Below are 111,741 nucleotides of genomic sequence, written 5' to 3'. Positions count from 1 at the left end.
TTCTGGAAGCTGATCGAGCGCTGGCACGCCACTTTCCTGATCACCGTGCCCACCGCCATCGCCGCGCTGATGCAGCGCAAGGTCGATGCCGACGTCTCCAGCCTGCGCACGGCGATTTCGGGCTCGGCCGCGCTGCCGGTCGAGCTTTACAACCGCTTCAAGGCCGCCACCGGGGTCGAGATCGCCGAGGGCTACGGCCTGACCGAGGTCACCTGCCTGGTCAGCTGCAACCCGGTGGACGGGCTGAAGAAGGTGGGTTCTGTCGGGATCCCGCTGCCCTATACCACCGTGCGCATCCTGCGCCGGGTGAACGGCGACTATCAGGACTGCGCCACCGACGAGATCGGCGAGATCTGCGTGGCCAACCCGGGCGTCTACGAAGGCTCGACCTATACCGAGATCGACAAGAACCGCGACCTGTTCGCCGAGGGGCGGTTCCTGCGCACCGGCGACCTGGGCCGGATCGACGCCGACGGCTATCTGTGGATCACCGGCCGCGCCAAGGACCTGATCATCCGCGGCGGCCACAACATCGACCCCGCCGAGATCGAAGAGGGGATGCTGTCTCACCCCGATCTGGTGGGCGCCGCCGCCATCGGCCAGCCCGATTCCTTTGCGGGCGAGCTGCCCTGCGTCTATGTGCAGCTGCGTGAGGGGGCCGAGGTCACTGTCGAGGCGCTGGCCGCCCATGCGCGCGAGCATATCCACGAACGCGCCGCCATCCCCAAGCATATCGAGATCCTGCCCGAGCTGCCGGTCACCGCGGTGGGCAAGGTGTTCAAGCCGGCGCTGCGGCGGCTGGCCATCGCCCGGGTGCTGGACCACGCGCTGCGCAACACCGGCGCCAGCGTCGCCGAGGTGGTCGAGGACCGCAAGCGCGGCCTGACCGCCCGCATCGCCCGCGGCCCCGGCACCGACGAGGCCGCGGTGCGCGCCAAGCTGGACACCTACACCGTGCCCTGGGACTGGGCCTGAAGACCTGGCGTGAAGAGCCGGGGCCGACGAACCGGGCCTGAACGGAACCCCGCACGGAACCCCGGCCGCGGGCCGGCATTGAGCCCTTGGTGGAGGGTGACATGGCAGAATTTTCCGTCGGCGATCACGTCAGTTGGAACTCCGAGGCCGGGCGCGTGTCCGGCCGGATCGTCAAGGTCCATTACCAGGATTTCGACTACAAGGGTCACCGCCGCCGGGCCTCGCGCGACGACCCGCAATACGAAATCAAAAGCGACAAGACCGACCATATCGCCGCCCACAAGGGGGGCGCGCTGACCAGGATCGGCTGATGGTGGCGCAGTTCACCACCATCGGCCATTCCAACCGCAGCCTGGACGATTTCACCCGGATGCTGCGCGAGGCCGGGGTGGCGATGGTGGTCGACGTGCGCAGCTTTCCCCGCTCGCGCGCCAATCCGCAGTTCAACATCGACCACCTGCCCGAGGCGCTGGCCGAGCTGCAGATCGCCTATCTGCACTGTCCGGCGCTGGGCGGACGCCGCGCCCTGCAACCCGGGGTGCCCGAGGATCTGAACGCGATGTGGCGGCTGCGCAGCTTCCACAACTATGCCGATTACGCGCTGGGCGGCCGCTTTGCCGAGGCGCTGGACCACGTCCTGCGGCTGGGCCGCGACCGCCGGCTGGCGCTGATGTGTTCCGAGGCGGTGTGGTGGCGCTGCCACCGCCGCATCATCACCGACCACCTGCTGCTGAACGGCCATCCGGTCGACCACCTGATGGACCTCGGGCAGATCACCCCGGCCTCGCCCACCCCCGGGGCCGAGCGTACCCCGGACGGCAAGGTGGTCTATCCGCGGCGGCCGGGCCGTTGACGACACAAAAACCGGCCCCGCCCGGTGGCCAGAGCCGTGCGGCGTGCTACTCTGGCCCCGAGTCGTGGGGGAACGATGCCATGTGCGAAATCTTTGCGCGGCAGGATCCGCGCCGTTACCAGCCGGTGACGCGCAAGCTGCGGTTGAACGGGCAAAGCACCTCGATCCGGCTGGAGCGGGCGTTCTGGGACATCCTCGACCGGATCGCGGCCGAAGAGGGGCGGACCACGCCCGGGTTCCTGTCGGCGCTGCAGTCCGAGGTGCTGGAACAGGGCGGAGAGCCGGCGAACTTCACCTCGCTTCTGCGCTGCGCCTGTCTGGTGCAGCTGGAATTGCAGGGCAGCGGCGGCGCCCGGATGCGCGACGCGGCCCGGCGGGTGGCGGGGATTGCGCCAGCCCCTCAGCCCGGGGCCCGGCCCGGTCCGCAGACGGCCCCGCCAACCGGCCCGCAGGACGCCGCGATGGAAATCGCCGCGTCGTAGGATGATGCTACCCGCCGGCGCCGAACCCGTCCCACAGTCCGGGGGAAGGGACGATGGGAAGGATGCCGGCATGGCCAAGATGATTCACTCGATGATCCGGGTGCTGGACGAGGCGCGCTCGGTCGCGTTCTACGACGCGGCCTTCGGCCTCAAGGTCGCCGAGCGGCTGGATTTCGACAGTTTCACCCTTGTGTATCTATCGAACGCCGAAACCGGCTTCGAGCTGGAGCTGACCATCAACAAGGGCCGCGACGAGCCCTATGATCTGGGCAACGGCTACGGGCATCTGGCGGTCTCGGTCGAGGACGTGGACGCCGAACACGCGCGGCTGACCGCGCTGGGGCTCAACCCCCGCAAGCTGGTCGATTTCGCCCCGGGCGGCACGGTGCTGGCCCGGTTCTTCTTCATCCAGGACCCCGACGGCTACGAGATCGAGGTCCTGCGCCGCGGCGGCCGCTACCTGTAGCGGCCCCGCGCCCTCGAGCAGGTCTTCACCGATCCGCAACCTCCCGGCCGCAGTCCAGCGTCGCCGGCCGTCGGCCATTAAGACCTTCTAGCTATTCGGCCTACTGCTTACCGCCTTCAGGGCCGCTGGGTATGAATACGGGCAGAAGCTTCTCGACGGTTGATCGCCACTTCGGGGTAACCGGCTTACAGACGGAGTTCTGGTTCGCGAACATGCCAACGTCCCAGACGGCTCGATTCGTGTCCCGTGTCGCCAGCCATTCTACTGGGACGAAATATTCGCTGCGCTCCTCGTCGTCGGCGAATTCCCGATGATAGTTCGCCCGCAGAACATTCAGCGCCGGTGATCCATCAATCATGAAGTCCCGCGCGGCTCGGCGCGGGCCGGTAACCTTCCCCACGCCAACAAACCCTTTCCCCGGGACCGCCGCCCAAACGCGGGCGCCCTCATGCAGCATCCGTAACGAGTTGCTATACCACGAGCCGCCCCCGGCCGAGATGAACCCGTAGCGCCGGGCTTCTTCCCAGCTTCGCGATGGGCCTTCGCCGAAGCTGACGTAAAACTCTCCATTCCAGGGTTCTCGCTCTCCCCCCTGCTTTTGGCCCACAGACTGCACTTGAACATCACTGGGGTCGATGAGCCACGCGCGGCTGAGAAGCTGCTGGTCGCCGTGGTTGAAGACTTGGAAGAAGAGAACGTTGATGGCTAGGCCATGGCGGTTGAGATAGTTGACGATCCTCTCGCTCGCCGCATCCAGCGCGGCGCCCACGATAACGATTTGATGGCTGTCGTTGATTGTCTCTTCGTCGAGAGGCTGGCCGAAGCGGGTCGCGAAATCGGCTCCCAAGCTCGCGCCGGGTCGGAATCGCTCGTAGATCGCGACAATGTCGGAGGCCTCTAGTCCTTCTACCCAGGAGGCGTAGTCTAGCGCCTGAGCGACCACCTCACGGGGAGTCCGGTCGCGCTTCAACTCCACTAGGACCAGTGTGCCATCAGGAGCAATCGCCAGAAGGTCGATCCTCCCGCCGAAGCCGGTATCGACTTGTCGTCCGATCAGCATCCACTCCGCGGACAGGATTCGCGACTCAGCTATGATCATCTGCTCAAGCATCTGCTCAGACGGAAGAACGCCTTGGGGCACGGCTTCAGGAGTTTGCGAGACCGTCCAGACGGAATGTGAGATGGGCATCGCTTGATCGGCTCCTTTCGATGCTGCCGCGTCATGGATCGCATTGGGGCGGCCGTGGGACAAGCGGTAGACACTGCCGCGGTGCATCAGAAATGGGGTGGCCGAAGCCGCCCGAGTGGTTTTCCGCAGATTGACCGCCAGCGGAAAGGCGGCCTGATCTCATATGCCCAAGTTTCGGCGAGTGGAAATCCTTTGCCTAGCGCAAGGAAGCACTATGTTCGGCAAAAGGAAATATTTTGGCTGCCGGGACAACCGGCGGCCCGGCAGTCGCTCACCCGCAGCGGGAATGGCCGCAGCTGGGGCAGGTCAGGCAGCCCTCGATCATCCGCATCCCCGGCACGCCGCAGGCCGGGCACGAAGGGCCGGCGGCGATGGCCGTGCCGCCTGCCACCGGGTCGGTCTTGGGGGCCGCGCCCTCGCCGGACAGGAAGCCGATGGCGATCATGTGGCGCTCGATCACCCCGCCGATGGCGGCGAGGATCGAGGGGACGTAGCGCCCCTCCATCCAGGCGCCGCCGCGGGGGTCGAACACGGCCTTCAGCTCCTCGACCACGAAGCTGACGTCGCCGCCGCGGCGGAACACCGCGGAAATCATCCGGGTCAGCGCCACGGTCCAGGCGTAATGCTCCATGTTCTTCGAGTTGATGAACACCTCGAACGGGCGGCGGCGCCCGGCTTCCTCGATGTCGTTGACGGTGATGTAGATCGCGTGTTCGCTGCCGGGGAACTTCAGCTTGTAGGTGGCGCCGTCCAGGGCGACGGGGCGGTCCATCGGCTCGGCCAGCAGCTCGGGCGCGGCCGGCGCGGGGGCGGGCTTGTCCACCGACAGCACGGACCCCGTGACCTCGTTCGGGCGATAGGTGGTGCAGCCCTTGCAGCCCTGGTCCCAGGCGGCCAGATACACGTCCTTGAACGCCTCGAAGGAAATATCCACCGGGCAGTTGATGGTCTTGGAAATCGAGCTGTCGACCCATTCCTGCGCCGCCGCCTGCATGGCGACGTGGTCCAGCGGGTCCAGCACCTGCGCATCGACGAACCAGTCGGGGAAGGGCGCGGCGCCCATGCGCTCGCGCCACAGCTGCGCGGCGTAGTCGACCACCTCTTCCTTGGTGCGGGTGCCGTCCTTCTGCAGCACCTTGCGGGTGTAGCTGTGGGCAAAGACCGGCTCGATCCCGGAGCTGACGTTGCCAGCGTAAAGGCTGATGGTGCCGGTGGGTGCCACGCTGGTCAGCAGCGCGTTGCGGATGCCGTGGGTGCGGATGGCCTCGCGCACATCCGTGTCCATCTTCTGCATGAAGCCCGAGGCCAGATAGCGCTCGGCGTTGAACAGCGGGAAGGCGCCCTTTTCGCGGGCGAGCTCGACGCTGGCCAGATAGGCGGCGCGGGCGATGCGGTGCATCCACTGCCTTGTGGCCTCGGCCGCGGCGGGGGCGCCATAGCGCAGCCCGACCATCATCAGCGCATCCGCAAGCCCCGTGACCCCCAGCCCGATGCGGCGCTTGGCCTGCGCCTCGGCCGCCTGCTCGGGCAGCGGAAAGCGCGAGGCATCGACCACATTGTCCATCATCCGCACCGCGGTCGCCACCAGCTCGTCCAGAGCGTCAAGGTCCATCCCGGCCTCGGGGCCGAAGGGATCGCGGATCAGCCGCGCCAGGTTGACCGAGCCCAGCAGGCAGGCGCCATAGGGCGGTAGCGGCTGTTCCCCGCAGGGGTTCGTGGCAGCGATTTCCTCGGCATAGCCCAGGTTGTTCATCTGGTTGATGCGGTCGATGAAGATCACCCCCGGCTCGGCGTAATCATAGGTCGCGCGCATGATCCGGTCCCACAGGTCGCGGGCGCGGATGGTGCGATAGGTCTTGCCGCCGAACACTAGCGGCCAGTCGGCATCGGCCTTCAGGGCTGCCATGAAGGCGTCGGTCACCAGCACCGACAGGTTGAACATGCGCAGCTTGGCGGCGTCCTGCTTGGCGGCGATGAAGCTTTCGATGTCGGGGTGGTCGCAGCGCATCGTCGCCATCATCGCGCCCCGGCGCGAGCCCGCCGACATGATGGTGCGGCACATCGCGTCCCACACGTCCATGAAGGACAGCGGCCCCGAGGCATCCGCCGCCACCCCCTTCACCTCGGCCCCGCGTGGGCGGATGGTGCTGAAATCATAGCCGATGCCGCCGCCCTGCTGCATGGTCAGCGCGGCTTCCTTCAGCGCCTGGAAGATGCCTTCCATGCTGTCGGGGATGGTGCCCATGACGAAGCAGTTGAACAGCGTCACCGAGCGCCCGGTGCCGGCGCCCGCCATGATCCGCCCGGCAGGCAGGAAGCGGAAATCCTCGAGCGCGGCGTAGAAGCGCGGCTCCCACGCGGCGGGATCGGCCTCGACCGAGGCGAGGTCGCGGGCGACGCGGCGCCAGCTGTCCTCGACCGAGCCGTCCAGCGGCTGGCCGTCGGCGGCGCGCAGGCGGTATTTCATGTCCCAGATCTGTTCGGCGATGGGGGCGGCGAAGCGGTTCATCCGGGCGTCCTGTGGTCTGTCTGCGGGGATACCCTCATGCACCGCCCGGGGCCGCGGGGCAAGCGTCCTCGGGTATCCGCCGGTGTCCGCGGGGTGCGCGGCATTTTTACCCGTAGCTAAATCTTAGTGTTTATGTAGGTCATAGAGGCGGATGTTTTTGAACGAGGTTTCCATGCGCCATCTGTCCAGACCTGCCCGTGTCGCCCGCCATATGGCCCGGCTTGCCTGCCTGCCCGCCCTGGTCGTTGCCGGGGCCGCGCTGGCCTCGGCGCCCGGCGAGGTCAAAACCGGCCCGCAGACGGCCGGGGTCTCGGGCGCGATCCACCACGAGGCGCCGCGGGTGCGGCCGATGACGGCGCTGACCTATGAGGTGTTCGAGGCAACGGTGGAACACGCGGACCTGGCCGAATGTCCGGCTGCGCTGGCGCATGAGGGGCGGTTCTGCCGGCTGGTGCTGCAGAACGATGCGCTGCACGTGTTCGCTTTTGCCGAGGATGGCGACCAGCCGCTGCAGGCGCTGGTCGAATACCCGATAGAGGCGATCCGCTTTCCCGACTGAGCCCGCGCGACCTATCCCGGCCGGTGCGTCTGACGCAGCGCGCGGCGGTTGATCTTGCCGGTGGGGGTGCGGGGCAGGGCGTCGATGCGGATGTATTCGCGCGGCTGCTTGTAGCGCGCGAGCGAGGTTTCCGCAGCCTCGCGCATCGCGTCCGCCGTGGCCGTGCCGGTCCAGAAGGCGGCGATGATCGAGGCGCCGCTGGCCACCGGCAATTCCGTCACCGCCACGTCGCCCGCGCCGGGGACGGGGGCCAGCGCATCCTCGACCTCGGCCGGGGCGACGCGATAGCCGCCCGCGTTCATCATGTCGTCGGCGCGGCCCAGCGTCGAGATCGCCCCGTCCGCGGCCGCGACGGCAAGATCGCCGGTCAGGAACCACTCGCCATGGAACCTTTCTGCGGTTTCCTCGGGCTGGTCGAGGTATCCCAGAAACAGTCCCGGGTCCGAACGGTGGACGGCCAGCACCCCCGCTTCGCCCGCCGGCAGCGGCTGGCCCTCGGGCGAGAGGATCGCGACCCGCCGCCCGGGCTGCGGATAGCCGGCCGAGCCCTTGGGCGCCGGACGGGCGGGCGAGCCGGAGAGGAAGGTCGAGCATTCCGACATCCCCATCGCCTCGTGCAGGTCGGTGCCGGTGCGGGCCTGCCACGCCCGGCGCAGTTCCGGGTCCAGCCGCTCGCCCGCGGCCAGCCCGTGGCGCAGGTCGGGCAGGGCGGCCCAGTCGGCGCGCAGCATCCGGCGGAACACCCCGGGCGCGGCGGCGATGATGCTGGCGCCGTGACGCCGCGCGAGCAGCGGGATCTGCTCGATCGCGGTGCCCTCGGCCGGAATCAGCGCGGTGGCGCCAAGGGTCCAGGGGTCCATCAGCCCGGTGCCGAGCGTGAAAGTCCAGTTGAAGGCGCCCGCGTGCAGCAGCCGGTCGCTGGCGCGCAACCCGTACCAGCCCTCGAACATCATCGCCCGCGCCAGAATCGCCCGATGCGCATGCATCACCGCCCGCGGCCGCCCCGAGGTCCCCGAGGTATAGACGATATAGGCCAGCCGCTCGGGGTCGCCGCGCTGGAAATCCGCCGGGGGCAGGCTCGCCATCGCGGCAAGCTCGGCCGCGGACAGCCGCGGCGTGTCGTCGGCGGGCAGGGGCACGCCCGCGCCCGCGACGACCAGCGCCGGGCGGATGTCGCCGGAAATGCGGGTGATCTCGGCCTCGGTCAGCATCGCCGAGGTGGGAACCGGCACGATGCCCGCGGCGATGCAGGCGAGATAGGCGACGGGAAACGCCGGCTCGTTGCCGATGCGCAGCAGCACCCGATCGCCCGGCCGTAGCCCGCGCTCGCGCAGCCCGGTGGCCGCGCCCAGCACCGCCGCGCGCAGCCGCGCGTGCGACCAGCGGTCGGCGCGGGCGGGCGAGATCACCGCCAGCGCCAGCCGGTCGGGCGTGGCCAGCCCCGCGTTCAGGACATGTTCGGCAAGGTTGAAAGGCGGCATGGCGGAACCGATGCGATCAAACGGGAAGGGTACGGGCGAAGCCGCGGGCGGCGCCCCCACCTGATCCGCGCCTGCATATGTCGGGAATGCAGGCCGGGGGAGGGCAGGCTTTGGGGTGCAGGGGAGGGCTGGCGCGGCCGGCAAGGGCGGCTGCGGCGGGGCTGCAATGGAAAACGGCCTGCGCTGCCGCAGGCCGTCGCGTCAGGCGGCAGCGCGGGCGCGGCGGCGCCCCGCGGCCGGAAGGCCCTGCGGTTCCGGGATCAGAGCAGTTGCAGATCCGACGCCGAGGCGCGGCCGTCGCGGCCCGACTGCAGCTCGTACTGGATCTTCTGGTTGTCGTTAAGGCCGGTCAGCCCCGCCCGCTCGACCGCGGAAATATGGACGAACACGTCCTTGCCGCCATCATCGGGCGCGATGAAGCCGTAGCCCTTGGTGGCATTGAACCATTTGACGGTGCCGGTCGCCATGACCCTGTCTCCTTCAGTATCCCGGCGGCGAGATTGCCGTCCGGGCCGAGCAGCCCTTTCGCAGTCCGGCTGCCCCGTGAAGGGAGGCGGTAGAAAGTATCGCTCACGCGGATGAGAGGATGAACGATTCGCTCGCAAACGCAAGCGCAGATTTCAAGCGCAACCCCGGGAAGACCGCCCCACGCGCGCTTTTCCGCCGGCGCCGCGCCCCCAGCCGGGGCCAGCCCCGACCACGGCCGCGACCTCGTTCGCTGAACCAATCCACCGGATTGTTTTCCGGGCGCGCTCAAGCCCCTTGGATCGCCCGAAACGCAGCTGGAGATTCGGGCGGTCCCAAATATCCTCGGGGGGAGTCGCCGCAGGCGACGGGGGGCAGACAGCCCCCCTGCCACAGCGACGCCGCGCCGCGCCGGAATCCCGGATCAGCCGCGCAGATCGGGCGGCGTGGCCTCGGCCGCAAGCGCTGCCAGCGCCTCGTCGAACGGCAGCGATTCGGAGCCCTGCCGGTCCAGCCGGCGGATCGAGACGGTCCGCTCGGCGACCTCCTTCATCCCCACCGCCATGATTGCCGGCACCTTGGCGACGGAATGTTCGCGCACCTTGTAGTTGATCTTTTCGTTGCGGGTGTCGGCCTCGGCGCGGATGCCGGCGGCTTGCAGCGCGGCCACCACCTCGTGCACGTAATCGTCGGCGTCGGACACGATCGAGGCCACCACCACCTGCCGCGGCGCCAGCCAGAACGGCAGCTTGCCGGTGGAGTTCTCGATCATGATGCCGATGAAGCGCTCGAAACTGCCCAGCACCGCGCGGTGCAGCATGATCGGGCGGTGCTTGGCACCGTCGGCGCCGACATATTCCGCGCCCAGCCGTTCCGGCAGGTTCGGGTCCACCTGCAGCGTGCCGCATTGCCAGTCGCGGCCGATGGCGTCGCGCAGCACGAACTCCAGCTTCGGGCCATAGAAGGCGCCCTCGCCGGGGAACAACTCGTAGTCATAACCGGCGGCACGGCAGGCATTCCCCAGCGCCGCCTCGACCCGGTCCCAGCTCTCGTCGGAACCGATGCGCTTTTCGGGGCGGGTGGACAGCTTGATGCGCCAGCCCTCGAAGCCGAGGTCGGCATAGATCGCGGCCAGGAACTCGATGAACTTCTTGGTTTCGGCCTCGATCTGCTCTTCGGTGCAGAAGATATGCGCGTCGTCCTGGGTGAAGCCGCGCACCCGCATGATGCCGTGCAGTGCGCCCGAGGGCTCGTAGCGGTTGCAGGACCCGAACTCGGCCATGCGCAGCGGCAGGTCGCGATAGGATTTCAGCCCGTGGTTGAAGATCTGCACGTGGCAGGGGCAGTTCATCGGCTTCAGCGCGTTGACGGTCTTGGTCTTGGCGTGATCCTCGTCGACCTCGACGATGAACATGTTTTCCTGGTAGTTCTCCCAGTGCCCTGATTCTTCCCACAATTTCCGGCTGACCACCTGCGGGGTGTTCACCTCGACATAGCCGCCCGCGCGCTGGCGGCGGCGCATGTAGTCCTGCAGCGTGGTGTAGATGCTCCAGCCGTTGGGGTGCCAGAACACCTGGCCCGGGGCTTCCTCCTGCATGTGGAACAGGTCCATCTCGCGGCCCAGCTTGCGGTGGTCGCGCTTGGCGGCCTCTTCCAGCATGGTCATGTGGGCCTTGAGCTCGTCGCGGTTGCGGAACGCCACGCCATAGATGCGCTGCAGCATCGGCCGGGTGTTGTCGCCCAGCCAATAGGCACCGGCGACATGGGTCAGCTTGAAGGCGTCGGCGGGCAGTTGCCCGGTATGCTGCAGATGCGGGCCGCGGCACAGGTCCTGCCAGTCGCCGTGCCAGTACATCCGCACGTCCTCGCCCGCGGGGATGCGGTGGATCAACTCGACCTTGAAGGGCTCGCCCGCGGCCTCGTAATGGGCAAGCGCCCGGGCGCGGTCCCAGATCTCGGTGCGCACGGGGTCGCGCGCGGCGATGATCTGCTTCATCCGCGATTCGATGGCGCCGAGATCGTCGGGGGTAAAGGGCTCCTCGCGGTCGAAGTCGTAGAACCAGCCGAAGTCGCGCACCGGGCCGATGGTGACCTTGACGTCGGGCCACAGTTCCTGCACCGCGCGGGCCATGACGTGGGCGAGGTCGTGGCGGATCAGTTCCAGCGCCGGGGCCGCGTCCTTCATCGTGTTGATGGCGATGGTGCCGTTTTCCGTCAGCGGCCAGGCAAGGTCGACGTGGCGCCCGTCCACCGCGGCGCTGATCGCGTTCTTGGCCAGGCTGGGCGCGATCGAGGCCGCCACCTGCGCCGCCGTGGTCCCGGCGGGATAGTCGCGGACGCTGCCATCGGGAAAGGTGAGGGAGATCTGGTCGGCCATGCTGGCTCCTCGTCGGTCTGGCGCCCACGGAACGCCCGGTTGCGGGTTATCGGGTTGCTTTGCAGGCTGGGGCGGCTGCTGTCAATGTGGCGAGAGGTTGCTGCGTGGCGACCCGGGCTGCGCGCCCCGGACCCCGCGGGATATTTGGGTGATGAAGAAGGAGTTCGGGATGTTTCAGGCGGCGACGGGGCGGCGGCTGGCGTTTGAGCGGGTCGAGGGGCGGGGACCGGGTGTGGTGTTCCTGCATGGGTTCAAGTCGGACATGGGCGGGACAAAGGCCGTCGATCTTCAGGCGTGGTGCCGCGGGCAGGGGCGGGCGATGCTGCGCTTCGACCTCTCCGGCCACGGGCAAAGCGGCGGCGCGGTCGAGGATTTCGGGGTCGGCGACTGGCTCGAGGATGCGCGCGAGCTGATCGACGCGTTGGCGCCGGGGCCGCAGGTGCTGGTCGGCTCGTCGCTGGGCGGCTGGCTGGCGCTGCTGCTGGCGCGGGAACGGCCCGAGCGGTGGGCCGGGCTGGTCACCATCGCCGCAGCGCCGGATTTCACCCGGCGGATGCAGGGCGAGTTCACCGAGGCCGACCGCGCGGCGCTGGCGCGCGACGGCCATGTCACAAGGCCAAGCGATTATGGCGAGGATTACGTGTTTTCCGAGCGCCTGTTCCGGCAGGGCGCCGAGCACAGTGTCTTTGCTGCGCCGCTGGCGCTGCCGATGCCGGTGCGGTTCCTGCAAGGCACTGCCGACGCGGATGTGCCGATGGCGGATGCGCTGCGGCTGCTGGACCATGCCGAGGGGCCGGACATCCGCCTGACGCTGGTACGCGGCGCCGACCACCGCTTCAGCGCCCCGGCCGAGCTGGCGCTGATCCGCGACGCGGTGGTCGGGATCTGCGCGGCGGCCGGCTGAGGGACGGTCAGCCGCGCAGCGGGACGGCGGCGCGCAGCCGCCGCCCCAGCACCGGCAGGATCAGGATCACCAGCACCGCCGCCTGCGCCGCCAGTGGCTCGGCGACCGGGAACAGGCCGAACCACAGCTGCAGCCAGTCGCGGTCGGGGAACCACGAAACCGGCGTCGCGCTGATCAGGGCCGCGGTCTGCAAGCCGCGGATGCCGGCGCCGACCAGCATAACCGCCAGCACCGCCAGCAGCACCGAGGTCACCCGGAAGAACACCCCCAGCGGCAGCCGCCGCCCCGAGGCGAGCAGCGCCCAGCCCGCCGCCAGCGCGGCGCCCCCGCCCAGCACCAGCCCGCCCAGCACCGGCAGGGGGGCGGCATCGACCAGCAGCGCCTCGTAGAACAGCACCGTCTCGAACCCCTCGCGGAAGACGACGAGGAAGGCCAGCATCGCCACGGTCCCCGCGGTCAGCCCGGCGGCAAGGCGCTGGCGCAGCCGCGCGACATGGCCGCCGCCGGCGTTGAGGCCGAGCACCATCCAGACCAGCACCACCGCGGCGACCAGCGCGGTGCCGCCCTCGATCGCCTCGCGCGCCAGCGTCGAGATCGAGAACAGCCACCTTGCCCCGGCCCAGAGCGCAAAGCTCGCCGCCAGCGCCAGCGCCACGCCGCCGCCGATGGCGCGGCGATAGCGGGCCGGGTCGGCGCCCTCGGCCCGCAGCGCCGCCATCAGCGCGGCGAGGATCAGCACCGCCTCGAGCCCCTCGCGGAACAGGATCGCCGAGGATTGCAGCACCGCGCCGGTGGCCGAGAGCGGCGTCTCGATCTTGGCGCGGGCCTCAGTGAGGTCGGCCTTGATGCCGGCGATTTCGGCCGCCAGCGCGTCGGGCGCGGCGTGGTCCGCGACCAGCCGGCCGAGGCCAGGGCGGGCGGCGGTGCCCTCCCAGAACCTTGCCTCGAGCCGCAGCGCCATCGACGGCGCCCGCGGCACCAGCCGCTGCTCGATGTCGGGGTCGAACCATGAATAGGCCTCGAGCCGCTTGAGTTCCGCCTCGGCCCAGTCGCCCGAGCCCGCGACCAGCGCCAGCTCGTCCAGCGCGGCGGGCAGGGCGTCGACCGCCGCGGCATAGCCGCCGGCCGCCACCTCGGCCCCGAAGGCGCCGTCGATCAGCGCCAACGCCTCGTTCACCAGCGGTTCGACGCCGTCGGCCTTGGCGTCCATCACCGCCTTGGTTTCGGCCAGCAGCGCAGCCAGCCGCTCGGCCGCGGCACGGTCCGCCATGCCCGGGGCGAGGTCGCCGAGGATCAGCGCGGCGCGGTCGCGGAACAGCCGCGCCTCGTGGTATTCGATCGGCTGGCTGATCTCGCCATCGCGGACGCCGTCCTTGTATTCCACCCAGACCAGCGCGGTGAAGCGGCGCAAAAGCCGGGCGCGTCGCAGCTGCTCCTCGGGCGAAAGCGCGACCGGGGCATAACCCGAGAGCTGCGCGGCCACCGCGTCCAGCGCCGCCGGGTCGTCGGCGGCGCGGGCGAGGTCGGCATCGATGGCCGCGACGGCCTCGGGTCCCAGCCTCTCGGTCAGGTTGCCCCGCAGATAGGCGACCAGCCCCTCGATGCGGCCGCGGTCGCCGGCATATTGCACCCAGCGGTCGCCGGCGGCGTCCTCGGCCGCGCGGGTCAGCGCCAGCCGCAGTTCCGAGGCGGCGACGGTCAGCAACTCCGCCTCGACCGCGTCGCGGGCGGCGGCGGGGTCCAGCTGCCCCTCGGACAGCGCCTTGACCGCCAGCACCGCGGCGGTGTCGCCCGAGGCGCGGGCATAGTCGCGGATGTTGAGCCAGCCCGAGGCCGCCGCGGCATCGCCCGCCGCCAGCGCCGCCAGCGCATGGTCGCGGGAAGTGGCCATCAGCCGGGCCCAGAGCAGCTGGCGCTGCCGCGCCGCCTCGGGCGCGTCGCCGGCCGCGGCTGCCGCGGCATGGTCGGCCAGCGCCTGCGCCGCATCGCCCGGCCCGAAAGCGGCCGCCGCCCCGTCCCAGGCCGCGCGCATGGTGCCGAGGCGGGTGGCGATCTCGGCCTCGCGCTCGGGCGTGGTCTGGCGGTAGAGCAGCCGCTCGATCCGCCCGGCCTCGCTGCGCAGCGTCTCGGCGGCGGACCAGGGGGTGTCGGCCAGCGCCGGGCCGGCGATCAGGCAGAGAAGAAGGACCAGCAGTCTCACCGCGCTTGCTCCGGCAGGTCGGCCGAGAGCTCGGCCAGGGTGAAGGACGGCACCGGCAGGGTGCGGCGCAGGTTCTGGTAGATCAGGTCCGGCAGCGCCACCCGGTAATGCAGCTGCGCCGTCAGCCTGAACGGGCCTTGGGCATCTGGGGGCAGGGGAATGTCGTAGCCTACCAGCTCTTCGCCGCGGGGCGGGATCGGCTTGCGCACCCACTCCACCCGCGCGGTGGCAAAGGTCAGGTGGCCGGTGATCCGCTGGCCCTTGTTGTCGAGGAAATGTTCCAGCCAGGCCACCGCCTGCGGATCCTCGACCCCCAGCCGCTCGGCATCGCCGCCCGAGCGGAAGATCTCGGCGCCGGTGGCGTCGGTCAGGTGGATTTCCAGCCACATGTGCTTCTGGTCGTTGACCCCGGTCGGCAGGTTGTGGCCGGCACCGAGGTTCTGCACCGCGAGCTCGACATGCAGCCCCTCGGCGGTGGCGGTGGTGCCGCGCAGCTCGAGCCCGGCGGCGGTCCTGAGGAACTCGGTCGTCTGCCGCGCCTGTTCGGCCAGCGTCGCCTGATTGAGGTCGCGGTCCACCCCGGGCAGCAGCCCGCCGCGCAGCACGCTCAGCGTGTCGCCCAGCGAGGTGTCGGTCATCACGTGGTTGGCGCCGATGAAGCGGTGCGAATAGCGCGCAGGCTTGTCCAGCCTGCCTTCACGCAGCGCCATCACCTGCGCGGCCGGGTCGTCGGCCATGTGGCAGTCCTGGCAGGTGACGCCGTTGCGCGCATACCAGCTGTCGCGCCATTCGACGAAGGTGGACTGCACGTCCTGCCGTGTCTCGGCGCGGGACATCGACAGGTCGTAGGCCTCGGTGTGGCAGGCGCCGCAGATCTCGGACCCGGCCAGCAGTTTCGTGGTGTCGGGGGCGCCGTAGGCGGCCAGATGCGCGCGTGGATCGGCCAGCAGCGCCGCGCCCTGCGGGCCGTCGCGCTCGGCCTCGGCGCGGTCATAGGCCAGCGTCAGGGCGCCGTTGCCTTCGACCGGGTCGGCATGGGTGGCGGTGTGGCAGGCGATGCAGCTGACCCCTTCGGTCAGCGCATCGGCCGGGGGGACGGCGACATGGCGGGTGACGCGGCCGGCCAGCATCTCGCCCGGGGCGTGGCAGCCCTCGCAGAACCGGCCCTGCTCGGCGCCGTGGCGCAGCAGGTCGACATTGGCGTCCACGGTGGCTTCATAGATCAGGTCGCGGTCGGCGGCGGCGTGCAGCGAGCCGGCCCATTCCTCGAACTCGGTCCGGTGGCAGCTGCCGCATTCGGCCGAGCTTGGCAGCCGCGCGGGGTCGGTCATCCGGCCGGTGGCGCTTTGCATCCGCGAGGGCCAGAACGGGCGGTCCTCGCCGGTCTCGTCGGGGCCGAAGGGCAGCGAGTAATAGGGCACCGCCGCCAGCGCCACTCCGGTCGGCTGCGGCGCCGGGGCTAGGGCGGCGTAAAGCCCCAGCCCCGCAGCCGCGGCCAGCGCGGCAAGGGCCAGCGGCCGGATGTGATAGCGGAACTGCGTCTTCATGGCTGCCCCCAGGCCCAGTGGCGCAGGCCGAGATGCAGGACGAACCCGGCCGCCGCCGCCCAGCTGCCCCAGAGATGCAGGAAGGACAGCGCCTCGGTCACCTCGCGCGGCCAGAACCAGACCACGCCGGCGATCCAGGCGCCCGCCGGCAGCGACATGGCGACCCCGGTCGCCAGCACCAGCACGAAGGCGGCCAGCAGCGCCCAGGACAGGATGGTGAAGCCGCGGCGCTGGCTATGCGCCAGCCCGGTCGGCAGATGCCGGACCAGCCACGGCACCAGCAGGACCAGCAGCACCAGCCCCCCGGCAAGATGCGCCAGCACCACGATCGCGTCCTGCGGCCACAGCCACAGCGCCAGCCCCGACACGAACAGCGCCGCGAACAGCGCCGTCTGGATGCCCGAGCGCAGGTTGCCGCCGCGCGGCGGGGCATGGCTGATGGGGGTGATGGCAAGGGGGGCGGGATGGCGGATGGCTTGTCCCATGATGTCCGTCCTGAAAGCTGCGGGGACGGGCCGGCCGGTCCGCCCCCCAAATCCGAAACCCCGCGGTGGGGCTGCTGTCCGGCCCGCCGCGGGGGCCGTATCCACGGCCCGCGCCCGGGCCGTTGCGCCGTGGTCCGAAGCGCCGGTTGCGGCCCCGCGTCCCGGGGCAGCATCGGCGGGCTGGACCACATTCCATTCCGCGGCGCCAGTATGCGCCCCCAGCCTGCGACCCTGCGCCGCGCCTTGGGGCGATCGTCCGACCGGGGTTGCCGGGCCGCGCGGTTGTTCGCAGTCCGCCCGCCCGGCCCGGGATCAGCTCTTGATGTCCACCCCGTGCTTGGCCGCGGCCTGCAGCACCTGCGCGACGATGCGCTCGGCCAGGTCCTGGGCCTCGGCCCCCAGCGCGTCGGCTTCCTCGGGCGAGAACGTGTCGCCCTGTTCCTCGCGGCCGCGGGTGTCGGCGATCAGCGCCAGCAGTTCCTCGAACCCGCCCGAGATCGAGCTGTCGAGCGCCGGGTCGTCGGCCGCGACCACCGGCGAGATGGCCGAGCGGTACATCCGCTCGCAGCCCGACATGATGCCGGTCACGTCGACGAGGCGGCTCTGCGCGACAAAGGCCGCGCTGTCGCCGCCGAGGAACTGCGATTCCTTCCACTCGCCGAAATAGTCGCCGACCGTGGGCGTCATCGTCACCACCGCGGTGAAGGCGTCGTCGCGGTTCGGCTCCCACGCCTTCATGTCGGTTTCCAGCGCGGTGGCCCATTCGACCATGCCGCGGGCGGCGCCGACCGCCAGATTGGCGTCGAACAGCACCTCGCCGCGGCCGGTCTGGCCGTCGCCGTCCAGATCGGCGGCCTGCTTCACATGCGCCTCGTCAGTGCCCCAGAACAGCGGCTCGGTGATCGAGTGGAACAGGCTGCCGGGGCGTTCCAGCACGGTGCCGTCGGGCAGTGTCAGGTCGTATTCGGCCACATCCTCGGCCTCGGTCCCCGGGTTCCCGGCGTCGAGGATGAGGTCGTATTTCGCGGTCGAGGGGATGCCGGCGACGATGCCCTCGATGGTCTCGTACTGGTTCGAGGCCGCCAGCCAGTGCGCGCGCAGATCCTTGACCGCGGTGGCCAGCTTCGGCCCCTCGGCCTCCCACGCCTTGGCGTAGTCGCCGCCATGGGCGTCGATGATGGCGGCGTAGCCCTCGGCCGTCGCCTGCATCTTCTGCGCCTCGGCGATCAGCGCGGCGTTGTGTTCGAGGGTGAAGGCCTTGACCTCGGCCAAGCCCTCGGCCTCGGTCGCGGCCTGTGCGGCGCTGCCAAGGGCGAAAAGCGCGGCCAGCGCGGTCATCGTGCGGATCGCCTGCATGATGGATTCCTTGTGCCGGTCCCGGCGGGTGACGGGACGCTGTGACGGGACGGATTCGGGAGGAAAAAGTAGAGTGATTCGGTTGGTCTTGTCTATAAGAACCGGCGACGCGGGTTCCTGCGGTTGAGCGGCGAAGGCGGCGAAAACTCCGGGATTTCCGCGGCTACGCCGGTTCTGCGGCGATTTGTCCGCCCCGGCGCGGGGCGGGTCAGCGGCAGGCTGATGTGCAGCCTGGCACGTCGCGCAGCAGCGTGGCGATCGAGACCGGCGATGGAAATATGTCGGGGCTGCATCCGATCCTGCGTCCTCTTTTGTCGTGCTGGCGGGGGATGTCCGGTGCCTGACAAAAAACGCTTGGATAAGGACGAGGGCCTCGTAACGTGGAGGACAAACCCCTGTCAACCGCCCGGGCGGGGCGACGGGGGTTGGTGGTCGGGGCGTGGCATAGTAAGGACAGCCCGGCCGGCCCGGCAGTGCGGCCGGGATCATGACAAGGACAAGGGCGGACCGCCGGGACAGCGTTCCCGGACCGGCGGCGCCCGTGGTTTGGAACATGCAGGACCTTGATTCGGCACACAGGCTTTCGGTTGCGCCCATGCTCGACTGGACCGACCGCGCCTGCCGCGGCTTCCACCGTCGGCTCAGCCGCCGGGCGCTGCTGTATACCGAGATGGTGACCGCGCCGGCCGTGATCCACGGCGACCGGGCGCGGCTCTTGGACCACGATGCGGCCGAGCATCCGGTGGCGCTGCAGCTGGGCGGCTCGGACCCGGCCGAGCTGGCCGAGGCGACGCGGATCGCGGGCGACCGCGGCTATGCCGAGATCAACCTGAACGTCGGCTGCCCCAGCGACCGGGTGCAGTCCGGCTGTTTCGGGGCGGTGCTGATGAAGACCCCGGCGCTGGTCGCCGAATGCGTGGCCGCGATGCAGGCGGCCAGCCCCGTCGAGGTGACGGTGAAATGCCGCATCGGCGTCGACGACCAGGACCCGGCCGAGGTGCTGCCCAGCTTCCTGTCTGTGCTGGAACAGGCCGGCGTGCGCCGCGTCATCATCCACGCCCGCAAGGCCTGGCTGCAGGGGCTGAGCCCGCGCGAGAACCGCGAGATCCCGCCGCTGGACTATCCGCTGGTCCACGCGATGAAGGCGGCCTTCCCGCGGCTGCGCCTGTCGATCAACGGCGGCATCGGCTCGCTGCAACAGCTGCGCGAGCATCTGGCGGTGATGGACGGGGTGATGGTCGGGCGCGCCGCCTATCACGAACCCTGGGCGATCCTGGGGCAGGCGGATGCGCTGTGGGGCGAGACCCCGCCGTTTTCCGACCCGCTCGATGCGGCGCGGGCGATGCGCGGGGAGATCGCCCGCCATCTCGAGCGCGGCGGGCGGATGCACCAGATCACCCGCCACATGCTGGGGCTGTTCCACGGCCGCCCCGGCGCGCGGGCCTGGCGGCGGATTCTTTCGGAACGCGGCAGCAGCGGCGGGCTGGCGGATTACGATGCGGCGCTGGCGGCGGTCGAAGGCGACGCAGCGTAGCGCTGCGGCGTTGCGCGCGGGGGTTTTTCACCCCCGCACCCCCGGAGGATATTTTGGCACGGAAGAAATGCCTTTCTGCGGGGGGGAGAAGCAGGGATGCGGTGGGCGGTTCAGTGAGGTTGGCCCGGGGGGCGTCTGACTGCGGCCAGCGCGAAGGAAAAAATGCCTTTCCGCGGCGGAGGACGGAGGCGCGCGGGCGGTTCGGCGGGTTTGCCCGCGGGCAATCTGACTGCGGCTGGCGCGACAGAAGAAATGCCTTTCCACGGCGGAGGCGCGGGGGGCGGTTCGGCGGGGTTTGCCTGCGGGCGATCTGACCTCGGCCGGCACGGGGAAGAAGCCCCGCCCTGTGGTGCTGGCCTTGCCGTGGCGGGCACGCTATGGGCGCGCGGTCTTGCGTGAGGTTTCCGATGACCGTGACTGCCCTGTTGCCCTATCTGGCCGCGCTGCTGCTGGCCGGCGGTTTCGCCGGGATCCTGGCCGGGTTGCTGGGGGTCGGCGGCGGCATCGTGCTGGTGCCGGCCTTCGTCGCGATCCTGACCGCGGCGGGCTATGGCGGGCCGGATGTGATGCAGATCTGCCTGGCGACCTCGCTGGCGACGATCTTCGTCACCTCGATCCGCTCGGTGCTGGCGCATCACCGCAAGGGCGCGGTGGAGTGGCAGATCCTGCGGCTCTGGGCGCCCTGGATCATGCTGGGCGCCATGGCCGGCGTCTGGCTGGTGTCGCGGCTGGGCACCCGCGAGTTGCAGATGATCTTTGCGGTGCTGGTGTTCGTGGTTGCCAGCTACATGCTGTTCAGCCGGGCCGAGTGGCGGCTGGCCGAGACCCCGCCCACGGGCGCGCGCCGGGCCGGGATGGCCGGGACCATCGGGCTGGTCGGCGTGCTGCTGGGGATCGGCGGCGGCTCGCTGGGGGTGCCGATGCTGACCCTGCACGGGCGGCCGATCCACCGCGCGGTGGCGACGGCGGCGGGGTTCGGGGCGGTGATCGCGCTGCCCTCGGTGCTGAGCTTCCTGTTCGTGCCGGCGCGCGCGGCGCCGCCGGGCACCCTCGGCTCGGTCAATCTGCCGATGTTCAGCATCGTGATCGCGATGACGCTGCTGACCGCGCCCTTGGGCGCCACGCTGGCGCATGGGGCGAACCCGCGGCTGCTCAAGCGGCTGTTTGCGCTGTTCCTGATGGCGGTGGCGCTGAACATGCTGCGCAAGGCGCTGCTTTAGGCCTTTTCGGTCGCCTTGGCGGCGTTCCACAGCGCGTCCATTTCATCGAGCGTCGAGTCCTCGGGCCGGCGTCCCTGCGCGGCCAGCGCCGATTCGATCGACTGGAAGCGGCGGGTGAACTTGGCGTTGGCGGCGCGCAGGGCTTCCTCGGGGTCGATGTCCAGGTGGCGGGCGAGGTTCGCCATCACGAACAGCAGGTCACCGAACTCTTCGGCCAGATGGGCGGGATCGGCGCCGGCCTGCGCCTGCACCAGCTCGGCGGTTTCCTCGGCCAGCTTGTCCAGCACCTGCGCCGGGCCCGGCCAGTCGAAGCCGACCCTTGCGGCGCGGTTCTGCAGCTTGACGGCCCGGGTCAGCGCCGGCAGCCCCAGCGCCACCCCCTCCAGCACGCCGCGCTCGGCGCGGGCGGCGCGTTCCTGCGCCTTGATCGCCTCCCAGTCGCGGACCTGCTGGGCGGCGGATTTGTCGCGCGATTCGTCGCCGAACACATGCGGATGCCGCGCCACCAGCTTGTCCGAGATCGCCCGCGCCACATCGGTGAAATCGAACATCCCCGCCTCGGCGGCCATCTGCGCGTGGAACACCACCTGCAGCAGCAGGTCGCCCAGCTCTCCGGGCAGTTCGTCCCAGGCTTGCCGGGCGATGGCGTCGGCGACCTCATGCGCCTCTTCGATGGTGTAGGGGGCGATCGAGGCGAAATCCTGCTCGATATCCCAGGGGCAGCCGGTCTGCTTGTCGCGCAGCGCCGCCATGATGGCGATCAGGCGCTGGATTTCGGCGGCGGCGTCGGAGGTGTGCGGCATGGGGCCCTCGAGGTGTCGGGAAGCTGCGGGGGAAAAAGACACGAGGGCCGCGGGAAAGTCCACCGCGCTTGCCCGGCGCGGCGGATGCCGGGATCGTGAACTTGCAGGGCGGGAAACCCCGGCCCGGACGCGGCGGCCGGGGTCGCCGGGGTTTCTGGACAAGCCGGGGGCGCGCGACTAGGTTCTGCGCCAATCTTCCGGGCGGTCTGTCGCGCCCGGCCCTCGACTGGCAACCTGCACAAGGACCCCGCGCCCCATGCTGATCACCCCTGCCTTTGCCCAGGCTGCGGCCCCCGCCGCCGGCGGCGGCGCCGCATTCGCCCAGTTCATCCCGCTGATCCTGGTCTTCGCGATCATGTATTTCCTGATCATGCGGCCGCAGCAGAAGAAGATGTCCCAGCACCGCGCCATGGTCGCGGCGCTGAAAAAGGGCGACAACGTGATCACCCAGGGCGGCATCTTCGGCAAGGTCGTCGCCGTGCGCGATGAAGATGTCGATGTCGAGATCGCCCAGGGCGTGCGCATCCGCGTGGTCCGCTCGACCATCGCGCAGGTGGTGGACCGGACCGGCGCCCCTGTCGCCGCCAACGGCTGAGCAGGCGGGCCGCGCATGGTTCAGATCTCTGCCTGGAAACGCATCGTCATCGTCGGGCTGATCCTGCTGGGACTGCTCTATGCGATGCCCAACCTGTTCTATCAGCGGGTCGAATCGCATAACGACGCCGTGGTCGCGGCCGAGCGCGCCGGGTTCGAGACCCCGGAACAGGCCGCCGCCCGCAGCCTGTGGCCCGGCTGGCTGCCCTCGTCGCTGGTCAGCCTGGGGCTGGACCTGCGCGGCGGCGCGCATCTGCTGGGCGAGGTCAACACCGCCGAGGTCTATGCCTCGCGCATGACGGCGCTGTGGCCGGAACTGCGCGACGCGCTGGCCGAGAGCCGCGACGTGATCGGGCCGGTGCGCCGGGTCAAGGGCCCGGCCGACCAGCTGCTGGTCGAGATCGGCAACCCCGACCAGATGGCCCGCGCGGTGGAAATCGCCCGCAAGCTGGCCGCGCCTGTGACCTCGCTGACCGGGGCCGGGGCCTCGACGCTGGACATCACCGCGCAGGGCAGCACGCTGGTCGTGCAGCTCTCGGCTGCCGAAAAGGCCGCCACCGACGACCGCACCATCCAGCAGTCGCTGGAGATCGTGCGCCGCCGCGTCGACGAGGTCGGCACCCGCGAACCCACCATCCAGCGCCAGGGCAAGGACCGCATCCTGATCCAGGTGCCGGGCATCGGCTCGGCCGAGGAGCTGAAGGCGCTGATCGGCACCACCGCGAAACTGACCTTCAACCCGGTGATCGGGCGGGGCACCGACCCCAACGCCTCGCCGGGGCTGGGCAATATCGTCGTGCCCGCCATGGACGAGCCCGGGGTCTACTACACCCTGGCCGAGGCCCCGGTGGTCACCGGCGAGGATCTGACCGACGCCCGCCCCAGTTTCGACCAGAACGGCGCTCCGGCGGTTGATTTCCGCTTTGGCCCGCAGGGCGCGCGGCGGTTCGGGGCCTATACCTCGGCCAATGTCGGGCAGCCCTTTGCCATCGTGCTGGACAACCAGGTGATCTCGGCGCCGGTGATCCGGCAGGCGATCACCACCGGCTCGGGGCAGATCTCGGGCGCGATGGACGTGGCGGAATCGAACCAGCTGGCGGTGCTGCTGCGCGCCGGCGCCCTGCCGGCCGAGATGACCTTTCTTGAAGAACGCACCATCGGCCCGGAGCTGGGGCAGGATTCGATCGACGCCGGGCGCAAGTCGGCGATGATCGCCACGGTGCTGGTCGTTGGCTACATGATCGCCAGCTACGGGCTGTTCGGGGTATTCGCCTCGGTCGCGGTGATCACCAACGTGATCCTGATCCTGTCGATCATGTCGGCGATGGGGGCCACGCTGACCCTGCCGGGGATCGCCGGCATCGTGCTGACCGTGGGCACCGCGGTCGATGCTAACGTCATCATCTATGAACGCATCCGCGAGGAACTGCGCGCCGGAAAGACCGTGGTCAAGGCGATCAACGACGGCTTCGGCGAGGCGATGAGCGCGATCATCGACGCCAACCTGACCACCTTCATCGCCGCGCTGGTGATGTTCTTCCTGGGGTCGGGGCCGGTCAAGGGCTTTGCGGTGACGCTGACCATCGGGCTGATCACCTCGGTCTTCACGGCGATCTACTTCACCCGGCTGATGATCGTGATGTGGCTGGAATGGCGCAAGCCCAAGACGCTGATTCTGTAAGGGGACGACCGACATGGCATTCCGTCTGAAACTCGTCCCCGACGAAACCCACATCGACTTCTTCCGCTGGCGCTGGCTGACCAACGGCGTGTCGATCGTGGCGATGATCGTCTCGGTGATCTTCATCGTGACGATGGGGCTGAACTTCGGCATCGACTTCAAGGGCGGCACCACCATCCGCACCGAAAGCTCGAACGCCTTCGAGGTGGCCGAGTATCGCGAGGCGCTGAGCGGGCTGAACCTGTCCGACCTGTCGATCACCGAGGTCTTCGACCCGGGCTTCGGCCCCGACCGCCACGTCGCCCAGATCCGCATCGGCACCGAGAACGAGACCGGCTCGGTCACCCCCGAAGAGCTGAACCGGATCGAGTCGGCGCTGAAGGTGGTCGATCCGCAGGTCACCTTCGCCTCGGTCGAATCGGTGGGGCCCAAGGTCTCGGGCGAGCTGATCAAGACCGCCCTCTACGCGGTGGGTGCGGCAACGATCGGGATCCTGCTGTATATCTGGCTGCGCTTTGAATGGCAGTTCGCGGTCGGGGCGGTGGTGGCGCTGATCCACGACGTGCTGCTGACGGTCGGCATCTTCGCGGCGTTCCAGATCCGCTTTGACCTGTCCACCATCGCGGCCTTGCTGACGATCCTGGGCTATTCGGTCAACGACACGGTGGTTGTGTTCGACCGGCTGCGGGAAAACCTGGTCAAGTTCAAGACCATGCCGCTGATCGACGTGATGAACCTGACGGTGAACGAAACCCTGTCGCGCACGGTGATGACCGGGGTCACCACCGCGCTGGCGCTGGGGGCGATGCTGATCTGGGGCGGCGACGTCATCCGCGGCTTTGTCTTCGCGATGTTCTGGGGCGTCGGCGTCGGGATCTATTCCACCGTCTACCTGGCCAAGAACATCGTGCTGTCGCTGGGCGTGCGCCGCGACTGGGACAAGCCCGTCCGCGGCGAAAAGAAGGAGCTGGACGAGCTGTCCGGCACGCCCTTCCAGGACGCGCCCTGATGGCCGAGATGCAGGACACCGACTATGGCGGCGCGACCCCGGTCGACGGCTACGGGCCGGGGTTCTTCCGCGCCGGCGGCCAGGTCCACCGCAGCGCGCTGATCGTCACCGCCGAGGGGGTTCAGCCCTGGGGCGGGCTTGACGATACTGCCGCACTGCTGGCGCTGGCCGGTCAGGTGGACGTGCTGTTCCTGGGGCTGGGCGGGCAGGTCGCGCACCCGCCCCGGGCGCTGGTGCAGACGCTCGAGGCCGCCGGGATCGGGGTCGAGCCGATGACCAGCCCCACCGCCGCGCGCTGCTACAACGTCACCCTGGCCGAGGGGCGGCGCGTGGCCTGCGCGCTGATCCCGGTCGAGCCGCTCGACTAGGGCGCGGGCGGTGGCGCCGCTGCTGCAGGTCCAGGGCCTGGCCGTGTCGCGCGGCGGGCGCCGCGCGGTCGAGGGGGTGGATTTCACCCTGTCTTCCGGGCAGGCGCTGATCCTGCGCGGCCCCAACGGCATCGGCAAGACCACGCTTTTGCGCACCGTCGCCGGGCTGCAACCCGCCGCCGCCGGCCGGGTCGAGGCCGACCCCGACGCCATCGCCTATGCGGCCCATGCCGACGGGCTGAAAGCCGCGCTGACCGTGACCGAGAATCTCGAGTTCTGGCGGCTGGTGTTCGGCGGCCCCCCCATCGCCGCCGCCATCGAGGCGATGGATCTGGGCGCGCTGGTCGAGCGCCCGGCGGCGATGCTGTCGGCCGGGCAGAAGCGCCGGCTGGGGCTGGCGCGGCTGCTGGTCACCGGCCGCAAGGTCTGGGTGCTGGACGAGCCCACCGTCTCGCTGGACGCGGGCTCGGTGGCGCTGTTCGCGGATGCGGTGCGCCGGCATCTGGCGGGCGGCGGCGCGGCGCTGATGGCGACCCACATCGACCTGGGCCTGCCCGAGGCGCAGGTGCTGGACCTCGGCCCCTTCCGCGCCGCGGGCGAGCCGGTCCGCAGCCGCGCCCCGGCCAGTTTCGACGAGGCGTTCGGATGAGTGCGGTTGTGCTGGCGTCGCCGTTGCAGCGGGGGTTTTGCACCCCCGCACCCCCGCAGGATATTTATGAACCGCCCGAAGGAGGGCTGGAGGGGCGCGGGATGTCCTGCGTTCCTGCCGATCCGCTCTCTGGATGCCTTCGGGATGAAGCAGCTGAAGGGAGCCGCGCATGATCGCCCTGCTCATGCGCGACTTGCGGCTGGCCACGCGGGCGGGCGGGGGATTCGGGCTGGGGCTCGCGTTCTTCCTGATCGTCTGCACGCTGGTGCCGTTCGGCGTCGGGCCGCAGGGCGGCACGCTGGCGCTGATCGCGCCGGGGATCCTGTGGGTGGGGGCGTTGCTGGCCTGCCTGCTGTCGCTCGACCGCATCTTTGCGCTGGACTGGGAAGACGGCAGTCTCGACCTGCTGGCCACCGCGCCGCTGCCGCTGGAAGGCGCGGTGCTGGTCAAGGCCGCCGCGCATTGGATCACCACCGGCCTGCCGCTGGTTGCCGCCGCGCCGGTGTTCGGCATCCTGCTGCACCTGCCCGGCGCCGCCCAGCCCTGGCTGGTGGCGGCGCTGGCGCTGGGGACGCCGGCGCTGTCGATGCTGGGCGCCTTCGGCGCCGCGCTGACCGTGGGGCTGCGCCGCGGCGGGCTGCTGATGTCGCTGCTGGTGCTGCCGCTTTACGTGCCGACGCTGATCTTCGGGGCCGAGGCGGTGCGCCGCGGCGCCGCCGGCGGCGACGGCACTACGCCGCTGGTGCTGCTGGCCGGGATCACCATGGCGGTGCTGGCGGCGATACCTTTCGCCGCAGCCGGTGCCCTGCGGGTCAACTTGCGGTAAGGGGGCTTCACGCCACCCCGACGCCAAGCTAGAGAGCACGCCATGTCGATCTGGGAATACGCCAACCCCGTCAAGTTCATGCGCGTCTCGGGCGCCGCGCTGCCGTGGATTGCCGCGGCGGCGGCGATCTGCCTGCCTGCCGGGCTGGTCTGGGGCTGGATGACACCCGAGGACTACAAGCAGGGCTCGACCGTCAAGATCATGTTCCTGCATGTGCCCGCCGCGATGATGGCGATCAACATCTGGGTGATGATGCTGGCGGCCTCGCTGATCTGGCTGATCCGGCGCCACCATGTCAGCGCGCTGGCCGCCCGCGCCGCTGCCCCCATCGGCGCGGTGATGACGCTGGTCGCGCTGGTCACCGGCGCGGTCTGGGGGCAGCCGATGTGGGGCACCTGGTGGGAATGGGACCCGCGGCTGACCTCGTTCCTGATCCTGTTCCTGTTCTATCTGGGCTACATGGCGCTGTGGGGCGCGATCGAGAACCCTGACAGCGCCGCCGACCTGACCGGGGTGCTGTGCCTGGTCGGCTCGGTCTTTGCGCTGCTGTCGCGCTATGCGGTGAATTTCTGGAACCAGGGGCTGCACCAGGGCGCCTCGCTGTCCATCGCCCCGGGCGAGCGGATGAGCGCGGTCTACAAATATCCGTTGTATCTGTGCATGCTGGGATTCTTCCTGCTGTTCCTGACGCTGCTGCTGGTGCGCACCCGGACCGAGATCCGCCGCCGCCGCACCGCCGCCCTGCTGGCCCGAGAGGTGCGCGCATGATGATCGAGCTTGGCCGCTACGCCGTGCCGGTGCTGACCGCCTGGGGGATTTCCGCGGTGCTGATCGTCGGGCTGATCGTGCAGACGCTGGCTGCCAGCGCCCGCGCCCGCCGCGCGCTGGAGGAGGTCGAGCGCCGTGGCTAGGATTTCACCGCTTGCATTCATCCCGCCGGTGATCTTCGCCGGGCTGGCCGCGATGTTCCTGTGGGGCATGGGGCGCGACGACCCGAATGCGCTGCCCTCGACCCTGATCGGGCAACCGGCGCCGCCGGTGTCGGGGACCACGCTGCCCGGCAAGACCCAGCTGACCGACGCCGACCTGCGCGGCAATGGCGTGGTGCTGGTCAATTTCTGGGCCAGCTGGTGCCCGCCCTGCCGGGCCGAGCATCCCACGCTGACCGCGCTGGCCGCTGAAGAGGGCGTGACCGTGGTCGGCATCGACCTCAAGGACCCGGAACCCGCGGCGCTGCGCTTTCTGGCCGAGCATGGCGATCCTTTTGCCAGGCTTGCCACCGACCCGTCAGGGCGCACGGCGATCGAATGGGGCGTGACCGCGCCCCCGGAAACCTTCATCCTCGATAACGAGGGCCGCGTGCTGCACCGCCACGCCGGGCCGCTGGTGCGCGAGGACTACACTAATCGCTTCCGCCCCGAGCTGGACAAGGCGCTGGCTGCGGATCGGTAAGATGGGGGCTTTGCCCCCGTCCCTTCGGGACTCCCCCAGGATATTTAGGAACCGCCCGAAGCGCATGAGTTTCGGGCGGTTTTCAAGTATCCGCGGGGCTGGCGAACGCCCGGGAAGCGGTCCGGTGGACTGTGTTCCGTGAGCAGGGGCCGCGCCCTAAAGGCTCCAGGCCGCGCGGGCGCAGACAGTCCCGTCCGACATTTCCCGTTGAACGCGAGGGGGGTGCGGGCCACTCTGCCAGCACGAGTTGCAAGGGGAGGGGACCATGACACGACACGGACCGATGCTGCTGGCGCTGCTGCTGGGCAGCGTGCAGATGGCCGCGGCGCAGCAGGTGACCGATGCGATCGCGCCCGAGGCCGAGACCGCGCCCGCCGTGCAGGCGGATGAATTTGGCCCTTTGGGCGAGGCGGCGCGCGCCGCGCTGGCCGCCAAGGCCGAGGGTCGCGCGGTTGCCGGCAAGGACTGGATGGTGGCCGCCGCGCATCCGCTGGCGGTCGAGGCCGGCGTCCGCGTGCTGGAACAGGGCGGCAGCGCCGCCGATGCGATGATCGCGGTGCAGGCGGTGCTGGGGCTGGTCGAGCCGCAAAGCTCGGGCCTCGGCGGCGGGGCGTTCCTGGTCTGGTATGATGCGGCCACCGGGGCGCTCACCACGCTGGACGGGCGCGAGACCGCGCCGCGCGACGCCACGCCGACGCTGTTCCTTGGCCCCGATGGCGAGCCGATGAAGTTCATGGAGGCGGTGGTCGGCGGCCGCTCGGTCGGCACCCCCGGCACCCCGGCCTTGCTGGAAGAGGCGCATCGCCGCTGGGGCCTGATGAACTGGGCCGGGCTGTTCGACGACCCGATCCGGCTGGCCGAACTGGGCTTTACCGTGTCGCCCCGTCTGGCCGAGCTGGTCGCGGCCGAGGGTGAGGCGCTGCGCGGCGACCCGGCCACCAGCGCGTATTTCTTTCCCGGCGGGCAGCCGGTCGCGGCCGGGCAGGTGCTGACCAACCAGCCTTACGCCGACACCCTGCGGGTGCTGGCCCGGCAGGGGGCTGACGGGTTCTATCGCGGCCCCATCGCCGAAAGCATCGCCGCCACGGTGCGCGGTGCCACCGGCAATCCGGGGCTGCTGTCCACTGCCGACCTTGCGGCCTATCGGGTGATCGAGCGTCCGGCGGTCTGTATCGAATACCGCGCGCATGACATCTGCGGGATGGGGCCGCCGTCCTCGGGCGGGCTGACGGTGGGGCAGATCCTCGGGATGCTGGGCGGCTATGACCTTGCTGCGCTGGGGGCGGAAAGCCCGGAAAGCTGGCGGCTGATCGGCGATGCCTCGCGGCTGGCCTTTGCCGACCGCGAACGCTACATGGCCGACCCCGACCATGTGCCGGTCCCGACCGCGGGGCTGGTCGATCCCGCTTATCTGGCCGAGCGTGGCAAGCTGCTGGCCGGCGACGACAGCCTGCCCGAGGTCGCCGCCGGCGCGCCGGGCTGGACCCATGCGGCGCTGTGGGGGCAGGACGAATCGCTGGAACTGCCCTCGACCACGCATATCTCGATCGTGGACAGCCACGGTAACGCCCTGTCGATGACCACCACCATCGAGAACGGTTTCGGCGCGCGGCTGATGACCAATGGCTTCCTGCTGAACAACGAGTTGACGGATTTTTCCTTCCGCACCCATGACGACGCCGGCGCGGTGATCGCCAATGCGCTGGCGCCGGGCAAGCGGCCGCGGTCCTCGATGGCGCCGACCATCGTGATGAAGGACGGCAAGCCCGCGATGGTGGTGGGCTCCCCGGGCGGCAGCCGCATCATCGGCTATGTTGCCCGTGCGATCATCGCGCAACTGGACTGGGGCATGGACCCGCAGCGGGCGGTGGCCGCGCCCAATATCCTCAACCGTTTCGGCAAGATGGAGGTCGAGCCGGGCCGTGCCCCTGAACTGGCCGCCGAGCTGGTGTCGCTGGGGTTCGAGATTGATGAGGAGAGCGCCCAGACCTCGGGGCTGCAATCCATCGTGATCACGCCCGACGGGTTGCAGGGCGGCGCCGACCCGCGGCGCGAAGGGATCGCCATCGGCGGCTGAGACCCGCTCCATCGGCGGCTGAGCCGCCCGCCACACAACGAACCCGCAACGAAAAACCCCGGCCGCAGCGGCCGGGGTTTCCTTTTTGCCTGAACGCGAGGGGCTCAGCCCTTGGCGAGGTTGCGCAGCACGTAATGCAGCACGCCGCCGTTCTTGAGATATTCGATCTCGACCTCGGTATCGACGCGGGCCTTCAGCTGCACGGTCTTTTCCGAGCCGTCGGCATAGCGGATCACCGCCGGAACCAGCGACAGCGGCTTGAAGTCGCCGGCCAGCCCGGTGATCGAGATCACCTCGTCCCCGGTCAGCCCCAGGGTCTTGCGGTTGTCGCCGCCGGTGAACTCGAACGGGACCACGCCCATGCCGACCAGGTTCGAGCGGTGGATACGCTCGAAGCTTTCGGCGATCACCGCCTTGACGCCCAGCAGGTTGGTGCCCTTGGCCGCCCAGTCGCGCGACGAGCCGGCGCCGTATTCCACGCCGCCCACCACGATCAGTGGCACGCCCTGCGCCTGATATTCCATCGCGGCGTCGTAGATCGAGGTCTCCTGCCCGTCGGGGCCCTTGGTATAGCCGCCCTCGACCCCGTCCAGCATCTCGTTGCGAATGCGGATATTGGCGAAGGTGCCGCGCATCATCACTTCGTGGTTGCCGCGGCGCGAGCCGTAGCTGTTGAAGTCCTTGGGCGCGACCTGCCGCTCGGTCAGGTATTTCCCGGCCGGAGTGGTCGGCTTGAACGAGCCGGCGGGCGAGATGTGGTCGGTGGTGATCATGTCGCCCAGCACCGCCAGCACGCGCGCGCCCGAGATGTCCGAGATCACCCCCGGCTCGCGGCCCATGCCCTGGAAATAGGGCGGGTTCTGGATATAGGTCGATTCCGGCGGCCAGTCATAGGTCTCGCTGTCGGTGACCTCGACCCCCTGCCAGCGCTCGTCGCCCTTGAACACGTCGGCGTATTTCTCGATGAACATCTCGCGGGTGACGATGCGGTCCACCAGGTCCGACACCTCCTGCGAGCTGGGCCAGATGTCCTTCAGATAGACGTCCTGCCCGTCCTTGGACTTGCCCAGCGGCTCGCGCGTCAGGTCGATGTTCATGTCGCCGGCGATGGCATAGGCCACGACCAGCGGCGGGCTGGCCAGATAGTTGGCGCGCACGTCGGGGCTGATCCGGCCCTCGAAGTTGCGGTTGCCCGACAGCACCGACACCGCCACCAGATCGTGGTCGTTGATCGACTTGGAGATCGCCGGGTCCAGCGGCCCCGAGTTGCCGATGCAGGTGGTGCAGCCGAAGCCGACCAGGTTGAACCCCAGCGCGTCCAGATGCTGCTGCAGCCCGGCGGCCTCGAGATATTCGGCCACCACCTGCGAGCCCGGCGCCAGCGAGGTCTTGACCCAGGGCTTGCGGGTCAGCCCCAGCTCATGCGCCTTTTTTGCCACCAGCCCGGCGGCCATCAGCACATAGGGGTTCGAGGTGTTGGTGCAGGAGGTGATCGCCGCGATCACCACCGAACCGTCGCACAGCTGGAACGTTTCGCCGTTCAGCGTGCAGGTCAGGCCGCGCTTGCGGTTGTCGCCGGGGATGTGATCGGGGGCGGGGGCGCCGCCTTCCTCGGTCATCTCGGATTTCTGCACGGCGGGGGCCGACGGCGCCACCCGGATGCCGTGGATGTATTCGGCAAAGGTCTGCGCGGCGGCATCCAGCGCCACGTGATCCTGCGGCCGCTTGGGGCCCGAGATCGCCGGCACCACGTCGCCAAGGTCCAGATGCAGGGTCGAGGTATAGATCGGATCATAGTCTTCGCTGCGCCAGAAGCCGTTTTCCTTGGCGTAAGCCTCGACCAGCGCGATGCGGGATTCGTCGCGGCCGGTCTGGCGCAGGTAACGCAGGGTTTCCGCATCGACCGGGAAGAACCCGCAGGTGGCGCCGTATTCGGGGGCCATGTTGGCGATGGTGGCGCGGTCGGCCAGCGGCATGTTGTCGAGGCCGGGCCCGTAGAACTCGACGAACTTGCCGACCACCTTGTGGTCGCGCAGCATCTTGACGACTTTAAGCACCAGGTCGGTGGCGGTCACACCCTCGCGCAGGGCGCCGGTGACCTTGAAGCCGACGACCTCGGGGATCAGCATCGACACCGGCTGGCCCAGCATCGCGGCCTCGGCCTCGATCCCGCCGACGCCCCAGCCCAGCACGGCCAAGCCGTTCACCATGGTGGTGTGGCTGTCGGTGCCGACCAGCGTGTCGGGATAGGCGACGGTGGCGCCGGTCTGGTCGGTGTCGGTCCAGACGGTCTGCGCCAGATATTCCAGGTTCACCTGATGGCAGATGCCGGTCCCGGGCGGCACCACGCGGAAGTTGTTGAACGCGCCCTGGCCCCATTTCAGGAACTGGTAGCGCTCCATGTTGCGGGCGTATTCCAGATCGACGTTGCGCTGGAAGGCGCGGGGGTTGCCGAACTCATCGACCATCACCGAGTGGTCGATGACCAGATCGACCGGGTTCAGCGGGTTGATCTTTTGCGCGTTCCCGCCCAGTGCCTTGATGCCGTCGCGCATCGCGGCCAGGTCCACCACCGCCGGCACGCCGGTGAAGTCCTGCATCAGCACCCGCGCGGGGCGATAGGCGATCTCGCGGTCCGATTTGCCGCCGTTCTGCGCCCAGTCGGCGAAGGCCTTGATGTCATCGACGCTGACCGTGAAGCCGCCGTCCTCGAACCGCAGCATGTTTTCCAGCACGACCTTCAGCGCGGCGGGCAGGCGGGAAAAATCGCCCAGACCGGCCTCGGTCGCGGCGGGGATCGAGTAATAGGACACTTTCTGCCCGCCGACCGTCAGGTCGCGGCGGGTCTTGGCGGTGTCGGTTCCGGTGACGATCGGCATGGGCTGTGCGTCCTCAGTATGAACAAGGTGGCTGGCAACGCCCCGATTGCCCCGACTCACCCCCGGGTGCAAGCGCGGGGTGAGGGCAGGGGTGGCGGCGAGTTGTATGCGACGGTATACAAATGCGCGGCGGGATGCAAGTCTCAACTCGTGGCGGGCCGCGTGCGCCGCTGCTAACGAAGCGTTGATTTGGCGGACGGGGTCTGGCTGACCTAATTCCAAGGCAATGACAATGGCAGTTCTTCATCGGGTTCCGCAGGGACTCCCGCGCGGGATTTCGCGGCGGATCTTGGGGGCGGGGCAGGCGCTGGGGCTGGCGCTGGCCCTGATTGCCGCCCCCGCGGCCATGGCGCAGACGGCGGGCCCCGACGGCGACGCGCAGGCGGCCGGACCGGCAGAGGCTGCGGCTCCGGCGGGCGAGCCGGCCGGGGGCCCGGCGGGGGCTGCGGCAAATGGCGCCACCGATCCCCTGGGCGCCGAGTTCGACCCCGCACCCGGCATCGGCGTGATCGAGGCGCCAATGGGCGCCGCCAAGGCCACCCCGGAGGGCGCGTTCTCGCTGGCCCCGCAAGGCATGGCGCCCGGCGCCGCGCCCGCCCTGGCCCCGATGGCCGCAGCCGGGACCGCCGCAACCGCAGCGCGCAAGCCGATCCTGGGCGCGCCGCCGGTGGTGGTCGAGCTGTTCACCGCGCAGGGCTGTTCCTCGTGCCCGCCCGCCGACCGGCTGGTCGCGGGGCTGGCCGATGCGCCTGGGGTGCTCGCGCTGACCTGGCATGTCGATTACTGGGACTACCTGGGCTGGGCGGACGGCTTCGCCAGCCCGGCCCACACCGCCCGGCAAGAGGGCTACGCCGCCGTCGCCGGCGAGCGCGGCGTCTACACCCCACAGATCATCGTCGACGGCCAGGACACGCTGCTGGGGACCGGCCGCGCCGCGCTGCTGTCGGTGATCGAGGCCCACGCCGCCCGCCCCTCGGCGGTGATGGTCACCGCCACCGAGGAAGGCGAGGCGCATGTGATCCAGCTGACCCCCCGCGCCGCGATCCCGGGCGGGGTGGATGTGCTGCTGATCCGCTTCCTGCCCCGGCGCAGCGTGCAGGTCGAGGCCGGCGAGAACCGCGGCATGACGCTGGACTACCGCAACGTGGTGGTGGGGGCCGAGCTGCTGACCCACTGGACCGCGCGCGCGCCGCTGCGCCTGACCATCCGCGCCGGAGTCGACGCCGACGACCGCTTTCCCGACGACACCAGCCACGCGCTGCTGGTGCAGCAGGCGCTGGGGCCGGGGCGGCCGGGGCCGATCCTGGCGGCGGTGCGGCTGGACTGAGCCGTCGCGCAGCATCTTGACCCGGCGCCCGGGCCTGCGCATATCCCCGTCACGCGCGGATGGCCGGATGACCGCGGGCGGTGGTTTCGCCGTTCGAGGAAAGTCCGGGCTCCATGCAGGCATGGTGCCGGGTAACGCCCGGCGGGGGCAACCCCAGGGAAAGCGCCACAGAGAACAGACCGCCCCGCCTTGTGCAGGGCAAGGGTGAAACGGTGGGGTAAAGGCCCACCGCGGGACGGGCAACCGGACCGGCACGGCAAGCCCCACCAGGAGCAATGCCGAATAGGGATCGCGCGCGGGGGCAACCCCGCAGGGCCGCCTGCGCCCCAGCAGATCCGGGTTGGCAGCTAGATCCCGCCGGCAACGGCGGGGCCAGAGGAATGGTCATCCACGGGGCGCAAGCCCCCGGACAGAACCCGGCTTACAGGCCATCCGCGCGTGTTTTTCTTGTCTGTTGAGGGGTTGCGGGCGGTCGTGCGGCCGCAGGGGTGGCGAGCTGCGGCCAGCAGGAAGGTGCGCTGTTTCGCAAAGCGTGACTGCAGGCCCATGTATCTTGTTAAATTTACAATCGGTTGCGTCATATAGCTGATGCATGAATCGGCCCGGCGGCCATAAACCCATCGGAGCCGACTCTTGGAAGCGGCTGGTGCTTGTTCGGCGGGAGTGCGCTGCAGGGACGGCGACACATGCAGCGCACTCGCATATTTTTATTATATTATAATCAATTGCCGCCGATATCTCATGCGGATGCGAGCTCGTTCCGAATCCACCCGGAAAAGCTACAGGGTCGAGCCTTGCTCGCACCGAGGTCGGCTCCAGTTGGCAGGGCGCCCTTATCAGGGACGGCAGCGCCTCAGAACCGACTTCCCCGGCGCTCGCTCATTTTCGTGGTATTACAGAAGGCTACCGCCGACAGCTAAGGCAACCAGCCCCTACACCCGCAGCCCCGCAAAAATATTCGGATCCAGGCTCGCCTGCGCGAAGGTGGGCCCTTCCGTCAGCAGGCTTACCGCGTCGTGGGAGTGCAGCGATTCCTGGTGGCTGGCGATGACGCGGAAATCGCCGATTCGGGGATCGAGCTCGAGCTCGTGGGCGAAGGCGCGCACCGCGTCCTCGACGAAGATCGGGTTGGCGGCGTTCAGTTCTGCGAATGCCTGCTCGTCCTCGCGCTTGACCATCACCTGCGTCTCGGTGGCGACGGCGCGGCGGCACAGCGCCACCATGTCCTCGAACCACAGCTTCTCGTCGCCCGCCATCACCGCGGAAATACGGGCAACCGAGCGCTGGGAATGCGGGGTCGCCAGCTGCGCCCTCGCCGTGCGGGCATGTTCGGCCAGCTCCAGCGAGCAGGGGCAGGTCGAGGAATACACATAGTCGAAATGCATCACCCGCAGCCGCTGCCCGCCCTGGTCGATCAACTCCATCGCGATGTCGTAATATTGCCAGCCCTCCAGCCCCGAACGCAGCGAGCCGACCTTCATCGGATAGGACAGCCGCATCTGCAGCCGCGCATCGAAACTGTCCAGGTGGTCCTTGTAGTCGCTGACCGCCGCCGCCAGCACCCCCAGCGAGAACTGCTGTTCCGCGTGGGTGTAGAAAGACCGCATGATCCGGCTCATGTTGATGCCCTTGCGGTCGGCATCGAGGCTGACGGTGCCGGTCACGCTGGTTTCCAGCAGGATCTCGCCGCCTTCCTTGCGGCGATAGCGGATCGGCAGGCGGAAATTGGAAATCCCCACATGCTGGATCGCCTTGCGGGCGCCGACGATCAGGCTGGCCGGGCCGTTCTGCAGGTCGGGCAGGGTGGCGCGATAGGCCTCGTCCACCCGGAAATCATCCGGGTATTCGCGGCTGAGCGCGGGCGGGACGGAGGGCGGCGGCCGGTGTTCGGTCATGGCAGGTCTTTCAGCTTGGCTGGGCTGAATATGGTCACCCGCCGGCAAAAGGCCAGCACCCCGTGCGACCATAGGCGATCTTGCCTAGGCCAGCGCGCCCAGCAGGTCGGCGATCAGGTCGTCGGGATGTTCCAGCCCCACCGACAGCCGCAGCAGCCCCGGGCCGATGCCCAGCCCCTCGCGCTCGGCCTCGGGCAGGCGCTGGTGGGTGGTGGTGGCGGGGTGGGTGACGATCGACTTGGCATCGCCCAGGTTGTTCGAGATCGACACCAGCCGCAGCCGGTCCAGCATCGCGAAGGCCGCCTGTTTCGAGCCCAGGTCCAGCGCGATCATGGTCCCACCCGAGCCGATCTGCCGCATCGCCAGCGCGTGCTGGGGATGTTCGGGCAGTCCCGGATAGATCACCCGCACCCCGGCGCCCTGCAGCGCCTGCGCCACCGCCAGCGCGCTGTCGGCCATGGCGCGGACCCGCAGCTCCATGGTGGTCAGCCCGTTCAGCATGATCCAGGCGTTGAAGGGCGAGATCGCGCCCCCGGTGTGCTTGAGATAGGGTTCCGCCCGGGTCCGCACGAACTCGCGGCTGCCGCAGATCACCCCGCCCAGCGCCCGCCCGCCGCCATCGACATGCTTGGTGGTGGAATAGACCACCACATCGGCGCCCAGTTCCACCGCGCGGCTGAACACCGGCGTCGCGAACACGTTGTCGGCGATGACCAGCGCGCCGGCCGCATGGGCGATCTTGGCGATCCCGGCCAGGTCCATCACCTCGAGCGTGGGGTTCGACACGGTTTCCAGGAAACAGGCCGCGGTCCCCGGCGTCACCGCATCCCGCCACTGGTTAAGGTCGGTGCCGTCGATCAGCACCACCTCGACCCCGAACTTGCGCAGCAGCTCCAGCACGTAAAGGCAAGATCCGAACAGCTGCCGCGCCGCGACGATGCGGCTGCCGGGCGCGGCCACCGCCATCAGCGCCCCGTTGACCGCCGCCATGCCCGAGGCGGTCGCGAACGCGTCCTCGGTGCCTTCGAGGCTGGCCATCCGGTCCTCGAACATGCGGCTGGTGGGGTTGCCGTAGCGGGCATAGATGAACTCGTCCGGGCCGCTGTGCTGGAACCTCGCCTCGGCCTGTTCGGCGCTGTCATAGGCAAAGCCCTGGGTCAGGAACAGCGCCTCGGCCATTTCGCCGTACTGGCTGCGGCGGATGCCGTGGTGGACGGCGCGGGTGCGGGGGTGAAGCGGGCGATCTGGCATGTTCGTCGCATACGCCTGTCGCAAATAAAGCGCAATCGCCCCTTGACGGCTGCGGCCAAGGCCCTAGATGGACAGCCGACCGGGCCCCTCTGGCGATCTGTGCGGATCGTGATGTCGGTCGCATCACGCAACATCCGTCGGAGATCACCGTGGAGCTTTCTTCCCTGTTTCTTGGCCAGCCCCTCTGGATGTGGGCGGTTTTCCTGACCTTGGTCTTGGGGCTGCTGGCGCTGGACCTGGGCGTGCTGAACCGCGGCCAGCAGGAAATCGGCGTGCGCAAGTCGCTGCTGCTGTCGGCGTTCTACATCACCATCGGGCTGGGGTTCGGCGGCTTCGTCTGGGCGCAGCTGGGGCTTGAACCGGCGGTGGAATACTGGACCGGCTTCGTGGTCGAGAAATCGCTGGCCATGGACAACATCTTCGTGATCGCTACGATCTTCGGCGCCTTTGCGGTGCCGCGGCATCTGCAGCACCGGGTGCTGTTCTGGGGCATCCTGGGGGTGATCGTGCTGCGCGCGGTGATGATCGGCTTCGGCGCGGCGCTGGTGCAGCGCTACGAATGGGTGCTGCTGGTCTTTGCGGCCTTCCTGATCCTGACCGGGGCGCGGATGCTGCTGAGCGGGGACGACCACGAATCGGGCGTGGCCGACAACCGGCTGCTGCGCTGGCTGCGCCGCAACCTGCGGGTGACGCAGGATTTCGCGGGCCATCGCTTCGTGGTGCGCCAGCCCGACGCCTCGGGCCGGATGCGGCTGTTCGTGACGCCGCTGTTCCTGGCGCTGGTGGCGATCGAGTTCGCCGACGTGGTGTTCGCGGTCGATTCGGTACCGGCGATCTTTGCGATCACCACCGATCCCTATCTGGTCTATACCTCGAACATCTTCGCCATCCTTGGCCTGCGGGCGCTGTATTTCGCGCTGGCCGCGGTGCTGCACCGCTTCTCGGGGCTGAAGCCGGCGCTGGCGGTGCTGCTGATCTTCATCGGCGGCAAGGTGGTGGTGGCCGAGGCGCTGGGGATCGAGAAGGTCCCGGCCGCGCTGTCGCTGGGGGTGACATTCGCGATCCTCGCCACGGGCGTGGCGGTGTCGCTGGTCCGCAGCGCGCCCCGGTCCGGCGAGGCCCGGCGGTAACCGAACCGTGCAAAATGCGAACGGAATGGGAACGCGGGCTTTGCAGCGGCCCGCGGCTTCTCTATGTTGCAGGCCATGAGCCAGTTCGACGATCACGACGCCTTCGAGGCCGCTTCCCGTCCCTCGCTGTCGCAGCGGGCGATGGCGCCGCGGCCCGCCCCCTATCTGGACGGGCTGAACCCGGCGCAGCGGCTGGCGGTGGAGACGCTGGACGGGCCGGTGCTGCTGCTGGCGGGCGCCGGAACCGGCAAGACCCGCGCCCTGACCACCCGCATCGCGCATCTGCTGATGCAAGGCCGCGCCACCCCGGGCCGCATCCTCGCCGTCACCTTCACCAACAAGGCCGCGCGCGAGATGAAGGAGCGCGTGGCCCGGCTGCTGGGCGAGACGGTCGAGGGGATGCCCTGGCTGGGCACCTTCCATTCCATCAGCGTCAAGATCCTGCGCCGCCATGCCGAGCTGGTGGGCGACGGCGAGCTGCATCTGAAGCCCGGCTTCACCATCCTGGACACCGACGACCAGTTGCGGTTGCTCAAGCAATTAATGGTGGCAGAAGCGGTTGACCAGCAACGATGGAGTGTGCGGTGGGTTGCTGGGCATATTGATAACTTCAAAAACCGGCATGAGCGCCCAAGCAATGATCCGAGATCGCAGGGTCCAATAATGGAGCGCATTCCGAACGCGCCACTTGTGGGGGTCAGTCACAAAGTCTCGGTTGGCGAAATCTACGCGCAATATCAGCGTCGGCTGCTGGAACTCAACGCCGTCGACTTCGGCGATCTGCTGATGCACTGCGTAAATATCTTCCAGGCGCATCCGGACGTGCTGGCGCAATGGCAGGACCGTTTCCGCTATATCCTGGTCGACGAATACCAGGACACCAACGTCGCGCAATATCTGTGGCTGCGGCTGCTGGCGCAGGGGCACCGCAACATCTGCTGCGTCGGCGACGACGACCAGTCGATCTATGGCTGGCGCGGGGCCGAGGTCGGCAACATCCTGCGGTTCGAGGCGGATTTCCCCGGCGCCCAGGTGATCCGGCTGGAACAGAACTATCGCTCGACCCCGCATATTCTTGCCGCCGCCTCGGGGCTGATCGAACATAACAAGGGGCGGCTTGGAAAAGAGCTATGGACCGACGCACAGGACGGCGAAAAAGTCCGGTTAATCGGCCATTGGGACAGCGAGGCCGAGGCCCGCTGGATCGGCGAGAAGATCGAGGATCATCACAGTGGTCGATCAGCGGAGGCGAAAAGCCGATACAATCCGCGTCTAGAGAGTTTCGAGCAAGAGCTAGATCGGCGCTCCAAGGCTGGTCTCGGACCAATTGAAAAGCACGGCTACATTCGTCAGGCATTTGAAAGCGGCGAAGTTTATAGGAACTTGAAAACCTACAACTTGGTGCTGAACCTGCTGCAAGCAGAGGAAAACACCAGAGCCGCTGGCAACATGCTTGGAGCGGTGCAGTCATATGTAGTCCAAAAATATTCACTTAACGAAATCGCCATCCTCGTGCGCGCCAGCCACCAGATGCGGGCGTTCGAGGATCGTTTCCTGACCATCGGCCTGCCCTACCGGGTGATCGGCGGCCCGCGCTTCTACGAACGCCAGGAAATCCGCGACGCCATGGGGTATTTCCGGCTGGCGGTCAGCCCCACCGACGACCTCGCCTTTGAGCGGATCGTGAACACCCCCAGGCGCGGGCTCGGCCCCAAGGCGCTGCAGACCATCCAGCGCGAGGCGCGCGAGCGCGGGCTGTCGCTGCTGGAAGGCGCGGCGGCGGTGGTGGCGGGGGGCGGGCTGTCGGGCAAGGCCGCGGCGGCGCTGCGGCGGCTGGTCGAGCAGATGGGCGCCTTCCACGCCGAGGCGCTGGACAGCCGCGCCAGCCACGTGGCGCTGGCCGAGCGGATCCTGGACGAGACCGGCTACACCGCCATGTGGCAGAACGACAAGTCGCCCGACGCGCCGGGCAGGCTCGACAACCTCAAGGAGCTGGTCAAGGCGCTGGAAGAGTTCGACAACCTGCAGGGCTTCCTTGAGCATGTGGCGCTGGTGATGGACGCGGCCGAGGGCGAGCAGGCCGAGGAGGTCTCGATCATGACGCTGCACGCCGCCAAGGGGCTGGAATACCCCATCGTGTTCCTGCCGGGGTGGGAGGACGGTCTGTTTCCCAGCCAGCGCAGCATGGACGAATCGGGGCTGAAGGGGCTCGAGGAGGAACGACGGCTGGCCTATGTCGGCCTGACAAGGGCCGAGGAGCTGGCGACGATCAGCTTTGCCGGCAATCGCCGCCTCTACGGGCAATGGCAGTCCTCGCTGCCCTCGCGCTTCATCGACGAGCTGCCCGAGGATCACATCGAGGTGCTGACCCCGCCCGGGCTCTACAATGGCGGCTACGGCGCCGCGGCGCAGCCCTTTGCGCAATCGTCGATGCACGACCGCGCCTCGCGCGCCGATGTCTACAACTCGCCGGGGTGGAAGCGGATGCAGGACCGTGCCGCCGCCCGGCCGGCGCCGGTCCACCGCACCCCCATCACCATCGACGCCGAGCCTGCGGCGCGTTTCGCGGTCGGCGACCGGGTGTTCCACCAGAAATTCGGCACCGGCAGCATCATGGGCATCGCCGAAGACACCTTGACGGTCGAGTTCCCGGCCGGTTTCAAGACCATCAAGGCGGCCTATGTCCAGCCCGCTGCCACCGCCGCCCCGGACGTGACGCCCGACGACGTGCCGTTCTGAACCAGCAAGGAAAGCCCCCATGTCCCCCAAACTCAAGACGCTGCTCGACTATGGGCCGCTGGTGGTCTTCCTCGCCGTGTTCCTGCTTTACCGAAATGAAACCGTCACGCTGTGGGGGCAGGGCTACCCGGGGCTGATCCTCGCCACGCTGGTGTTCGTGCCGCTGACGGTGGCGGCGAACTGGATCCTCTGGGCGCGCACCGGCACGCTGTCGGTGATGCAGCTGGTGACGCTGGCGGTGGTGGTGGTGTTCGGCGGGCTGACCATCTGGCTGAACGACCCCCGCTTCATCAAGATGAAGCCGACGCTGATCTACCTGATCTTCGCCGCGCTGCTGGCGACCGGGGTGGCGCTGCGCCGCAACTGGCTGGCCGCCGCCATGGGCGAGGCGCTGCCGCTGTCGCCCGAGGGCTGGCGCATCCTCACCATGCGGCTGATCTGGTTCTGCCTTGGCCTCGCCGTTCTGAACGAGGCGATCTGGCGCACCCAGTCCGACACCACCTGGGTGGTGTTCAAGACCGTGGGCCTGATCCTGCTGACCTTGGGCTTCTTTGCCGCCAACGCGCCCCTGTTCGCCCGCCACTCCACGGCCGAGGATTCCCGCCCCGACGCCGGCTGAAGGCATCTTCCGTCCAGAAATATCCTGGGGGCTTGCAAGCGCCCGGAAAACATTCCGGTGGACTGTTTTCAGCGAGCAAGGCCACGGCAGTGGCGCCACGCGCCGGGGGGCAAAGCCCCCCTTTCACCAGAAAAGAAAACCGCGCCACGGCGAGCTGCCGGGCGCGGTCCTGATCCTTGCGGAACGGCGCGATCTTACTTGATCTTGCCTTCCTTGTATTCGACGTGCTTGCGCACGACGGGGTCGTATTTGTTGACCGTCATCTTTTCGGTCATGGTCCGGGCGTTTTTCTTGGTGACATAGAAATGCCCGGTGCCCGCCGTCGAGTTCAGACGGATCTTGATCGTCGTCGGCTTCGCCATTGGTCCTGCTCCTGCTTCGGGGCGGGCCGTTGGCCGTCCGAGAACCCCGTGAAATCCTGTGAAGCCTGCCTTTTAAGCAGATGCCTGCCCGAGTCAACCGGATTCTGCCGCATTTCGCCGAAATCCCCGCGGGTTTCGCGGGTTTTCCGCGGCCGGGCCGGGGCAGGGCGCGGGCGGGCCCCGCGCCCGGTTCCGGGTGCGCCGTTCAGCCCGCCAGCACCGCGTCGCAGCGGGCGCAGGTGGCCTCATGCGCATGGTGGCCGACGTCGGGCAGGATCTTCCAGCAGCGCTGGCATTTCTGCCCCGGGGCTTCCTCGAACACCACGCCGATGCCCGGCACCTCGGGCAGGCGGAAGGCCTCGGGGGGGGCGGGGTCGGCGCTCAGCTGGATGGCGCTGGTGATGCAGACATCCGCGAAATCGACCGAGCGCAGCGCCGCCAGCAGCCCCGCGTCCTCGACATGGACGATCGGCGCGGCCTCAAGACTGGCGCCGATGGTCTTGTCGGCGCGCTTGAGTTCCAGCGCCGCGGTCACCGCCCGGCGGGCGCGGCGCACGGCGTCCCATTTCGCCGCCAGCGCCGGGTCCAGCCATTCGGCCGGCGTCACCGGGAAGTCATGCAGATGCACGCTGTCCTCGTCCGAGGGGAAGCGCGCCAGCCACACATCCTCGGTGGTAAAGGGCAGCATCGGCGCCAGCCACAGCGTCAGCCGGTGAAACAGCAGGTCCATGACCGTGCGCACCGCGCGCCGCCGCGTGCTGGCGGGTGCGTCGCAGTAAAGCGCGTCCTTGCGGATGTCGAACCACAGCGCCGACAGGTCGCCGGTGGCAAAATCGAACAGCGAGCGGAACACCCCCTGGAAATCATAGGCGGCATAGCCCTCGCGCACGCGGGCATCCAACTCGGCCAGCCGGTGCAGCACCCAGCGTTCCAGTTCGGGCATCTCGGCGGGGTCGATCCGCTCGGCGTCCGAGAGCCCGTCCAGCGCCCCCAGCATGAAGCGCATGGTGTTGCGCAGCCGCCGGTAGGAATCGGCGGTGCCTTTCAGGATCTCCTTCCCGATGCGCAGGTCGGCGGTATAGTCCGACTGCGCCACCCACAGCCGCAGGATATCGGCGCCGTACTGGTCGATGACCTCTTGCGGGGCGACGGTGTTGCCCAGCGACTTGGACATCTTCATGCCCTTTTCGTCGAGCGTGAAGCCATGGGTCAGCACGCCCCGATAGGGCGCGCGGCCGCGGGTCGCGCAGGCCTGCAGCAGCGAGGACTGGAACCAGCCGCGATGCTGGTCGGTGCCTTCAAGATACAGGTCGGCCAGCCCGTCGGGGGTGCCGTCGGCGCGGTCGCGCAGCACGAAGGCGTGGGTCGAGCCGGAATCGAACCACACGTCCAGCACATCCGTCACCTGATCGTAATCGGCGGGATCGACGATGCCGTCCAGCACCTGCTCCTTGAAACCGTCGCGATACCAGGCATCTGCGCCGTGTTTCTGGAAGGATTCGAGGATGCGGGTGTTGACCTCGTGGCTGCGCAGCAGGAAATCGGCGTCGTCGGGCCTTGCGCCGCGCCTGGTGAAGCAGGTCAGCGGCACCCCCCAGGCGCGCTGGCGCGACAGCACCCAGTCGGGGCGGTTTTCCACCATTGCGTGGATGCGGTTGCGCCCGGTCTGCGGGGTCCATTCCACCAGCGCGTCGATCGAGGTCAGCGCCCGCTGCCGGATAGTCTGGCCGTAATCGTCCATGCCGTCGTTCAGGTCGCGGTCGATGGCGGCGAACCACTGGGGCGTGTTGCGATAGATCACCGGCGCCTTCGACCGCCAGCTGTGCGGGTAGGAATGCTTGATCTTGCCCTTGGCGAACAGCGCCCCCTGCGCTGCCAGCGCCTTGATGTTGCTGACGTTCGCGGGGCCCTCCTTGCCCTCGGCGGTCAGGATCGCCTGGCTTCCGAACAGCGGCAGGTCGGCGCGGTAGCTGCCGTCGGGCAGCACGTTGTGGGTCATGGCCAGGCCGAACTTCAGCGCCAGCTGATAGTCGTCGTCGCCGTGGCTGGGGGCGGTGTGGACAAAGCCGGTGCCGGCGTCCTCGGTCACATGCTCGCCGGGCAGGACCGGGATGTCATGGTCCCATTCGCCCGCGCCCCCCTCGATCCCGCGATAGGGATGCGCCAGCACCAGCGAGGCGAGTTCTTCCGCGCCCACGTCGCGCAGCCGCCGCCAGTCGCCGGGCTCCAGTTTGGCCGCGGTGAATACCTGCTCGGCCAGCGCGTCGGCCAGCAGCACGCTGCCCTTGCCGGTCACGTCGTACAGCCCATAGGCGATGCCCGGCCCGTAGGCCACGGCGCGGTTCTGCGGGATGGTCCACGGCGTCGTGGTCCAGATCACCACCGACGCGCCCAGCAGGTCGGTCCGCATGCAGCCGTCCAGCGGTGCGAACTCGTGCTGCGCCACCACCGGGAAGGCCACCCAGATCTGATGGCTGGTGATGTCGTGATATTCGACCTCGGCCTCGGCCAGGGCGGTCTGTTCGACCGGCGACCACATCACGGGCTTGGATCCCTGATAGAGGCTGCCGTTCATCAGCAGCTTCATGAACTCGGCCGCGATCACCGCCTCGGCGTGATAGTCCATGGTCAGATAGGGGTCGTCCCATTTGCCGGTGACGCCAAGGCGCTTGAACTCCTCGCGCTGGATATCCACCCAGCCCTCGGCAAAGCGGCGGCATTCCTGCCGGAACTCGACCACGTCCACCGCGTCCTTGTCGCGACCCTGGGCGCGATACTGTTCCTCGATCTTCCACTCGATCGGCAGGCCGTGGCAGTCCCAGCCCGGCACATAGCGCGATTCGCAGCCCATCATCTGCCGGCTGCGGACGATGAAATCCTTGAGCACCTTGTTCAGCGCGTGGCCGATATGCAGATGCCCGTTCGCATAGGGGGGGCCGTCGTGCAGCACGAACAGCTGCCGGTCGCCGGCGCGCTCGCGCAGCCGGTCGTAGATGCCGATCCGTTCCCAGCGGGCCAGCCATTCCGGTTCGCGCTGCGGCAGGCCGGCGCGCATCGGGAAATCGGTCTGGGGCAGGAACACGCTGTCGCGATAGTCGGGGGCGGTGGAATCGGTGGTCTCGGCGGTCATCGGGCGGTTTTCCTTGGTCGGAAGCGGCGGGCGCAAATGTCGTGCAGATCGGGCGGGCCGCCGGTTTGACGCCGGGCAGCCGCAAAAGGAACCCGGTGGCGCAGGGTCACGCCACCGGGCGGCTAATTCGGAATATTCCGGCCGCTGGACACATGAGCCGCGTTATAGGTAGCGCCCGGCGCCCCGACAAGCGGGTCGGGCGCGCGGCCGCCCGGCGATCCATTGCCGCAGGGGCAGCTGCCGGGTTGTATCGGGGCGCCGCGTTTGCGATGAACGGACGGACGCAGGGGGATCGTTTCGTGATGAAGGACCTTTCCGCCGCCGAGCGGCGCCTGATCGCCGCTCTGGACCGCATGGACCACGCCGTCGAGCGTGCGGCGCGGCGCATGGCCGAGCTGGGCGCCGCTGCCGTGGCCCCGGCTCCGGCGCCGTCCGCGCCCGGCACCGATGTCTCGGCCGAGGTTGCGGCGCTGCACGACCGCCAGGCCGCCACGGTCGAGGCGATGCAGCAGCAGCTGGGCCGCGCGCATGAGCGTCTGGCCGAGACCGGCGCCCGTGCCGCCCAGCTGGCCGCCGCCAATGATGCGCTGGCGCAGGCCAACCGCCAGCTGGCCGCGGCCGCGGGCGGTGCCCCGGCCGACTGGGCCCGCGACGGGGGTGCCGCGATCCTTGCCGCGCTTGAGGCCGAGCTGGCTGCCCTGCGCGCGGCCCGCGCCGCCGAGATCGCCCATATGGGCGAGATCCTCGACGCGCTGGACCGGATGCTGGGGGTGCCGCCCGCTGCCTCGCCCGCGGTGCCGGCGGCGCATCCGGCGGCTGATTTTGCCGCCTCGACCCCCGATCCCGAGGCGCTGCCGCTGGGGGCCGAGGATGCGCTGCCCGAGGACAGCGCCCCCGACACGACCCTGCCCCCCGGCATCGCCCATGACGAGGACCCGCTGCCCGAGGATCTGGCAGGCTCCGACGACGACCGCCACCAGCCCGACACCGACCACGCCCCTGCCGAGGACCCGCGCTGATGCCCACCGTCGAATTCAACATCGGCCATAAATCCTACGAGCTCGCCTGCCAGGAGGGCGAGGAGCGGCTGCTGCGCCGCGCCGCCGCCATGCTGGACACCGAGGCGCGCGCCATCCTCGAACAGGCCGGGCGGATGCCCGAGCCGCGGCTGCTGCTGCTGGCTGGGCTGATGCTGGCCGACCGCATGTCCGCGACCGAGGACCGCGCCGCCGCCGCCGAACGCGAGCTCAACCGGCTCAAGGCCAACCCGCCGCGGATCGAGGTGCCGGTGATCCCCTCGGGCATCGCCGAGGCCATGGCCGAGATCGCCGCCCGCGCCGAGGCGCTGGCCGACCGCGCCGAAGAGGCGCTGGAGAGCTGAGCTCGAAGCTGCCTGAAGCAGTCGCGGCAATGCATTGAATCGGCTGTGGCAATCCCCGGGATCTTCTTGCGCCTGACCCTGACTCCGCCTTGGCTGATCGCCGATCTTGGCCGCCCGCGCCGGGTGCTGTCCTTTGCGCCGCATAACCCCGGCTTTCAACGGGCCCGCCACATCCTGCTGCGCGAGGTGCGCAACGCCGACCTGCCCGAGGGGCTGGACCCGCACCGCTGGCTGGCCGGGCAGTTGCAGGGCATCGGGCAGGCGCAGTCGGTCTGCATGATGACCTCGCGGCCGCTGCGGCATTACCGGGTCAGCCGCGTCGGCCCGGTTTGCTGCCTGGCAACCGTCGGCCTGGGCAATGCCGAGCGCGTCGGCCACCGCCGCCCGGTCCCGGCGGCCGCGCCGCAGCCGCAACCGCAGCCGGGCTACGGCACCATCAACCTGGCGATCCTGCTGGCCGAAGGGCTGACCGACACCGCGATGATCGAGGCGCTGACCATCGCCGCGCAGGCGCGCACCCTGGCGGTGCTCGAGGCCGGGATCACGCTGCCCTCGGGGCTGGCGACCGGCACCGGCACCGACTGCATCGCGCTGGCCTGCGACGCCGGAGCGACGGGGTTCGCTGGGCTGCACACCCCGCTGGGCGAAGCGCTGGGCCGCGCCGTCCACGATGCGGTGCTGGCGGGCGCCCGCGACTGGGTGGCGGCCCATGGGCGCATCCCGCCGCCGACCCCCGGCGCGGTCTAGGGCCGGACCCTAGCGCAGCATGGCGCGCAGCTCTGCCTGCGCCCGGAGCAGCTGCGGCAGGAACCGGGCCGGCAGCTCGGCGGCCTCGGCCCGGGCGGCCGACAGCCCGACGTTCAGCGCCGCCACCACCTGACCGCGCGCATTCAGCACCGGCACCGCGATCGAGCGCAGGCCGATCTCGATTTCCTGGTCGTTGACCGCATGGCCCTGCGCCCGCACCCGCGCCAGCTCGGCCAGCACCGCCTCGGGGTCGGTCAGGGTCTGCTTGGTGCGGGCCGGCAGCGGGCCGGGGCCCAGAAGGGCGCGGGCCTCGGCCTCGGGCAGGGCGGCCAGCAGCACCCGGCCCATGCTGGTGCAATGCGCCGGCAGCCGCGACCCCGGCATCAGCGCGATGGACATCACCTTCTGCTGCGCGGCGCGGGCGACATAGACGATCTCGGCCCCGTCGAGGATCGACACCGACGAGCTTTCGCCGATCTCTTCGGACAGCCGGTCCAGCAGCGGCTGCACGATCTGCGGCAGCGGCATGGTGGCCAGGCAGGCGGTGCCCAGCCGCAGCACCCGGGGGGTGAGGGTGAAGAACTTGCCGTCCCAGTCGGCATAGCCGTGATGGGCCAGCGTCAGCAGGCAGCGCCGGGCGGTGGCGCGGTCGAGGCCAGATGCCGCCGCCACCTCGGCGATGGACTGGCGCGGGCTTGCCGCGGTGAAGGTCTCGATCACCGCCAGCCCCTTGGCCAGCCCGCCCATCATGTCCCGCTCTGCGATCATCCCGCCCCCGTTTGTGCGATATGGAAACAAATGCATGATATCGCACAAATCGGGTTTACGGAACCCCGGGCCGCGCCTATGGCTGGCCGGGCGTGAACGGGCATGGAAAGGGGCAACGCATTGGACAAGACAGTCACGGATGTCGCCGCCGCCGTCGCGGATATTCCCGACGGCGCCAGCGTGATGATCGGCGGCTTCGGCGGCGCCGGCTCTCCGATCGAGCTGATCCACGCGCTGATCGACCGCTTCCGCGCCACCGGCCACCCGGCCGGGCTGACGGTGATCAACAACAACGCCGGCAACGGCCACGTGGGCCTGGCCGCGCTGATCGAGGCGGGAATGGTGCGCAAGCTGATCTGTTCCTTCCCGCGCTCGGCCGATCCGGTGGTGTTCACCCAGGCGTATCAGGAGGGCCGGATCGAGCTGGAGCTGGTGCCGCAGGGGACGCTGGCCGAACGCATCCGCGCCGGCGGGGCAGGGATCCCGGCCTTCTACACCCCCAGCAGCTTCGGCACCGATCTGGCGGCGGGCAAGCCGGTCGAGCTGTTCGAGGGCCGGTCCTACGTGCGCGAGCGCTGGCTCAAGGCCGATTTCGCGCTGGTCAAGGCCGAGACCGCCGACACCCACGGCAATCTGACCTATCGCGCCGCCTCGCGCAATTTCGGGCCGCTGATGTGCATGGCCGCCGCCATCGCCGTCGTGCAGGCCCGCCGCGTCCTGCCCGCGGGCGGGATCGACCCCGAACAGGTCATCACCCCCGGCATCTTCGTGCAGCGCGTGGTCGAGGTCGCGCGCCCCGTGCAGGAGGAAGACCTGAACCGCGCCCGCGCCACCTATCCGCTGGAGGCCGAATGATGGACAAGCTGACCGACAACCAGATCGCCTGGCGCGCCGCGCAGGACATCGCCGACGGCGCCTATGTCAACCTGGGCATCGGCCTGCCCGAAAAGGTGGCGCAATACCAGCCGCCGGGGCGCGAGGCGGTGTTCCACACCGAGAACGGCATCCTCAATTTCGGCGAAAGCCCGGCCAGCGGCGCCGAGGACTGGGACCTGATCAACGCCGGGAAAAAGGCGGTGACGCTGAAGCCGGGGGCCTCGTTCTTCCACCACGCCGACAGTTTCGCCATGGTGCGGGGCGGGCATCTGGACGTGGCGATCCTGGGTGCCTACGAGGTCGCCCAGAACGGCGATCTGGCGAACTGGTCCACCGGGCCGAAAGGGGTTCCCGCCGTGGGCGGCGCGATGGATCTGGTCCATGGCGCCAAGCGGGTGGCGGTGATCACCGGCCACGTCACCCGCGACGGCCGGCCCAAGCTGCTGGAACGCTGCACCCTGCCGCTGACCGGGGTGGGCTGCGTGACGCGGGTCTACACCAGCCTTGCCGTGATCGACGTCGCGGACGGGCGGTTCGTGCTGCGCGAGAAACTGCCCGCGCTGTCCATCGACGCCTTGCAGGCCGTGACCGGGGCCAGGCTGCTGACCCCCGGCCCGGTCGCCGATCTGATCTGCCCGGAGCTGTGAGCATGACCGAAGTCTTCATCTGCGACTATATCCGCACCCCCATCGGCCGCTATGGCGGGGCACTGTCTGCGGTGCGCGCCGACGACCTGGGCGCGGTGCCGCTGCGCGCGCTGATGGCGCGCAACCCGGGCGTGGACTGGGCGGCGGTGGACGACGTGATCTATGGCTGCGCCAATCAGGCGGGCGAGGACAACCGCAACGTCGCCCGCATGTCGGCGCTGCTGGCCGGGCTGCCGGTGGCGGTGACCGGGACCACCATCAACCGGCTCTGCGGTTCCGGCATGGATGCGGTGCTGACCGCCGCCCGCCAGATCGCGGCGGGCGAGGCCGGGCTGGTGATCGCGGGCGGGGTGGAAAGCATGTCCCGCGCCCCCTTCGTGATGCCCAAGGCCGAGGCGGCGTTTTCCCGCGCGGCCGAGATCCACGACACCACCATCGGCTGGCGCTTCGTCAACCCGGCGATGCGGGCGGCCCATGGCGTCGATTCCATGCCGCAGACCGGCCAGAACGTCGCCGATGATTTCGGCGTCTCGCGCGAGGCGCAGGACGCCATGGCGCTCGCCTCGCAGCAAAAGGCCGCCGCGGCGCAGGCCAGCGGGCGGCTGGCGCGCGAGATCACCCCGGTCAGCGTCCCCCAGCGCCGGGGCGAGCCGCTGGAGGTCGCGCGCGACGAACACCCCCGCGCCACCACCGCCGAGGCGCTGGCCGGGCTGAAGCCGCTGTTCCCCAACGGCTCGGTCACCGCGGGCAATGCCAGCGGGGTGAACGATGGGGCGGCGGCGCTGATCCTCGCCGATGCGGCGACGGCGGCGAGACATGGGTTGACCCCCTTCGCGCGGGTGCTGGGCGGGGCCACTGCCGGGGTGCCGCCGCGGATCATGGGGATCGGCCCGGCGCCGGCGTCGCAGAAGCTGCTGGACCGGCTCGGCCTCGCCACCGGCGACTTCGACGTGATCGAGCTGAACGAGGCCTTCGCCGCCCAGGGCATCGCCACGCTGCGCCAGCTGGGCATCGCTGACGACGACCCGCGGGTGAACCCGAACGGCGGCGCCATCGCGCTGGGCCACCCGCTGGGCATGTCGGGCGCCCGCATCACCGGCACCGCCGCGCTGCAACTGCGCGAAACCGGCGGCCGCCGGGCGCTGGCGACCATGTGCATCGGCGTGGGCCAGGGCATCGCCATCGCGCTGGAGCGGGTCTGACCCGCGGGGGCGCGACGGTGCCGGAAACCGCCGTCCCGCCCCCGGTCGGGCCGGTCAGGGCGCCGGCGCGGTTCCGGCCAGTCTCGCGATCACCGCGGCCATCGCCCGCGGCGCCTCGACCGGCGGGATGTGGCCGACGCCGGGCAGGATGGTGAGCACCGCCCCAGGGATCGCCGCCGCCAATGCCGCCACCAGATCGGGGGCCGAGGCGTCGTCCTCGGCCCCCGCGATCACCTCGACCGGGACACGCGGGGCGGCGAGAGTGCCGGTCAGATCGGCCGCGGCCAGCGCGGCGCAGGCGGCGGCATAGCCCTCGACCGGGCTGCGCAGCAGCATGTTGCGCCAGATCGCCAGCTCGGGCCGGGCGCGGAAGCGGCGAAACAGGATTTAGCCCTGCGGATCGGTGGTTCCAGAGGGGGGCCGGCCTGCGGCGCGGCCGGGTTTCGGCGTCGGCGGAACCGCGCCCGGCCGGGCGATTTCCGGGAACATTGCCGGGGATTCCGGGTTGCCACCCCTCACCATTCCGAATGCAAAGGAAAGCGCCATGGCCAACGCAAGCAGCAAGAAATTCGGGGCAGGGCAGCAGGATCAGGGCAAGGGCGACGGCACCGGCGGCATGACCCCCGACACCGCCGAGAACCTGCCCGAGAACGAGGTGCTGTCCAATCGCGACACCTCGCGCCATTCCAGCCAGCGCGGGCTCGACAGCCGCCATGTGCAGAACCAGCAGTATCACGACCACGCCGGCAACCGCGAGCAGGCGGATGAGGGCGACCTGCCCGACGAGCCGCGGCGCTGACGGGTAGCGGCCGAGCCCCCGCTCTCCGAACGGCCCGCTTCAAGATGCTGCCGCTGCGCGCGGGGACATCGAGAAACCTTGATTTTCGGTTGCGGCAGCGTGGCGGCCGAGCCTCGCTCGGAGAAGGTTTCGAAAGATGCCGCCGCGGCGTGCACCGCGGCGGCGGGACACCTTATCCCGGCGTCAGCACCACCTTGGTCCATTCGTTCTGGTTTTCCTGAAAGTTCCGGTAGCCCTCGGCCGCCTCTTCCAGAGACAGCCGGTGCGAGATCAGGAAGGTGGTGTCGATCTGCCCCTCCATGATGCGTTGCAGCAACTCGCTTGTGTATTTCTGCACATGGGTTTGGCCGGTGCGGACCTGCAGCCCCTTCTGCATCAGCGCCCCCAGCGGGAACTTGTCGGCGAACCCGCCATAGACGCCGGGGACCGACACCCGCCCGCCCTTGCGCACCGCCGTCAGCGCCATGCGCAGCACATGCGCGCGGTCGGCGCCGATGCCGATCTTCTGCTTGGCCGCGTCCAGCAGGTTGTCGGGGGAAAACCCGTGGCTTTCCATCCCCACCGCGTCGATCACCGCGTCGGGGCCGATGCCGCCGGTCATCTCCATCAGCGCCTCGAGCACGTGACTGTGGCGATAGTCGATGGTGCGGGCCCCCAGGTCGCGGGCCAGTCGCAGCCGGTTGGGGTGGTGGTCGATGCCGATCACCTGACCCGCCCCCATAAGCAGCGCCGACTGGATCGCGAACAGCCCGACCGGGCCGCAGCCCCAGACCGCGACGCTGTCGTCCGGGTGGATCTGCGCGTTTTCCGCCGCCATCCAGCCGGTGGGCAGGATGTCGGACAGGAACAGCACCTGTTCGTCGGGGATGCCGTCGGGGATGACGATGGGGCCGACGTCGGAAAACGGCACCCGCACATATTCCGCCTGTCCGCCCGGATAGCCGCCGGTCAGATGCGAATAGCCGAACAGCCCGCTCATCGCGTGGCCGTAAAGCAGCTCGGAGGCTTCCTGCGTCTCGACTGGGTTCGAGTTGTCGCAGGCCGAGAACTGCCCCTGCGCGCAAAAGAAACAGGCGCCGCAGGAGATGGTGAACGGGACCACCACCCGCTGGCCCTTTTTCAGGGTCGAGCCGGGGCCGGTCTCGACCACCCGGCCCATGAACTCATGCCCCAGGATGTCGCCCGGCTGCACCCCGGGGATCACCGCGTCGTAAAGATGCAGGTCCGAGCCGCAGATCGCCGTCGCCGTCACCTGGATGATCGCGTCGCGCGGGTTGACGATGCGGGGGTCGGGGACGGTCTCGACCCGCACGTCATGCTTTCCCTGCCAAGTCAACGCGCGCATCAGCCGTCCCTCCGTTCGTTGTCCGCGGTGGCGATCTCGCCGGTTTCCACCAGCATCTTCAGGCGCTTGAGCGCCTGCCGGCACAGCCGCCCGGGGTCGGTGCCCTGCATCCAGGCGGCGTAATGCCCGGCCAGCCCCCAGCGCGGACGCCAGGCGACATGGGCCTCGGCCTCGGTGCCGCGGGCGGCGGGGGCGTCGCGCAGCTGCAGCTTGATCTCGACGTCGATCTCGGCCTCGTCGACGGATCGCCAGGCCAGCAGTTCGCCCGGGCGATCCTCGACCAGCCGCGTCTCGACCTCGATCGGCGCGGGGGTGGCGTCGATGGTCCAGACGAAGCGGTCCCCGGGGTGCTGCCGCAGGCCGAGCGTGCCGCCGAAGATGCGGTTGAGCCGGGCGGGATCGCGCCACTGCGCATAGATATCCGCCCGCGAGGCAGAGATCGTCACCGTGCGCCCGTCTACCCGGTAGCCGCCGAAATCCAGCCGCCGCGCCGTGCGCCCGGGCGCGTCGTCCGAGCGGCGCAGGTCCTCGGCCCGCCGTCGCAGCAGCATCGCGGCCGCCAACGACAGCCCGGCGGCGCCGGCGATCAGCGCCAGCTCCCGCTGGCGCGACATTCCGGGCTCTCTCCGGCTTTGCACTTGCCTATTCCTCGTCCGCGTCGGCGGGCTTTCCGGTGTTCTTGTGGTGCTGGCTTTCCTGGTTTTCGCCGCGCAGGATCATGTCGCTGTCGTCATCCTCGGCCCGCCGTGGTGTGTGGCCCTCGGCGATCTGCTGATGGGGGTGCTCGGCGGCGTCCAGATACGGGCGCGGATCGAAATCCTTGTCGGCGTTGCTGGTGTCCACGCGCTTTTCGATGATCTGCCGCTGCTGCTGATGGGTCTTGGTGCCGCTCATGGCGCTGTCCTTTACTTGTTCGTGCGTCCGCGCTGGTTGGGATCGATGCCGCCCTCGGGGGTGGTGTCGTTCAGCACGTCGCCTTCAAAGGTGTTGTCGCCGCCGATGCCCGGATCGTTGCGGTCCGCGCCTTTCGAGCGGCCGATGCCGGGATCGTTGCGCAGGTCCGCGTCCGAGGGGTGGCTGGTCTTGGGATGCTTGTTGGCCATGTCCTTTCCTTTGCTCTTCCTTTCCGTTCGACGGCCGGGGAAGCCCGGCCTTGCGAGGGGACGACAACCGCAGAGCGCGCCGAATGTTCCGGTATCGGTGCGGCCGCAGGCCCGGGCAGGCGGCGAGGGCAAGAAAATGTTTCACTTTTCCGGGTGATCTTTGTTTTCCCGCCGCCGGGCGCAGGGCAACCTTGGGCAAGTCGGTCGAGCCGCGCCTGATGCCGAACCTGTCGCGGCGGCTCCACAGCAAAGGAAAACGCATGACCGGGATCCGTCTTGGTGCCGATATCGGCGGCACCTTCACCGACATCGCGCTGGATTGCCGCGGGACGTTGCATTCCACCAAGGTGCTGACCAATTACGCGGCGCCTGAACAGGCGATCCTGGACGGCATCGCCGTGGTGCTGCGCGATGCCGGGATCACCCCGGCCGAGCTGGAGATCGTCATCCACGGCACCACCCTGGCCACCAACGCGCTGATCGAGCGGCGCGGCGCCCGCACCGCGCTGGTCACGACCGAAGGGTTCCGCGACGTGATCGAGATGCGGACCGAAAGCCGGTTCGAGCAATACGACCTGAACCTGCAACTGCCGACGCCGCTGGTCCCGCGCGAGGATCGCTTTACCGTCAGGGGCCGGATCGGCGCGCAGGGGCAGGAATTGCAGCCGCTGGACGAGGCCGCGCTGGAACGCATCGCCGACCATATCGCCGCCGAGGGTTTCGGCGCGGTCGCCATCGGCTTCATCCATTCCTACATGAACCCCGCGCATGAACGCCGCGCGCGCGAAATCATCGCCGCCAAGGTCGGGGTGCCGATCTCGATCTCCTCCGAGGTCTCGCCGCAGATGCGCGAGTTCGAGCGTTTCAACACCGTCTGCGCCAACGCCTATGTGCGCCCGCAGATGGCCGACTATCTTGCCCGGCTGCAGGTGCGGCTGAAGGAAATGGGCGCGTCCTGCCCGGTCTTCATGATCCATTCCGGCGGCGGGCTGATCTCGGTCGAAACCGCGGCCGAGTTCCCGGTGCGGCTGGTCGAATCCGGCCCGGCGGGGGGTGCGATCTTTGCCGCCGACGTGGCGCAGCGTTTCGGGCTGGACCGCGTGGTCAGCTATGACATGGGCGGCACCACCGCCAAGATCTGCCTGATCGAGGATTTCCAGCCCCGCACCGCCCGCACCTTCGAGGTCGCGCGCACCTATCGCTTCTGCAAGGGATCGGGGATGCCGATCTCGATCCCGGTGATCGAGATGATCGAGATCGGGGCGGGGGGCGGCTCCATCGCCTGGGTCGACGCCATGGGCCGCATCCAGACCGGGCCGGAAAGCGCCGGTTCGGAACCCGGCCCCGCCTGCTATCAGCGCGGCGGCGAGCGCCCGGCGATCACCGATGCCGACCTGATCCTGGGCAAGCTCGACCCCGAGAACTTTGCCGGCGGCGCGATCCACCTGTCGGTGGACAACGCCCGCGGCGCGATCCTGCGCGACGTGGGCGCGCGGCTGGGGCTGGACGCCGAACCCGCCGCCTTTGGCATCTGCGAGGTGGTGGACGAGAACATGGCCAACGCCGCCCGCGTCCATGCGGTGGAAAACGGCAAGAACATCTCGGACAACATCATGATCGCATTCGGCGGCGCCGCCCCCCTGCATGCGGCGCGGCTGTGCGAAAAACTGGGCATCGACCGCTGCCTGATCCCGCCGGGGGCCGGGGTGGGGTCCGCCATCGGTTTCCTGCGCGCGCCCTTCGGCTATGAGGCGCTGGCTTCCAAGGTGGTGCGGCTGTCCGAGTTCGACGCGGGCGCGTTCAACGCGCTGGTGGACGGGCTCAAGACCACCGCCGAAGGGTTCGTGCGTGCAGGCACCCAGGGCGCGATCCTGCGCGAGATCACCGCCTTCATGCGCTATGTCGGGCAGGGCTGGGAAATCCCGGTGACGCTGCCGGACCGCCTCTTTACCGCCGACGACGTGGCGATGCTGCAGGGCAGTTTCCGCGACAATTACGCACGGTTTTTCGGCCGCGCCATCGACGGGCCGGATCAGGCCGGCGACGGGCTGGAAATCGAGATCGTCACCCTGTCGGTCAAGGCGCAGGATGAACGCGCAGCGCCCGAACGGCTGGCGATCACTACCGGCACCACCCTGGCCGATGCGCCCGCCAGCCGCCCGGTCTTCGACCCCGCCCGCGGCGAGACCCTGCCCACCGCGATCGTGGACCGCGCCGCCATGGCCCACGGCACCCGCGTCAGCGGCCCCGCCGTGATCGTCGAGCGTGAAACGGCGACCGTCGTCACCTCGCCCTTTGACGTGGTGATGCAGGCGGACGGCACCCTTCTGATGATCCGCAAGGAGATCGCGGCATGACCCCCACCCCCCAGGACGCGACCCGCGAAATCCGCATGCAGGTGATGTGGAACCGCCTGATCTCGGTGGTCGAGGAACAGGCGCTGACCCTGCTGCGCACCGCATTTTCCACCAGCGTGCGCGAGGCCGGCGACCTGTCGGCCGGCGTCTTCGACCCGCAGGGGCGGATGCTGGCGCAGGCGGTGACCGGCACCCCCGGCCACGTTAACACCATGGCCGAGGCGGTGCTGCATTTCATCGCCGAGATCGGGCGCGAGCGGATGCTGCCCGGCGACACCTATGTGACCAACGATCCGTGGAAGGGCACCGGGCATCTGCACGACATCACCATGGTCTCGCCCTCGTTCCTTGGCGACCGGCTGGTCGGGTTCTTCGCCTGCACCGCGCATGTGGTCGATGTGGGCGGGCGCGGCTTCGGCGCCGACGGCAAGTCGGTCTATGAGGAAGGCATCCAGATCCCGATCATGAAATTCGCCGAGGCCGGGCGGGTGAACCACGATCTGGTGCAGATCATCCGCGCCAATGTGCGCGAGCCGAACCAGGTGGTGGGCGATTTCTACTCGCTGGCCGCCTGCAACGACGTCGGCCACCGCCGGCTGATCGAGATGATGCAGGAAATCGGCCTGACCTCGCTGGACGATCTGGGCGAGTTCATTTTCACCCGCACCCGCGCCGCCACGCTGGACCGCATCGCGGCGCTGCCCAAGGGGGCGTGGTCGAACGAGCTGCTGACCGACGGCTATGACCAGCCGGTCAGGCTGGCGGCGACCGTCGAGATCGCCGACGGCGCGGTGAACGTCGATTTCACCGGCGGCGATCCGGTCAGCCGCTGGGGGATCAACGTCCCGATCATCTATACCAAGGCTTACGCCTGCTATGCGCTGAAATGCGTCGTCGCGCCGGACATCCCGAACAACTGGGCCTCGCTGGACCTGTTCACCATCTCTTCTCCGGTGAATATCCTGAACGCGGAACGCCCGGCGCCGGTCAGCGTGCGCCATGTCATCGGACATCTGGTGCCGGATCTGGTGCTGGGGGCGCTGGCGAAAGCGCTGCCGGGCAAGGTGCTGGCCGAAGGCTCGGGGGCGCTGTGGAACATCCATATCTCGGCCCGCCCGCAGACCGGGCAGGACGGGCGCCGGGCCGAGATCCTGATGTTCAACTCGGGCGGGATGGGCGCGCGGCCGGGGCTGGACGGGCTGTCGGCGACGGCGTTCCCCTCGGGCGTGATGACCATGCCGATCGAGGCGACCGAGCAGACCGGCCCGATCGTGGTCTGGCGCAAGGAGCTGCGCCCCGATTCCGCCGGCGACGGCGAATATCGCGGCGGGCTGGGGCAGGTGATCGAGATCGAGGCCGCTGACGGCCACCAGTTCGAGTTCTCGGCCATGTTCGACCGTATCGGCCACCCGCCGCGCGGCCGCAATGGCGGCGCCGACGGCAAGCCGGGCAGCGCCATGCTGGACGACGGCACGGTGATGCGGCCCAAGGGCTGGCAGCAGGTGCCCGCCGGGCGGCGGCTGGTGCTGAACCTGCCCGGCGGCGGCGGCTACGGCGACCCCGCCGCCCGCAGTGCGGCTGCGCGCGCCAACGACAGGACCAGGGGCTACGTCACGGAGGACGGGAAATGAGCTATGTCGCAAGCCGGCTGGCGGTGGTGAAGCCGTCAGCCTCGATGGCCGCGTCGCAGGCGGCCAAGGCGCTGGCCGCCACCGGGGTCGACGTGATCGACCTGGGGCTGGGAGAGCCGGATTTCCCCACCCCCGCCCATGTGATCGAGGCCGCGCACAAGGCCGCACTGGCGGGCGAGACGCTGTATACCCCCGCCGCCGGCACCGTGGCGCTGCGCCGCGCGGTCGCCGACAAGTTCCGCCGCGAAAACGGGCTGGATTATGCCGAGGCCGACATCGCGGTGGCCAACGGCGCCAAGCAGATCATCTTCAACGCGCTGCTGGCCACGCTGGACCAGGGCGACGAGGCGATCCTGCCCGCGCCCTATTTCGTCAGCTACCCGGAAATGGTGAAGCTGCTGGGCGGCGTGCCGGTGATGCCGCAATGCGCCGCCGCCGACGGCTTCCGCCTGACCCCCGCCGTGCTGGAAGCCGCGATCACCCCGCGCACCAAATGGCTGTTCCTGAACATGCCCGGCAACCCCTCGGGCGCGGTCTACAGCCGTGAACAGCTGCAGGCGTTGGGCGAGGTTCTGGCGCGGCACCGCCACGTGCTGGTGCTGTCGGACGAGATCTACGAGCACATCATCTTCGACGGGCGCGAGTTCGTCAGCTTCGGGCAAGCCTGCCCGGAGCTCAGGGACCGCACGCTGATCGTGAACGGGGTGGCCAAGGCTTACGCGATGACCGGCTGGCGGGTCGGCTATGCCGCGGGGCCCGCGCCGCTGATCAAGGCCATGACCACGGTGCAGAGCCAAAGCGTGACCTCGGTCGCGGCGCCGATGCAGGCGGCGGCGCTGGCGGCGCTGACCGGCCCGCAGGACGGCGTGGCCGCGTTCCGCGAAGCGTTCCAGCGCCGCCGCGACCTGGTGGTGCGCGGCATCGCCGGGATCGAGGGGCTGACCCTGCCCCCGCCCGAGGGCGCGTTCTACGCCTATATCGGCTGCGCCGCGCTGATCGGCCGCCGTACGCCGGCGGGCGAGGTGCTGGCCGATGACGCGGCGGTGTCGGATTATCTGCTGGCGCAGGCGCATGTCAGTTCCGTCCCCGGCTCGGCTTACGGGCTGTCGCCGTTCTTCCGCATCTCGACCGCCACCTCGGACGAGATCCTGACCGAAGCCATCGCGCGGATCGGCCGCGCCGTGGCCGCACTTGCACCCGCCGAGGAGTTGGCATGACCAAGCCCAGATTCGACACCATCCTGATCACCGGCGCCGCCGGGCGGCTGGGAACGGAACTGCGCCGCGGGCTTGCACCGCTGGCGCGCAGGCTGCGCCTGACCGATCGCACCGGCATCGCCGATCTGCAGCCGAACGAGGAGGCCACCGTCGCCGATCTGGCCGATTTCGACGCGATGCGGAAACTGTGCGAGGGCGTCGACGCCATCGTGCATTTCGGCGGCGCCCCGAACGAGCAGCCTTGGGCTGAGATCCTCGATTCCAACATCCGCGGCAGCTATCACATCTATGAGGGCGCGCGGCAGGCCGGGGTGCGGCGGGTGGTCTATGCCTCGTCCGTCCACGCCATTGGCTATCACCGGCTCGAGGACCACATCGACGCCAACGACCCGCACCGGCCCGACAGCCTGTACGGGCTGTCGAAATGCTTCGTCGAGGATCTGGGCCGGCTCTACTGGGACAAGTTCGGCATCGAAAGCGCGATGCTGCGGATCTTCTCGTCCTTTCCCGAGCCGGCGGACCGGCGGATGCTGTGGTCGTGGCTGTCCTTTGACGACTGCGTGCGGCTGGTGACGGCGGCGCTGACCGCGCCCCGCGTCGGGTTCACGGTCTCGTTCGGGATGTCCGACAACGCGGTGAAGCCGGTGGACAACCGGCTGGCCGGACATCTGGGCTATCGCCCGCAGGACAACACCGAACGTTTCCGCGAGGCGATGGAGGCGCGCACCCCGACGCCCGACCCGGACGCGCCGGCGGTCAGGACGCTGGGCGGCTGGTTCGTGGACCTCGGCCACCCCGATGACGAGGAATAGGCGCGCCTGCCCCTGCCCAAGCCCAAGCCAAAACCCGCGCCGTGCCCGGCGCGGGTTCTTTCGTTTCAGATCACCGCCTCTTCCATGAACGGCTCGTTGGCGGGGATGCGTTCGTAGCGGAAGGGCGTCAGGTCCAGCGTCTGGAAGCCGCCGTCCACGATCAGTTCCGCCACGCCGCGGCCCACGGCGGGGGATTGCTGCAGCCCGTGGCCGGAAAACCCGTTGGCGAACATGAAGTTGCTGACCTCGGGGTGGAAACCCACGATGCCGTTGTGGTCCAGCATGTTGTATTCGTAATGCCCGGTCCAGCTTTGCCGGACCCGCAGCGCGTCAAAGGCCGGGATGCGGTGCCACAGCGCGGGCCAGATCCGGTCCTCGAACTCTTCATGCCGGGCCGAGAAATCGTCGTAATCGGCCGGGCCGTCGTCCAGCGGCGTGTTGCCGGTCAGGAACAGCTCGCCTTCCGGGCGCACGAAGGTGCCCGACAGGTCGATCACGTTCGGCATCCGGCCGGGGATCGGGGTCTCGCTGGCGAACACGAAGCTGTAGCGCTTGAAGGGCGCGACCGGGATCGACAGCCCCGCCATGCCCGCGACCTGCTGGGCGCGGGGCCCGGCCGCGTTCACCACGATGCCGCAGTCCACCACCTCGCCCGTGGACAGGCGCACGGCGGTGACGCGATTGCCCTTCATGTCCATGCCGACCACGGCGTTGTCGATATATTCAATGCCGCTGGCCCGCGCCGCCCGGCGCAGCCCGTTCAGCAGGCCCATGGAATCGAACCAGCCTTCCTCGCGCGCGCCCCAGGCGCCGCCGCCCAGATCCTCGACGTTCAGCCAGGGAAAGCGGTCCTTCAGCGGCCCGGGTTCCAGAAACACCGTGTGGGCGCCCAGACTGCGCTGCAGCTCGACCCGCTCGCGCGCGGCCGCGACCCCTTCGGGCGACACGCAATACAGATAGCCGTGTTCGCGGAACCCCAGGTCGGGCGCGGGCTCGTTCGGATAGAACGGCGCCATGCGTTCGGCAAAGCCGTTGATGAACTGGATGCCGAACTGGCTGATCCTGACGTTGATCGGGTTGGAATACTGCTGCCGGATCGCGCTGGTCGACAGCGCGGTCGAGGAAAATTCGTAGGTGCTGTCGCGCTCGACCACCAGCACCGAGGCGCCGTCGCCCAGCTTCTGGGACAGCCAGTAGGCGGTGGACGACCCCACCACCGCACCGCCCACGATCACGATGTCATAGGCGCGCCGGGCAGGGGGGGTGTATTTCGGAATGGGCATCATGGGCCTCTAGAGCGAAAAGGATGCGATCAGATTGTCCGAGCCGCGCGCCAGCAGCCCAAGGTCCGCGCCAACGGCGACCATGGTGAAGCCGTCGCGCAGATAGCGGTCGGCGTCGGCCTTGACGGGCGCGAGGATGCCGGCGGCCTTGCCGGCGCCGCGGGCGGCCTGCAGCACGCGGGCGATGGCGTCCTGCACATGGTCAGCGCCGGGGTTGCCCATCGCGTCCATGTTGGTGGACAGGTCGCCCGGCCCCACGAACAGCACGTCCACGCCCTCGACCGCGGCGATCTCGGCGGCATTGGCGACGCCGGTGGCGCACTCGATCTGCACCGCTAGCAGCTGATTCGCCCGCGCGCTGCGGTGATAATCCTTGATGCGGCCGAACTGGTTGGCGCGGTGGCCGGTGGAAAACCCGCGGATCCCGGCCGGGGCATAGGACATCGCCGCCACGATTTCGCGCGCCTGTTCCGCCGTGCGCACGTTCGGGATCATCAGGCTGCGCGCGCCCGCGTCCATGAACTGCTTGATCAGCACCGCGCTGTCCGAGGGCAGCCGCACCGCCGCCTCGCACGGGAATGCCGCCGCGGCCTGCAATTGCGCCATGGTGCTGCGCAGGTCGTTGGGGCTGTGTTCGCCGTCGATCAGCAGCCAGCCGGCCCCGGCGCCGGCCATGATCTCGGTGCTGAGCGCGCTGGCCAGCGAGCACCACAGCCCCAGGCTGGGCCGCCCCGCAGCGAGCGAGGCTTTCAACGGGTTCGGACGCTCTTGCATGATTCTGGAACTCTCCGTGCGATGGGGTTGTCATTTGTATGATGACATATATCATACGTTGCAACCGGGAAGTGGCGAAAGGGTCGGACAGTGAGAATCGGTTTTATCGGGCTGGGGGTGATGGGCGCGCCGATGGCCCGCAATCTGGCCGCGGCGGGGCATGAGCTGACGGTGTCGCTGAACCGTTCCGGCCTGCCCGAGGGGCTGGCGGCGCAGGTGGTCGCCACCCCGGCCGAGGTTGCGCGCGCATCCGAGGTGGTCATCACCATGCTGCCCGACACCCCGGACGTGGAGCGGGTGCTGCTGGGCGCGGGCGGCGTGGCCGAGGGCATCGCGCAAGGCGCGCTGGTCATCGACATGAGCTCGATCAGCCCCATCGCCACCGCGCATTTCGCCGCCGTGCTGCGCGAGAAGGGCGCGGGCTATCTGGACGCGCCGGTTTCCGGCGGCGAGGTCGGGGCCAAGGCCGCCAGCCTGACCATCATGGTCGGCGGCCCGCAGGAAGAGTTCGACCGCGCCCGCCCGATCTTCGAGGCGCTGGGCAAGAACATCACCCTGGTGGGCGAACAGAACGGTGCCGGCCAGACCTGCAAGATCGCCAACCAGATCGTCGTCGCCCTGAACATCGAGGCCGTGGCCGAGGCGCTGGTGTTTGCCTCCAAGGCCGGTTGCGAGCCCTCGCGGGTGCGGCAAGCGCTGCTGGGCGGGTTTGCGTCCTCGCGCGTGCTCGAGGTGCATGGCGAACGCATGATCTCGCGCAGCTTCGACCCCGGCTTCCGCATCCGGCTGCACCAGAAGGACCTGGGGCTGGCGCTGGACAGCGCGCGGACGCTGGGGGTGGCGCTGCCCAACACCGCCACCGCGCAGCAGCTGTTCAGCGCCTGCACGGCGCAGGGCGCGGCCGACAGGGATCACTCGGCGCTGGTGACGGCGCTGGAAACACTGGCTCATCACCCGGTTGCGAAAGGCGGCGCCTGATGCGTGGAACTGGCAAGGCAGACGTGTTCGTGATGCTGGCCCACCCGGTCGGCCACGCGAAAAGCCCCGGCATCTTCAACCAGATCTTCGAGGAAAAGGGGCTCGACAGCCTCATGGTCCCGCTGAGCTGCCGCCCCGAGGATTTCAACCTGTTCTGGGATGGGCTGACGGCGGCGGAAAACGTGCGCGGGGTCATCATCTCGGTCCCCTACAAGACCCGGGTGTTCGAGAAATGCGCCGCCGCCCATGACCGCGCCGCCCGCGTGCGCAGCGCCAATTCGGTGCGCAGGCAGGCGGATGGGACATGGTACGCCGATAATTTCGACGGCGTCGGCTTCATGGACGGGCTGGCGGCCGGCGGGCATCAGGTGCGGGGCAAGCGCATCCTGCAGGTGGGGGCGGGGGGCGCGGGCGCCTCGCTCGCCTATTGCCTGGCCGAAGCGGGGGCCGCGGAAATCAGGCTGGCGGACGTGGACCGCGACCGGGCGCAGGCGCTGGCCGATCTGGTCGCCGCCGCCTATCCCGCGTGCCGGATCGCGGTCGGGGCGGCCGATCCCTCGGGGATGGACATGGCGATCAACGCCACCCCCATGGGGCTGAAGCCCACCGACCCGCTGCCGATGGACACCGCGGCGCTGACCCCGGACATGACCGTCGTCGACATCATCATGGAGCCGGCGGAAACCCCGCTGCTTCGCGAAGCTGCGCGCATCGGCTGCCGCATCCAGCCCGGCCGCCCGATGATGGATTTCCAGACCGAGGCGATGGCGCGGTTCTTCGACATCGAGCGCAAGGACCGCGCCGATGGCTGAGATCGCAAGCGCCGTGGTCATTGGCGGCACCTCGGGCATCGGCCGCGCCATCGCGCTGCGCTTTGCGCAGGCGGGGGCGCAGGTGGTCGTGGCCGGGCGTGATGCCGCGCGGGGGGATGCGGTGGCCGGGGAATGTGCCGCAACCGGGGCGCCGCTGGCCCGCTTCATCGCCGTCGACGTTGCCGACCCGCAGTCGCTGGAATCGCTGGCCGCACAGACAGATGCCGCCATCGGCGCCCCGCAGGTGGTCGTCAACTGCGCCGGCATCCTGCAAAGCGGCAAGCATGTGCTGGACCAGGACCTGGACGAAGACGAACGCATGTGGCGCATCAACTATCGCGGCACGCTGGTCGGCTGTCAGGTGTTCGGGCGGCTGATGCAGCGGGCGGGGCGGGGCGGCGCGATCCTGAACGTCGGCTCGCTGGCCTCCTTCGCGCCGCTGTCGCTGCCGTCCTATACGCCGGGCAAGCAGGCGGTGCAGGCGCTGACCGGGATCCTTGCCGCCGAGCTTGGCCCCCATGGCATCCGCGTCAACGCGGTCGCCCCCGGCTATACGCTGTCGGACGGGCTCAAGGCCCGCATCGCCGCGGGCGAGCGCGACCCGCAGGCGATCAAGGACACCACCGCGCTGCGCAAGTTCGTGGCCCCCGAGGACGTGGCCGAGGCAGCGCTGTTCCTGTGTTCGGATCGCGCCGCCTCGATCACCGGGGTGACGCTGCCGGTCGATGCCGGCTGGCTCGTCCAGGCCCCTTACGCGCATTACCTGCGCGGCAACCCCATCAGACAGGCAGCACCATGACCGACATTACCCGCTTCGACTTCGACACCCGCATCCATCACGGGGTGGTTCACAACGGCACCGTCTATCTGACCGGGCAGGTGGCCGAGCCGGGCCAGTCCGCCGCCGAGCAGATGCGCGAGGTGCTGGCCAAGATCGACGACCTGCTGGCCAAGGCCGGCACCGACCGGACCCGCATCCTGCATGTGCAGATGTGGCTGGACGACGTGCGCGACTTTGACCAGGTGAACGCGGTCTGGGACGCGTGGATGCCGATGGAACACGCGCCGGCGCGGTCCTCGGGGCAGGGGCGGATGGCAAAGCCGGGGATGCTGGTCGAACTGATCGTCACCGCCGCGCTATAAGGCGGGGCGCAGCCGAAAAGGGGGCACCATGAGCAGACGCAAGCCGCTTTCCACCATCGTTTCGGAAAGCCTGACCGAGCGGATCACCTCGGGCGAATGGGCGCCCGGCGCGCAGCTGCCGACCGAGGCCGAGCTGGGCGAAGAGTTCCAGGTCAGCCGCACCGTCGTGCGCGAGGCGATCGCCCGGCTGCGCTCGGCCGGGCTGGTGGTGCCGCAGCAGGGGCGGGGGGTGTTCGTCAGCGAGGCGCCGCAGCCGCAAAGCTTTTCCATCTCGGAAGAGGTGCTTCAGACCCTGCCCGAGACCATCGCCCTGCTGGAACTGCGGCTGAGCGTCGAGGTCGAGGCCGCCGGGCTGTGCGCCGAGCGCCGCACCGATGCCGAGGCCGCCGCGATCCGCGCCTTGATGGAACAGGTCGATGCGCAGCGGGCCGATCCCGCGGCGGTGCCGATCCACTACGACTATGACTTTCACCTGCAGATCGCCAAGGGGTCGCGCAACGAGCTGATGCTGGGGTTCCTGGACTATCTGCGGCCGCTGATCGTGATGCGGTTCCAGCTGGGGCATATCGTGCTGCCGGAACTCAAGGACGCCTATTACGCCCGCATCCACAGCGAGCACGACCGGATCGTCGCCGCCATCGAGGCGGGCGATCCGCTCGCGGCGCGCGAGGCGATGCGCACCCATCTGGCCAACAGCCTGGAACGGGTGCGCGCCTTTGCCGCCGCGGCGGCAAAGGGGGCCAAGGGGCCGCAGCCGGTGGCGCCGCAGGCGGCGCGCGACCTGATCGCGGGATTTCCGCCGGGGCGGCGGCAGTGATCCCTTTCCGTCCGGCCGCAGGGCGGTTTCGCAAAGGGAATCTTTCCTGTCGCAAGGACTAATTGGTTTTGCGGCAGGGCCGATGGCCGGAAACTGACCGAGGGCGCTAAGGAGGCGCCGGGGCATGAAGACAGCCTTCGTTACGGGTGCAACAAGCGGCATCGGCCGCGCCATCGCGCTGGAACTTTCCCGGGCGGGCTACGAGGTGGTCGCCGCCGGGCGCTCGGCCGCGGCGCTGCAGGCGCTGGCCGCGGACGGCATCACCCCGCTGGTGCTGGACGTGACCGACCGTAACGCGGTGCGGCAGGCGCTGTCGGGGCTGCGCATCGACCTGCTGGTGAACAACGCCGGGATCATGCCTCCACTGGCCAATTTCGCCGACGCCGAGCTGGCCGACATCGACGCCGCCATCGCGGTCAACCTGTCGGCGGTGGTGGCGCTGACCCGGCTGGCGGTCCCGCAGATGCGCGAACGCGGCAGCGGGCATGTGATCTTCACCGGCTCGGCCGCCGGCCACGCCGCCTTCCCGAACATGGCGGTCTATTCCGCCACCAAGGCCGGGATTTCCGGCTTTGCCGCGGCGCTGCGCGCCGATCTGGCGCCGCACGGCATAAGGGTGACCGAGATCGTCCCCGGCCGGGTCGAGACCGCGCTTTACCAGCATATCCTCGACCCCGAGGCCCGGGCCGCGATGTACGCCTCGAAGTCGGTGCAGCCCGAGGACGTGGCCCGGATGGTGCGCGCGGTCGTGGAACTGCCCGAATGGGCCGACGTGACCCGCTTCGACATCATGCCGACGCGGCCCGCAACTCCAGTCAGCAGGTGAGAACATGAAGGACCTTTCCGTGGTGATCGTCGGTGGCGCCGCCGGGCTTGGCGCGCTGCTGGCCCGGATGGCGGTGGACGCTGGCGCCTCTGCCCTGGGCATCATCGACCTGGACCGCGACGCGGCCGACGCCGCGCTGCAACCCGCCCGCGATCGTGGGCTGCCGGTGGCGGCGGCGGCGGCCGACATCCGCCACGGGCCCCAGTGCCACGCGGCCTTTGACGAGATCGCGGGGCAGCTCGGCCGCGTCGACACGCTGATCAACTGCGCCGCGATCTATCCGCGCCGCCCGATCCTTGAGATTACCGACGAGGAATGGGACGCCTCGAACGCCGTGAACGTCAAGGGCACTTATCACATGATGGTCGCCGCCGTGCGCCACATGCGCGAGCAGGAGCCGAAAGCCGAGGTCCGGGGCCGGATCGTCAACCTGACCTCGGTCGATGCGTTCAAGGCGCATCCGCAGAATGCCCATTATGCCGCCACCAAGGCTGCGGTGGTCAGCCTGACCCGGTCCTTCGCGCATCACGTCGCGCCGGACGGGATCCTGGTGAACTCGGTCGCGCCCGCCGGGATGGCGACCGAACGCGCAAGGCAGCTGGGCTTTCTGGACGAACTTGCCAAGGCCAGCCCGCTGGGCCGCGGCGCGCAGCCGGCCGAGATCGCGGAATGGGTGCTGATGACCGGCGGTCCGCGCAACAGCTACATGACCGGCGAAAACGTGATCGTGTCCGGCGGCTATATCTACGCCTGACCCAACCAGGGCCGACCGCGAAAGGAGGCCGCGAAGATGAACGGAAAACTGCGACTTCCCCCGCTGAATGCGCTCAAGGCGTTCCACGCGGTCGCGCGCCACAAAAGCCTGCGCCGCGCCGCCGAGGAGCTGCTGGTGTCGCCGCAGGCGGTGGGCCAGCAGATCAAGCTGCTGGAGGAATGCCTGCAGATCACCCTGTTCGAACGCAAGGGCCGCGCCATCGAGCCGACCGAATCCGCGCTGGTGCTGGCCGAGCATGTCGAGGCCGGGTTCCGCGAGCTGGCCGAGGGGGTGATGCGGGTGACCGGCGGCCCCTATCGCGAGGTGGTGAAGCTGAACACCAGCCCGTGGTTCGCCACCAACTATCTGGTGCAGCGCCTGGCCAATGTGCGCGAGGTGCTGGCCGGCGCCGACCTGCGGCTGACCACCATGGTCGACATGCCCGATTTCGCCCGCGACGACATCGACATGGCGATCCAGTGGGGCTACGGCAGCTGGGGCGACTACCAGTCCGAGCTGCTGGTCACCGACCCCAAGATCATCTGCTGCACCCCCGAGCTGGGCGCGCAGATCCGCAGCCCGCAGGACCTGATCCGCTTCACGTTGCTGGACACGGTGAAATCCAAGCGGTTCTGGAACGACATCCTGCGCCATCTGGGCGTGGACAACGCCGGGCGCGACGGCAGCATCGGCTTTGACGACGCCGCCTCGATGCGCCGCGCGACCCTGCAGGGGATCGGCGTCGGGCTGGTTTCGGTCCCCGATGCCGAAGCCGACCTGCAAAGCGGCGCCCTGGTCGCGCCGCTGGGCATGGACGCGCTGGAAGGAATGCCCCCCGAGGACGTGCCCGGCTTCTACCTGGTGGTGCCGCGCGGGCATCTGCGGCTGCGGCCGGTGGCGGCGCTGCATCGCTGGCTGGTCGGCCAGGACTGGAAAAGCGGGCCTGCCCCGAAATCCCACCTGCGGGTGGTCTCGGGGCGCTGACCCCGACACGCGGGCCGCGGGTGGAGGCGGCCCCGCAACAACATCTGAACACCGAAAAACAATGGGAGGAGAACCAGATGAAACACGTCAGATATGGTCTTGGTGCGGCAGCCATCGCGCTGATCGCCGCCGGTGCGGCCAATGCGCAGCAGGGCGGGCCGACGCTGAAAACGGTCAAGGACCGCGGCACGCTGCTGTGCACCGGCCATGACGGCTCGTATCTCGGCTTTGCCGAGGTGGACGACAAGGGTGCCTGGACGGGGCTCGATATCGACCTGTGCCGGGCGGTCGCCACCGCGGTGCTGGGCGATCCGGCCAAGGCCACGATCATCCCGATCAGCTGGGCGCAGCGCTGGCCCGCCCTGCAATCGGGCGAGGTCGATCTGGTGGTCAAGGCCTCGGGCGCGACGCTCAGCCGCGATGCCGAGCTGGGGCTGCAATTCTCGCTGTCCTATTACCTCGGCACCACCAAGATCATGGCGCACAAGTCGCTGGGGCTGACCTCGCTGGCCGACGCCGACGGCGGCACCATCTGCATCCCCGCCGGCACCACGCAGCAGCAGCAGATCGCCTCCTACTCGGAAAAGCTGGGGGTGAAGCTCGAGCCGGTGCTGATCGAAAAGACCGAGGAACTGGAACAGGCCTATTTCTCGGGGCGCTGCGATCTCTACACGCAATGGGGCCCGGTGCTGGCGATTGCCCGCGCCGCCAAGGGCAATGTCGACGAACACGACATCCTGCCCGACGTGCTGGCGCTTGAGCCCGAGGTGATCGTGATGCGCCCGGGCGACGACAACTGGGTCGATATCGCCAACTGGACCCTGTCGGCGCTGTGGTTCGCCGAGCAGGAGGGGATCACCTCGGAGAACGTCGACGAGATCAAGGCGGACCCGCCCAGCCCCGAGGTCGCCAAGTTCCTGGGCGTGAACCCCGGCATGGGCACGCCGCTGGGGCTGACCGACGACTGGGCCTATAACGTCATCAAGCAGATGGGCAATTACGCGGAGATCTTCGACCGCAACCTGGGCCAGGGCTCGCCCTACAAGATGGACCGGGAAATGACCGCGCTGTGGAAGGACGGGGGCGTGCTCTACCCCTATCTGATCGACTGATCGGCTGCGCCCCGCCCGCCGGTCGCGGCGGGGCGCCCATGTTTTCCGGGGAAAGGTCGGGCCCATGATCCGAATCCTGCGACACCAGAAGGTCCGCAACATCCTGTTGCAGGCGCTGTTCGTGGCGGTGGTGCTGGTCGTCGTCGTCGGCGGCTGGCGCAACGCCCAGCAGGCGCTGTCGTCGCAGAATGTCGTGTCCGGCTTTGGCTTCCTGCAGAAATCCACCGGCTGGGATGTCAATTTCTCGCTGCTGCCGGCCTCGCCGAACGATCCCTACTGGTGGTTCTTCGTGATCGGCATCGTGAACACGCTGTTCCTGGGCACGCTGGGGCTGGTGCTGGCGACCCTGATCGGCGGGCTGGTCGGGATCGCGCGCACCTCGTCGAACGAGCTGCTGCAGCTGCTGGGGCGGCTCTATGTCGATTTCTTCCGCAACATCCCGCTGATCCTGCAGGTGTTCTTCTGGTATGCGCTGGTGACGAACCTGCCTTCGCCGCGCAACGCCATCGACTTTGGCCCGCTGGTACTGTCGAACCGCGGCGTCTACATGCCGGCGCTGAATGTCGGCGGCTGGCATGTGTTCGCCGCGGCCGTGGCGGCCCTTGCGGCATTGGCGCTGCCCCTGTGGCTGCGCACCACCCGCCGGCTGGCGACCCCGCCCGAGCAGCGCGGCGCGCTGGTCTGGAGGGTGCTGGCGGGCGGGCTGCTGCTGGCGGCGGCGATCTTGCTGCTGGGGCGCACGCCGGGCAGCCCGCTGATCGACGCGCCGCTGTTGCAGGGGCTGAACCTGCGCGGCGGGCTGCGCGTCTCGCCCGAATTCTCGGCGCTGCTGGTCGCCATCGGCATCTACGGCGGCGCCTATATCGGCGAGATCGTCCGCGGCGGCTTCAAGGCGGTGGGCAAGGGCCAGACCGAGGCCGCGCATTCGCTGGGCCTGTCGCCGTGGCAGACCTTCAGCCGCATCCGCCTGCCGCTGGCGCTGCGCGCGATGCTGCCGATCCTGGCCAACCAGTATATCTGGCTGATCAAGGCCACGACGCTGGGCATCGCCGTCGGCTTTACCGATTTCTTCATGATCGTTGCGGTCACCATCAACCAGTCGGGCCAGACGCTGGAGGCGATCGGGATCCTGATGGCGGGCTTTCTGGCGATCAATCTCAGCATTGCGGCGATCTTCAACCGGATCAATCGGGCCATCGCGCTCAAGGGCAACCAACTGCGGAGCTGATGGATGAACACTCTTGCCAACTCTGCCGCGGTGGCGCCCCCCGGTCGGGTCCAGATGCTGCGCAAGCGCTATTTCCCGACCCCGTTGCAGGGGCTCGTCTCGGTGGTTTCGGCGGGGCTGCTGGCGCTGATCCTGTGGAAGCTGCTGAACTGGGCGTTCCTGTCGGCGGTGTTCGGCGCGGATGGCAGCGCTGCCGATTGCCGTGCCGCGGGGGGTGCGTGCTGGTCGGTGATCGCCAATCGCTGGCGGATCATCTTCTTCGGGCTTTACCCATACGCCGAGCAATGGCGGTCGGCGCTGGCCTGCGTCGCCGTGGTGGCGATGATCGTGCTGAGCTGCATCCCGTCCTTCTGGCGGCCGTGGCGGCTGGCGGCGGTCTGGATCGTCGGCACCGCGATCTATTACATCCTGATGAAAGGCGGTGTTCTGGGCCTGCGCTATGTGGGCGAGGAGCAATGGGGCGGGCTGGCGCTGACTCTGTTCATCTTTGTCGCCACCTGCCTGATCGGGTTTCCGCTGTCGATCGTGCTGGCGCTGCTGCGCCGGTCCAATCTGCCGGTGATCTCGCGCGGGACGGGGCTGCTGATCGACGCGGTGCGGTCGCTGCCGCTGCTGGCGATCCTGTTCGCCTTTGCGGTGGTGGTGCCGTTCATGCTGCCGGGCTGGCTGCAGACCGGCAAGCTTTACCGGGTGGTGTTCGGCGCAGGGCTGTTCTTTGCCGCCTATCAGGCCGAAATCATCCGCGGGGGCCTGCAGGGCGTGCCCCGCGGCCAGGAAGAGGCCGCGATGGCGCTGGGGATCGGTTACTGGCACCGCGTGGGCAAGATCCTGCTGCCGCAGGCGATGCGCAACGCGCTGCCGGCGACGATCAACCAGTTCGTGATCGGGTTCAAGGAAACCTCGCTGGTGATCGTGGTCGGGTTCTTTGAAATCCTCGCCTCGGGGAACGCCGCCTATGGCACCGGCGAATGGACCTTTGCCTATCGCGAGGTCTACGCCTTCATCGCCCTAATCTATTTCGTCTTTACATACAGCCTGTCCCGCTATGGCGCCTATCTGGAACGGCGCATGGCGATCAGCTCTCGATAAGGATCACAGGAATGGCAGATACGCATCCGACGAATGTTCCCGCGGTCCAGATCAACGGGATGAACAAGTTCTATGGGCATTTCCACGCGCTGAAGAACATCCACCTGACCGTCCACCGCGGCGAAAAAGTGGTGGTCTGCGGGCCGTCCGGGTCGGGAAAATCCACGATGATCCGCTGTATCAACCGGCTGGAGGAACATAACTCGGGCCAGATCACCGTGCTGGGGACGGAACTGAACGACGACGTGGCCAGCATCGACGGGATCCGGCGCGAGGTCGGGATGGTGTTCCAGCATTTCAACCTGTTCCCGCATATGACCGTGCTGGAAAACTGCGTGCTGGCGCCGATGCTGGTGCGCAAGACCCCGCGTGCGCAGGCCGAGGCGGCGGCGATGCGCTATCTGGAAAAGGTCCGCATCCCGGAACAGGCGCTGAAATACCCCGGCCAGCTGTCCGGCGGCCAGCAGCAGCGTGTCGCCATCGCCCGCTCGCTGTGCATGGAGCCGGAGATCCTGCTGTTCGACGAGCCCACCTCGGCGCTGGACCCCGAGATGATTTCCGAGGTGCTGGACGTGATGGTGCATCTAGCGTCCGAGGGGCGGACGATGATCTGCGTCACCCACGAGATGGGCTTTGCCCGCCGCGTCGCCGACCGGGTGATCTTCATGGACGCGGGCGAGATCGTCGAGGAGGCCGATCCCGAGACCTTCTTCCAGTCGCCATCAAGTGACCGCACGAAACAGTTCCTGTCGCAGGTGCTGGGTCATTAGGCGATGACTCGGATGCCCGATCCCGCCGATCTGGCGCGGCAGTTTGCCGAGATGCTTGGCCCGCGCGGCTGGATCGCCGGCGAGGACGCCGCGCCCTGGCAGCGCGACTGGCTGGACCGCCACGGCGTGCCGCCGCTGGGCGTGGCGCGCCCCGGTTCCACGGCCGAGGTGACGGCGGTGGTGCGGGCCTGCCGCGCCGCCGGGGTGGCGGTGGTGCCGCAGGGCGGCAACACCGGGCTTTGCGCCGCGGCGGTCGCGGCGCGGCCGGGCGCGGTGATCCTGTCGCTGGCGCGCATGGCCGGGATCGGCCCGCCCGACCCGGCCAGCGGTTCGATCGAGGTCGGGGCCGGGGTGGTGCTGGCGGCGCTGCATCAGGCGCTGGACGGCACCGGGCTGATGTTCCCGCTGCATCTGGGCGCCGAGGGCTCAGCCCAGATCGGCGGGCTGATCGGCACCAACGCCGGCGGCAGCCACGCCTTTCGCTTCGGGATGATGGGCGACCTGCTGCTGGGGGTTGAGGTGGTGCTGCCCGACGGCAGCATCTGGAACGGGCTGCGCGCGGTGCAAAAGGACAATGCCGGCTATCAGCTGCGCCGGCTGTTCGCGGGGGCCGAGGGCACGCTGGGCATCGTCACCCGCGCGGTGCTGGGGCTGTTTCCCGCGCCCCGGCAGCGGGCGACGGCCTTTCTGGCGCTGCCCGACCTGGCGGCGGCGGTCGCCTTGGGCACCCGGCTGCGGGCCGAGGCGGGCGAGTTCCTGACCGGGCTCGAGTTCTTCTCCGACCTCGGGCTGGGACTGGCGCTGAAACATCTGCCGGGCCTTTCCTATCCGCTGGCCACGCGGGGCGGCGCCTATGTGCTGGTCGAGGTCGCCAGCGGCTCGGATCTGGTGCCGCTCGACGACATTCTGGCGGGCGTTCTGGAATGGGGGATGGGGCAGGGGCTGGTGCTGGACGGCGCGCTGGCCGCGTCCGAGGCGCAGCGCGCGGGTTTCTGGCGGCTGCGCGAGGAACAGCCCGAGGGGCAGCGGCTGGACGGCCCGCAGCTCAAGCACGACATCGCGGTGCCGCCGGGACGGATCGCCGAGTTCGTGGCCCGGGCGGCGCCGCTCTGTCAGGGGCTGCTGCCCGGGGTGCGGATCAACCCCTTCGGCCATCTCGGCGACGGCAACATCCACTATAACCTCAGCCCGCCCGAGGGCGCGGGCGGTTTCGCCGGCACTGATGCCGCGCTGGGGCTGGAACTGGCGCGGCTGGCGACCGCGATGGGCGGCAGCTTCGCCGCCGAGCACGGGCTGGGCCGGACCAAGATCGCGCTGGCCGACGCGCTGCGCCCGCCCGAGGAACGCCGGCTGATGCGGGCGCTGAAACAGGCGCTGGACCCGGACGGCGTCCTCAACCCCGGGGTGCTGGTCGAGGGCTGACCGCCAAGGAAAACTTGCCGGTCGCCCGTTGAAGTTGGTTTCCCCGGGATCGTATCGGGGTCAGGATCGTTTCCATCTGTATGGGGGGCGCGGGAATGATGAACGGTGGGCGGCTTCTGGTCGAAAGCCTGATGGCGCTGGGCGCGCGGGTAGGGTTCGGGGTGCCGGGCGAAAGCTATCTGGCGGTGCTCGACGCGCTGCACGATACACGCGGGCGGCTGGATTTCGTGCTGTGCCGGAACGAGGGCGGCGCCGCCTTCATGGCCGCGGCCTGGGGCAAGCTGGCCGGGCAGCCGGGGCTGTGCTTCGTCACCCGCGGCCCGGGCGCCACCAATGCCTCGATCGGGGTGCATACGGCAATGCAGGATTCCGCGCCGATGCTGCTGTTCGTGGGGCAGGTCGGCACCGACATGAAGGGGCGCGAGGCGTTCCAGGAACTCGACTATCGCGCCGTCTATGGCACCATGGCGAAATGGGCGGTCGAGATCGACTCGGTCGAGCGTATCCCCGAAATCCTCGCCCGCGCCTGGGTCACCGCCACCACCGGCCGCCCCGGCCCGGTGGTGATCGCCCTGCCCGAGGACATGCTGGCCGAGACGACCGCCACCGCGCCGCTGACTGCGCCCCCGCGCATCGTCGAACCCGCCCCCGCGGCCGCGGCGATGGCCGAGGCGCAGGCGCTGCTGGCAAACGCCGCGCGGCCGCTCTTGATGGTCGGCGGCTGCAACTGGACCGACGCCGGCCGCCGCGCGCTGCAGGATTTCGTCGAGGCCAGCGACATCCCCGTGGTGGCGGCCTTCCGCTATCAGGACAGCTTCGACAATTTCTCGCCCTGCTACGCGGGCGAGGCCGGGGTGGGGATGCCCGCCCATGTCCGCGCGCTGGTGACCGAGGCCGACGTGATCCTGGCGGTGAACCTGCGCTTCGGCGAGATGACCACCGACGGCTATACGCTGCTTGACGTGCCGGTGCCGGCGCAACGGCTGATCCATGTCCACGGCTCGGACCGTGAAATCGGCAAGGTCTATCAGCCGACCCTCGGGATCCACGCCGGACCGAACGAGTTCGCCGCCGCCCTGGCCCCGGTCCGCGGCAACTGGGCCGACTGGCGCGCCCGCGCCCGGCAGGGGTTCGAGGACAGCCTGAGCGCGCCGCCGCAACCCTCGCCCGTCGACATGGCGCAGGTCATGGCGCATCTGCGCGAGCTGCTGCCCGAAGACGCGATCCTGACCAATGGCGCGGGCAATTTCACCGTCTGGCCGAACAAGTTCTACCAGTTCGGCCCGCAGGCGCGACTGCTGGCGCCGCAGTCGGGGGCGATGGGCTATGGCCTGCCCGCCGCCATCGCCGCCAGGGTGGCGTTCCCCGGCCGCACCGTGGTCTGTTTCGCCGGCGACGGCGATTTCCAGATGAACTGCCAGGAGCTTGGCACCGCCATGCAGGCCGGGGCGCAGCCGATCGTGCTGCTGCTGAACAACGGCATCTACGGCACCATCCGCGCCCATCAGGAACGCAACTATCCGGGCCGCGTCTCGGGCACGACGATGGAGAACCCCGATTTCGTGCAGCTTGCCCGCGCCTATGGCTATCACGCCGAACGGGTGGCCCGGACCGAGGATTTTCCCGCCGCCTTTGCCCGCGCGCTGGCCTCGGACAGCGGGGCGGTGCTGGATCTGGACATCTCGCCCGAGGCGCTGACCCCGCGCCAGACCCTCAGCCAGATGCGCGCGGCGGCAGAGGCAAAGCGGTAGCGGGCCTGCGCAGCCGGGTCAGCTCGCCTTGTCGCACTGGAAATGCCCCGGACCCATGCTGCAATCGAGGTTGCGCAGACGGCCGTCCTTCAGGCCGTAGATCAGCCCATGCACGCGGATCGGGGCGCCGCGGCGCCAGGCGCGTTGCAGGATCGGCGTCTCGCAGACCCGGCGGACGCCTTCGGCGACGTTCAACTCGGCTAGGCGGTCCAGCCGAGCCTCGGGTCCCGGCTCGCGCGCGAGATCGACGGCATAGCTGCGGGCAAGGCGGCGGATCGGCTCGATCCAGTGCTCGGTCAGGCCGTGCGGAATCTCCTCGGTCGCGGCCTTGACCCCGCCGCAGCCGTGATGGCCGCAGACGATGATCTCGCGCACCTTCAGCGCCTCGACCGCGAACTCGAGCGAGGCGAGCAGGTTCATGTCCGACGAATGCACGATATTGGCGACGTTGCGATGGACGAAGACCTCGCCCGGATGCAGCCCTGCGACCACATTCGCCGGCACCCGGCTGTCCGAGCAGCCGATCCAGAAGTAATCCGGCGCCTGCAGGGCCGCGAGCCGGGCGAAGTGATCGGGGTCTTCGGATTGCCGCGCCTGCGACCAGGCGCGGTTCCGGGCCAGAAGATCGTTCAGCATCTCGTATCCTTGGGGATGGCCGCGCGGGGAGGGGTGCCGCGCGCCAAGGGGTGGCATCAGGCGGCATCCGTCCGCCGCGCGCCAAGGGGAGGCATCGGGCGGGCAGCCGTCCGCCAGGCCCTAGACGGGCTCGAGGTCGGCGCCCGAGATCTCGGCCACTGCCGCCAGCTGCCGCACCAGCGCCTTTGCGGCGCGCGACCACGCCGCCTTTTCCAGTGCCTCGGCGATCCTTGGGCGGGCGGCGGCATAGGGAAGCGGGGTGCCTTCCGCCACGGCATCCAGGCGGATGACATGCCAGCCGTGCCGGGTTGGCACGGGTTCGGGGGTCACCATGCCTTCGCCCAGACCGCGCAGCGCGGCTTCGAACTCGGGCACGGTATCGCCGGGCCGGATCTGGCCAAGCGCGCCCCCCGACGACTTCGAGCCGCAATCGCTGTGCGCGGCGGCCAGCCGGGCAAAGCTGTGCGGATCGGCGGCGGCGCGGGCCGCCAGATCGGCGGCCTGCTCGCGTGCCGCCCGGGCGGCCTCGGCCTTGCGCGGGTCGCAGGCGATCAGGATATGCGACACCTCCCACAGCGGCGGGCTGCGGAACCGGGACGGGTCGCGCGCCCATTCGGCGTGGATCTCGGCCTCGGCGGGGGGCTCGACCGCGACGGCGGTGTCGAGAAGGCCCCGGATCAGGGCCTCCTCCTCGGTCTCGAAGCGTCCCGGGCCAAGCTCGGCCGGCCGGGCTTCCACCCCGCGCCGCCGCGCCTCTTGCAGAAGCAGCGTGCGGATGGCGATGGCGTTCGCCGCCTTGCGCCAGGCGATGCCGGGCTTGCCGCGGGGGGCGTGGTGGTTCTGGGCCTCGGCGGCGATCAGCGCATGGGGCACCAGCTCGCCGTTGACGATCAGATCGGGGAACAGCGCGGCGTTCATCGGCGCTACTCCGCCGGGCTTTGCTGGGCCGCCGCCGGCTTTGCCCGGGCGGTGACCCGTTCGCGCGCCGCCGCCACGACCTGCGGCGCGGGCGCCAGCGGCTGCCGCCGGCGCGAGCGCACGATCTGGTAGCCGCTGCGCCCCAGAAGATAGCGGAACGGCGCCGCGATCCCCGAGATCAGGTGCACCAGCCGGGTGAAGGGGAACACCAGGATGATGGTCAGCCCCAGCACGATATGCGCCTTGAACAGCCAATGCGCATTGGCGATGTAGCCGGCCGCGCCCGAGTCGAAGGTGAAGATGCCCTGCGCCCAGGCCATGAATTTGGTCATCTCGTGCCCGTCCAGATGGCCCAGCGACACCAGCACCGTCAGCAGCCCCAGCACCAGCTGCGCGATCAGCATCGCCAGGATGGCCGTGTCCCAGAAGCTCGAGGTGCCGCGGATGCGCGGGTCGGTCCAGCGGCGCTGGAACAGCATCAGCGCGCCCGCCAGCGCCATCACCCCGGCGATGCCGCCGGCGGCCACCGCCAGGATCTGCTTGGCCGAGTGGCTGATGCCCAGGGTATCGAACACCCAGATCGGGGTCAGCAGCCCGACGAAATGGCCCACGAAGATCACCAGCACGCCCACATGGAACAGGATCGAGCCAAGGATCAGCTGCCGGCGCCGCAGAAGCTGCGAGGACGAGCTTTTCCAGGTGAAGGGGTCGCGGTCGTAGCGGGCGATCGAGCCCATGATGCCGACCCCCAGCGCGATATAGGGATAGATCCCGAAGAGGAAGTTGTTCATCTGAGAGCCTCCGTCATTCGGCCGCCGCGGCGGGGCCGGGCCTGATGGGATTGTCCATGCGCGCCAGCAGGTCGCGCGTTACCGGGCAGCCGGCATTCGGGTCGGGGCCGAAAAGCACCTCGCTTTCCTGCCAGACCGCATCCAGTGCCTGAAGATCGGTCGGATCGTCGTCGGGGGCGGCCAGCATCTCGGACAGCGCCGCCTGATCGACCGCGCCCGCCAGCTGCGCCAATGCGGCAAAGGCGGCAGCGTAATCCGACTCGCGCCGGTTCAGCCGTTCCTGCAGGGCGGCGAAGATATGCGCCGCATCCGCCAGCGTCTCGCGCGCCTCGGGCGCCGGGCGGGTGGCCAGGAACTCCAGCAGCACCGGCAGGTGGTCGGGCAGTTCCGTGGTCACCGGGTCGAACCCGGCATCGCGGTACATCTCGACCAGGCTGACCATCGCGCCGCCCCGGTCGCGGCTTTCGCCGTGGACATGCTCGAACAGGTTGAGCGAGAGCGTGCGCGAACGGTCGAACAGCGCGACGTAACGCTCTTCCAGATCGTAGATGTCGCCGTCGCGCAGCCCGTCCAGCAGCGGGCGCAGCGCGCGCCGGGCCGCGGCGGTCAGCCGCGAATCGGCGGCCAGGACGCCCGCGATTTCGGGCATGGCCGCTTGCAGCTCGCGGGTGGGATAGCTGAGGATCAGCGACAGGGCCTTGAGGGTGCGGTCCATCACGACATCGCCTCCGGCATGTTGAGCGGGCGTTTGGCGCCGCCGAAAAGCGAGGCTTTCGAGGTGCCGGTGGAACAGCCGTTGCTGTCGGTGAAGCCGCAGCCGCCCTTGAGGTCATAGGCGACTTCGACCTGTTCGCGATGCGTGGTCGGGATGACGAAGCGGTCCTCGTAATCGGCCAGCGCCATGATCTTGTACATGTCCTCGATCACCCGTCCCGACAGGCCGACGCGGGCGGCGATGCCCTCGTCGTTGACGCCGTCCACGGTCTTGGCGCGCATATAGGCGCGCATCGCCAGCATCCGTTCCAGCGCATGGGCCACCGGCGCCTCGTCGCCCGCGGTCAGCATGTTGGCCAGGTATTTCAACGGAATGCGCAGGCTGCTCACGTCGGGCATCTCGCCGTCGACGCCGATCTTGCCGGCCGCGGCCGCGTTCTGGATCGGCGACAGCGGCGGGATATACCACACCATCGGCAGCGTCCGGTATTCGGGGTGCAGCGGGAAGGCGACCTTCCACTCCATCGCCATCTTCCAGATCGGGCTTTCCTGCGCGGCCTTGATCCAGTCGTCGGGGATGCCGTCGGCGCGCGCGGTCTCGATCACCACCGGATCATGGGGGTCCAGGAACACGTCCAGCTGGGCGTCGTAGAGGTCGGTGGTCCGTTCGACGCTGGCGGCCTGTTCGATCTTGTCGGCGTCATAGAGCATCACCCCCAGATAGCGGATGCGCCCGACGCAGGTTTCCGAACAGACCGTCGGGTTGCCGCTTTCGATCCGCGGATAGCACAGCGTGCATTTCTCGGATTTGCCGGTCGACCAGTTGTAATAGACCTTCTTGTAGGGACAGCCCGAGACGCACATCCGCCAGCCCCGGCATTTTTCCTGGTCGATCAGGACGATGCCGTCCTCTTCGCGCTTGTAGATCGCGCCACTGGGGCAGGACGCCGCGCAGGCCGGGTTGAGGCAGTGTTCGCACAAACGGGGGAGATACATCATGAAGGTGTTCTCGTATTCCCCGTAGATCTGCTTCTGCACCCCCTCGAAGTTGTAGTCCTCGCTGCGTTTCGCGAATTCGCCGCCCAGGATCTCCTCCCAGTTCGGGCCCTTCTCGATCTTTTCGATCCGCTCGCCGGTGATCTTGGAATAGGGGCGCGCGGTGGGGAACGCCTGCATCTCGGGGGCGGATTTCAGGTGATCGTGGTCGAAGTCGAAGGGCTCATAATAGTCGTCGATCTCGGGCAGGTCGGGGTTGGCGAACATGTTCGCCAGGATCCGCCACTTGCTGCCCTGCTTCGGCCGCAGCTTGCCCGATCCGGTCCGTTCCCAGCCGCCGTTCCAGCGGTTCTGGTTTTCCCAGTCGGTCGGATAGCCGGTGCCGGGCTTGGTCTCGACGTTGTTGAACCAGGCGTATTCGACCCCCTCGCGCGAGGTCCAGACGTTCTTGCAGGTGACCGAGCAGGTGTGGCACCCGATGCATTTGTCGAGGTTCAGCACCATGCCGATTTGCGCACGAATTCTCATTCCGCTGCCTCCTTCCGGGTAGCTGGCTGGTCGAGCCAGTCGACCTTCTTCATCTTCCTGACGATCACGAACTCGTCCCGGTTCGCGCCCACGGTTCCGTAGTAGTTGAAGCCGTAGGACTGCTGGGCGTAGCCGCCGATCATGTGGGTGGGTTTCAGCACCGTGCGGGTGACCGAGTTGTGGATGCCGCCGCGCTTGCCGGTCTTTTCGGAACCGGGCGTGTTCACGATCTTTTCCTGCGCGTGATACATGAAGGTGGTGCCGTCCTTCATGCGCTGGCTGACCACCGCCCGCGCGGTCAGGGCGCCGTTGACGTTGTAAAGCTCCACCCAGTCGTTATCGACGATGCCGGCGGTCCTGGCGTCGTTTTCCGAGATCCAGATCACCGGGCCGCCGCGGTTCAGCGTCAGCATCAGCAGGTTGTCGGAATAGGTCGAGTGGATGCCCCATTTCTGGTGGGGGGTGATGAAGTTCAACACCACATGCGGTTCGCCGTCGCGCGCCTCGTGGTTGATCTCGGCGGTGACGGTCTTGAGGTCCACCGGCGGGCGATAGGACATGAACCCCTCGCCAAAGGCCCGCATCCACAGGTGGTCCTGATAGAGCTGCTGGCGTCCCGTCAGCGTGCGCCACGGGATCAGCTCGTGGACGTTGGTGTAGCCGGCGTTGTAGCTGACCTTCTCGCTTTCGATGCCCGACCAGGTCGGCGACGAGATGATCTTGCGCGGCTGCGCGGCGATGTCGCGGAAGCGGATCTTGTTGTGATGCTCGCCCTCGGCCAGGTGGGCGTGGTGGCGGCCGGTGGCCTTCTCCAGCGCCTCCCAGGCCTTGACGGCCACCTCGCCGTTGGTTTCCGGGGCCAGCATCAGGATCACCTCGGCCGCGTCGATGGCGGTGTCGATGATGGGCCGCCCCTTGGCGGGGCCGTCCGCCTTGACGCCGTTCAGATCCTTGAGATTGTCGATCTCGGTCTGGGTGTCCCACGAGATGCCCTTGCCGCCGTTGCCCAGCTTGTCCAGCAGCGGCCCAAGCGAGGTAAAGCGTTCATAAACCGCGGCAAAGTCGCGCTCGACGGCGATGAAAGCCGGCGCGGTCTTGCCGGGGATCAGGTCGCATTCGCCCTTTTTCCAGTCCCTGACCTGATCCTGCGCCAGTTCGCCCGGGGTGTCGTGCAGCGTGGGCAGCGCCACGATGTCGGTCTCGACCCCCAGGATTTCCGGCGCGACCTCGCTGAACTTCCTGGCGATCGCCTTGAAGATTTCCCAGTCGGATTTCGATTCGTAAGCCGGGTCCACCGCCGCCTGCAACGGGTGGATGAACGGGTGCATGTCCGAGGTGTTCAGGTCGTCCTTTTCATACCAGCTGGCCGTGGGCAGCACGATGTCGGAATAGACGCAGGTGGTGGACATGCGAAAGTCGATGGTCACCAGCAGGTCCAGCTTGCCGCGGGGGCCGTCCTGGTGCCAGCGGGCCTCTTTCGGCAGCTGGCCCCCCTCCTCGCCCAAGTCACGGCCCAGCACGCCGTGGTCGGTGCCCAGCAGGTGCTTGAGGAAATATTCATGCCCCTTGCCGGACGAGCCAAGCAGGTTCGAGCGCCAGACGAACAGGTTGCGTGGCCAGTTGGCGGGATCGTCGGGATCCTCGCAGGACAGTTCCAGCCGCCCGGACTTGAGTTCCTCGGCCACATAGGCCGCGATCTCTTTGCCGGATGCCTTGGCGGCGCGGGCCACCTCAAGCGGGTTGGTCTTGAGCTGCGGGGCCGAGGGCAGCCAGCCCATCCGCTCGGCCCGGATGTTATAGTCGATCAGGCTGATGTCCCAGTCGCCGGCGGGCGCGGTGGGCGACAGGATGTCGTCCGCGGTCAGCGTCTCGTAGCGCCACTGGTCGGTATGGGCATACCAGGCGCTGGTCGCGTTCATGTGCCGCGGCGGGCGGTTCCAGTCCAGCGCAAAGGCCAGCGGCTGCCAGCCGGTCTGCGGGCGCAGCTTTTCCTGCCCCACGTAATGCGCCCAGCCACCGCCCGACTGGCCGACGCAGCCGCACATCACCAGCATGTTGATGACGCCGCGATAGTTCATGTCCATGTGGAACCAGTGGTTCATCGCCGCGCCGATGATGATCATGGACTTGCCGCGGGTCTTTTCGGCGTTCGAGGCAAATTCGCGCGCGACATGGATGATCTTGTCGCGGGCCACCCCGGTGATGCGCTCGGCCCAGGCGGGGGTGCCGGGCATGTCGTCGTCATAGCTTGACGTGACCCAGCGCCCGCCCAGGCCCCGGTCAAGCCCGTAGTTGGCGCAGAACAGGTCGAACACCGTCGCCACCTTGACCTCGCCCGAAGGGGTGCGGATCGTCCTGACCGGGATGTTGCGGGTCAGCACGTCGGGGTGGTCGGCGTCGGTGGCGAACTGGCCCACCGCGTCGCCGCCGAAATAGGGGAAATCGACGCCTGCGATCTCGTCATGGTCGCCGTCGAGGACCAGCGACATCCGCAGCGAGGTCTCGGCGCCTGCCGCCTTTTCCTCGAGGTTCCATTCCCCCGCCTCGCCCCAGCGGTAGCCGATCGAGCCGTTCGGCGCCACCAGCCCGCCCGAGCGTTCGTCGATGGCGACGGTCTTCCATTCGGGGTTGTTGCTTTCCCCCAGCTTGCCGTCCAGGTCGTCGGCGCGCAGGAAGCGGCCGGGCACCAGCCGGCCGTCCTGCTCGTCCAGCCTGACCAGCATCGGGAAATCGGAATACTTGCGGCAGTATTCCTCGAAATACTCCGCCTGCCGGTCCAGGTGGAACTCGCGCAGGATGACGTGGCCGAAGGCCATCGCCAGCGCTGCATCGGTGCCCTGCTTGGCGTTCAGCCACACGTCGCCGAACTTGGCGGCTTCCGAATAGTCGGGGCAGATCACCGCCGACTTGGTGCCCTTGTAGCGGACCTCGGTATAGAAATGCGCGTCCGGCGTGCGCGTCTGCGGCACGTTCGAGCCCCACAGCAGCAGATAGCCCGCATTATACCAGTCGGCGCTTTCCGGCACGTCGGTCTGCTCGCCCCAGGTCATGGGTGAGGCTGGCGGCAGGTCGCAATACCAGTCATAGAACGACATGCAGACCCCGCCCATCAGCGACAGATAGCGCGAGCCGGCGGCATAGCTGATCATCGACATCGCCGGGATCGGCGAAAAGCCGAACACCCGGTCGGGGCCGTAGGTGCGGGCGGTATAGGCGTTCGCCGCCGCCACGATCTCGGTCGCCTCGTCCCAGCTGGCGCGCACGAAGCCGCCCCTGCCGCGGGTCTCGACATAGGATTGCCGCAGGATCGGGTCGGACTGGATCCGGGTCCAGGCCTGGATCGGGGTCATGGTCTGGCGCATCTCGCGCCAGACCTTCATCAGCCGCCCGCGCACCAGCGGGTTCTTCACCCGGTTCGCGCTGTAGAGATACCAGCTGTAGGACGCGCCGCGCGCGCAGCCGCGCGGCTCGTGGTTGGGCAGGTCGGGGCGGGTGCGGGGATAGTCGGTCTGCTGGGTTTCCCAGGTCACGATCCCCGACTTGACGTAGATCTTCCAGCTGCACGACCCGGTGCAGTTCACCCCGTGGGTCGAGCGCACGATCTTGTCGTGGCGCCAGCGGTTCCGGTAGGTGTCCTCCCAGTCGCGGCTTTCGCGCGTCACCTGGCCGTGGCCGTCCGAGAAGGTCTCGACGTTCTTGGACTGGAGGAAGTTCAGTCTGTTCAGCAGATGGCTCATCTGGCTGTCCTTTCCTTATTGTGCAGGCTGGGCGAGGGCGCCGGGGATCGCGCGGCCACGCTCGATGTCATGAAGAAGCCCGCCCCGCCGCGTATAGGCGAGCCAGGTGATGCCCAGGCAGATCACGTAGAAGCCCAGGAACAGCCACAGCGCACCGATCGGGCTGCCGGTCATGGCGATGGACGAGCCATAGGCCTTGGGGATGAAGAAGCCGCCATAGGCGCCGATGGCGCTGGAAAAGGCGGTGATCCCCGCCGATTCCATGGCGATCTGCCGGGCGCGCTCGGGGGCGGTCAGCTGCGGCATCAGGCGCGGGACCTCGCGGCCCATGATCACCGGGATCATCTGGAAGGTCGAGGCATTGCCGACCCCGGTAAAGAAGAACAGCGCCATGAAGCCCATGAAGAAGGCCGCGAAGCTGCCCGCCTGCAGCGCCAGGATCACCGCCAGCACCGAGACGATCATGCCGACGAACACCCAGAAGGTGACCCGCCCGCCGCCGAAGCGGTCGCTGACCCAGCCGGTGCCGGCGCGCGACAGCGCGCCCACCAGCGGCCCCAGGAACACGTATTGCAGCGCGTTCACCTCGGGGAAGGCGATCCTGGACAGCAGCGGGAAGCCGGCCGAATAGCCGATGAAGCTGCCGAAGGTCCCGATGTAGAGCACGCACATCACCCAGTTATGCGCGCGGCTGAAGATCACCGACTGCTGCGCAAAGCTGGCCTTGGCGTCGGCCACGTCGTTCATCCCCAGCCAGGCGGCGACCGTCGCGGCCAGGATGAAGGGCACCCAGATGAAGCCGGCGTTCTGGATCCACAGCTGGCCGCCGTCGCTCAGCGTCTGGGGCGCGCCGCCCATGGCGCCGAACACGCCCATGGTGATGACCACCGGAACCAGGAACTGCATGACGCTGACGCCGAGGTTGCCCAGCCCCGCGTTCAGCGCCAGCGCATGGCCCTTTTCCGCCCGCGGGAAGAAATAGCCGATATTGGCCATCGACGAGGCGAAGTTGGCCCCGCCCAGGCCGCACAGCAGCGCCAGGGTCAGGAAGATGAAATAGGGGGTGTCGGGGTTCTGCACTGCATAGCCGATGCCGATCGCCGGCAGCAGCAGCGAGGCGGTGGACAGCGTCGTCCACAGCCGCCCGCCGAAGATCGGCACCACGAAGCTGTAGAAAATCCGCAGCGTGGCACCCGACAGCGCCGGCAGCGCCGCCAGCCAGAACAGCTGGTCGGGGGTGAAGGCAAAGCCGATCGCGGGCAGCCGCGCCACCACCATCGACCACACCATCCAGACCGCGAACGCCAGCAGCAGCGCCGGGATCGAGATCCACAGGTTGCGCCGGGCGATGGCGCGGCCCTTTTCGGCCCAGAACTGCGGGTCCTCGGGGCGCCAGTCGTCCAGCACGCGCCGCATGACCGTGCGCTCGGGGTCGTGGATTTCCTGCATCTCGGGCAGGGCGGGCAGGCGGTCCAGCGCCCTTCCATGGGCCTTGCGCTCCATCGCGCGCACCGACATGTGCATCCAGGCCAGCGACACCGCGACGACCACGAACAGCAGCGCAAAGCACGAGGTGTAGATGCCGGTCAGGTCCAGCAGCGCGCCGAAGGCGATCGGTAGCACGAAGCCGCCAAGCCCGCCGATCATGCCGACAAGCCCGCCGACCGCGCCGACGTGGTTGGGGTAGTAGACCGGGATGTGCTTGAACACCGCCGCCTTGCCCAGGCTCATGAAGAACCCGAGCGCGAACAGGATGATGACGAAGGGCCACAGGCTCATCGAGGTCGCGAAGGCGACGGGGCCTTCCTTGGTCTGGATGGTGTAGGCCGTCGGCGGATAGGACAGCATGAACAGGAACAGCAGCGAAAAGCCGAAGGTCCAGTACATGACCGAGCGGGCGCCGAACTTGTCGGACAGATGCCCGCCATAGGCGCGGAACAGGCTGGCCGACAGGCTGAACGATGCCGCCGCCATGCCGGCGGTGCGGACATCGACCTCGTAGACGTTGATCAGATAGTGCGGCATCCACAGCGCCAGCGCCACGAAGGCGCCGAAGACGAAGAAGTAGTAGAGCGAGAAGCGCCACACCTGCAGGTTCTTCAGGGGCGCGAACTGTTCCGCGAACGAGGGAGCGCGCACCCCGGTCCGGCGCCGCTCGATCAGCTGCGGGTCGTCCTTGGCGAACAGGAAGAACACCACCCCCATCAGCGCCAGCCCGGCGGCCCAGACATAGGCCACGCCGTGCCAGCCAAAGGCGACCATGACGAAGGGGGCCAGGAACTTGGTGACCGCGGCGCCGACGTTGCCCGCGCCGAAGATGCCAAGCGCGGTGCCCTGCTGCGACATGTCGTACCAGCGGCTCACATAGGCGACGCCGATGATGAACGAGCCGCCGGCAAGCCCGACGCCAAGCGCGGCAAGCAGATACATCGGATAGCTGTCGGCCAGCGTCAGCGCCCAGGTCGCCAGCGCGGTCAGCAGCATCTGCGCCGAATAGACGATGCGTCCGCCGTATCTTTCCGTCCAGACGCCCAGGAAAATGCGGACGAGCGATCCGGTCAGGACCGGGGTGGCGACCAGCAGGCCGAACTGGGTGTCGTTCAACCCGAGTTCGTCCTTGATGGCGACGCCGATGATGGAAAAGATCGTCCAGACAGCGAAACACGCGGTGAAGGCAATGGTACTCAGCCCGAGCGCGCGGGTCTGGTCCGCGCGAGAGGCTGGGGCTAGGGTCTGCATGGCAGGGGCCTCCGGAAAGATTGGGCCGACCCAGGGCAGGACGGTCCCCACGCTCTTCCGGAAAAAATATCGCGCTGAACTTGATCTACGTCATGGTGCGAAATAAATCGTAATGAAATAAATAGCTTACCAAAAATTGTCATTTCGCGGGACGACAATCTAGTGAGGCTACGATGGCAGAAATCAACTCCGGGCCGGACAATAATCAATCGGGCCAACAGGTTCCCGAGGAGGAGAGATGGGCCGGGAACTGCCCGAGCGAGAGCATCCAGGCGGTGCGCCAGCTGCATCTGTTCTCGCAGATGTCCGACGAGAACTTCGCGGCGCTGATGCGCGGCGCCTATGTGCAGAACTTTCCGCCGCAGGTCGACCTGCTGACCGAGGGCGAGCGCAGCGACTTCCTGCATGTGCTGATCTCGGGGTCCGTCGACCTGTTCGCGTCGTGGAACGGCAAGGACGCCTGTCTTGCCACCATGCGTCCGGTCTCGACCTTCATCCTTGCCGCGACGATCAAGGATGCGGTCTATCTGATGTCGGCCCGGACGCTGGAGAAAAGCCGGATCGTCCTGATCCCCAGCCAGGACGTGCGCGCGGTTTTCGATGTCGACAACAACTTCGCGCGCGCGGTGGTGACCGAGCTGGCGCAGGGCTACCGCGCCGTCATCAAGACGCAGAAGGACCTGCAGCTGCGCAGCTCTCTGGAACGATTGGCCAATTTCCTGTTGCGGCAGCAAAAGCGTGCCGGCGGGGGCGCGGTCTTTGAGCTGGACTTCGAAAAGCGCCGGCTGGCGTCGTTCCTGGGAATGACCCCCGAAAACCTCAGCCGGGCGTTCAAGGGGTTGCAGCCCTATGGGGTGTCGGTGGACGGGATGCAGATCACCATCAGCAACCAGCAGGACCTGGAACGCTTTGCCAAGCCCCATCCGCTGATCGACGACCCGTCCTCATAGGACCGTGGGTTGCTATGGGGCGCCGGGACGGTTGGACGCGGTGGCCGCTGACGGGGCGCAGGGATTGCAGGTTTGCCGGGACGTGCGTTGCGACCACGCGCGTGGCGGCGGTCTGGCCGGCAGCGATTCTGCGGCATTTCCGCGCTTGCCCGGGCGCGGCGACTCGCGTGGCCGCGTGTCCCGCGATGCCCGCATTTTCCAGTATTCGCGGCCCGTGGCCCAAGGCGCTGCGCCGGATCGCCTCGAACCGCTGCGATTCGCGCCCGCCCGCGCAGCGGCCGGCAGGCGCCTTGGCGGTTGCCTGCACGCGCCAGATTTGCCACCCTGACGCCCGATGATTTCGACCGGCTCAATTTCATGTGAGAACGGCGGCGTGGCGGACAGCGCGGCGGGCGCGGCGGAGTGTCCGACCCTCGGGCGGGTGTCGCGGATTTCCGGGCAGATGGTCGAGCTGCAGCTGGACGGGCCCGCCCCCGCGCCGCGCGCACTGTTCGTCGGCGTCACCGACCCCGGTCTGCGGGTCGAGGTGGTCACCCTGCTGGACCGCGGCGTGGCGCGCGGGCTGCTGCTGTCGGCCGGGCGGCCGCTGGCCATCGGCGACCGGCTGCGCGCCACCGGCGGCACCATCGAGGTGCCGGTCGGGCGCGAGGCGCTGGGCCGGATGCTGGACCTGTTCGGCGAGCCGCTGGACGGCGGCCCGCCGCTCGACCGCGCCCCGCGCCGCCCGATCCATGCCCCGCCGCCGCCGCTGAAGGCGCGGCGCACAAGGTCGGAGCTGTTCGAGACCGGGATCAAGGCCATCGACCTGCTGTGCCCGATCGAGCGCGGCGGCAAGGCCGGGCTGTTCGGCGGCGCCGGCGTCGGCAAGACCGTCCTGATCGCCGAGATCATCTACAACATGGCCGGCAGCTACAACGGCGTCAGCCTGTTTTGCGGTATCGGCGAGCGCTCGCGCGAGGCCGAGGAGTTTCACCGCGACATGATGGACGCGGGCGTCCTGGACAAGACGATGATGGTCTTTGGCCAGATGAGCGAGCGCCCGGCGGTGCGCGCCCGCGTCGGCCATGCCGCCATCGCCGTCGCCGAATATTTCCGCGACGAGCTGAACACCGACGTGCTGGTGCTGATCGACAACATCTACCGCTTTGTCCAGGCGGGGGCCGAGGTCTCGGGGCTGCTTGGCCAGATCCCGTCGCGGGTGGGCTATCAGCCCTCGCTGGCCACCGAGATCGCCGAGCTGCAGGAACGGATCTGCTCGACCGCCAGCGCTGCGATGACCTCGATCCAGGCGGTCTATGTGCCGGCCGACGATTTCACCGACCCGGCGGCGACGCATGTGTTCGGGCATCTTTCCGCCTCGGTGGTGCTGTCGCGCAAGCGGGCGGCGCAGGGGCTGTATCCCGCGCTCGACCCACTGGAATCGACCTCGAAGATGCTGACCCCCGGCGTGGTTTCGGCCCGCCACGAACGGGTCGCGCGCGAGGTGCGCCGGGTGCTGGCGGAATACGAATCGCTCAAGGACGTGATCGCCATGCTGGGGATCGAGCAGCTTTCGGTGGACGACCGCCGCACGGTGGCGATCTCGCGGCGGCTGGAGCGGTTCCTGACCCAGCCCTTCCACGCGACCGAGCAGTTCACCTCGACCCCCGGCAAGCGCGTGGCGCTGGACGAGACGCTGGAGGGCTGCGAGCGCATCCTGTCGGGCGAGTTCAACGACCGCCCCGAGCGCGATCTCTACATGATCGGCGCGATCTCGGAAGCCGGGGGTGAGCCATGACGGCCGGGGCCATGCGCCTGCTGGTCCATGTCCCGGGCGAGCAGCTGATCGACCGTGAGGTGAGCAAGGTCGAGGCCGAGGGGCCCGAGGGCTTCTTCATCCTGCTGCCCAACCACATCGACGTGGTGGCGGCGCTGAAGCCCGGGCTTCTGCGCTATGTCACCCCTGACGAGGACGAGCATTTCCTGGGCGTGGACGAGGGCGTGCTGGTCAAATGCGGATCCGAGCTGCGCGTGGCGCTGCGCCGCGCGGTGGAAAGCGACGATCTGGAACGGCTGTGGGACGCGGTGGCGCAGCAGTTCCTGGAGCTTGACGACCACGAGCAAAGCGCCCGCAGCGCGCTGGCGCGGCTGGAGACCGGGGCGATCCGCGCCCTGATGGAGATCGAGCGATGAGCGCCGCGCCCACCCCGCCCGGCAGCAGGCCCCCGGGGCAGGCCCGGGGCGACAGGCTGCGGCGCGAGAATGCGCGGCTTGAGCGGACCATCGCCCGCAAGGCGGCGCGGCGGGCGCAGTCGCTGCGCGCCGGGCGGCACTCGGTCTGGTTCGGCATCGGCATGTTCGGGCTGGTCGGCTGGGCCGTGGCCGTGCCGACGGTGGCGGGAATCGCGCTGGGGGTCTGGCTCGACCGGCGCTTTCCCGAGGGGCCGTCCTGGGCACTGACCGGGCTGGTCTGCGGGGTGCTGCTGGGCTCGTTCAATGCCTGGTGGTGGGTCCGGCGCACCGGCATCCAGAACGGCGCGCCACCAGAGCCGCCCGAGACGGAGGAGGACGCATGACCGGCATTTCCGAGCTGGCCCCCGACCTGGCGGTGGGGCTTCTGGGCGGCATGGCGCTGGCGGCCCTGCATCTGCGGCTGCTGTGGCTGGCCACGCGGCGGCTGGGCGCGGACGGCGGGCTGGGCGTGCTGCTGGCCGGCGGCGCGCTGCGGCTGGCGCTGCTGGCCGCCGGTTTCGCGGCGATCGGCGCGGCTGCCGGCAACCCGGGGCTGGCGATGTTCGCCGGGCTGGCCGCCTTCACCCTGTTTCGGATGACCGCGCTGCGCATCCTCAGGCGGGGCAGGGAGGGCTGATGGAGATTTCCCCCGACAGCCGCATCGTCTTCACCCTGCCCCTCGGTTCGCTGGGCGAGTTCCCGGTGTCGGCCACCATCGTCAACACCTGGATCGTGATGGCGATCCTGGTCGCGGTCGGGCGGCTGGCGACGCTGGGCATCGGCCCGGCGCCGCCGGTGTCGCGCTGGCGCATCGCCGTCGAGCTGCTGGTGGAGATGATCCGCGACCAGATCCGCGACATCGGCGGCGGCGATCCGACCCGCTACCTGCCCGTGGTCGGCTCGCTGTTCATGTTCATCCTGCTGTCGAACCTGATGGCGGTGGTGCCGGGGTTCACGGCGCCCACCGGCTCGCTGTCCACGGCGACGGCGCTGGCGCTGTGCGTGATGGTGGCGGTGCCGCTTTATGCGGTCAGCCGGCGCGGCCTGCGCGCCTATCTGCGCAGCTATCTGCAGCCGACGCCTCTGATGCTGCCGATCAACGTGATGGGCGAGGTCTCGCGCACCGTGGCGCTGGCCGTGCGGCTTTACGGCAACATCATGAGCGGGACGGTGCTGGTGGCGATCCTGCTGTCGATCGTGCCGTTCTTCTTTCCGCTGGTCATGCAGATCCTCGGGCTGCTGACCGGGGCGATCCAGGCCTATATCTTCGCGGTGCTCGCCATGGTCTACATCTCGTCTGCCATCGGCGACGAACCCGGCGCGGCCCCGCCGCCCCGCCCCTCCGAACCCTCACACTTCCGCCAAAGGACGCGCTGAATGGATCCGGTTTCTGTCATTGCCCTTGCCTCGATCATCACCGCCGGCATCACGCTGGCCATCGGCTGTTTCGGCGCGGCCTTGGGCGAGGCGCGCGCCGGCGCGCAGGCGCTGCAATCCATCGCCCAGCAGCCGGACGAGGCCAACAGCATCACCCGTACGCTGTTCGTCAGCCTTGCGGTGATCGAATCGAGCGGCATCTACTGCTTTGTGCTGGCGATGATCCTGGTGTTTGCCAATCCGTTCTGGAACTGGGCGATCCAGTCGGCCGGGGGCTGATCCTTGCAGATCGACTGGATTACCGTCGCCGCGCAGATCGTCAACTTTCTGGTGCTGGTGTGGCTGCTGAACCGGGTGCTGTACCGGCCGCTGTCGCGCGCGCTGGACGAACGCGCCGAGGCCGTGCGGCATGAACTGACCGAGGCCGAGGCCGCGCAAGCAAGCGCCGCCGAGGCCGAGGCCCGGCATCTCGCCGCCCTGCGGGCGTTCGAGGAGGACCGCGCCGCGCGCCTGTCGGCCGTCGAGGCCGAGGCCGAGGCGCTGCGAGACCGGCTGACAAGGCAGGCGCATGATGAGATCGCCGCCCGCCGCAGCGCCTGGTCCCAGCAGCTCGCCGACGAGAAATCGGCGTTCCTCGACCGGCTGCGCCGCCGCGCCGGTGCCGCCTTCGTCACGCTGGCCCGCAATGCGCTGGCCGAGATGTCCGACCGTGACCTGCTGGAACAGATCGCCCGGGTCTTTGCCCGCCGCCTGGCCACGCTCGACCCCGACGAGCGCGCGCGGCTGGCCGATGCGGCCCGCGCCGGCGAACCCGTCGAGGTGCTGTCCAGCGAGGAACTGTCCAACCCCACCCGCGCCATCGTCGCCGAGGCGGTCGAGCGGCTGACCGGCGCCGCCGACCCCGGGTTCCGCGCCGATCCGGCGCTGGAAAGCGGGGTGCTGCTGGTGGTCGGCTCGCGCCACGTCGGCTGGACGCTGGGCGAACATCTGGACGCGTTCGAGGGCGACATCGGCGGGCTTCTGTCCGAGCAGGCCCGGCGCGAGGGCGCGGCATGACCGCGGGCGACGGGCTGTCCGGCCTGACCGACGCGCTGTTCGACGCCATCGAGCGCGAGGCAAGGCGGCCGCCGCATTTCGGCGGCGACGAGCGCGGCACCGTCACCCGCGTGTCGCGCGCGGTGGTCGAGGTCGAGGGGTTTTCCGACCTGATGGCCGACGAGCTGATCGCCTTTGAGGGCGGCGGCTGGGGGCTGGCGCTGGACCTGCGCCCGGGCTGGGCGGGGGTGGTGGTGCTGGACGACCGGCGCGGCCTGCGCCCCGGCGACGGGGCGCGGCGCACGCGGCGGGTGGCCACCGTCCCCACCGGGGCGGCGCTGCTGGGGCGCAGCATCAACCCGTTGGGGCGGGCGCTGGACGACCTTGGCGCGGTCCGCGCCGACCGGCTGGACCCGGTGGAACAGCCCGCCCCCGCGATCATCGAGCGCGCCCCGATCACCCGGCCGCTGCAGACCGGGATCAAGGTGGTGGACGCGCTGGTCCCCATCGGCCGCGGCCAGCGCGAGCTGATCGTCGGCGACCGCCAGACCGGCAAGACCGCCATCGCCATCGACACCATCCTCAACCAGGCCGGCAGCGACGTGATCTCGGTCTATTGCGCCATCGGCCAGCGTGGCGATGCGGTGGCGCGGGTGCAGGCGCGGCTGCGCGCGGCCGGGGTGATGGACCGCTGTGTTATCGTGGTGGCCGGCGCCGATGAACCCCCGGGGCTGCAGTATCTGGTCCCCTACGCCGCCACCTCGATCGCCGAGCGCTTCATGCGCGCGGGGCGCGACGTGCTGATCGTCTACGACGACCTGACCCGCCACGCCCGCGCCTGGCGCGAGCTGTCGCTGCTGTTGCGCCGCCCGCCGGGGCGCGAGGCCTATCCGGGCGACGTGTTCTATCTGCATAGCCGCCTGCTGGAACGCGCCACGCAGCTGCGCCCCGATGCCGGCGGCGGTTCGCTGACCGCGTTGCCGGTGGTGGAAACCCAGGCGCAGAACCTTGCCGCCTATATCCCGACCAACCTCATCTCGATCACCGACGGGCAGATCTACCTGTCGCCGGTGCTGTTCCGGCTGGGGCAGCTGCCGGCGGTGGATGTGGGGCGCTCGGTCTCGCGCGTGGGGGGCAAGGCGCAGCTTCCCGGGTTCCGTGCGCTCGGCGGGCCGCTGAAACTGGCCTATGCGCAGTTCGAGGAGCTGGAGAGCTTTGCCCGTTTCGGGGCAAGGCTGGACGCCGACAGCCGCGCCGAGCTGCAGCGCGGCGCAAGGGTGCGCGCCGTCCTGCGCCAGGCCGAGGCCAGTCCGCTGCCGGTCGCCGGGCAGATCGCCCAGCTGCTGGCCGCGACCGCGGGGCTGCTGGACGATGTGCCCGAGGATGCCCTGCCGGCGCTGCTGCCGCGCCTGTCGCGCGCGGTCGCCGCGCTGCCCGAGGCTGCGGAGATCGCGCAGGGTGCGAAGCTGGACGAGACCCGCCGCGCGGCCCTGCTGGCGGCGGTGCAGGCGGCGCTGGCGGGGACGGGCGATGGCGACGCTTGAAGAGCTGTCGCGGCGCATCGGCTCGGCCGAGGACCTGCAATCGGTGGTGCGCACGATGAAGGCGACCTCGGCCGCCAATATCCGCGTGCACGAACAGGCCGAACGCGCCATGCGCGGCCATCTGCAGACCGTCGAGATGGGGCTGCAGGTGGTGCTGCGCGAGCTGCCCGACGCAGCCCTGGCCCCGCCGCCCGCCCCGGGCGAGGCCGCGGCGGTGGTGGTGATCGGCTCGGAAATCGGGCTTTGCGGATCGTTCAACGAACGGCTGGTGGATTTCGCCCGCACCCGGCTGGCGGCGCTGGCGATCGCGCCCCACGCGCGCCTGGTCCTGACCGTCGGCACCACGCTTGCCGCCAGCTGGGAGGCCGCCGAGTCCGCGCCCGATCTGCGCATCGAGGCCCCGGCCACCATCGCGGCGCTGGCGCCCTGTGTCGCGGAGATCCTGTCGCAGCTCGATCTCTGGCGCGAGGAGCGGGGGGTCGGGCGGGTGCTGCTGTTCTGCCACCGCTCGGGCGACTCGCTGAGCGCCGCGCCAGAACAGGCGGATCTGCTGCCGCTTGATCCGGGATGGCTGCGCGCGCTGCGCGACCGCCGCTGGGGGTCGCGGCGCCTTCCCCGCGGCATGGGCGAGACCGGGGCGCTGCTGGGCAGCCTCGTCCGGCAGCTGCTGTTCGCGCGGCTGCATCTGGCGCTGATCCAGTCGCGCGCCGCCGAAAACGTCGAGCGGCTGGTGGCGATGCAGGCCGCCGACAGCTCCATCGCCGAAAAGCTGGAAGAAATGCAGGTCAGCTACCGCCTGTCGCGGCAGGCCGCGATCTCGGCCGAACTGCTGGACCTGATCGCCGGCTATCAGGCCGCAACCGGCGAGTGAGTGCGGGAGGTCCGCGGCAAACCGCGCTGTGCCGGCGAGGGGGCGGCGCGAGGAGGGGCGGGCGCCGCGCGTGATGCCAGCCGGCCGCGCGCCCCGGCGGCTCAGCATCGGCGCCTTAGACCGCCCTGACCAGCCCCACGCCGGAATCGGCTACCGGGATCACCGCCTTGCCAAAGGGCAGCTGTCCGGGCGCCGGCGAGTGAACGCGGCAGAAATCCGCAGCCAACCGCTCATCCTGCCGGTGACGGGGCGCGGCACATGACGGCGCCATCATCGGCATCGTCCCGCTGGATGCCGGCCGGCCGCGTGCTCCGGCCGGTTCGGTTCGGCGCCTGATGCCATTCCGACCGGGCCTCGATTCGGAGTTGGCCACCCGGTTCCCCGCCTTGCCAAAGCGCAGCTGCCCGTGCGCCAGTGAGTGAGCGCGGAAATCTGCCGCCAACCGCTCGTCCCGCCGGCGACGGGGCGCGGCACATGACGGCGCCCTCACCGGCACCACCCCGCTGGATGCCGACCGGCCGCGCCCCGGCCGGTTCGGCTCGGCGCAGAGGACCGTCCTGACCGGCACCACGTCGCAATGACCACCCAGTTCCGCGCCCTGCCAAGGGGTCGTGCAGCAGCTCTCGGCGGGCTCAGGCGGTCGTTTCGAAGCGCGGGAACAGGACGTTGTTCTCCAGATGGATATGCTCCATCAGATCCGCCTTCAGCTGCGCCGCGCCGGCGTAAAGCGCCTGCCAGGACCGGCAGGCGTCCTGCGGCGGGGTGTAGTCGTGGGTCAGCTGCGCCACCTGGTCCAGGAAGGCGCCATGGTCGTCGTGGTCGTGGCGCATCTCGCTGATGGGGACCGCCAGCCGGTCGGCCGCCTGCCGGCGCATGGCCGGGAACAGCACCAGCTCTTCCTTTTTCATGTGCACCTCCAGCTCGCCCCAGATCCGGTGCAGCGCGTCGGACAGGCCCCGGGGCACCTCGGGGTGGTTGGCGTGGACCGCCTCGACCTTGCGCGAAAGCTCGATCAGCTCGGGGATCTGCCGGCGGTGGGTGGCGTGGTAGCGGGTCTGGATATGGTCGATCAGCGCCCCGGTATCCTGCGGCGCATCGGGCGCGGCCGCGGGATCGAGGGCGCTTAGCGCGGTTTCCAGCGCGCCCAGGTCGAGATTGCGCCGATTCGCGGCCTCGGCCAGCGGCACATCGCCGTGGCAGCAGAAGTCGATGCCGAACCGGCGGAACACGCCGGAGGCGCCGGGAAGCTGTGCGGCGATCTGGCCGACCGTGCGGTCATGCAGGGTGGTGGTCTGGGTCATCTCTGTCTCCATAAGCCGGGACTTCAGGGGGGTAGCGGACGGTGTTTAATTCGGTACTTGCAATGCCGAATATCATCCTGCATAATCGGCATTGTCAATACCGATTAGAGGCGACGATGCGTCTTGCCACCTTTACCGACTATGGGCTGCGGGTCCTGATGCGCCTGGCGGGGGTGCCGGGGCAGGCGGTCTCGACCGGGCAGATCGCCAGCGAGTTCGCGATCTCGCAGCATCACCTGGCCAAGGTGGTCAGCGATCTCGGCCGCGGCGGCTTCCTGCGTTCTGAACGCGGCCGCTCGGGCGGGCTGCGGCTGATGCGCCCCGCGGATGAGATCACGCTGGGCGAGGTGGTGCGCCATCTGGAACGCAAATTCGCCATCGTGGAATGTTTCCGCGCCGACGGCGGCGAATGCGTCCTGAAACCGCATTGCCGCTTGCGGCCCCAGCTGGCCGCCGCGCGCGAGGCGTTCATGGCCGAGCTTGACCGCACCACCATCGAGGAATGCGCCTGGACCGCCCAGGACCAGGGGACGGCAGCGGCCGGATGAGGCCGGGGAATGGAGGAACCGATGACCCAACTCGAGTTCGGCAACGACAACGTCAGCATTGATGCCGCCGTCCTGGCGCGGGCGTTTGGGATCAGCGCCGACGATCTGAAGCACAGGATGCGCGACGGCACCATCACCAGCCGGTTCGAGCGCGGCGAGGGCGAGGATGCCGGCCGGGTGCGGCTGCTGTTCTTTTCGCCCGCCCGCCGCATCCGCATCACCGCGGACCAAAGCGGCAAGGTCCTGACCTGCGGCGCGGCGGATCTTGCCGGGCCACCGGGCTTTGCCCGCCCGGTGCAGGCGGCGGACGCAGGTCATGCGTCCCCCGGGGCCGCGCCCATGGGCTTGCAGGCACCGGAAGCGGCGGCAGATGACCGCGAAGCCCGTATCGAAATGCTGCTGGAACTGGCCCTGCAGGGGACCTTCCCCGCCAGCGACCCGATCGCGATTAGCGTCGAGGCGCCGGGCCGGACCTCGCCCCCGCGGGGGAAGGCGCCGTGAGAGCCGGTCGCCCGGACCAGCTGCTGCGCCGGGAATGGGCGTGATAATGACGGGTTGCGCTCGTCGCACGGACGCGCGGTTCCGGGGCGGGCCGGCCGGGGGCGCTGCTTGTCCCGGCGGGGGCGCTGGTACGGCTTGTCGGGGCAATGGCCGGAGGCGGGATGGCACGTGCGGAGATGCCCGGCCGGCCTCGGCGCTACCAGTGGCCCTGCGGCGGGTGCCCGGGTTCCAATATGCGGTCCCGGGGCGTCAAATGCCGGCCCCGGGTGACAGCCGCTGCGGCGCGCAATCAGCCTTGCTGGCGGTGATCCCGCCGGCTGGACTCGCTGGCGTGGTTGTGCCGCGCATCGCGCCGGCCGCATAGGAGGACCCTCAGGTGCTTGTCCAGAAACTCCTGCCCAACGCGCGCCAGCGCCTGCAGGCGATCGACGTGGGCGCTGCGCTGCTGCAGGCGGCAAGGCGGCTTGGCAACGGCTGCGACATGCTGGTGGTTTGTGACGCCGGCGGCCGGATGGCGGGCGACCTGACCAAGACCGACGTGGTGCGCCAGACCGGCCGCTGCTCCGGCGCCAGTTGCACTGCGCCGGTGGTCGAGGCGATGACCCGCAATGTCACCGCGGTCGCGGCCGACGGCTGGCTGCAGGATGTCTGGGAGCTGATGAAGACCCGCGGCTTCAAGAACATCCCGGTCCTCGACCCGGACGGCAGGCCGCTGGGCGTGCTGAATGCCCGCGACGTGCTGCAGACGCTGCTGCAGGAGGTCCGCGAGGAGGAAACCCTGCTGCAGGATTACGTGATGAACATCGGCTATCGCTGAGCGGGGATGGCGGGAAATCCCGGATTTCAGGCCGGACTGTCGTCGGCGCGGCCGCCGGGGCCAAGCCCCATGCCCATGCCGCCGCCGCCCCCCATGCCGCCACCCATACCTCCGCCGCCCTTGCCGCCGCCGTCGCCGCGGCCGCCCCGGGATGCGCCGCCCGTGTGTCGCGCCGGGCCCTGCGAGGGGATGCTGACGTCCGGAGGCACCGGCTCCAGGTCCAGCGCCTTGCGGATGAAGTCGCGCAGCGAGACCACCAGCTCGGCCGTGTGGATCGGCCGGCCGGCGGCCATGTCAGTCGCGGCACGGCTGGCCAGGCGCAGCTGTTCCTGCGTGCCCAGCAGGATGATGTCGGACAGCGCCGCCTCGACCGCGTCGCGGATGCGCCGGGCGCGGTCCGAGCCGGCGGCATCGTCCGCGCCTGCCTCCTGCGCGCGCTGCCGCAGCTCGCGCAGATGGGTCGGATCGACCAGCAGCTCGCCAGTGAAAGAGCCGCCCAGCACCTTGTAGGCGGCGATCAGCGTGCGCAGCCGCTCGTTGATCTGGCGGTTCATGCGCTGCTGGCGCTGCTGGATGGTCAGCAGCATCAGCACCCTGATGCCGACCCCGACCAGCGCGAACAGCGCCAGGCCCAGCAGGGTCGTCAGCACGCCCTGCCAACTGCTGAAGTCGAAATAGCGCATGGTGCTCCTCCCCTCGTGCCGCCGGTCGCGACCTGCACGGGGCGCGCGCAGGTCACGGCCATTTATTCCACCGCGTCACGGCGGCGGGCCAGAGGAATATGCATGTGACGCCGCCGGCTGATGCCGTGCCGGTTCAGGCGGCCGCCAAGTGTGGCAGCGCGGGAAGGCTTTGACGGAGTGCGCCGGGGACAGTTTCCGTTGCGGTCTTGCGGTCTTGCGGTCTTGCAGGCTCTCAGGCTCTCAGGCTCTCAGGCTCTCAGGCTCTCAGGCTCTCAGGCTCTCAGGCTCTCAGGCTCTCAGGCTCTCAGGCTCTCAGGCTCTCAGGCGGAGGGCGCGCTGTCTTTGACACTGCGCCGCCGAGGCAACGCCGGGCCGCCAACCGCCACCCCTCAGCCGACCCGGATTTCGCGCTCCGCTTCGTCGGCGACGCCGCTGCCGTCGGACCACACCATGCGCAGCCTGCCGCTGTGGCGGGCGGCAAAGGTGAACTCGATATAGGGGTTCTGCGAGATCGCGGTCTCGGGCAGCCATTCCATCAGCAGCGCATCGTCCAGCATGGCGGTAAAGCCGGTCAGCAGATCCTCGGGGATCGGCTGGCCTTCGGCATCCACGCGGAAGCCGCTTTCCATGACATGGACCACCTGGGCGCGGACGCGGACGACCTCGCCCGGGGCCGGGGTCTCGTTGCTGATCCAGATACGGGGGGGACGGGCCATCGCTGTCTCCTACAATCCGCAGCCGCCGGCGGCGACGGTGATCTCTTGCCGGACCGCCAGCAGGCGGCCATCGTTCATCCGCGCATAGGCCCGGATCGGCATCGACTGGATCAGCCGCAGCCGCACCGCCACATCGGCCGAGCCGGTGGCGGCGGTGAAGCGGAAGCGGCAGGCCAGCGGCTTGGGGTTCAGATCGGCGATCAGGATGATCTCCTCGCACCACGACGCCTCGGTCATCGGCTCGGTCACGTGGACGCGGACCGGCACGGCGGCGGGGTTGTCGCCAAGCGCCGGCAGATCGAGCGCCAGCCCCTCGGCCAGCGGCTCGGCGCCGCCGGTGAACTCGGCGGCGATCCGGTCGGCCTCGGCGGAATCGGGCTGCGGCATGGCCAGGCTGGCCTGCGCCCTTGCAGCAGTCGCCCATAGCCCACAGGCCGCCAGCCCGGCCACCGCCGCGCCGCCGGCCAGCAGACGGCGCCGCCGCATGTCAGACACGTACGAAGTCATCGAACATCCCGTTGATCCAGCCAAAATCCTCTTCCATCAGGTCGGGCGTGCGGACGTCGATGTCGATCTGCGTCTGATGCACAAGATCGTCCGGCCCCAGCTCATAGGTGAACTCGACCGAGATCGCCTCGCGCGGGTCGCCGTTCACCAGCATGTAGCACAGATTGTCGGGCAGCCGAGCCACCACCTCCTGCCCGCGCACGCGCTCGCCGATGTTCTTCGCCACGATCTTGGCGATGTAGTTCGCGACATGGGCGCTTTTCGGGTAATGCCCGAAATGCGGCGAGATCGCGCCCATCGAATCCCCCACGATATAGACGCTGTCGTCCGAATTGGCGTGGTAGAGCCGCGGGTGCATGTCGGCCCAGCCGGTGGGCCTGCCCTCGGCATCGGTGCCGATCAGATCGGCGTGGAACACCATCTCGGCCGCCTGGTGGGGCGGCATGAAGATGGCGTCGTCGAAGTCGAAATCCCCGGCTTCGGTCATGATCCGCTTGTTGAATGGATCGACCTCTTTCACCCGCGCATTGGGCACATGGGTGATGATGTCGGGATAAAGCTCGCGGAAGGCGGTGCGATACCCCTCGCCGATGGGGGCGGCCTGGGGCTTGGGATCGAGGATCACGATCCTGGCCGGGATGTTGTTGGTCTTGAAATGCCAGGCCATCAGGCAGGCGCGCTCATAGGGCGAGGGCGGGCAGCGATGCGGCGGCGGCGGCAGGGTCATCACGATGGTGCCGCCCTGGAAACTGCGGATCCGGTCCTTCAGCCCCAGCATCTGCCCCTGCGGGATATAGGCCGAGGCGTAATGCGTGCGGGTGTGGTCGATCGCCGCCTGATCGTCGCCGAACCACACGTCCCAGGCGTCGCGGATGCCGCCCGACAGGATCAGGAAGTCATAGTCCACATTGCCCTTGGAGGTGCGAACGATCTTGCGGTCGCGCTCGATCCCGGTGACCTCGCACTGCACCAGCGTATAGCCGTATCTGTTGGCGGGCCGCTGCATGTCGTGGACAAGGAAGCCGGTGTCCACCACGTCGATCAGCCATTTGTTCGAGAAGGGCGCCGACCAGAAGAACGGGTTGCGTTCCAGCAGGATCACCTCGGCATCGGGCAGCTCGGCCTTGAGATAGCGGGCCGCGGTCAGCCCGCCCCAGCCGCCGCCGCAGATGACGATGCGCGGGGCGCGGCCGCTGCGGGGCTTGAGCACGGTGTCCCCGGTCAGCGCGGCGGGGGCGGCCAGCGCGGGCGAGATTCCGGCAAGCGCGCCGCCCAGGGCAAGCCCGGGCGCGGCGGAAAGAAGGGTGCGGCGGCGGATCTTCATGTCATGGCTCCGGCATGGGTGGGGCGGGGGAAAAGCGACAGCGCCGCGAAGGCTCCGGCCACGATGCCGGCCAGCGCGACGAGACTGCCGAGCGACAGGGTGGAAAAGCCGGAAAGCCCCTGGCCGATCGAGCAGCCAAGCGCCAGCACGCCACCGAAGCCCATCAGAAGCCCGCCGGTGACGGCGCGCAGCATCTGCGGGGCCGAGCCGAAGCTTTCGGGGCGGAAGCCGCGGGTCAGGATCGCGGTGGCAAAGGCGCCGGCCAGCGTGCCGCCGATGACGGCCACGCCGAAACCCAGCGGACGCCCGGTCGAGAGCATCGTCCACAGCAGGCTCTCGCCCATCGGCCCGACGAAGCTGAGCGAGGTCAGCGGCCTGGGGTCAAAGGGGTCGTCGGTGGCATGGGTGATCCACCAGCCGCCGGCGATGGTCAGACCGATGACCACCGCCATCGCCGCCTCGCGCTGGTTGCGACGCAGCAGGGGCAGGGCGAACCAGCCCAGCAGCAGAGCAGGGACCGCGACCGAGACCAGCAGCGGAAAGCCGATGCCCGCGCCGGCGAGAGTCTGCGGCAGCGAGGGCGCGGCCGCCGCGGCCTGTCCCAGCCCCTGCACCGCCATGCGCAGCGGCGCCAGCACCCCGGTCAGCGTCGCCTGCGTCGCAAGCCCCAGGCAGAGCAGCACCAGCAGCGCGCGCAGATTGCCCCCCGCCAGCAGCACCAGCGACCGCGCCCCGCAGGCATTGGCCAGCACCATGCCGACGCCGAAGATCACCCCTCCGACCGCCATCGACGGCCAGGGATTGCCGGCCCGCAGCGGCATCGCCGCGTCGAGATCGGTGCCGCCCGCAAGGTCCAGGCCCTGTGTTGCCAGCAGCGCCACCAGCATCGCCAGGGCAAAGGCACGCAGCGCCGACAACTCGCCGCCCGGGCGCAGCCCCTGCACCCCGCGCAGCAGGCAGAACCCGCCTGCCCGTGCCGCGGCGCCGAAGATCGCGCCCAGGATCAGGCCAAGGGCCACCGCGCTCATGCCGCGCCCCAGATGTCGGCGCAGATCGAGGCATACCAGCCCGCGCCGTAATCGGCCTCGGCGCGGCGGAACTCGGGGCCGGCGTCCAGCGGGCTGACCCCGCCCGCGCCCTCGACCTCGACCACCTTGCCGTCGCTTGCGCGATAGACCCCGGCGACCGCGATCCCCCAGCCGGGGGCGATCAGGCTGTAGCAGGTGTTGGCAAAGCTGGCGGGCGGCGGTTCGCGCCCGGCCAGATCCGCGGCGATGGCGGCGGCGGCGACCTTGGCCTGCGCATTGGCGCAAAAGCCCGACTTCGGCATCGGCGCGGCGATGGTGGCGTCGCCCAGCACATGGATGCCGGGAACCAGGGTCGATTCGAAACGCTCGGCCACCACCGGCACCCAGCCGGTCTGGTCGGCGACGCCGGCGCGTTCGGCGATCACCCCGGCCTTTTGCGGCGGGATCACGTTCAGCACGTCGGCCTTGTGGCGGGTGCCAAAGACGGTGACAGCCTCGCGGGTGCCGGCGTCCACCTCGGCCACCAGCCCGTCGTCGCTCTGGCCGACCCATTCGATCATCTCGCCGTAATGCGCCTGCCAGCCCTGCTGGAACAGCGGCTGTTTCGAGAACTTGTCCTGCGAATCCAGGATCAGGATCTTGCTGCGCGGCTTGTGGGTCTTGAAGTAATGCGCGACCATGCTGGCGCGCTCATAGGGGCCGGGCGGGCAGCGGAAGGCGCCCTCGGGCACCACCATGACGAAGCTGCCGCCGTCCTCCATCGCTTCGAGCTGCTTGCGCAGCAGCTGCGTCTGCGGCCCGGCCTTCCAGGCGTGGGGCGCCAGTTCCGCCGCCGCCTCGTCATAGCCGGCCAGCGCACCCCAGCGAAAATCGATGCCGGGCGACAGCACCAGCCGGTCCCAGCCCAGCCGGGTGCCGTCCGACAGGGTGACGCTGCGCGCCGCGGCGTCCACGTCCTCTGCCCTTGCATGGATCACCTCGATCCCCGCCGCGCGCAGCCCGTCGTAGCCATGGGTGATGCTGTCCCAGTCCCGCAGCCCGCCCAGATAGAGGTTGGAAAACGGGCAGGTCGCGAACCGCTGCTGCGGCTCGATCAGCGTGATCCGCAGGCCGGGATCGGCACGCCGCAGATAGCGCGCCGCCGTCGCCCCGCCGAAACCGCCGCCCACCACCACCACATGCGCCCCCGTCTGTGCGCGCACCACATGCGGCAGCGCCAGGACGCCGGCCCCCATTGCCACAAGCATTTCCCGCCGCGTCGTGTTCATTTCGGGGTCTCCGCGAACCAGCGGGCCAGCGCCCGGATCTCGTCCTCGCCATAGCCCTTCATCAGCCGCGGCATCACCGTGGCCGAGGGATCGGTATCCTCGCGGAAGGCCAGCATCCGCTCGGCCGCAGCATCCGCGGGCAGGCCGGCGATCGCGGGAATGGCGCCGGGCGAGCCCCCCCCGGGCCCGTGGCAATTGGCGCAGGGCCCGGCCAGCACCTGCACCGCCGCCGGGTCGAGCTCCTGTGCCCTTGCCGCGCCTAGCCCGGCGGCAAGCAGGAGGATGGACAGAAGATGGATCATGGCCCGGGCTTCCGCTGGCTGAGGGTGAGGTCGAGGCCGAAGGACGCGCACCGGCCTCGGCAGAGGTTCGGCGCCGCGGTCCCGGCGGTGGATTTCGGCAGACGCGACGCCCTCGCATTCCGGGCCGGCAATCGCAATATGCCGACGGTGTGGAACTGCCGGGTTGGTTGACGGGCCACCGCCCGGCGTGGGGTTCGTTGCATGGGGCTGCCCGATCCGTAGGGCGGGGAGGCTGTCCGGGCAGGTCGGCGCAATCGCCCGGGCGCCTGCGTTCTGCCGGACCCGGAGAGTCGCAGTCCCGCAGGGCGAGCGGCGCAGGCCGCCGGCGCGCGCAACGCCCGGCGTGAGGTTCGTTGAGTGGGCCTGCCCGATCCGCAGAGCGGGGAGGTTGCTGCTCGCGCAGGTCGGCGCCATCGCCCCGGCGTTCTGCCGGACCCGAAGACCCGCAGTCCCGGAGGGCGAGCGGTGCACGCCGCCGGCGCGCGCGATCCGCGCTTTACGAATGGATGATGAGGACCGGAAGGCCACGCGCTCCGCCTTGCAGATGACTGAATCTTGCAGCCCGCACCGGGCATGAAACACTCAAGGCGCATCCGCAGCCTGCGTGTATTCTTGCGCGCCCGCCCCGGTCTGTCAATGAAGCCCGGAGCACTGCGTATGGCTAAGGGGGAATCTTCATTTCCCTGTGGGAGAGAAGGGCGGAAACGGGGGGCGACGCAGCCGGATGCGGTAACTCTTGTACTGGCGCACCTCGAACAGGACATATAGGACATGGAGGCGGGTGGTTCAGCGCAGTGGACCATTCCTCCTTTTGTATAAATGGATTTATAAGCCTTGGCCCGCATCTCCCCCTGACCCGGCGGGGCCTCTCACGGCAGCAACCCAGCCCCGCGCCCCGCCTGCAGCGCCATCCAGAAGCGGGCGGTGCCGGAGCTGCTCGTCGGCTTCAGCCCGGTCAGCTGCTCGATCAGCCGCAGGCGGTAGACCAGCGTCTGGCGGTGGATGCCCAGATCGGCGGCGGTCGCCTTCCAGCTGCCGTCGTTGCGCAGGAAGACGTCAAGCGTTTGCAGCAGCGACAGCGTGCTCGAGCGGTCATAATCGATCAGCGGGCCAAGATAGCGGGCGACGACGGCGCGCGCCTCGGCCACCGTCCTCGGTCCCAGCGTCAGCGCGGGCTCGGCGGTGTCATAGCGTTGCAGCTGCTGCCCGGTCTCGCGCGCGAGCGCATGGGCCAGCCGCGCCTGCCGGATGCTTTCCGGGATCCCGCCGGCGACGGTGATCGGGCCGCTGACCCCCGCCCGGCCGCCCGGCCCCAGCCGCGAGACCACCGCTCGCAGCAGCGGCTCTCGGTCCGGCAGGACCATCAGCAGCAGGTCGTCCGGCAGGATCAGCGGGGAAAAATCCAGCAGCTCGGGGGCGTGGTGAATGTCGCCTGCACCCCAGCCAGCCCCGCCGGCAGCTTCGACGGCCAAGGCCACCAGCGTGCCATCGAGGCCGCGGCGATGCAGCAGTTTCTGCACGCCGCCCAGCTCCAGCTCGCCGCCGATCAGGTCGCGCAGCAGCGCTTCGCCATCGCGGCGCTGGTGGTCGCGCTCGATCATCATCCGCTCCAGCTCGACACCCAGCAGCCCGACCAGCGCCCGGATCAGGAAGATGTCGTCGAAAGCCTCGGCGACGGGGCGGCGGATCGTCAGCGCCGCCCTGGCCCGTCCCGGAATCTCGAACCTGCCGACGCTACCCTGCGCCGGCATGGCGCGCTTGCCGCGCAGGATCGGGACGCCGCTTTCGGCGTCCTCGATCTGCAGGTGGATGCCCATGCGATACCCCAGCGCATCCAGCCGCGCGGCCATGTCGGGTTCATCCCGCAGGGCGGTGGCATAGGTCTGGAACAGGCGCTGCGCCGCGTCGAAGCGGTCGCGCTGCGCTTGCAGCACCCGCTCGATCACCTCGCGCGACAGCTTCACGAACTCCAGCTCAAAGCTGGCGGCGATGACGGGGAACATGCAGCCCTCGGCTGCCGTCAGCATCTGCGGGTGGATTTCGGGCGCCTGATCGCTGCGCGCGATCACCAGCGCGCTGGCATTGGTATCGGCCAGCTTGCGCAGCCAGTCGCCCTGTCCGCCGGGGTCGTGGGGAATGCCGCTGCCGACGGTCATAATCAGATGCCCGGCCGAGACCCAGCGCCACGGGTCCGGCAGATCGACCGCATGGGCCCAGGTGATCAGCCGGTGCCTGCCCGACGCGCCCGCCAGGAACGACAGCCCCAGCGAACGCATCGCCACCAGCTCGGCAACGGTCAGCATCGGCGCGGCCCCTTCGGATAGCTCTTGGACAATTGTATGATCGGATCGGCCGGCGGTCCGCAAGATGCGAATGGCCAGACGGGGCGGGCCGCTTTTAACTGGCAAGGAACCCGGTGCGAGGAGCCAGCCGTGACCGCCAGATCCGAAATGCTGAAGCTGCCGAATGTGCCGCTGTGGTTTCAGGAGGCGCCACGCCGCCCGGCGATGCAGCAGGATAGCGAATGCGACGTCGCCATCGTGGGCGCCGGCTATACCGGGCTGTGGGCCGCCTATTACCTGCTGAAGGCCCGGCCCGGGCTGCGGGTCACCCTCATCGACCGCGAGCATGTCGGCTTTGGCGCCTCGGGGCGGAATGGCGGCTGGGCTTCGGCGATCTTTCCGGTCTCGTTGGAGCAGGTGGCGAAGTTATCCTCGCACGCCGAGGCGCTGCATCTGCAGGCGGCGATGAACGACACCGTGGACGAGATCGGCCGGGTGCTGGCCGTCGAGGGGATCGAGGCCGATTATGCCAAGCAGGGGCTGCTGTCGCTGGCGCGCTCCGCCGCGCAGCTTGAGCGGGTGGCAGGCACGGTCAGGGCCTCGGCCGCGTTCGGGCTGCCGGATCAGTGGCAGGCGCTGGATGCGCGGGCGACCGCGGCCATGATTGGCGTCCTGGGGGTCAGCGGCGGGCTTTACACCGAGCATTGCGCGCTGATCCATCCCGGTAAGCTGGTGCGCGGCCTGGCGCGGCTGGTCGAGTCGCTGGGCGCCACCATCCACGAAAATACGCCGGCGATCCGCATCGCGCCGCGTTGCGTCACCACCCCGAACGGGCAGCTTCGCGCCCCCGTCGTGCTGCGCGCGACCGAGGCCTTCACCTGCCAGCAGCCAGGGCAAAAACGCAGCGTGGTGCCGCTGTATTCGCTGGTGCTGGCGACCGAGCCCCTGTCCGCAGAGCTTCGGGCGGCGCTGAAGCTGGACCACCGCCGAGCCTTCAACGACCTGCGGCATCTGCGGGTCTATGCGCAGATGACGGCCGACGGCCGGCTGGTCTTTGGCGGGCGCGGCGCGCCTTATCGGCTGGGCTCGAGGATGACCAGCGATCTGGTTGATGGCATCCACGCGAAGCTGCACGACACGCTGGTCGAGTTCTTCCCGGCCCTGCGTGACAGCCGGATCACGCATCGCTGGGGTGGGGCGCTTGGCGTCGCGCGCGACTTCTGCCCCTCGGTCGGGCTGGATGAGGGCACCGGCATGGCCTGGGCCGGGGGCTATGTCGGCGACGGGGTGGCGACCAGCAATCTGGCGGGGCGGCTGCTCTGCAACCTGATCCTGAAGCGCGACGAGCCGATCAACCGCCTGCCCATCGTCAACCACCGCTCGCCGCTGTGGGAACGCGAGCCGCTGCGCTGGCTGGGGGTGAATCTCGGCCTGACCGCCGCCGGCATCGGCGATGGCGAGGAACGGCTGACCGGCCGCCCGTCGCGGGTGGCAAGGCTGCTGGAGGCGCTGACCGGCGCACACTGAAGCTCCGTATTGAAGAAGGAGGGGACCATGACGTCGATGGTGATCGTGAAGGCGGCCGAAATCGGCGGCGCCGTATTGCCCGCGGCCGGCCAGCGCGCAGGCGCCGACAGCGGCGATCCGCAGCTGGGGATGCGGATGCTGGCGCCCGAGGCCAGGGGCAGTACCGGCATCTGGGAATGCACCCCGGGCGGCTGGCCGGTGGTGAACCGCCCCGATACCGAGTTCACCTATATCATCTCGGGCCGCGCCCGGATGACCGACGCGGCCACCGGCACCGTCACCGAGATCGGTCCGGGCGATCTGGTCATCCTGCCCCCCGGCTGGACCGGCCGCTGGGACGTGATCGAGACGGTCCGCAAGGTGTTTGCGATTTACTGAGAGGTGGAGCCGCCTGCGTTCGATTTGGGCGTCGGGCGGCTCGGATCTGGCCTTCATCGAATGGCCCGACTCCCCTGCGGATTCCGGTCGGCAATCCGGGGTGATCCTGGTCCGGCCACGATCCCGGCCAGCGGCGGTTTGTGGCGGCCGGCCCTTGGATCAACCGCGGCGGCTCGATTGCTTGCGGTCGATCGCCGGAACTGACGCGCCTCCACGCTGGCCGACCGGCAACCTTGCGAATTGGGGCGATCACCCGACCCGATTCCTGACGCGTCTGCACGCTGGCCCGTCTGGACTGCCCGCTGCGGATGGGGGGCAGCGGCCAATCCGAACCCGGCGGCCGAACCATCACTGCAAGGTCCGCCTCCGGCCGCTCTCTCGCCGTTGCCGTGTCGGCAAATAAGAAACCTGTCCGTGGTGGTCCGGTTTGCGGGGGAAATCCGCGGGCCGGGGGCGGGGAATGCGGAACGTGCGGCGGAAAGCCGCGGGGCGGCGGACCATGCTTGCCGGGTGGAAAAGCGCCGCTGGCGCCGCGGGCGTTTGTATGGGGGTCCGCCCCGGAAATGAACGATATTCCAGCGGGATGCAGCCGCAGGGCGCCAGCTGCGGGGTGCCGGCCACGGAAGGCGCCCCCGGGACGGAAGTCATTCAGGTGCAACGGAATATTTTCCGCGTCGGCATCCGCCGCCGCCGCCCCGGTTTCCTTGTCAGCCCGGCACGCCAAACCTAGACATCGGCCGTTGACAGCATCCAGACCCGTAACGACCATTCCCCATGACCATCGAGATCGCCGATCTGACCCGCCGCTTTGACCGCACCGAAGTGCTGCGCGGCATCAACCTGGCTATCGCGGAAGGCGAGCTGGTCGCGCTGCTGGGTCCGTCCGGCTCGGGCAAGACCACGCTGCTGAAGATCATCGCCGGGCTGGACTGGCCCGATACCGGCAGCCTGACGGTGAACGGGCAGGACTGGCTGGCCAAACGCGCGCAGGACCGCCGTGCGGGCTTCGTCTTTCAGCATTACGCGCTGTTTCCCCATATGAAGGTGCGCGACAACATCGCCTTTGGCCTGACCGTGCTGCCGCGCCGCGACCGGCCCTCGGCTGCGGCGATCCGGGCGCGGGTGGATGAGCTGATGCGGTTTCTGCAGATTTCCGCGCTGGCCGACCGGTTTCCGGCCGAGCTGTCGGGCGGGCAGCGCCAGCGCGTCGCGCTGGGCCGGGCGATGGCGATTTCGCCGGCCGTGCTGTTGCTGGACGAGCCCTTCGGCGCGCTGGACGCGCTGGTGCGGCGCGACCTGCGGCGCTGGCTGCGCGATGTGCTGGAAACCTCGAAAACCACCTCGATCTTTGTCACCCACGACCAGGAAGAGGCGTTCGAGCTGGCCGACCGCGTGGTGATCATGGGGGCAGGGCGGATCGAGCAGATCGGGCGGCCCGACGAGATCTACGACCACCCGGCGACGCCGTTCGTCGCTCGGTTCCTGGGGCTGTCGGTCGAGTTGCCGGTCCGCTTGCGCGCGGGCCGGGTCGAGGCGCCGGGGCTGGATGCCACGGCGCTGCCGCGCCGGGCGATGGCGGACGGGCCGGCGATGCTGTTCGCCCGGCCGGCCGACTTGGCCCCGGTGCCCGCGCAGGACGGGCCGCTGCGGGTGGCCGCGATCAGCTCGACCGGGGCGCTGCTGCATGTGCAGCTGACCGACGACGGCGGGCTGGCGGTGGAAACCGAGGTGCCGCGCCGGCGCGGCCTGCATCTGTCCTTGGGCCAGCGGGTGACGCTGCGGGTCGAGGCCGGGCAGGTCTTCCGCGACGGAGCCCCTGCCGAGACCCCCGCCGAAACCCCCGCCGCCGACAGCCGCCCCGTCCCCCTTCGATACGAACATTCCAGCAAGGAGTCCCTGAGATGAGAACCAGCTTTCTGGCTGCCGCGCTGAGCCTTGGGCTGGCGTTTCCGGCCGCGGCGCAGGACAGCATCCTTAACGTGTCCTACGACATCGCGCGCGAGCTTTTCGCCGCCGTCAATCCGGCGTTTGCCGCGGCGTGGAAGGAAAAGACCGGCCGCGAGGTCAGCATCGAGCAGTCTCATGCCGGCTCGTCCAAACAGGCGCGCGCGATTCTGGAAGGGCTGCCCGCCGATGTCGTCACCTTCAACCAGGTCACCGACATCGACGTGCTGGCCGAGGGCGGGCTGGTCGATGCCGGTTGGCGCGAGGCCTATCCCAACGACGCCTCGCCCTATTACTCGCTGCCGGCGTTTCTGGTGCGCAAGGGCAATCCCAAGAACATCCAGGACTGGGACGACCTGACTCGTGACGACGTGCAGGTGATCTTCCCCAACCCCAAGACCAGCGGCAACGGCCGCTACACCTATCTGGGCGCATGGGCATTCGGGCAGAAGCAATACGGCGGCGACCAGGCGCAGACCGAAGAGTTCGTGCGCAAGCTGTTCGCGAACGTGCCGGTCTTCGACACCGGCGGGCGTGCCGCGACCGCGACCTTTGCCGAAAAGGAAATCGGCGACGTGCTGGTGACCTTCGAGGCCGAGACCGGCGGCATCGCCCGGCAATACGCCGAGATGGGGTTGGAGCGCGTCACCCCCTCGCTGAGCGTGATGGCCGAGTTCCCGGTGGCGGTGGTGACCGGCAACACCGGCACCAAGGGCACCGAAGAGGTGTCGCGGGCCTATCTCGACTTTCTCTATTCCACCCCGGGGCAGCGGATCCTGGCCGAATACTTCTATCGCGTCCATGACGAGGCGGTGCAGGCAGAGTTCGCCGACAGCTTCCCGGAACTGGAGCTGGTCACGGTCGACGAGGCCTTCGGCGGCTGGGACCGGGTCGCGGACGAGCATTTCGCCGAAGGCGGGCTGCTGGACAAGGTGTTCGTGAACCAATGAGCCTTGCCCGATGAGCCTTGCAATGCCCAGCCTTTCCCCTGCGCGGCGGCGGCGCGTGCTGCCCGGCTTCGGCCTGACCATGGGCGTGACGCTGACCTATCTGGGGATCGTCGTGCTGATCCCGGTGGCCGCGCTGGTGGTCAAGGGGGCGGGCATCGGTCCGGCGCGGTTCTGGGACATCCTGACCGCGCCGCGCACCCTGGCGGCGCTGAGGCTGACGCTGACCGCAGCGGCGATCGCCACGGTCATCAACGCGCTCTACGGGCTGCTGATGGCCTGGGTGCTGGTCCGCTACCAGTTTCCCGGCAAGCGGGTGCTGGACGCGCTGATGGACATTCCCTTTGCGCTGCCCACGGCGGTGGCGGGGCTGGCGCTGTCGGCGCTGTTCGCCGGCAACGGCTGGTATGGGGCGATCCTTGAACCCCTGGGCATCCAGGTGGTCTATACGCTGGCGGGGGTAGTGATCGCGATGACCTTCACCTCGCTGCCCTTCGTCGTGCGCACGGTGCAGCCGGTGCTCGAGGACCTCGACCCCCAGATCGAAGAGGCCGCCCGCACCCTGGGGGCCGAGCCGTTCACCATCTTCCGGCGCGTGGT

General features: G+C 69.2%; 104 protein-coding genes, 1 other RNA gene and 1 pseudogene (2 of these 106 only partly in view). 67 read left to right on the top strand and 39 right to left on the bottom strand.

Features of this window, described 5'->3' with window-relative positions:
- The 5 genes and pseudogenes from BUB57_RS10810 to BUB57_RS10790 all read left to right on the top strand — a co-directional run.
- On the top strand, positions 1-975 hold the 3' portion of the coding sequence (locus BUB57_RS10810; RefSeq protein ID WP_073066704.1) for an acyl-CoA synthetase. 906 nt of this gene lie to the left of the window's left edge; the window shows 975 of its 1,881 coding nt (coding positions 907-1,881); the start codon falls outside the window, past its left edge; the stop codon is at positions 973-975.
- 101 nt (positions 976-1,076) lie between these two features.
- Complete coding sequence (locus BUB57_RS10805) at positions 1,077-1,286, top strand: hypervirulence associated TUDOR domain-containing protein (RefSeq protein ID WP_073066701.1); 210 nt, start codon at positions 1,077-1,079, stop codon at positions 1,284-1,286.
- Positions 1,286-1,828 (top strand): DUF488 domain-containing protein, encoded by a 543-nt coding sequence (locus BUB57_RS10800; RefSeq protein WP_073066697.1) that lies wholly within the window; start codon positions 1,286-1,288, stop codon positions 1,826-1,828. Before BUB57_RS10805 ends, BUB57_RS10800 begins: the two co-directional genes overlap by 1 nt.
- Positions 1,829-1,908: 80 nt before the next feature.
- A pseudogene (locus BUB57_RS17100) lies at positions 1,909-2,181 on the top strand (ribbon-helix-helix domain-containing protein); the annotation flags it as partial.
- A gap of 199 nt (positions 2,182-2,380) precedes the next feature.
- Positions 2,381-2,776 carry a VOC family protein gene (locus BUB57_RS10790; RefSeq protein WP_073066693.1) on the top strand — a complete coding sequence of 132 codons (396 nt, stop codon included), beginning with the start codon at positions 2,381-2,383 and terminating at the stop codon, positions 2,774-2,776.
- Positions 2,777-2,876: 100 nt separating this feature from the next.
- Here the strand turns inward: BUB57_RS10790 and BUB57_RS10785 are convergent, their stop codons facing one another.
- The gene (locus tag BUB57_RS10785; protein WP_073066689.1) at positions 2,877-3,965 is read right to left on the bottom strand and encodes a nuclease; all 1,089 of its coding nucleotides are present in this window, start codon (positions 3,963-3,965) and stop codon (positions 2,877-2,879) included.
- Positions 3,966-4,236: 271 nt separating this feature from the next.
- The gene (locus BUB57_RS10780; RefSeq protein ID WP_073066685.1) at positions 4,237-6,474 is read right to left on the bottom strand and encodes an adenosylcobalamin-dependent ribonucleoside-diphosphate reductase; all 2,238 of its coding nucleotides are present in this window, start codon (positions 6,472-6,474) and stop codon (positions 4,237-4,239) included.
- Positions 6,475-6,631: 157 nt separating this feature from the next.
- Here BUB57_RS10780 and BUB57_RS10775 point away from each other — a divergent pair, with 157 nt between their 5' ends.
- Positions 6,632-7,033 (top strand): hypothetical protein, encoded by a 402-nt coding sequence (locus BUB57_RS10775; RefSeq protein ID WP_143159700.1) that lies wholly within the window; start codon positions 6,632-6,634, stop codon positions 7,031-7,033.
- 11 nt (positions 7,034-7,044) lie between these two features.
- On the opposite strand, the gene BUB57_RS10770 is transcribed toward BUB57_RS10775, so the two are convergent.
- The 3 genes from BUB57_RS10770 to thrS form a co-directional block, all read right to left on the bottom strand.
- Complete coding sequence (locus BUB57_RS10770) at positions 7,045-8,514, bottom strand: class I adenylate-forming enzyme family protein (RefSeq protein WP_073066679.1); 1,470 nt, start codon at positions 8,512-8,514, stop codon at positions 7,045-7,047.
- A 260-nt stretch (positions 8,515-8,774) separates the two neighbouring features.
- The gene (locus BUB57_RS10765; RefSeq protein ID WP_073066676.1) at positions 8,775-8,981 is read right to left on the bottom strand and encodes a cold-shock protein; all 207 of its coding nucleotides are present in this window, start codon (positions 8,979-8,981) and stop codon (positions 8,775-8,777) included.
- Positions 8,982-9,403: 422 nt separating this feature from the next.
- Positions 9,404-11,356, bottom strand: a complete 1,953-nt coding sequence (thrS, locus tag BUB57_RS10760; protein WP_073066673.1) for a threonine--tRNA ligase — start codon at positions 11,354-11,356, stop codon at positions 9,404-9,406.
- 151 nt (positions 11,357-11,507) lie between these two features.
- Here thrS and BUB57_RS10755 point away from each other — a divergent pair, with 151 nt between their 5' ends.
- Positions 11,508-12,260 (top strand): alpha/beta fold hydrolase, encoded by a 753-nt coding sequence (locus BUB57_RS10755; RefSeq protein ID WP_073066670.1) that lies wholly within the window; start codon positions 11,508-11,510, stop codon positions 12,258-12,260.
- A gap of 7 nt (positions 12,261-12,267) precedes the next feature.
- Here BUB57_RS10755 and BUB57_RS10750 read toward each other — a convergent pair whose 3' ends face one another.
- From BUB57_RS10750 to BUB57_RS16780, 4 genes are all read right to left on the bottom strand, one after another.
- Positions 12,268-14,460 (bottom strand): FTR1 family protein, encoded by a 2,193-nt coding sequence (locus BUB57_RS10750; RefSeq protein ID WP_073066667.1) that lies wholly within the window; start codon positions 14,458-14,460, stop codon positions 12,268-12,270.
- Entirely contained in the window at positions 14,457-16,007 is a 1,551-nt protein-coding gene (locus BUB57_RS10745) for a multiheme c-type cytochrome (RefSeq protein ID WP_073066663.1), read from the bottom strand. The genes BUB57_RS10750 and BUB57_RS10745 overlap by 4 nt, the downstream gene beginning before the upstream one ends.
- A complete protein-coding gene (locus BUB57_RS10740) occupies positions 16,004-16,492 on the bottom strand; it encodes a DUF4405 domain-containing protein (protein ID WP_073066660.1) in 489 nt (162 codons plus the stop codon). Before BUB57_RS10740 ends, BUB57_RS10745 begins: the two co-directional genes overlap by 4 nt.
- A 312-nt stretch (positions 16,493-16,804) precedes the next feature.
- Positions 16,805-17,848 carry an imelysin family protein gene (locus tag BUB57_RS16780; protein ID WP_073066657.1) on the bottom strand — a complete coding sequence of 348 codons (1,044 nt, stop codon included), beginning with the start codon at positions 17,846-17,848 and terminating at the stop codon, positions 16,805-16,807.
- Positions 17,849-18,401: 553 nt separating this feature from the next.
- On the opposite strand from BUB57_RS16780, the gene dusA reads away from it, so the two are divergent.
- Together dusA and BUB57_RS10725 are read left to right on the top strand one after the other, a co-directional pair.
- On the top strand, positions 18,402-19,382 hold the full coding sequence (gene dusA, locus BUB57_RS10730; protein WP_073066654.1) for a tRNA dihydrouridine(20/20a) synthase DusA: 981 nt from the start codon (positions 18,402-18,404) through the stop codon (positions 19,380-19,382).
- 407 nt (positions 19,383-19,789) lie between these two features.
- Positions 19,790-20,602 (top strand): sulfite exporter TauE/SafE family protein, encoded by an 813-nt coding sequence (locus BUB57_RS10725; RefSeq protein WP_073066652.1) that lies wholly within the window; start codon positions 19,790-19,792, stop codon positions 20,600-20,602.
- Here BUB57_RS10725 and mazG read toward each other — a convergent pair.
- Positions 20,599-21,405 (bottom strand): nucleoside triphosphate pyrophosphohydrolase, encoded by an 807-nt coding sequence (mazG, locus tag BUB57_RS10720; RefSeq protein WP_073066649.1) that lies wholly within the window; start codon positions 21,403-21,405, stop codon positions 20,599-20,601. The two genes, BUB57_RS10725 and mazG, sit on opposite strands and share 4 nt — an antisense overlap.
- A gap of 256 nt (positions 21,406-21,661) precedes the next feature.
- Here mazG and yajC point away from each other — a divergent pair, with 256 nt between their 5' ends.
- From yajC to ggt, 10 genes are all read left to right on the top strand, one after another.
- Entirely contained in the window at positions 21,662-22,000 is a 339-nt protein-coding gene (gene yajC, locus BUB57_RS10715; RefSeq protein ID WP_073066646.1) for a preprotein translocase subunit YajC, read from the top strand.
- Positions 22,001-22,015: 15 nt separating this feature from the next.
- Positions 22,016-23,680: a protein translocase subunit SecD gene (secD, locus tag BUB57_RS10710; protein ID WP_073066643.1), complete on the top strand. Its 1,665-nt coding sequence runs from the start codon at positions 22,016-22,018 to the stop codon at positions 23,678-23,680.
- Positions 23,681-23,693: 13 nt separating this feature from the next.
- On the top strand, positions 23,694-24,689 hold the full coding sequence (secF, locus tag BUB57_RS10705) for a protein translocase subunit SecF (protein ID WP_073066640.1): 996 nt from the start codon (positions 23,694-23,696) through the stop codon (positions 24,687-24,689).
- Entirely contained in the window at positions 24,689-25,057 is a 369-nt protein-coding gene (locus BUB57_RS10700; RefSeq protein WP_073066637.1) for an Mth938-like domain-containing protein, read from the top strand. Before secF ends, BUB57_RS10700 begins: the two co-directional genes overlap by 1 nt.
- A 10-nt stretch (positions 25,058-25,067) precedes the next feature.
- Positions 25,068-25,706 (top strand): heme ABC exporter ATP-binding protein CcmA, encoded by a 639-nt coding sequence (ccmA, locus tag BUB57_RS10695; protein ID WP_407670352.1) that lies wholly within the window; start codon positions 25,068-25,070, stop codon positions 25,704-25,706.
- 169 nt (positions 25,707-25,875) lie between these two features.
- Positions 25,876-26,532: a heme exporter protein CcmB gene (ccmB, locus tag BUB57_RS10690; protein WP_073066634.1), complete on the top strand. Its 657-nt coding sequence runs from the start codon at positions 25,876-25,878 to the stop codon at positions 26,530-26,532.
- Between the two features lie 42 nt (positions 26,533-26,574).
- The gene (locus BUB57_RS10685; protein ID WP_073066632.1) at positions 26,575-27,300 is read left to right on the top strand and encodes a heme ABC transporter permease; all 726 of its coding nucleotides are present in this window, start codon (positions 26,575-26,577) and stop codon (positions 27,298-27,300) included.
- On the top strand, positions 27,297-27,443 hold the full coding sequence (ccmD, locus tag BUB57_RS10680) for a heme exporter protein CcmD (RefSeq protein WP_200796444.1): 147 nt from the start codon (positions 27,297-27,299) through the stop codon (positions 27,441-27,443). Before BUB57_RS10685 ends, ccmD begins: the two co-directional genes overlap by 4 nt.
- Positions 27,436-27,984, top strand: coding sequence for a DsbE family thiol:disulfide interchange protein (locus tag BUB57_RS10675; protein ID WP_073066629.1), 549 nt, complete (start codon positions 27,436-27,438; stop codon positions 27,982-27,984). Before ccmD ends, BUB57_RS10675 begins: the two co-directional genes overlap by 8 nt.
- 265 nt (positions 27,985-28,249) lie before the next feature.
- Positions 28,250-30,061: a gamma-glutamyltransferase gene (gene ggt / locus BUB57_RS10670; RefSeq protein WP_073066626.1), complete on the top strand. Its 1,812-nt coding sequence runs from the start codon at positions 28,250-28,252 to the stop codon at positions 30,059-30,061.
- A gap of 104 nt (positions 30,062-30,165) precedes the next feature.
- Here the strand turns inward: ggt and acnA are convergent, their stop codons facing one another.
- Entirely contained in the window at positions 30,166-32,940 is a 2,775-nt protein-coding gene (acnA, locus tag BUB57_RS10665) for an aconitate hydratase AcnA (RefSeq protein ID WP_073066623.1), read from the bottom strand.
- Positions 32,941-33,172: 232 nt separating this feature from the next.
- Here acnA and BUB57_RS10660 point away from each other — a divergent pair, with 232 nt between their 5' ends.
- A complete protein-coding gene (locus BUB57_RS10660; RefSeq protein ID WP_084732090.1) occupies positions 33,173-34,267 on the top strand; it encodes a DUF1223 domain-containing protein in 1,095 nt (364 codons plus the stop codon).
- Between the two features lie 55 nt (positions 34,268-34,322).
- An RNA gene (gene rnpB, locus BUB57_RS10655) (RNase P RNA component class A) lies at positions 34,323-34,707 on the top strand.
- Positions 34,708-35,199: 492 nt separating this feature from the next.
- Here rnpB and folE2 read toward each other — a convergent pair.
- On the bottom strand, positions 35,200-36,162 hold the full coding sequence (gene folE2 / locus BUB57_RS10650) for a GTP cyclohydrolase FolE2 (protein WP_073066621.1): 963 nt from the start codon (positions 36,160-36,162) through the stop codon (positions 35,200-35,202).
- A gap of 84 nt (positions 36,163-36,246) precedes the next feature.
- Positions 36,247-37,413, bottom strand: coding sequence for an aminotransferase class I/II-fold pyridoxal phosphate-dependent enzyme (locus BUB57_RS10645; protein ID WP_073066618.1), 1,167 nt, complete (start codon positions 37,411-37,413; stop codon positions 36,247-36,249).
- A gap of 149 nt (positions 37,414-37,562) precedes the next feature.
- Between BUB57_RS10645 and BUB57_RS10640 the strand changes: the two genes are divergently transcribed.
- The 3 genes from BUB57_RS10640 (at position 37,563) to BUB57_RS10630 (ending at position 41,901) form a co-directional block, all read left to right on the top strand.
- Positions 37,563-38,543 (top strand): TerC/Alx family metal homeostasis membrane protein, encoded by a 981-nt coding sequence (locus tag BUB57_RS10640; protein ID WP_073066615.1) that lies wholly within the window; start codon positions 37,563-37,565, stop codon positions 38,541-38,543.
- 75 nt (positions 38,544-38,618) lie between these two features.
- Positions 38,619-41,282: an ATP-dependent helicase gene (locus tag BUB57_RS10635; RefSeq protein WP_073066612.1), complete on the top strand. Its 2,664-nt coding sequence runs from the start codon at positions 38,619-38,621 to the stop codon at positions 41,280-41,282.
- Between the two features lie 19 nt (positions 41,283-41,301).
- Positions 41,302-41,901 carry an inner membrane-spanning protein YciB gene (locus BUB57_RS10630; RefSeq protein WP_073066609.1) on the top strand — a complete coding sequence of 200 codons (600 nt, stop codon included), beginning with the start codon at positions 41,302-41,304 and terminating at the stop codon, positions 41,899-41,901.
- Between the two features lie 194 nt (positions 41,902-42,095).
- Here the strand turns inward: BUB57_RS10630 and rpmG are convergent, their stop codons facing one another.
- Together rpmG and ileS are read right to left on the bottom strand one after the other, a co-directional pair.
- Positions 42,096-42,263 carry a 50S ribosomal protein L33 gene (gene rpmG / locus BUB57_RS10625; protein WP_011750518.1) on the bottom strand — a complete coding sequence of 56 codons (168 nt, stop codon included), beginning with the start codon at positions 42,261-42,263 and terminating at the stop codon, positions 42,096-42,098.
- A gap of 205 nt (positions 42,264-42,468) precedes the next feature.
- Positions 42,469-45,393 carry an isoleucine--tRNA ligase gene (ileS, locus tag BUB57_RS10620; RefSeq protein ID WP_073066606.1) on the bottom strand — a complete coding sequence of 975 codons (2,925 nt, stop codon included), beginning with the start codon at positions 45,391-45,393 and terminating at the stop codon, positions 42,469-42,471.
- Positions 45,394-45,695: 302 nt separating this feature from the next.
- On the opposite strand from ileS, the gene BUB57_RS16300 reads away from it, so the two are divergent.
- The 3 genes from BUB57_RS16300 to BUB57_RS10605 all read left to right on the top strand — a co-directional run bounded on the left by BUB57_RS16300 (position 45,696) and on the right by BUB57_RS10605 (position 47,521).
- Positions 45,696-46,412 (top strand): hypothetical protein, encoded by a 717-nt coding sequence (locus BUB57_RS16300; RefSeq protein ID WP_200796442.1) that lies wholly within the window; start codon positions 45,696-45,698, stop codon positions 46,410-46,412.
- Positions 46,412-46,774, top strand: a complete 363-nt coding sequence (locus BUB57_RS10610) for a cell division protein ZapA (protein ID WP_073066601.1) — start codon at positions 46,412-46,414, stop codon at positions 46,772-46,774. Before BUB57_RS16300 ends, BUB57_RS10610 begins: the two co-directional genes overlap by 1 nt.
- A 66-nt stretch (positions 46,775-46,840) precedes the next feature.
- Positions 46,841-47,521 carry an adenosylcobinamide amidohydrolase gene (locus tag BUB57_RS10605; protein WP_073066814.1) on the top strand — a complete coding sequence of 227 codons (681 nt, stop codon included), beginning with the start codon at positions 46,841-46,843 and terminating at the stop codon, positions 47,519-47,521.
- A gap of 9 nt (positions 47,522-47,530) precedes the next feature.
- Here BUB57_RS10605 and BUB57_RS10600 read toward each other — a convergent pair whose 3' ends face one another.
- Positions 47,531-48,289: an IclR family transcriptional regulator gene (locus BUB57_RS10600; RefSeq protein ID WP_073066598.1), complete on the bottom strand. Its 759-nt coding sequence runs from the start codon at positions 48,287-48,289 to the stop codon at positions 47,531-47,533.
- Positions 48,290-48,409: 120 nt separating this feature from the next.
- Here BUB57_RS10600 and BUB57_RS10595 point away from each other — a divergent pair, with 120 nt between their 5' ends.
- From BUB57_RS10595 to pcaF, 3 genes are read left to right on the top strand one after another with little or no spacing between them, the layout of a single operon-like run.
- Complete coding sequence (locus BUB57_RS10595; RefSeq protein WP_073066811.1) at positions 48,410-49,144, top strand: 3-oxoacid CoA-transferase subunit A; 735 nt, start codon at positions 48,410-48,412, stop codon at positions 49,142-49,144.
- The gene (locus BUB57_RS10590) at positions 49,144-49,812 is read left to right on the top strand and encodes a 3-oxoacid CoA-transferase subunit B (protein ID WP_407670358.1); all 669 of its coding nucleotides are present in this window, start codon (positions 49,144-49,146) and stop codon (positions 49,810-49,812) included. Before BUB57_RS10595 ends, BUB57_RS10590 begins: the two co-directional genes overlap by 1 nt.
- Before the next feature lie 2 nt (positions 49,813-49,814).
- On the top strand, positions 49,815-51,014 hold the full coding sequence (pcaF, locus tag BUB57_RS10585) for a 3-oxoadipyl-CoA thiolase (RefSeq protein ID WP_073066593.1): 1,200 nt from the start codon (positions 49,815-49,817) through the stop codon (positions 51,012-51,014).
- Positions 51,015-51,068: 54 nt separating this feature from the next.
- Here pcaF and BUB57_RS10580 read toward each other — a convergent pair whose 3' ends face one another.
- Positions 51,069-51,350 carry an alpha/beta fold hydrolase gene (locus tag BUB57_RS10580; RefSeq protein ID WP_073066590.1) on the bottom strand — a complete coding sequence of 94 codons (282 nt, stop codon included), beginning with the start codon at positions 51,348-51,350 and terminating at the stop codon, positions 51,069-51,071.
- Between the two features lie 208 nt (positions 51,351-51,558).
- On the opposite strand from BUB57_RS10580, the gene BUB57_RS10575 reads away from it, so the two are divergent.
- Positions 51,559-51,813, top strand: coding sequence for a hypothetical protein (locus BUB57_RS10575; RefSeq protein WP_073066587.1), 255 nt, complete (start codon positions 51,559-51,561; stop codon positions 51,811-51,813).
- 172 nt (positions 51,814-51,985) lie between these two features.
- Here BUB57_RS10575 and BUB57_RS10570 read toward each other — a convergent pair whose 3' ends face one another.
- The 4 genes from BUB57_RS10570 to BUB57_RS10555 are packed head-to-tail and all read right to left on the bottom strand — an operon-like array spanning position 51,986 to position 54,261.
- Positions 51,986-53,158, bottom strand: coding sequence for a zinc-dependent alcohol dehydrogenase (locus BUB57_RS10570; RefSeq protein WP_073066584.1), 1,173 nt, complete (start codon positions 53,156-53,158; stop codon positions 51,986-51,988).
- Positions 53,158-53,772 (bottom strand): SRPBCC family protein, encoded by a 615-nt coding sequence (locus BUB57_RS10565; RefSeq protein WP_073066580.1) that lies wholly within the window; start codon positions 53,770-53,772, stop codon positions 53,158-53,160. Before BUB57_RS10565 ends, BUB57_RS10570 begins: the two co-directional genes overlap by 1 nt.
- Positions 53,773-53,800: 28 nt before the next feature.
- Positions 53,801-54,052 (bottom strand): hypothetical protein, encoded by a 252-nt coding sequence (locus BUB57_RS10560; RefSeq protein WP_073066577.1) that lies wholly within the window; start codon positions 54,050-54,052, stop codon positions 53,801-53,803.
- An 11-nt stretch (positions 54,053-54,063) separates the two neighbouring features.
- The gene (locus BUB57_RS10555; RefSeq protein ID WP_073066572.1) at positions 54,064-54,261 is read right to left on the bottom strand and encodes a hypothetical protein; all 198 of its coding nucleotides are present in this window, start codon (positions 54,259-54,261) and stop codon (positions 54,064-54,066) included.
- Positions 54,262-54,521: 260 nt separating this feature from the next.
- Here BUB57_RS10555 and BUB57_RS10550 point away from each other — a divergent pair, with 260 nt between their 5' ends.
- From BUB57_RS10550 to BUB57_RS10535, 4 genes are read left to right on the top strand one after another with little or no spacing between them, the layout of a single operon-like run.
- Entirely contained in the window at positions 54,522-56,618 is a 2,097-nt protein-coding gene (locus BUB57_RS10550) for a hydantoinase/oxoprolinase family protein (RefSeq protein WP_073066808.1), read from the top strand.
- The gene (locus tag BUB57_RS10545; protein WP_073066569.1) at positions 56,615-58,249 is read left to right on the top strand and encodes a hydantoinase B/oxoprolinase family protein; all 1,635 of its coding nucleotides are present in this window, start codon (positions 56,615-56,617) and stop codon (positions 58,247-58,249) included. The genes BUB57_RS10550 and BUB57_RS10545 overlap by 4 nt, the downstream gene beginning before the upstream one ends.
- The gene (locus BUB57_RS10540) at positions 58,246-59,466 is read left to right on the top strand and encodes a pyridoxal phosphate-dependent aminotransferase (RefSeq protein WP_073066566.1); all 1,221 of its coding nucleotides are present in this window, start codon (positions 58,246-58,248) and stop codon (positions 59,464-59,466) included. Before BUB57_RS10545 ends, BUB57_RS10540 begins: the two co-directional genes overlap by 4 nt.
- The gene (locus BUB57_RS10535) at positions 59,463-60,278 is read left to right on the top strand and encodes an NAD-dependent epimerase/dehydratase family protein (protein ID WP_073066562.1); all 816 of its coding nucleotides are present in this window, start codon (positions 59,463-59,465) and stop codon (positions 60,276-60,278) included. Before BUB57_RS10540 ends, BUB57_RS10535 begins: the two co-directional genes overlap by 4 nt.
- 65 nt (positions 60,279-60,343) lie before the next feature.
- Here the strand turns inward: BUB57_RS10535 and BUB57_RS10530 are convergent, their stop codons facing one another.
- Complete coding sequence (locus BUB57_RS10530; protein ID WP_073066804.1) at positions 60,344-61,561, bottom strand: NAD(P)/FAD-dependent oxidoreductase; 1,218 nt, start codon at positions 61,559-61,561, stop codon at positions 60,344-60,346.
- A 9-nt stretch (positions 61,562-61,570) separates the two neighbouring features.
- Positions 61,571-62,335, bottom strand: a complete 765-nt coding sequence (locus tag BUB57_RS10525; RefSeq protein ID WP_073066559.1) for an HpcH/HpaI aldolase family protein — start codon at positions 62,333-62,335, stop codon at positions 61,571-61,573.
- Between the two features lie 90 nt (positions 62,336-62,425).
- Between BUB57_RS10525 and BUB57_RS10520 the strand changes: the two genes are divergently transcribed.
- From BUB57_RS10520 to BUB57_RS10455, 14 genes are all read left to right on the top strand, one after another.
- On the top strand, positions 62,426-63,313 hold the full coding sequence (locus BUB57_RS10520) for a 2-hydroxy-3-oxopropionate reductase (RefSeq protein WP_073066557.1): 888 nt from the start codon (positions 62,426-62,428) through the stop codon (positions 63,311-63,313).
- Positions 63,313-64,125: a shikimate dehydrogenase family protein gene (locus tag BUB57_RS10515; RefSeq protein ID WP_073066554.1), complete on the top strand. Its 813-nt coding sequence runs from the start codon at positions 63,313-63,315 to the stop codon at positions 64,123-64,125. Before BUB57_RS10520 ends, BUB57_RS10515 begins: the two co-directional genes overlap by 1 nt.
- On the top strand, positions 64,118-64,924 hold the full coding sequence (locus tag BUB57_RS10510; RefSeq protein ID WP_073066551.1) for an SDR family NAD(P)-dependent oxidoreductase: 807 nt from the start codon (positions 64,118-64,120) through the stop codon (positions 64,922-64,924). The genes BUB57_RS10515 and BUB57_RS10510 overlap by 8 nt, the downstream gene beginning before the upstream one ends.
- Entirely contained in the window at positions 64,921-65,268 is a 348-nt protein-coding gene (locus BUB57_RS10505) for a RidA family protein (protein WP_073066548.1), read from the top strand. The genes BUB57_RS10510 and BUB57_RS10505 overlap by 4 nt, the downstream gene beginning before the upstream one ends.
- Before the next feature lie 28 nt (positions 65,269-65,296).
- Positions 65,297-66,085 (top strand): FadR/GntR family transcriptional regulator, encoded by a 789-nt coding sequence (locus BUB57_RS10500; RefSeq protein WP_084732089.1) that lies wholly within the window; start codon positions 65,297-65,299, stop codon positions 66,083-66,085.
- 124 nt (positions 66,086-66,209) lie between these two features.
- Positions 66,210-66,911: an SDR family oxidoreductase gene (locus BUB57_RS10495; RefSeq protein ID WP_073066545.1), complete on the top strand. Its 702-nt coding sequence runs from the start codon at positions 66,210-66,212 to the stop codon at positions 66,909-66,911.
- A gap of 4 nt (positions 66,912-66,915) precedes the next feature.
- Positions 66,916-67,665, top strand: a complete 750-nt coding sequence (locus tag BUB57_RS10490; protein WP_073066542.1) for an SDR family NAD(P)-dependent oxidoreductase — start codon at positions 66,916-66,918, stop codon at positions 67,663-67,665.
- Positions 67,666-67,701: 36 nt separating this feature from the next.
- Entirely contained in the window at positions 67,702-68,649 is a 948-nt protein-coding gene (locus BUB57_RS10485) for a LysR family transcriptional regulator (protein WP_073066538.1), read from the top strand.
- 77 nt (positions 68,650-68,726) lie between these two features.
- Entirely contained in the window at positions 68,727-69,761 is a 1,035-nt protein-coding gene (locus BUB57_RS10480; RefSeq protein WP_073066801.1) for an amino acid ABC transporter substrate-binding protein, read from the top strand.
- Positions 69,762-69,825: 64 nt separating this feature from the next.
- Positions 69,826-70,989: an amino acid ABC transporter permease gene (locus BUB57_RS10475; protein ID WP_073066533.1), complete on the top strand. Its 1,164-nt coding sequence runs from the start codon at positions 69,826-69,828 to the stop codon at positions 70,987-70,989.
- Between the two features lie 3 nt (positions 70,990-70,992).
- Positions 70,993-72,078, top strand: a complete 1,086-nt coding sequence (locus BUB57_RS10470; protein ID WP_073066530.1) for an amino acid ABC transporter permease — start codon at positions 70,993-70,995, stop codon at positions 72,076-72,078.
- Between the two features lie 11 nt (positions 72,079-72,089).
- On the top strand, positions 72,090-72,848 hold the full coding sequence (locus tag BUB57_RS10465; protein ID WP_073066526.1) for an amino acid ABC transporter ATP-binding protein: 759 nt from the start codon (positions 72,090-72,092) through the stop codon (positions 72,846-72,848).
- Between the two features lie 12 nt (positions 72,849-72,860).
- Positions 72,861-74,270: an FAD-binding oxidoreductase gene (locus BUB57_RS10460; protein WP_073066521.1), complete on the top strand. Its 1,410-nt coding sequence runs from the start codon at positions 72,861-72,863 to the stop codon at positions 74,268-74,270.
- 95 nt (positions 74,271-74,365) lie between these two features.
- Positions 74,366-76,021: a thiamine pyrophosphate-binding protein gene (locus tag BUB57_RS10455; RefSeq protein WP_073066518.1), complete on the top strand. Its 1,656-nt coding sequence runs from the start codon at positions 74,366-74,368 to the stop codon at positions 76,019-76,021.
- An 18-nt stretch (positions 76,022-76,039) separates the two neighbouring features.
- Here the strand turns inward: BUB57_RS10455 and BUB57_RS10450 are convergent, their stop codons facing one another.
- The 7 genes from BUB57_RS10450 to BUB57_RS10420 all read right to left on the bottom strand — a co-directional run bounded on the left by BUB57_RS10450 (position 76,040) and on the right by BUB57_RS10420 (position 87,080).
- The gene (locus tag BUB57_RS10450) at positions 76,040-76,657 is read right to left on the bottom strand and encodes a carbonic anhydrase (RefSeq protein WP_073066513.1); all 618 of its coding nucleotides are present in this window, start codon (positions 76,655-76,657) and stop codon (positions 76,040-76,042) included.
- Between the two features lie 120 nt (positions 76,658-76,777).
- On the bottom strand, positions 76,778-77,575 hold the full coding sequence (locus tag BUB57_RS10445; protein ID WP_073066509.1) for a peptidylprolyl isomerase: 798 nt from the start codon (positions 77,573-77,575) through the stop codon (positions 76,778-76,780).
- Positions 77,576-77,580: 5 nt separating this feature from the next.
- Positions 77,581-78,366 carry a respiratory nitrate reductase subunit gamma gene (narI, locus tag BUB57_RS10440; protein WP_073066506.1) on the bottom strand — a complete coding sequence of 262 codons (786 nt, stop codon included), beginning with the start codon at positions 78,364-78,366 and terminating at the stop codon, positions 77,581-77,583.
- A 13-nt stretch (positions 78,367-78,379) separates the two neighbouring features.
- The gene (gene narJ, locus BUB57_RS10435; RefSeq protein WP_073066503.1) at positions 78,380-79,081 is read right to left on the bottom strand and encodes a nitrate reductase molybdenum cofactor assembly chaperone; all 702 of its coding nucleotides are present in this window, start codon (positions 79,079-79,081) and stop codon (positions 78,380-78,382) included.
- The gene (narH, locus tag BUB57_RS10430; RefSeq protein ID WP_073066498.1) at positions 79,081-80,604 is read right to left on the bottom strand and encodes a nitrate reductase subunit beta; all 1,524 of its coding nucleotides are present in this window, start codon (positions 80,602-80,604) and stop codon (positions 79,081-79,083) included. The genes narJ and narH overlap by 1 nt, the downstream gene beginning before the upstream one ends.
- Entirely contained in the window at positions 80,601-84,341 is a 3,741-nt protein-coding gene (locus BUB57_RS10425; RefSeq protein ID WP_073066495.1) for a nitrate reductase subunit alpha, read from the bottom strand. The genes narH and BUB57_RS10425 overlap by 4 nt, the downstream gene beginning before the upstream one ends.
- A 15-nt stretch (positions 84,342-84,356) precedes the next feature.
- On the bottom strand, positions 84,357-87,080 hold the full coding sequence (locus BUB57_RS10420) for a nitrate/nitrite transporter (RefSeq protein ID WP_073066491.1): 2,724 nt from the start codon (positions 87,078-87,080) through the stop codon (positions 84,357-84,359).
- A gap of 266 nt (positions 87,081-87,346) precedes the next feature.
- Here BUB57_RS10420 and BUB57_RS10415 point away from each other — a divergent pair, with 266 nt between their 5' ends.
- The 10 genes from BUB57_RS10415 (at position 87,347) to BUB57_RS10370 (ending at position 95,068) form a co-directional block, all read left to right on the top strand.
- A complete protein-coding gene (locus BUB57_RS10415) occupies positions 87,347-88,030 on the top strand; it encodes a helix-turn-helix domain-containing protein (protein WP_407670357.1) in 684 nt (227 codons plus the stop codon).
- Between the two features lie 373 nt (positions 88,031-88,403).
- A complete protein-coding gene (gene atpD / locus BUB57_RS10410; protein WP_234952039.1) occupies positions 88,404-89,807 on the top strand; it encodes a F0F1 ATP synthase subunit beta in 1,404 nt (467 codons plus the stop codon).
- Positions 89,808-89,818: 11 nt separating this feature from the next.
- Positions 89,819-90,202: a F0F1 ATP synthase subunit epsilon gene (locus BUB57_RS10405; protein WP_073066796.1), complete on the top strand. Its 384-nt coding sequence runs from the start codon at positions 89,819-89,821 to the stop codon at positions 90,200-90,202.
- Positions 90,199-90,585 (top strand): AtpZ/AtpI family protein, encoded by a 387-nt coding sequence (locus BUB57_RS10400; protein WP_084732086.1) that lies wholly within the window; start codon positions 90,199-90,201, stop codon positions 90,583-90,585. Before BUB57_RS10405 ends, BUB57_RS10400 begins: the two co-directional genes overlap by 4 nt.
- Positions 90,582-90,878 carry a hypothetical protein gene (locus tag BUB57_RS10395; RefSeq protein WP_073066484.1) on the top strand — a complete coding sequence of 99 codons (297 nt, stop codon included), beginning with the start codon at positions 90,582-90,584 and terminating at the stop codon, positions 90,876-90,878. Before BUB57_RS10400 ends, BUB57_RS10395 begins: the two co-directional genes overlap by 4 nt.
- Positions 90,878-91,618: a F0F1 ATP synthase subunit A gene (locus BUB57_RS10390; protein WP_073066480.1), complete on the top strand. Its 741-nt coding sequence runs from the start codon at positions 90,878-90,880 to the stop codon at positions 91,616-91,618. Before BUB57_RS10395 ends, BUB57_RS10390 begins: the two co-directional genes overlap by 1 nt.
- On the top strand, positions 91,619-91,897 hold the full coding sequence (locus BUB57_RS10385; protein ID WP_073066476.1) for a F0F1 ATP synthase subunit C: 279 nt from the start codon (positions 91,619-91,621) through the stop codon (positions 91,895-91,897).
- 3 nt (positions 91,898-91,900) lie between these two features.
- Complete coding sequence (locus BUB57_RS10380; RefSeq protein WP_073066472.1) at positions 91,901-92,674, top strand: F0F1 ATP synthase subunit B family protein; 774 nt, start codon at positions 91,901-91,903, stop codon at positions 92,672-92,674.
- Positions 92,671-94,197, top strand: a complete 1,527-nt coding sequence (locus BUB57_RS10375) for a F0F1 ATP synthase subunit alpha (RefSeq protein ID WP_073066469.1) — start codon at positions 92,671-92,673, stop codon at positions 94,195-94,197. Before BUB57_RS10380 ends, BUB57_RS10375 begins: the two co-directional genes overlap by 4 nt.
- Complete coding sequence (locus tag BUB57_RS10370) at positions 94,184-95,068, top strand: F0F1 ATP synthase subunit gamma (RefSeq protein ID WP_073066466.1); 885 nt, start codon at positions 94,184-94,186, stop codon at positions 95,066-95,068. The genes BUB57_RS10375 and BUB57_RS10370 overlap by 14 nt, the downstream gene beginning before the upstream one ends.
- A 632-nt stretch (positions 95,069-95,700) precedes the next feature.
- On the opposite strand, the gene ytfE is transcribed toward BUB57_RS10370, so the two are convergent.
- Entirely contained in the window at positions 95,701-96,369 is a 669-nt protein-coding gene (gene ytfE / locus BUB57_RS10365) for an iron-sulfur cluster repair protein YtfE (RefSeq protein ID WP_143159699.1), read from the bottom strand.
- 116 nt (positions 96,370-96,485) lie between these two features.
- Here ytfE and BUB57_RS10360 point away from each other — a divergent pair, with 116 nt between their 5' ends.
- The 3 genes from BUB57_RS10360 to BUB57_RS10350 all read left to right on the top strand — a co-directional run bounded on the left by BUB57_RS10360 (position 96,486) and on the right by BUB57_RS10350 (position 98,235).
- On the top strand, positions 96,486-96,917 hold the full coding sequence (locus BUB57_RS10360) for an RrF2 family transcriptional regulator (RefSeq protein ID WP_073066459.1): 432 nt from the start codon (positions 96,486-96,488) through the stop codon (positions 96,915-96,917).
- A 21-nt stretch (positions 96,918-96,938) separates the two neighbouring features.
- On the top strand, positions 96,939-97,418 hold the full coding sequence (locus BUB57_RS16915) for a DUF6522 family protein (RefSeq protein WP_200796441.1): 480 nt from the start codon (positions 96,939-96,941) through the stop codon (positions 97,416-97,418).
- 376 nt (positions 97,419-97,794) lie between these two features.
- Complete coding sequence (locus tag BUB57_RS10350) at positions 97,795-98,235, top strand: CBS domain-containing protein (protein ID WP_073066454.1); 441 nt, start codon at positions 97,795-97,797, stop codon at positions 98,233-98,235.
- Positions 98,236-98,261: 26 nt separating this feature from the next.
- Here the strand turns inward: BUB57_RS10350 and BUB57_RS10345 are convergent, their stop codons facing one another.
- From BUB57_RS10345 to BUB57_RS10310, 8 genes are all read right to left on the bottom strand, one after another.
- A complete protein-coding gene (locus BUB57_RS10345) occupies positions 98,262-98,918 on the bottom strand; it encodes a hypothetical protein (protein WP_073066451.1) in 657 nt (218 codons plus the stop codon).
- A 389-nt stretch (positions 98,919-99,307) separates the two neighbouring features.
- On the bottom strand, positions 99,308-99,634 hold the full coding sequence (locus tag BUB57_RS10340; RefSeq protein WP_073066447.1) for a thiosulfate oxidation carrier complex protein SoxZ: 327 nt from the start codon (positions 99,632-99,634) through the stop codon (positions 99,308-99,310).
- A 9-nt stretch (positions 99,635-99,643) separates the two neighbouring features.
- Positions 99,644-100,141 (bottom strand): thiosulfate oxidation carrier protein SoxY, encoded by a 498-nt coding sequence (locus BUB57_RS10335; RefSeq protein WP_073066444.1) that lies wholly within the window; start codon positions 100,139-100,141, stop codon positions 99,644-99,646.
- Positions 100,122-101,465 carry an FAD-dependent oxidoreductase gene (locus tag BUB57_RS10330; RefSeq protein ID WP_200796440.1) on the bottom strand — a complete coding sequence of 448 codons (1,344 nt, stop codon included), beginning with the start codon at positions 101,463-101,465 and terminating at the stop codon, positions 100,122-100,124. Before BUB57_RS10330 ends, BUB57_RS10335 begins: the two co-directional genes overlap by 20 nt.
- A complete protein-coding gene (locus BUB57_RS10325; RefSeq protein WP_073066441.1) occupies positions 101,462-102,493 on the bottom strand; it encodes a YeeE/YedE family protein in 1,032 nt (343 codons plus the stop codon). Before BUB57_RS10325 ends, BUB57_RS10330 begins: the two co-directional genes overlap by 4 nt.
- Positions 102,490-103,728, bottom strand: coding sequence for an NAD(P)/FAD-dependent oxidoreductase (locus tag BUB57_RS10320; RefSeq protein WP_234952038.1), 1,239 nt, complete (start codon positions 103,726-103,728; stop codon positions 102,490-102,492). Before BUB57_RS10320 ends, BUB57_RS10325 begins: the two co-directional genes overlap by 4 nt.
- A 29-nt stretch (positions 103,729-103,757) precedes the next feature.
- Positions 103,758-104,063: a c-type cytochrome gene (locus BUB57_RS10315; protein ID WP_073066434.1), complete on the bottom strand. Its 306-nt coding sequence runs from the start codon at positions 104,061-104,063 to the stop codon at positions 103,758-103,760.
- Between the two features lie 869 nt (positions 104,064-104,932).
- The gene (locus BUB57_RS10310; protein WP_073066430.1) at positions 104,933-106,366 is read right to left on the bottom strand and encodes a PucR family transcriptional regulator; all 1,434 of its coding nucleotides are present in this window, start codon (positions 106,364-106,366) and stop codon (positions 104,933-104,935) included.
- 129 nt (positions 106,367-106,495) lie between these two features.
- On the opposite strand from BUB57_RS10310, the gene BUB57_RS10305 reads away from it, so the two are divergent.
- The 5 genes from BUB57_RS10305 to cysT form a co-directional block, all read left to right on the top strand.
- Positions 106,496-107,872 (top strand): NAD(P)/FAD-dependent oxidoreductase, encoded by a 1,377-nt coding sequence (locus tag BUB57_RS10305; protein ID WP_200796439.1) that lies wholly within the window; start codon positions 106,496-106,498, stop codon positions 107,870-107,872.
- A gap of 27 nt (positions 107,873-107,899) precedes the next feature.
- Positions 107,900-108,250, top strand: coding sequence for a cupin domain-containing protein (locus tag BUB57_RS10300; protein WP_073066424.1), 351 nt, complete (start codon positions 107,900-107,902; stop codon positions 108,248-108,250).
- Between the two features lie 774 nt (positions 108,251-109,024).
- Positions 109,025-110,155, top strand: a complete 1,131-nt coding sequence (locus BUB57_RS10295) for a sulfate/molybdate ABC transporter ATP-binding protein (RefSeq protein ID WP_073066420.1) — start codon at positions 109,025-109,027, stop codon at positions 110,153-110,155.
- The gene (locus BUB57_RS10290) at positions 110,152-111,144 is read left to right on the top strand and encodes a sulfate ABC transporter substrate-binding protein (protein ID WP_073066418.1); all 993 of its coding nucleotides are present in this window, start codon (positions 110,152-110,154) and stop codon (positions 111,142-111,144) included. The genes BUB57_RS10295 and BUB57_RS10290 overlap by 4 nt, the downstream gene beginning before the upstream one ends.
- 22 nt (positions 111,145-111,166) lie before the next feature.
- Positions 111,167-111,741 carry the 5' portion of a sulfate ABC transporter permease subunit CysT gene (gene cysT, locus BUB57_RS10285; protein WP_143159703.1) on the top strand. It continues 271 nt past the right edge of the window, so 575 of the gene's 846 nt are visible here — the first part of the coding sequence; its start codon is at positions 111,167-111,169; the stop codon falls past the right edge of the window.

The sequence above is a fragment of the Paracoccus solventivorans genome, from assembly GCF_900142875.1.
Lineage (GTDB): Bacteria > Pseudomonadota > Alphaproteobacteria > Rhodobacterales > Rhodobacteraceae > Paracoccus > Paracoccus solventivorans.
The sequence above is the reverse complement of the archived record's forward strand: the minus strand, read 5'-3'. Positions and strand labels throughout refer to the sequence as shown.

What these genes read in the sequence shown, in the direction of transcription:
- BUB57_RS10805 (WP_073066701.1), top strand. Translation starts at nt 1,077, where the DNA reads ATGGCAGAATTTTCCGTCGGCGATCACGTCAGTTGGAACTCCGAGGCC.
- BUB57_RS10800 (WP_073066697.1), top strand. Translation starts at nt 1,286, where the DNA reads ATGGTGGCGCAGTTCACCACCATCGGCCATTCCAACCGCAGCCTGGAC.
- BUB57_RS10790 (WP_073066693.1), top strand. Translation starts at nt 2,381, where the DNA reads ATGGCCAAGATGATTCACTCGATGATCCGGGTGCTGGACGAGGCGCGC.
- BUB57_RS10785 (WP_073066689.1), bottom strand. Translation starts at nt 3,965, where the DNA reads ATGCCCATCTCACATTCCGTCTGGACGGTCTCGCAAACTCCTGAAGCC.
- BUB57_RS10780 (WP_073066685.1), bottom strand. Translation starts at nt 6,474, where the DNA reads ATGAACCGCTTCGCCGCCCCCATCGCCGAACAGATCTGGGACATGAAA.
- BUB57_RS10770 (WP_073066679.1), bottom strand. Translation starts at nt 8,514, where the DNA reads ATGCCGCCTTTCAACCTTGCCGAACATGTCCTGAACGCGGGGCTGGCC.
- BUB57_RS10765 (WP_073066676.1), bottom strand. Translation starts at nt 8,981, where the DNA reads ATGGCGACCGGCACCGTCAAATGGTTCAATGCCACCAAGGGCTACGGC.
- thrS (WP_073066673.1), bottom strand. Translation starts at nt 11,356, where the DNA reads ATGGCCGACCAGATCTCCCTCACCTTTCCCGATGGCAGCGTCCGCGAC.
- BUB57_RS10755 (WP_073066670.1), top strand. Translation starts at nt 11,508, where the DNA reads ATGAAGAAGGAGTTCGGGATGTTTCAGGCGGCGACGGGGCGGCGGCTG.
- BUB57_RS10745 (WP_073066663.1), bottom strand. Translation starts at nt 16,007, where the DNA reads ATGAAGACGCAGTTCCGCTATCACATCCGGCCGCTGGCCCTTGCCGCG.
- BUB57_RS10740 (WP_073066660.1), bottom strand. Translation starts at nt 16,492, where the DNA reads ATGGGACAAGCCATCCGCCATCCCGCCCCCCTTGCCATCACCCCCATC.
- BUB57_RS16780 (WP_073066657.1), bottom strand. Translation starts at nt 17,848, where the DNA reads ATGCAGGCGATCCGCACGATGACCGCGCTGGCCGCGCTTTTCGCCCTT.
- dusA (WP_073066654.1), top strand. Translation starts at nt 18,402, where the DNA reads ATGCAGGACCTTGATTCGGCACACAGGCTTTCGGTTGCGCCCATGCTC.
- BUB57_RS10725 (WP_073066652.1), top strand. Translation starts at nt 19,790, where the DNA reads ATGACCGTGACTGCCCTGTTGCCCTATCTGGCCGCGCTGCTGCTGGCC.
- mazG (WP_073066649.1), bottom strand. Translation starts at nt 21,405, where the DNA reads ATGCCGCACACCTCCGACGCCGCCGCCGAAATCCAGCGCCTGATCGCC.
- yajC (WP_073066646.1), top strand. Translation starts at nt 21,662, where the DNA reads ATGCTGATCACCCCTGCCTTTGCCCAGGCTGCGGCCCCCGCCGCCGGC.
- secD (WP_073066643.1), top strand. Translation starts at nt 22,016, where the DNA reads ATGGTTCAGATCTCTGCCTGGAAACGCATCGTCATCGTCGGGCTGATC.
- secF (WP_073066640.1), top strand. Translation starts at nt 23,694, where the DNA reads ATGGCATTCCGTCTGAAACTCGTCCCCGACGAAACCCACATCGACTTC.
- BUB57_RS10700 (WP_073066637.1), top strand. Translation starts at nt 24,689, where the DNA reads ATGGCCGAGATGCAGGACACCGACTATGGCGGCGCGACCCCGGTCGAC.
- ccmB (WP_073066634.1), top strand. Translation starts at nt 25,876, where the DNA reads ATGATCGCCCTGCTCATGCGCGACTTGCGGCTGGCCACGCGGGCGGGC.
- BUB57_RS10685 (WP_073066632.1), top strand. Translation starts at nt 26,575, where the DNA reads ATGTCGATCTGGGAATACGCCAACCCCGTCAAGTTCATGCGCGTCTCG.
- ccmD (WP_200796444.1), top strand. Translation starts at nt 27,297, where the DNA reads ATGATGATCGAGCTTGGCCGCTACGCCGTGCCGGTGCTGACCGCCTGG.
- ggt (WP_073066626.1), top strand. Translation starts at nt 28,250, where the DNA reads ATGACACGACACGGACCGATGCTGCTGGCGCTGCTGCTGGGCAGCGTG.
- acnA (WP_073066623.1), bottom strand. Translation starts at nt 32,940, where the DNA reads ATGCCGATCGTCACCGGAACCGACACCGCCAAGACCCGCCGCGACCTG.
- BUB57_RS10660 (WP_084732090.1), top strand. Translation starts at nt 33,173, where the DNA reads ATGGCAGTTCTTCATCGGGTTCCGCAGGGACTCCCGCGCGGGATTTCG.
- folE2 (WP_073066621.1), bottom strand. Translation starts at nt 36,162, where the DNA reads ATGACCGAACACCGGCCGCCGCCCTCCGTCCCGCCCGCGCTCAGCCGC.
- BUB57_RS10645 (WP_073066618.1), bottom strand. Translation starts at nt 37,413, where the DNA reads ATGCCAGATCGCCCGCTTCACCCCCGCACCCGCGCCGTCCACCACGGC.
- BUB57_RS10635 (WP_073066612.1), top strand. Translation starts at nt 38,619, where the DNA reads ATGAGCCAGTTCGACGATCACGACGCCTTCGAGGCCGCTTCCCGTCCC.
- BUB57_RS10630 (WP_073066609.1), top strand. Translation starts at nt 41,302, where the DNA reads ATGTCCCCCAAACTCAAGACGCTGCTCGACTATGGGCCGCTGGTGGTC.
- rpmG (WP_011750518.1), bottom strand. Translation starts at nt 42,263, where the DNA reads ATGGCGAAGCCGACGACGATCAAGATCCGTCTGAACTCGACGGCGGGC.
- ileS (WP_073066606.1), bottom strand. Translation starts at nt 45,393, where the DNA reads ATGACCGCCGAGACCACCGATTCCACCGCCCCCGACTATCGCGACAGC.
- BUB57_RS16300 (WP_200796442.1), top strand. Translation starts at nt 45,696, where the DNA reads ATGAAGGACCTTTCCGCCGCCGAGCGGCGCCTGATCGCCGCTCTGGAC.
- BUB57_RS10610 (WP_073066601.1), top strand. Translation starts at nt 46,412, where the DNA reads ATGCCCACCGTCGAATTCAACATCGGCCATAAATCCTACGAGCTCGCC.
- BUB57_RS10600 (WP_073066598.1), bottom strand. Translation starts at nt 48,289, where the DNA reads ATGATCGCAGAGCGGGACATGATGGGCGGGCTGGCCAAGGGGCTGGCG.
- BUB57_RS10590 (WP_407670358.1), top strand. Translation starts at nt 49,144, where the DNA reads ATGGACAAGCTGACCGACAACCAGATCGCCTGGCGCGCCGCGCAGGAC.
- pcaF (WP_073066593.1), top strand. Translation starts at nt 49,815, where the DNA reads ATGACCGAAGTCTTCATCTGCGACTATATCCGCACCCCCATCGGCCGC.
- BUB57_RS10580 (WP_073066590.1), bottom strand. Translation starts at nt 51,350, where the DNA reads ATGCTGCTGCGCAGCCCGGTCGAGGGCTATGCCGCCGCCTGCGCCGCG.
- BUB57_RS10575 (WP_073066587.1), top strand. Translation starts at nt 51,559, where the DNA reads ATGGCCAACGCAAGCAGCAAGAAATTCGGGGCAGGGCAGCAGGATCAG.
- BUB57_RS10570 (WP_073066584.1), bottom strand. Translation starts at nt 53,158, where the DNA reads ATGCGCGCGTTGACTTGGCAGGGAAAGCATGACGTGCGGGTCGAGACC.
- BUB57_RS10565 (WP_073066580.1), bottom strand. Translation starts at nt 53,772, where the DNA reads ATGTCGCGCCAGCGGGAGCTGGCGCTGATCGCCGGCGCCGCCGGGCTG.
- BUB57_RS10560 (WP_073066577.1), bottom strand. Translation starts at nt 54,052, where the DNA reads ATGAGCGGCACCAAGACCCATCAGCAGCAGCGGCAGATCATCGAAAAG.
- BUB57_RS10555 (WP_073066572.1), bottom strand. Translation starts at nt 54,261, where the DNA reads ATGGCCAACAAGCATCCCAAGACCAGCCACCCCTCGGACGCGGACCTG.
- BUB57_RS10550 (WP_073066808.1), top strand. Translation starts at nt 54,522, where the DNA reads ATGACCGGGATCCGTCTTGGTGCCGATATCGGCGGCACCTTCACCGAC.
- BUB57_RS10545 (WP_073066569.1), top strand. Translation starts at nt 56,615, where the DNA reads ATGACCCCCACCCCCCAGGACGCGACCCGCGAAATCCGCATGCAGGTG.
- BUB57_RS10540 (WP_073066566.1), top strand. Translation starts at nt 58,246, where the DNA reads ATGAGCTATGTCGCAAGCCGGCTGGCGGTGGTGAAGCCGTCAGCCTCG.
- BUB57_RS10535 (WP_073066562.1), top strand. Translation starts at nt 59,463, where the DNA reads ATGACCAAGCCCAGATTCGACACCATCCTGATCACCGGCGCCGCCGGG.
- BUB57_RS10530 (WP_073066804.1), bottom strand. Translation starts at nt 61,561, where the DNA reads ATGCCCATTCCGAAATACACCCCCCCTGCCCGGCGCGCCTATGACATC.
- BUB57_RS10525 (WP_073066559.1), bottom strand. Translation starts at nt 62,335, where the DNA reads ATGCAAGAGCGTCCGAACCCGTTGAAAGCCTCGCTCGCTGCGGGGCGG.
- BUB57_RS10515 (WP_073066554.1), top strand. Translation starts at nt 63,313, where the DNA reads ATGCGTGGAACTGGCAAGGCAGACGTGTTCGTGATGCTGGCCCACCCG.
- BUB57_RS10510 (WP_073066551.1), top strand. Translation starts at nt 64,118, where the DNA reads ATGGCTGAGATCGCAAGCGCCGTGGTCATTGGCGGCACCTCGGGCATC.
- BUB57_RS10505 (WP_073066548.1), top strand. Translation starts at nt 64,921, where the DNA reads ATGACCGACATTACCCGCTTCGACTTCGACACCCGCATCCATCACGGG.
- BUB57_RS10500 (WP_084732089.1), top strand. Translation starts at nt 65,297, where the DNA reads ATGAGCAGACGCAAGCCGCTTTCCACCATCGTTTCGGAAAGCCTGACC.
- BUB57_RS10495 (WP_073066545.1), top strand. Translation starts at nt 66,210, where the DNA reads ATGAAGACAGCCTTCGTTACGGGTGCAACAAGCGGCATCGGCCGCGCC.
- BUB57_RS10490 (WP_073066542.1), top strand. Translation starts at nt 66,916, where the DNA reads ATGAAGGACCTTTCCGTGGTGATCGTCGGTGGCGCCGCCGGGCTTGGC.
- BUB57_RS10485 (WP_073066538.1), top strand. Translation starts at nt 67,702, where the DNA reads ATGAACGGAAAACTGCGACTTCCCCCGCTGAATGCGCTCAAGGCGTTC.
- BUB57_RS10480 (WP_073066801.1), top strand. Translation starts at nt 68,727, where the DNA reads ATGAAACACGTCAGATATGGTCTTGGTGCGGCAGCCATCGCGCTGATC.
- BUB57_RS10475 (WP_073066533.1), top strand. Translation starts at nt 69,826, where the DNA reads ATGATCCGAATCCTGCGACACCAGAAGGTCCGCAACATCCTGTTGCAG.
- BUB57_RS10470 (WP_073066530.1), top strand. Translation starts at nt 70,993, where the DNA reads ATGAACACTCTTGCCAACTCTGCCGCGGTGGCGCCCCCCGGTCGGGTC.
- BUB57_RS10465 (WP_073066526.1), top strand. Translation starts at nt 72,090, where the DNA reads ATGGCAGATACGCATCCGACGAATGTTCCCGCGGTCCAGATCAACGGG.
- BUB57_RS10460 (WP_073066521.1), top strand. Translation starts at nt 72,861, where the DNA reads ATGCCCGATCCCGCCGATCTGGCGCGGCAGTTTGCCGAGATGCTTGGC.
- BUB57_RS10455 (WP_073066518.1), top strand. Translation starts at nt 74,366, where the DNA reads ATGATGAACGGTGGGCGGCTTCTGGTCGAAAGCCTGATGGCGCTGGGC.
- BUB57_RS10450 (WP_073066513.1), bottom strand. Translation starts at nt 76,657, where the DNA reads ATGCTGAACGATCTTCTGGCCCGGAACCGCGCCTGGTCGCAGGCGCGG.
- BUB57_RS10445 (WP_073066509.1), bottom strand. Translation starts at nt 77,575, where the DNA reads ATGAACGCCGCGCTGTTCCCCGATCTGATCGTCAACGGCGAGCTGGTG.
- narI (WP_073066506.1), bottom strand. Translation starts at nt 78,366, where the DNA reads ATGAACAACTTCCTCTTCGGGATCTATCCCTATATCGCGCTGGGGGTC.
- narJ (WP_073066503.1), bottom strand. Translation starts at nt 79,081, where the DNA reads ATGGACCGCACCCTCAAGGCCCTGTCGCTGATCCTCAGCTATCCCACC.
- narH (WP_073066498.1), bottom strand. Translation starts at nt 80,604, where the DNA reads ATGAGAATTCGTGCGCAAATCGGCATGGTGCTGAACCTCGACAAATGC.
- BUB57_RS10425 (WP_073066495.1), bottom strand. Translation starts at nt 84,341, where the DNA reads ATGAGCCATCTGCTGAACAGACTGAACTTCCTCCAGTCCAAGAACGTC.
- BUB57_RS10420 (WP_073066491.1), bottom strand. Translation starts at nt 87,080, where the DNA reads ATGCAGACCCTAGCCCCAGCCTCTCGCGCGGACCAGACCCGCGCGCTC.
- BUB57_RS10405 (WP_073066796.1), top strand. Translation starts at nt 89,819, where the DNA reads ATGCGCCTGCTGGTCCATGTCCCGGGCGAGCAGCTGATCGACCGTGAG.
- BUB57_RS10400 (WP_084732086.1), top strand. Translation starts at nt 90,199, where the DNA reads ATGAGCGCCGCGCCCACCCCGCCCGGCAGCAGGCCCCCGGGGCAGGCC.
- BUB57_RS10395 (WP_073066484.1), top strand. Translation starts at nt 90,582, where the DNA reads ATGACCGGCATTTCCGAGCTGGCCCCCGACCTGGCGGTGGGGCTTCTG.
- BUB57_RS10390 (WP_073066480.1), top strand. Translation starts at nt 90,878, where the DNA reads ATGGAGATTTCCCCCGACAGCCGCATCGTCTTCACCCTGCCCCTCGGT.
- BUB57_RS10385 (WP_073066476.1), top strand. Translation starts at nt 91,619, where the DNA reads ATGGATCCGGTTTCTGTCATTGCCCTTGCCTCGATCATCACCGCCGGC.
- BUB57_RS10375 (WP_073066469.1), top strand. Translation starts at nt 92,671, where the DNA reads ATGACCGCGGGCGACGGGCTGTCCGGCCTGACCGACGCGCTGTTCGAC.
- BUB57_RS10370 (WP_073066466.1), top strand. Translation starts at nt 94,184, where the DNA reads ATGGCGACGCTTGAAGAGCTGTCGCGGCGCATCGGCTCGGCCGAGGAC.
- ytfE (WP_143159699.1), bottom strand. Translation starts at nt 96,369, where the DNA reads ATGACCCAGACCACCACCCTGCATGACCGCACGGTCGGCCAGATCGCC.
- BUB57_RS10360 (WP_073066459.1), top strand. Translation starts at nt 96,486, where the DNA reads ATGCGTCTTGCCACCTTTACCGACTATGGGCTGCGGGTCCTGATGCGC.
- BUB57_RS16915 (WP_200796441.1), top strand. Translation starts at nt 96,939, where the DNA reads ATGACCCAACTCGAGTTCGGCAACGACAACGTCAGCATTGATGCCGCC.
- BUB57_RS10345 (WP_073066451.1), bottom strand. Translation starts at nt 98,918, where the DNA reads ATGCGCTATTTCGACTTCAGCAGTTGGCAGGGCGTGCTGACGACCCTG.
- BUB57_RS10340 (WP_073066447.1), bottom strand. Translation starts at nt 99,634, where the DNA reads ATGGCCCGTCCCCCCCGTATCTGGATCAGCAACGAGACCCCGGCCCCG.
- BUB57_RS10335 (WP_073066444.1), bottom strand. Translation starts at nt 100,141, where the DNA reads ATGACTTCGTACGTGTCTGACATGCGGCGGCGCCGTCTGCTGGCCGGC.
- BUB57_RS10330 (WP_200796440.1), bottom strand. Translation starts at nt 101,465, where the DNA reads ATGAAGATCCGCCGCCGCACCCTTCTTTCCGCCGCGCCCGGGCTTGCC.
- BUB57_RS10325 (WP_073066441.1), bottom strand. Translation starts at nt 102,493, where the DNA reads ATGAGCGCGGTGGCCCTTGGCCTGATCCTGGGCGCGATCTTCGGCGCC.
- BUB57_RS10320 (WP_234952038.1), bottom strand. Translation starts at nt 103,728, where the DNA reads ATGGGGGCCGGCGTCCTGGCGCTGCCGCATGTGGTGCGCGCACAGACG.
- BUB57_RS10315 (WP_073066434.1), bottom strand. Translation starts at nt 104,063, where the DNA reads ATGATCCATCTTCTGTCCATCCTCCTGCTTGCCGCCGGGCTAGGCGCG.
- BUB57_RS10310 (WP_073066430.1), bottom strand. Translation starts at nt 106,366, where the DNA reads ATGCTGACCGTTGCCGAGCTGGTGGCGATGCGTTCGCTGGGGCTGTCG.
- BUB57_RS10300 (WP_073066424.1), top strand. Translation starts at nt 107,900, where the DNA reads ATGACGTCGATGGTGATCGTGAAGGCGGCCGAAATCGGCGGCGCCGTA.
- BUB57_RS10295 (WP_073066420.1), top strand. Translation starts at nt 109,025, where the DNA reads ATGACCATCGAGATCGCCGATCTGACCCGCCGCTTTGACCGCACCGAA.
- BUB57_RS10290 (WP_073066418.1), top strand. Translation starts at nt 110,152, where the DNA reads ATGAGAACCAGCTTTCTGGCTGCCGCGCTGAGCCTTGGGCTGGCGTTT.